At 53.9% G+C, this 115,343-nt stretch carries 97 protein-coding genes and 4 pseudogenes (1 of these 101 running past the window's edge); 96 read left to right on the top strand and 5 right to left on the bottom strand.

Translation table 11 applies throughout. The features are described 5' to 3' along the window. The 69 genes from rpiB to ABD76_RS17690 form a co-directional block, all read left to right on the top strand. Positions 1-341, top strand: partial view of a ribose 5-phosphate isomerase B gene (gene rpiB / locus ABD76_RS18030; protein ID WP_197258586.1) — the 3' portion only. The gene continues 118 nt to the left of window position 1, outside the view; only the last 341 of its 459 coding nucleotides appear in the window; the start codon falls outside the window, past its left edge; its stop codon occupies positions 339-341. A 23-nt stretch (positions 342-364) separates the two neighbouring features. Then, positions 365-934, top strand: coding sequence for a TIGR01440 family protein (locus ABD76_RS18025; protein WP_197258585.1), 570 nt, complete (start codon positions 365-367; stop codon positions 932-934). A 72-nt stretch (positions 935-1,006) separates the two neighbouring features. Further along, the gene (locus ABD76_RS18020; protein WP_197258584.1) at positions 1,007-2,257 is read left to right on the top strand and encodes a serine hydroxymethyltransferase; all 1,251 of its coding nucleotides are present in this window, start codon (positions 1,007-1,009) and stop codon (positions 2,255-2,257) included. A gap of 734 nt (positions 2,258-2,991) precedes the next feature. After that, positions 2,992-3,621, top strand: coding sequence for a uracil phosphoribosyltransferase (upp, locus tag ABD76_RS18015; protein WP_143797310.1), 630 nt, complete (start codon positions 2,992-2,994; stop codon positions 3,619-3,621). Positions 3,622-3,707: 86 nt separating this feature from the next. Next, positions 3,708-4,862 carry a non-hydrolyzing UDP-N-acetylglucosamine 2-epimerase gene (gene wecB, locus ABD76_RS18010; protein ID WP_197258583.1) on the top strand — a complete coding sequence of 385 codons (1,155 nt, stop codon included), beginning with the start codon at positions 3,708-3,710 and terminating at the stop codon, positions 4,860-4,862. A 176-nt stretch (positions 4,863-5,038) separates the two neighbouring features. After that, positions 5,039-5,272, top strand: a complete 234-nt coding sequence (locus tag ABD76_RS18005; RefSeq protein WP_197258582.1) for an AtpZ/AtpI family protein — start codon at positions 5,039-5,041, stop codon at positions 5,270-5,272. Further along, positions 5,265-5,642 carry an ATP synthase subunit I gene (locus tag ABD76_RS18000; protein WP_168182364.1) on the top strand — a complete coding sequence of 126 codons (378 nt, stop codon included), beginning with the start codon at positions 5,265-5,267 and terminating at the stop codon, positions 5,640-5,642. The genes ABD76_RS18005 and ABD76_RS18000 overlap by 8 nt, the downstream gene beginning before the upstream one ends. Positions 5,643-5,672: 30 nt before the next feature. Continuing rightward, positions 5,673-6,458, top strand: a complete 786-nt coding sequence (gene atpB, locus ABD76_RS17995; protein WP_197258581.1) for a F0F1 ATP synthase subunit A — start codon at positions 5,673-5,675, stop codon at positions 6,456-6,458. 98 nt (positions 6,459-6,556) lie between these two features. Beyond that, positions 6,557-6,769, top strand: coding sequence for a F0F1 ATP synthase subunit C (atpE, locus tag ABD76_RS17990; RefSeq protein ID WP_005544835.1), 213 nt, complete (start codon positions 6,557-6,559; stop codon positions 6,767-6,769). 92 nt (positions 6,770-6,861) lie between these two features. Continuing rightward, positions 6,862-7,347 (top strand): F0F1 ATP synthase subunit B, encoded by a 486-nt coding sequence (gene atpF, locus ABD76_RS17985; protein ID WP_197258580.1) that lies wholly within the window; start codon positions 6,862-6,864, stop codon positions 7,345-7,347. Then, positions 7,344-7,886, top strand: a complete 543-nt coding sequence (locus tag ABD76_RS17980) for a F0F1 ATP synthase subunit delta (RefSeq protein ID WP_197258579.1) — start codon at positions 7,344-7,346, stop codon at positions 7,884-7,886. Before atpF ends, ABD76_RS17980 begins: the two co-directional genes overlap by 4 nt. Before the next feature lie 34 nt (positions 7,887-7,920). Continuing rightward, on the top strand, positions 7,921-9,435 hold the full coding sequence (gene atpA / locus ABD76_RS17975; RefSeq protein WP_197258578.1) for a F0F1 ATP synthase subunit alpha: 1,515 nt from the start codon (positions 7,921-7,923) through the stop codon (positions 9,433-9,435). A 103-nt stretch (positions 9,436-9,538) separates the two neighbouring features. Next, the gene (atpG, locus tag ABD76_RS17970) at positions 9,539-10,399 is read left to right on the top strand and encodes an ATP synthase F1 subunit gamma (RefSeq protein WP_197258577.1); all 861 of its coding nucleotides are present in this window, start codon (positions 9,539-9,541) and stop codon (positions 10,397-10,399) included. A gap of 43 nt (positions 10,400-10,442) precedes the next feature. Beyond that, complete coding sequence (atpD, locus tag ABD76_RS17965) at positions 10,443-11,849, top strand: F0F1 ATP synthase subunit beta (RefSeq protein WP_197258576.1); 1,407 nt, start codon at positions 10,443-10,445, stop codon at positions 11,847-11,849. A gap of 67 nt (positions 11,850-11,916) precedes the next feature. Continuing rightward, entirely contained in the window at positions 11,917-12,339 is a 423-nt protein-coding gene (locus ABD76_RS17960) for a F0F1 ATP synthase subunit epsilon (protein ID WP_197258575.1), read from the top strand. A gap of 439 nt (positions 12,340-12,778) precedes the next feature. Continuing rightward, entirely contained in the window at positions 12,779-13,153 is a 375-nt protein-coding gene (locus ABD76_RS17955; protein ID WP_197258574.1) for an NADH-quinone oxidoreductase subunit A, read from the top strand. Further along, on the top strand, positions 13,138-13,656 hold the full coding sequence (locus tag ABD76_RS17950; protein WP_197258573.1) for a NuoB/complex I 20 kDa subunit family protein: 519 nt from the start codon (positions 13,138-13,140) through the stop codon (positions 13,654-13,656). The genes ABD76_RS17955 and ABD76_RS17950 overlap by 16 nt, the downstream gene beginning before the upstream one ends. An 893-nt stretch (positions 13,657-14,549) precedes the next feature. Further along, positions 14,550-14,978 carry an NADH-quinone oxidoreductase subunit C gene (locus ABD76_RS29015; protein WP_338125140.1) on the top strand — a complete coding sequence of 143 codons (429 nt, stop codon included), beginning with the start codon at positions 14,550-14,552 and terminating at the stop codon, positions 14,976-14,978. Between the two features lie 6 nt (positions 14,979-14,984). Next, positions 14,985-16,085: an NADH-quinone oxidoreductase subunit D gene (locus ABD76_RS17940; protein ID WP_197258571.1), complete on the top strand. Its 1,101-nt coding sequence runs from the start codon at positions 14,985-14,987 to the stop codon at positions 16,083-16,085. Beyond that, positions 16,085-17,095 carry an NADH-quinone oxidoreductase subunit NuoH gene (gene nuoH / locus ABD76_RS17935; protein ID WP_197258570.1) on the top strand — a complete coding sequence of 337 codons (1,011 nt, stop codon included), beginning with the start codon at positions 16,085-16,087 and terminating at the stop codon, positions 17,093-17,095. Before ABD76_RS17940 ends, nuoH begins: the two co-directional genes overlap by 1 nt. Positions 17,096-17,111: 16 nt before the next feature. Next, on the top strand, positions 17,112-17,564 hold the full coding sequence (gene nuoI, locus ABD76_RS17930) for an NADH-quinone oxidoreductase subunit NuoI (protein ID WP_197258569.1): 453 nt from the start codon (positions 17,112-17,114) through the stop codon (positions 17,562-17,564). Further along, positions 17,557-18,078 (top strand): NADH-quinone oxidoreductase subunit J, encoded by a 522-nt coding sequence (locus tag ABD76_RS17925; RefSeq protein ID WP_197258568.1) that lies wholly within the window; start codon positions 17,557-17,559, stop codon positions 18,076-18,078. The genes nuoI and ABD76_RS17925 overlap by 8 nt, the downstream gene beginning before the upstream one ends. Further along, positions 18,079-18,390, top strand: a complete 312-nt coding sequence (gene nuoK, locus ABD76_RS17920) for an NADH-quinone oxidoreductase subunit NuoK (RefSeq protein WP_168183044.1) — start codon at positions 18,079-18,081, stop codon at positions 18,388-18,390. Between the two features lie 19 nt (positions 18,391-18,409). Continuing rightward, a complete protein-coding gene (gene nuoL, locus ABD76_RS17915) occupies positions 18,410-20,305 on the top strand; it encodes an NADH-quinone oxidoreductase subunit L (protein ID WP_197258567.1) in 1,896 nt (631 codons plus the stop codon). After that, entirely contained in the window at positions 20,306-21,919 is a 1,614-nt protein-coding gene (locus tag ABD76_RS17910; protein WP_197258566.1) for a complex I subunit 4 family protein, read from the top strand. A gap of 4 nt (positions 21,920-21,923) precedes the next feature. Beyond that, positions 21,924-23,468 (top strand): NADH-quinone oxidoreductase subunit N, encoded by a 1,545-nt coding sequence (locus ABD76_RS17905; protein ID WP_197258565.1) that lies wholly within the window; start codon positions 21,924-21,926, stop codon positions 23,466-23,468. 1,041 nt (positions 23,469-24,509) lie between these two features. Further along, positions 24,510-27,371, top strand: coding sequence for a S8 family serine peptidase (locus ABD76_RS17900; protein WP_197258564.1), 2,862 nt, complete (start codon positions 24,510-24,512; stop codon positions 27,369-27,371). A gap of 42 nt (positions 27,372-27,413) precedes the next feature. Continuing rightward, positions 27,414-27,674 carry a DUF1146 family protein gene (locus tag ABD76_RS17895; RefSeq protein ID WP_197258563.1) on the top strand — a complete coding sequence of 87 codons (261 nt, stop codon included), beginning with the start codon at positions 27,414-27,416 and terminating at the stop codon, positions 27,672-27,674. Between the two features lie 294 nt (positions 27,675-27,968). Beyond that, on the top strand, positions 27,969-29,297 hold the full coding sequence (gene murA, locus ABD76_RS17890; RefSeq protein ID WP_197258562.1) for a UDP-N-acetylglucosamine 1-carboxyvinyltransferase: 1,329 nt from the start codon (positions 27,969-27,971) through the stop codon (positions 29,295-29,297). A 123-nt stretch (positions 29,298-29,420) separates the two neighbouring features. Further along, positions 29,421-29,750, top strand: coding sequence for a hypothetical protein (locus ABD76_RS17885; protein WP_197258561.1), 330 nt, complete (start codon positions 29,421-29,423; stop codon positions 29,748-29,750). A 148-nt stretch (positions 29,751-29,898) separates the two neighbouring features. Then, positions 29,899-31,065 carry a stage II sporulation protein D gene (gene spoIID / locus ABD76_RS17880; RefSeq protein ID WP_197258560.1) on the top strand — a complete coding sequence of 389 codons (1,167 nt, stop codon included), beginning with the start codon at positions 29,899-29,901 and terminating at the stop codon, positions 31,063-31,065. A gap of 84 nt (positions 31,066-31,149) precedes the next feature. Further along, on the top strand, positions 31,150-31,932 hold the full coding sequence (locus ABD76_RS17875; protein WP_242069622.1) for a M23 family metallopeptidase: 783 nt from the start codon (positions 31,150-31,152) through the stop codon (positions 31,930-31,932). Between the two features lie 349 nt (positions 31,933-32,281). Then, positions 32,282-32,569: a sporulation transcriptional regulator SpoIIID gene (gene spoIIID, locus ABD76_RS17870; protein ID WP_006674820.1), complete on the top strand. Its 288-nt coding sequence runs from the start codon at positions 32,282-32,284 to the stop codon at positions 32,567-32,569. Positions 32,570-32,769: 200 nt separating this feature from the next. Further along, a complete protein-coding gene (gene mreB, locus ABD76_RS17865; RefSeq protein WP_168179149.1) occupies positions 32,770-33,777 on the top strand; it encodes a rod shape-determining protein in 1,008 nt (335 codons plus the stop codon). Between the two features lie 45 nt (positions 33,778-33,822). After that, positions 33,823-34,689, top strand: a complete 867-nt coding sequence (locus tag ABD76_RS17860) for a flagellar hook-basal body protein (protein WP_197258559.1) — start codon at positions 33,823-33,825, stop codon at positions 34,687-34,689. 21 nt (positions 34,690-34,710) lie between these two features. Further along, complete coding sequence (locus tag ABD76_RS17855; RefSeq protein ID WP_197258558.1) at positions 34,711-35,538, top strand: flagellar hook-basal body protein; 828 nt, start codon at positions 34,711-34,713, stop codon at positions 35,536-35,538. Between the two features lie 18 nt (positions 35,539-35,556). Further along, positions 35,557-35,961: a DNA-directed RNA polymerase subunit beta gene (locus ABD76_RS17850; protein WP_197258557.1), complete on the top strand. Its 405-nt coding sequence runs from the start codon at positions 35,557-35,559 to the stop codon at positions 35,959-35,961. Between the two features lie 159 nt (positions 35,962-36,120). After that, the gene (locus ABD76_RS17845) at positions 36,121-36,636 is read left to right on the top strand and encodes a CDP-alcohol phosphatidyltransferase family protein (RefSeq protein ID WP_006674815.1); all 516 of its coding nucleotides are present in this window, start codon (positions 36,121-36,123) and stop codon (positions 36,634-36,636) included. Positions 36,637-36,919: 283 nt separating this feature from the next. After that, on the top strand, positions 36,920-37,351 hold the full coding sequence (gene fabZ, locus ABD76_RS17840; protein WP_197258556.1) for a 3-hydroxyacyl-ACP dehydratase FabZ: 432 nt from the start codon (positions 36,920-36,922) through the stop codon (positions 37,349-37,351). A gap of 187 nt (positions 37,352-37,538) precedes the next feature. Continuing rightward, positions 37,539-39,539 (top strand): DUF5693 family protein, encoded by a 2,001-nt coding sequence (locus ABD76_RS17835; protein ID WP_197258555.1) that lies wholly within the window; start codon positions 37,539-37,541, stop codon positions 39,537-39,539. After that, the gene (gene csaB / locus ABD76_RS17830; RefSeq protein WP_197258554.1) at positions 39,515-40,723 is read left to right on the top strand and encodes a polysaccharide pyruvyl transferase CsaB; all 1,209 of its coding nucleotides are present in this window, start codon (positions 39,515-39,517) and stop codon (positions 40,721-40,723) included. Before ABD76_RS17835 ends, csaB begins: the two co-directional genes overlap by 25 nt. Positions 40,724-40,738: 15 nt before the next feature. Further along, positions 40,739-41,506 (top strand): WecB/TagA/CpsF family glycosyltransferase, encoded by a 768-nt coding sequence (locus ABD76_RS17825; RefSeq protein ID WP_197258612.1) that lies wholly within the window; start codon positions 40,739-40,741, stop codon positions 41,504-41,506. Positions 41,507-41,620: 114 nt separating this feature from the next. Beyond that, entirely contained in the window at positions 41,621-42,748 is a 1,128-nt protein-coding gene (locus ABD76_RS17820) for a glycosyltransferase family 4 protein (RefSeq protein ID WP_197258553.1), read from the top strand. Between the two features lie 197 nt (positions 42,749-42,945). Next, positions 42,946-46,578 carry an S-layer homology domain-containing protein gene (locus ABD76_RS17815; RefSeq protein WP_197258552.1) on the top strand — a complete coding sequence of 1,211 codons (3,633 nt, stop codon included), beginning with the start codon at positions 42,946-42,948 and terminating at the stop codon, positions 46,576-46,578. 595 nt (positions 46,579-47,173) lie between these two features. After that, entirely contained in the window at positions 47,174-50,188 is a 3,015-nt protein-coding gene (locus ABD76_RS17810) for an S-layer homology domain-containing protein (protein ID WP_197258551.1), read from the top strand. A gap of 183 nt (positions 50,189-50,371) precedes the next feature. After that, positions 50,372-52,912 (top strand): hypothetical protein, encoded by a 2,541-nt coding sequence (locus ABD76_RS17805; protein ID WP_197258550.1) that lies wholly within the window; start codon positions 50,372-50,374, stop codon positions 52,910-52,912. Positions 52,913-53,067: 155 nt separating this feature from the next. Further along, positions 53,068-53,331: an alpha/beta-type small acid-soluble spore protein gene (locus tag ABD76_RS17800; protein WP_197258549.1), complete on the top strand. Its 264-nt coding sequence runs from the start codon at positions 53,068-53,070 to the stop codon at positions 53,329-53,331. 160 nt (positions 53,332-53,491) lie between these two features. Beyond that, entirely contained in the window at positions 53,492-54,694 is a 1,203-nt protein-coding gene (gene metK, locus ABD76_RS17795; protein WP_197258548.1) for a methionine adenosyltransferase, read from the top strand. A gap of 146 nt (positions 54,695-54,840) precedes the next feature. Further along, positions 54,841-58,791: a SwmB domain-containing protein gene (locus ABD76_RS17790; protein WP_197258547.1), complete on the top strand. Its 3,951-nt coding sequence runs from the start codon at positions 54,841-54,843 to the stop codon at positions 58,789-58,791. Positions 58,792-58,995: 204 nt separating this feature from the next. Next, positions 58,996-61,701 (top strand): stalk domain-containing protein, encoded by a 2,706-nt coding sequence (locus tag ABD76_RS17785; protein ID WP_197258546.1) that lies wholly within the window; start codon positions 58,996-58,998, stop codon positions 61,699-61,701. A gap of 61 nt (positions 61,702-61,762) precedes the next feature. Beyond that, positions 61,763-62,923 (top strand): sensor histidine kinase, encoded by a 1,161-nt coding sequence (locus ABD76_RS17780; protein ID WP_168179133.1) that lies wholly within the window; start codon positions 61,763-61,765, stop codon positions 62,921-62,923. Positions 62,924-62,927: 4 nt separating this feature from the next. Further along, a complete protein-coding gene (locus tag ABD76_RS17775; protein ID WP_197258545.1) occupies positions 62,928-63,653 on the top strand; it encodes a response regulator in 726 nt (241 codons plus the stop codon). Between the two features lie 181 nt (positions 63,654-63,834). Beyond that, complete coding sequence (locus tag ABD76_RS17770; protein ID WP_197258544.1) at positions 63,835-64,272, top strand: glycosyltransferase; 438 nt, start codon at positions 63,835-63,837, stop codon at positions 64,270-64,272. Positions 64,273-64,787: 515 nt separating this feature from the next. Then, positions 64,788-67,826 carry a YhgE/Pip domain-containing protein gene (locus tag ABD76_RS17765; protein WP_197258543.1) on the top strand — a complete coding sequence of 1,013 codons (3,039 nt, stop codon included), beginning with the start codon at positions 64,788-64,790 and terminating at the stop codon, positions 67,824-67,826. A 207-nt stretch (positions 67,827-68,033) separates the two neighbouring features. Further along, a complete protein-coding gene (locus ABD76_RS17760; protein WP_197258542.1) occupies positions 68,034-70,115 on the top strand; it encodes a helicase-related protein in 2,082 nt (693 codons plus the stop codon). Continuing rightward, positions 70,108-71,019, top strand: a complete 912-nt coding sequence (locus tag ABD76_RS17755; RefSeq protein WP_197258541.1) for a ComF family protein — start codon at positions 70,108-70,110, stop codon at positions 71,017-71,019. The genes ABD76_RS17760 and ABD76_RS17755 overlap by 8 nt, the downstream gene beginning before the upstream one ends. Before the next feature lie 124 nt (positions 71,020-71,143). Beyond that, positions 71,144-71,554, top strand: a complete 411-nt coding sequence (locus tag ABD76_RS17750; RefSeq protein WP_197258540.1) for a TIGR03826 family flagellar region protein — start codon at positions 71,144-71,146, stop codon at positions 71,552-71,554. A gap of 186 nt (positions 71,555-71,740) precedes the next feature. After that, entirely contained in the window at positions 71,741-72,016 is a 276-nt protein-coding gene (gene flgM / locus ABD76_RS17745; protein WP_197258539.1) for a flagellar biosynthesis anti-sigma factor FlgM, read from the top strand. 14 nt (positions 72,017-72,030) lie between these two features. Further along, a complete protein-coding gene (locus ABD76_RS17740) occupies positions 72,031-72,531 on the top strand; it encodes a flagellar protein FlgN (RefSeq protein ID WP_338125138.1) in 501 nt (166 codons plus the stop codon). A 27-nt stretch (positions 72,532-72,558) separates the two neighbouring features. Continuing rightward, on the top strand, positions 72,559-74,127 hold the full coding sequence (flgK, locus tag ABD76_RS17735) for a flagellar hook-associated protein FlgK (protein WP_197258537.1): 1,569 nt from the start codon (positions 72,559-72,561) through the stop codon (positions 74,125-74,127). 41 nt (positions 74,128-74,168) lie between these two features. Further along, on the top strand, positions 74,169-75,083 hold the full coding sequence (gene flgL / locus ABD76_RS17730) for a flagellar hook-associated protein FlgL (protein WP_197258536.1): 915 nt from the start codon (positions 74,169-74,171) through the stop codon (positions 75,081-75,083). A 20-nt stretch (positions 75,084-75,103) separates the two neighbouring features. After that, positions 75,104-75,505 carry a DUF6470 family protein gene (locus ABD76_RS17725; RefSeq protein ID WP_197258535.1) on the top strand — a complete coding sequence of 134 codons (402 nt, stop codon included), beginning with the start codon at positions 75,104-75,106 and terminating at the stop codon, positions 75,503-75,505. Further along, on the top strand, positions 75,502-75,951 hold the full coding sequence (fliW, locus tag ABD76_RS17720) for a flagellar assembly protein FliW (RefSeq protein ID WP_197258534.1): 450 nt from the start codon (positions 75,502-75,504) through the stop codon (positions 75,949-75,951). Before ABD76_RS17725 ends, fliW begins: the two co-directional genes overlap by 4 nt. Before the next feature lies 1 nt (position 75,952). Continuing rightward, on the top strand, positions 75,953-76,201 hold the full coding sequence (csrA, locus tag ABD76_RS17715) for a carbon storage regulator CsrA (protein WP_197258533.1): 249 nt from the start codon (positions 75,953-75,955) through the stop codon (positions 76,199-76,201). Positions 76,202-76,268: 67 nt separating this feature from the next. Continuing rightward, positions 76,269-76,652, top strand: a complete 384-nt coding sequence (locus ABD76_RS17710) for a flagellar protein FlaG (RefSeq protein WP_197258532.1) — start codon at positions 76,269-76,271, stop codon at positions 76,650-76,652. Positions 76,653-76,670: 18 nt separating this feature from the next. Next, positions 76,671-78,122, top strand: coding sequence for a flagellar filament capping protein FliD (gene fliD, locus ABD76_RS17705; RefSeq protein WP_197258531.1), 1,452 nt, complete (start codon positions 76,671-76,673; stop codon positions 78,120-78,122). A 20-nt stretch (positions 78,123-78,142) separates the two neighbouring features. Further along, positions 78,143-78,544 (top strand): flagellar export chaperone FliS, encoded by a 402-nt coding sequence (gene fliS, locus ABD76_RS17700; RefSeq protein ID WP_197258530.1) that lies wholly within the window; start codon positions 78,143-78,145, stop codon positions 78,542-78,544. Continuing rightward, positions 78,537-78,911 carry a flagellar protein FliT gene (locus ABD76_RS17695; protein ID WP_197258529.1) on the top strand — a complete coding sequence of 125 codons (375 nt, stop codon included), beginning with the start codon at positions 78,537-78,539 and terminating at the stop codon, positions 78,909-78,911. The genes fliS and ABD76_RS17695 overlap by 8 nt, the downstream gene beginning before the upstream one ends. A 99-nt stretch (positions 78,912-79,010) precedes the next feature. Then, positions 79,011-79,826 (top strand): flagellin N-terminal helical domain-containing protein, encoded by an 816-nt coding sequence (locus tag ABD76_RS17690; RefSeq protein WP_275100825.1) that lies wholly within the window; start codon positions 79,011-79,013, stop codon positions 79,824-79,826. A gap of 62 nt (positions 79,827-79,888) precedes the next feature. Here ABD76_RS17690 and ABD76_RS17685 read toward each other — a convergent pair. After that, positions 79,889-80,200: pseudogene (locus tag ABD76_RS17685) on the bottom strand (transposase); the annotation flags it as partial. Between ABD76_RS17685 and ABD76_RS31425 the strand changes: the two are divergent. The 21 genes and pseudogenes from ABD76_RS31425 to ABD76_RS17580 all read left to right on the top strand — a co-directional run. Then, positions 80,186-80,669, top strand: a pseudogene (locus ABD76_RS31425) (DegT/DnrJ/EryC1/StrS family aminotransferase); the annotation flags it as partial. The pseudogenes ABD76_RS17685 and ABD76_RS31425 overlap by 15 nt on opposite strands. 134 nt (positions 80,670-80,803) lie before the next feature. After that, entirely contained in the window at positions 80,804-81,001 is a 198-nt protein-coding gene (locus ABD76_RS17675) for a cold shock domain-containing protein (RefSeq protein WP_168179101.1), read from the top strand. Positions 81,002-81,250: 249 nt separating this feature from the next. Beyond that, positions 81,251-82,057, top strand: a pseudogene (locus tag ABD76_RS17670) (spore germination protein); the annotation flags it as partial. Between the two features lie 2 nt (positions 82,058-82,059). Then, a complete protein-coding gene (locus tag ABD76_RS17665; RefSeq protein WP_338125135.1) occupies positions 82,060-83,265 on the top strand; it encodes a Ger(x)C family spore germination protein in 1,206 nt (401 codons plus the stop codon). A 27-nt stretch (positions 83,266-83,292) separates the two neighbouring features. Further along, a complete protein-coding gene (locus ABD76_RS17660; protein ID WP_197258527.1) occupies positions 83,293-84,405 on the top strand; it encodes a GerAB/ArcD/ProY family transporter in 1,113 nt (370 codons plus the stop codon). Positions 84,406-84,410: 5 nt separating this feature from the next. Beyond that, positions 84,411-84,641: pseudogene (locus ABD76_RS17655) on the top strand (PAS domain-containing protein); the annotation flags it as partial. 227 nt (positions 84,642-84,868) lie between these two features. Beyond that, on the top strand, positions 84,869-85,411 hold the full coding sequence (gene hpf, locus ABD76_RS17650; protein WP_197258526.1) for a ribosome hibernation-promoting factor, HPF/YfiA family: 543 nt from the start codon (positions 84,869-84,871) through the stop codon (positions 85,409-85,411). A 381-nt stretch (positions 85,412-85,792) separates the two neighbouring features. After that, positions 85,793-88,303: a preprotein translocase subunit SecA gene (gene secA / locus ABD76_RS17645; protein WP_197258525.1), complete on the top strand. Its 2,511-nt coding sequence runs from the start codon at positions 85,793-85,795 to the stop codon at positions 88,301-88,303. Between the two features lie 181 nt (positions 88,304-88,484). After that, positions 88,485-89,601 (top strand): peptide chain release factor 2 gene (gene prfB / locus ABD76_RS17640; protein WP_197258524.1). Its coding sequence is split into 2 segments (ribosomal slippage): positions 88,485-88,556 and positions 88,558-89,601, totalling 1,116 coding nucleotides; the frame shifts between segments, so codons are not numbered across the junction. Between the two features lie 210 nt (positions 89,602-89,811). Continuing rightward, on the top strand, positions 89,812-90,750 hold the full coding sequence (locus ABD76_RS17635; RefSeq protein ID WP_197258523.1) for a YitT family protein: 939 nt from the start codon (positions 89,812-89,814) through the stop codon (positions 90,748-90,750). 304 nt (positions 90,751-91,054) lie between these two features. Next, complete coding sequence (locus tag ABD76_RS17630; RefSeq protein ID WP_197258615.1) at positions 91,055-91,564, top strand: hypothetical protein; 510 nt, start codon at positions 91,055-91,057, stop codon at positions 91,562-91,564. Then, positions 91,521-91,973, top strand: coding sequence for a cation:proton antiporter regulatory subunit (locus ABD76_RS17625; protein ID WP_275100824.1), 453 nt, complete (start codon positions 91,521-91,523; stop codon positions 91,971-91,973). Before ABD76_RS17630 ends, ABD76_RS17625 begins: the two co-directional genes overlap by 44 nt. A gap of 63 nt (positions 91,974-92,036) precedes the next feature. Then, on the top strand, positions 92,037-93,257 hold the full coding sequence (locus ABD76_RS17620; RefSeq protein WP_168179090.1) for a cation:proton antiporter: 1,221 nt from the start codon (positions 92,037-92,039) through the stop codon (positions 93,255-93,257). Between the two features lie 239 nt (positions 93,258-93,496). Then, positions 93,497-94,558 carry an N-acetyl-gamma-glutamyl-phosphate reductase gene (gene argC / locus ABD76_RS17615; RefSeq protein ID WP_242069621.1) on the top strand — a complete coding sequence of 354 codons (1,062 nt, stop codon included), beginning with the start codon at positions 93,497-93,499 and terminating at the stop codon, positions 94,556-94,558. A 39-nt stretch (positions 94,559-94,597) separates the two neighbouring features. Next, positions 94,598-95,851: a bifunctional glutamate N-acetyltransferase/amino-acid acetyltransferase ArgJ gene (argJ, locus tag ABD76_RS17610; protein WP_197258521.1), complete on the top strand. Its 1,254-nt coding sequence runs from the start codon at positions 94,598-94,600 to the stop codon at positions 95,849-95,851. 208 nt (positions 95,852-96,059) lie between these two features. Beyond that, positions 96,060-96,917: an acetylglutamate kinase gene (gene argB / locus ABD76_RS17605; RefSeq protein ID WP_197258520.1), complete on the top strand. Its 858-nt coding sequence runs from the start codon at positions 96,060-96,062 to the stop codon at positions 96,915-96,917. Then, positions 96,914-98,116, top strand: coding sequence for an acetylornithine transaminase (locus tag ABD76_RS17600; protein WP_338125134.1), 1,203 nt, complete (start codon positions 96,914-96,916; stop codon positions 98,114-98,116). The genes argB and ABD76_RS17600 overlap by 4 nt, the downstream gene beginning before the upstream one ends. A 119-nt stretch (positions 98,117-98,235) precedes the next feature. Then, a complete protein-coding gene (gene argF, locus ABD76_RS17595; RefSeq protein ID WP_197258519.1) occupies positions 98,236-99,186 on the top strand; it encodes an ornithine carbamoyltransferase in 951 nt (316 codons plus the stop codon). 65 nt (positions 99,187-99,251) lie between these two features. Further along, on the top strand, positions 99,252-100,508 hold the full coding sequence (locus tag ABD76_RS17590) for an argininosuccinate synthase (RefSeq protein WP_197258518.1): 1,257 nt from the start codon (positions 99,252-99,254) through the stop codon (positions 100,506-100,508). A 112-nt stretch (positions 100,509-100,620) separates the two neighbouring features. Continuing rightward, on the top strand, positions 100,621-102,033 hold the full coding sequence (argH, locus tag ABD76_RS17585; RefSeq protein WP_197258517.1) for an argininosuccinate lyase: 1,413 nt from the start codon (positions 100,621-100,623) through the stop codon (positions 102,031-102,033). Positions 102,034-102,972: 939 nt separating this feature from the next. After that, a complete protein-coding gene (locus tag ABD76_RS17580) occupies positions 102,973-104,148 on the top strand; it encodes a KamA family radical SAM protein (protein ID WP_197258516.1) in 1,176 nt (391 codons plus the stop codon). A 337-nt stretch (positions 104,149-104,485) separates the two neighbouring features. On the opposite strand, the gene ABD76_RS17575 is transcribed toward ABD76_RS17580, so the two are convergent. Beyond that, positions 104,486-105,922 carry a VanW family protein gene (locus ABD76_RS17575; protein ID WP_197258515.1) on the bottom strand — a complete coding sequence of 479 codons (1,437 nt, stop codon included), beginning with the start codon at positions 105,920-105,922 and terminating at the stop codon, positions 104,486-104,488. Between the two features lie 71 nt (positions 105,923-105,993). After that, positions 105,994-106,671 (bottom strand): alpha/beta hydrolase, encoded by a 678-nt coding sequence (locus ABD76_RS17570; protein ID WP_338125139.1) that lies wholly within the window; start codon positions 106,669-106,671, stop codon positions 105,994-105,996. Here ABD76_RS17570 and ABD76_RS30420 point away from each other — a divergent pair. The 6 genes from ABD76_RS30420 to ABD76_RS17545 all read left to right on the top strand — a co-directional run bounded on the left by ABD76_RS30420 (position 106,654) and on the right by ABD76_RS17545 (position 113,254). Beyond that, the gene (locus tag ABD76_RS30420) at positions 106,654-106,854 is read left to right on the top strand and encodes a hypothetical protein (RefSeq protein WP_338125141.1); all 201 of its coding nucleotides are present in this window, start codon (positions 106,654-106,656) and stop codon (positions 106,852-106,854) included. The genes ABD76_RS17570 and ABD76_RS30420 overlap by 18 nt on opposite strands. A gap of 350 nt (positions 106,855-107,204) precedes the next feature. Continuing rightward, on the top strand, positions 107,205-107,891 hold the full coding sequence (gene ftsE / locus ABD76_RS17565) for a cell division ATP-binding protein FtsE (protein ID WP_197258514.1): 687 nt from the start codon (positions 107,205-107,207) through the stop codon (positions 107,889-107,891). Next, complete coding sequence (gene ftsX, locus ABD76_RS17560) at positions 107,881-108,792, top strand: permease-like cell division protein FtsX (RefSeq protein ID WP_197258513.1); 912 nt, start codon at positions 107,881-107,883, stop codon at positions 108,790-108,792. Before ftsE ends, ftsX begins: the two co-directional genes overlap by 11 nt. A gap of 64 nt (positions 108,793-108,856) precedes the next feature. Beyond that, on the top strand, positions 108,857-110,092 hold the full coding sequence (locus ABD76_RS17555) for a murein hydrolase activator EnvC family protein (protein WP_197258512.1): 1,236 nt from the start codon (positions 108,857-108,859) through the stop codon (positions 110,090-110,092). A gap of 72 nt (positions 110,093-110,164) precedes the next feature. Next, positions 110,165-111,604 carry a S41 family peptidase gene (locus ABD76_RS17550; RefSeq protein ID WP_197258511.1) on the top strand — a complete coding sequence of 480 codons (1,440 nt, stop codon included), beginning with the start codon at positions 110,165-110,167 and terminating at the stop codon, positions 111,602-111,604. Positions 111,605-111,799: 195 nt separating this feature from the next. Further along, on the top strand, positions 111,800-113,254 hold the full coding sequence (locus tag ABD76_RS17545; protein WP_338125133.1) for a PDZ domain-containing protein: 1,455 nt from the start codon (positions 111,800-111,802) through the stop codon (positions 113,252-113,254). 147 nt (positions 113,255-113,401) lie between these two features. Here ABD76_RS17545 and ABD76_RS17540 read toward each other — a convergent pair whose 3' ends face one another. Both ABD76_RS17540 and ABD76_RS17535 read right to left on the bottom strand, forming a co-directional pair. Next, positions 113,402-113,728 carry a hypothetical protein gene (locus ABD76_RS17540; RefSeq protein ID WP_197258510.1) on the bottom strand — a complete coding sequence of 109 codons (327 nt, stop codon included), beginning with the start codon at positions 113,726-113,728 and terminating at the stop codon, positions 113,402-113,404. A 208-nt stretch (positions 113,729-113,936) separates the two neighbouring features. Continuing rightward, positions 113,937-115,235, bottom strand: a complete 1,299-nt coding sequence (locus ABD76_RS17535; protein WP_197253375.1) for an IS1380 family transposase — start codon at positions 115,233-115,235, stop codon at positions 113,937-113,939. Positions 115,236-115,343 lie beyond the last annotated feature (108 nt).

Here is a 115,343-nt window from a genome sequence, read left to right as displayed (position 1 = left end):
TCGATTATCCGGATTATGCCGTGCCTGTCGCCGAGAAGGTGGCCGCCGGCGAAGCCGATCGCGGAATTCTGATCTGCGGGACCGGGATTGGTATGTCCATCGCCGCCAATAAGGTGCCTGGCGTGCGCTGCGCGCTCGTGCATGATCTGTTCAGCGCGAAGGCGACCCGGGAGCATAATGATTCGAACGTGCTCGCCATGGGCGAACGGGTCATCGGCCCTGGCCTGGCGGAAGAGATCGTCCGCGTCTGGCTCGGCACGGAATTCAGCCAAGGGGAGCGCCATGCCGGCCGCATCCGCAAGGTGGAGGAAGCCGAGCGCAAGTACAACCCGGCGCCGTAACGCATCATCGAGGAGGAAGCGTCATGAATTCTTCTTATGAGCGGCAGGCCGAGCAGGCCGCCCGGGAACTGGCGGCTGCAGCGAAGCTTGCCCCGGGCCAACTGGTCGTAATCGGCTGCAGCACAAGCGAAGTGGCCGGCGCGAGGATCGGCACGGCCGGCACGCTAGAGGTTGCCCGCATGCTGTTCGACGGGCTGAATGTGCTGCGGACCGAGTTCGGCTTGCAGCTTGCTTTTCAATGCTGCGAGCACTTGAACCGCGCGCTGGTGGTGGAGCGCCGTACGCTGGAGCAATTCCGGCTGGAGGAGGTCGCCGCGGTGCCTGTCCCCCATGCTGGCGGTTCGATGGCGGCGCAGGCTTACCGCATGCTGCCGGACGCATGTCTGGCCGAGTCGATCGAGGTGCATGCCGGCATTGATATCGGCGAGACGCTGATCGGCATGCATTTGCGCCGCGTGGCCGTTCCGCTGCGAACGGAGCTCCGCGCCATCGGCAGCGCCAGGGTGACGATGGCGTCGACGCGGCCGAAGCTGATTGGCGGCGAGCGGGCGGTCTACCGTGTGCCGGACGATCGCGGAACTTCATGCGATTGACGCCGATTGCGGCCTGTTTTCGCAAGATTGATTTCTGATTATGATTAAGGATGAAATGGGAGGGCTTGGCCAATGGTAGAACATTTACGACAATCGGATCCGGAAGTGCTGAAAGCGATGGAGTTGGAGCTGCAGCGTCAGCGGAACAATATCGAGCTTATCGCCTCGGAAAATATCGTAAGCGAAGCGGTCATGGAAGCGATGGGGACCGTCCTGACGAATAAATATGCGGAAGGCTATCCGGGCAAGCGCTACTACGGAGGCTGCGAGCATGTCGACATCGTCGAGGACATTGCGCGCAATCGCGCGAAGGAGCTGTTCGGGGCCGAGCACGCGAATGTGCAGCCGCACTCCGGCGCGCAGGCGAACATGGCGGTCTATCTGGCGGCCCTGAAGCCGGGAGATACGGTCCTGGGCATGAATCTGGCGCATGGCGGCCACTTGACGCACGGGAGCCCGGTCAATGCTTCGGGCTTGCTCTATAATTTCGTGGCCTATGGCGTGGAGGAAGACACGTTCCTCATCGATTACGACAAGGTGCGCAAGGCAGCTTTCAAGCATCGTCCGAAAATGATCGTTGCCGGCGCGAGCGCCTACCCTCGCATTATCGACTTCGAAGCGCTCGGTTCGATTGCCAATGACGTAGGCGCGCTGTTCATGGTCGATATGGCGCATATCGCCGGTCTGGTAGCCGCAGGTCTTCATCCAAGCCCGGTTCCGCATGCGCATTTTGTGACGACGACGACGCACAAGACGCTTCGCGGTCCGCGCGGCGGCATGATACTATGCCGTTCGGCCTGGGCGCAGGCAATCGACAAGGCCGTGTTCCCGGGCACGCAGGGCGGTCCGCTCATGCATGTGATTGCGTCCAAGGCTGTCGCCCTGGGCGAAGCGCTGCAGCCATCCTTCAAGCAGTATGCTTCACAGGTCATCGAGAACGCGCAGGCGCTGGCGGCCACCCTGATCGAAGAGGGAATGAACATCGTATCCGGCGGCACCGACAACCATCTGATGCTGATTGACACGCGCAATGTCAACATTACCGGCAAGGATGCGGAGAAGGTACTGGATTCGGTCGGCATTACCGTGAATAAAAACGCGATTCCGTTCGATCCGACAAGTCCGTTCATCACGAGCGGCATCCGCATTGGCACGCCGGCTGCGACTTCGCGCGGCATGGATGCCGAAGCGATGCGCACGATCGGCAAGGTGATTGCCATGACGCTCAAAAATCCGGCCGACGAAGCGACGCTGGCGACGGCGCGCCGGATGGTGCAGGAGCTGACGGCGCGGTACCCGCTGTATCAGACGATCAAATATTAATCGGCATAGATGATGTAGTCCGGCTTTCTCCGGAGCGGCAGCTCTGGAGAGGCCGGTTTTTTTATGGGAGGAGATACGCCGGGCAGCCTTATATCTACTATCCCCGCAGCTCATAAATTTCATCTTTTTCCGCGTGGGCATATCGCCCTATCTGACTATATGGGGGGAGCAGCCTGACTGGATGGGATAGTGACGTAAAGGACGGCAGAGGCGGTAGAGCTGACTGGATGGGATAGTGACGTAAAGGGCGGCAGAGGCGGTAGAGCTGACTGGATGGGATAGTGACGTAAAGGACGGCAGAGGCGGTAAATCTGATTCGATGGGAGAGCAGCATAAAGCCCGGCAAAGGAGATAAATCCGATTCAAGGGGAGAGCGACATCAGGGGTAACAAAGAGATGAGCCTCGGTGTAAACAGCAGATGCCTTGATGGAGATAGAACAGCTCCAAGGTGGGGCTGGCCGGGATCATTCGTTTCCGCACGCTGAGTGGGAAAATGTAAACAGGGCATAAACTTTATTTTCGATCCAGGTATAACCAGGGAGAGGGATGTCACTAATAGGGATAGAACCGATTTGATGCGAGAGGCCCAGGCGATAAATGGGAGTCATAAAGTGATCTTGAAAACGTGCAGATACAAGGCGGGAATGTTATAATAGGCCTGTTTGACGATGAAAAAGAATCGCTGGACATTTTCTAGAAAGCAACATGAGTAAAAAGCGGAGGGACATGTTATATGGGCAAATTGATCATTTGCGATCATCCTTTGATTCAACACAAATTGACACTGATTCGTGACAAACGCACGAATACGAAAGATTTCCGCGAGTTGGTCGACGAGGTCGCGACACTGATGGCGTATGAGATTACGCGCGAACTTCCGCTGCAGACATCCACGGTGGAGACGCCGGTGGCGGAGACGGAATGCAAGGTCATTTCCGGCCGCATGCTTGGCCTGATTCCGATTCTGCGTGCCGGTCTGGGCATGGTGGAAGGGGTCGTGAAGCTGATTCCGGGGGCCAAAATCGGACATGTCGGTCTGTTCCGCGATCCGGAGACGTTGAAGCCTGTTGAATACTACACGAAGCTGCCGACCGATGTGCATGAGCGGGCGCTTATTGTCATCGATCCGATGCTGGCGACCGGCGGTTCGGCGATTGCTGCCATTGATGTGCTGAAGAAGCGCGAATGCACCCAGATTAAGCTGATGTGTCTCATTGCGGCGCCGGAAGGGGTCAAGGCGGTTCAGGATGCGCATCCTGACGTCGATATTTATTTGGCTGCGCTGGACGAGCGTCTGGACGACCACGGCTACATTGTGCCGGGATTGGGCGATGCGGGCGACCGGCTTTTCGGTACGAAATAAGGCATATCGCTAAATGAATGTGGCATAAACTGCCGATAATATGGTTATAGCATGCCGATAATATGGAAATAGCGGAGGAGAACGAAATGTCGAAACTGAAAGTGATGACGGTGTTCGGTGTCCGCCCGGAGGCGATCAAGATGGCGCCTCTTATTCTGGAATTGCAAAAGCATCCGGACCAGATCGAATCGATCGTCTGCGTGACGGCCCAGCACCGTCAAATGCTCGATCAAGTGCTGGACGTATTCAATATTCGGCCGGACTACGATCTGGACATTATGCAGGCCCAGCAGTCGCTGAACGATATTACGATCAGGGTGCTGCAAGGGCTGGAGCCGGTGCTGAAGGAGGCGAAGCCGGACATCGTGCTTGTGCACGGGGATACGCTGACGACCTTCCTGGCCAGCTATGCGGCGTTCATGCAGCAGATTCCGGTCGGTCACGTCGAGGCGGGATTGCGCACGTGGAACAAGCTGTCGCCGTATCCGGAAGAGATGAACCGGCAGCTGACCGGGGTGTTGGCGGACCTGCATTTTGCCCCGACAGAATGGTCTGCGAACAACCTGAAGCAGGAGAATAAGAAAGATTCATCGATATATGTCACAGGCAACACAATAACAGATGTGTTTCAATATACAGTACGTTCCGATTACACCCATGAGGTGCTGGAATGGGCACAGGGCAAGCGCCTCGTGCTGATGACGGCTCACCGCCGGGAATCGCAGGGGGAGCCGCATCGCAATATTTTCCGTGCCGTGCGGCGCATCGCCGATGAATTCGAGGATATCGCCATCGTCTATCCGGTGCATCCAAGCCCGGCCGTTCGCGTTCCGGCGTATGAGATGCTGGGCGATCACCCGCGGATCAAGCTGATCGAGCCGCTCGATGTCGCTGATTTTCACAACATCTATCCGCACACGCATCTTATCCTTACGGATTCCGGCGGCATGCAAGAAGAGGCGCCGTCCTTTGGCGTACCCGTACTTGTGCTTCGGGGCACAACCGAGCGTCCGGAAGGCATTGAAGCGGGCACGCTGGAGCTTGTCGGCACGGACGAAGAGAAGGTGTATAACCGAACCAAACAATTGTTGACCGATCAGGAGCTATATTCCCGGATGAGCCAAGCGGCGAATCCATACGGGGACGGGAAGGCATCCCAGCGCATTGTCAGTGCGATTCTTCACAGTTTCGGACGGCAAGCGGAGCGTCCGGAGTCTTTTCACACAAAGTTCACAATTTGAATTCGGAGCGTCTTCTATACCCTAACGTACCAGCATACAGTGATACTGTACGGTTTACGCGGATTTTTACGACATCGAGAGCCAAAATACAACGTTTTCATCCTTATAAATACAAGGTTTTTACGAATTGACAAAATCTCGTATTGTTCAGTAAAATGAATGGGAATTATTAGCCTATGAAGACTTCGAAACGCAATGACAGCGCTTGGTTCATCGCTCTCAGCATCGGTGGGGCTGGTGTCACGCTCGCCGTGTACATCGTCATCGGATACTTTGCGGGGAAATGGCTGGCGCAAATGTTGGACGGGCCCAAGCTGTGGCTGGCCGTCGGCATGATCGTCGGGATGTGTCTCGGCATCATGAACATTATTTATTTTGTAAGGAAGTTCATGGGGGAACAAGATGAATGATATGACTTCGATTGTCCATGCCGTGACCAGGGTGGCATTCATCCTGATGTCGATGTTCCTTCTCGTATGGGCTTTTTCACCGGAGCACCGCCCTTATGCAGCCGGCTTGACGCTAGGAACCGTCGCCGGTCTCATTAATGCGCGCTATTTGTCGATGAAGGTGAGACAGTTGGCCGAACTTGCCGCCAGTCAGACAAGGCAGAGGTTCAACCTTGGACTCGTTACGAGAATGTGTATCGTTCTCTTGGCCGTGATGATCGGCATGAAGTTCGAACAGGTGTCGCTTGTGTCGACCATTGTGGGACTGATTTTCATGCAAGTCATGACCATTATCGTTAGCGTCATTATGGAATGGAGAAAAGGTGAATAAGCAGCTTATTGGAAAGGGGTGAACACATTTATGCACTCAGCACCGATTATCGAGGTTGGCGGACTGCACTTGGATTTATCCATTATACTCACGCTGCTCATCAGTGTAGTCATCGTATTCATCATTGCACGATTGGCCGTCCGCAATCTGTCGGTCGAGAACCCTTCCAAAATGCAGAACTTCATGGAATGGGTTGTCGAATTCGTACAGGGGATTATCGGCAGCGCGATGGATTTCAAAAAAGGCAAGGCATACATCTCCCTCGGGATGACGCTTATCTTGTTTATTTTTGTATCCAACCTGCTGGGATTGCCGTTCGCGGTCATTACGGAGGCGCACCACCCGGTAACCATCTTCGGCCAGGAGATCGTTACGACGAGCCAACAGGTCTTCGACGATCTTGCTGCCAAAGGCAAGCCGGAGCACGTCCATCTGCTATGGTATAAGTCGCCGACGGCAGACATTTCCGTTACCTTCGGTCTGGCGTTCATGGTCTTCGTCATCGTGAACTTCCTGGGCTTGAAGAACAACCGCAAGCATTACTTGAAGCATTATATCGAGCCGTTCCCGATTTTCCTTCCGTTGAACATTGTGGAAAACCTGGCGAAGCCGGTCGCGCTCGGCATCCGTCTTTACGCGAACATTTTCGCGGGCGAGGTCTTGATATCGACGCTCATCGGAGCGGGCGTATTCGGTCTTCCGTTCCTCGCGGCTTGGCAAGGATTCAGTATCTTTATCGGCGCGTTGCAAGCTTTCATCTTCACGATGTTGACGATGGTCTACATCGCGCAAGCGTCCGTGCATGAAGAACATTAACAAACTCTGCCGAAACCATCATTTTGATGAGCTACTTCGGGTGAGACATATAAACAAAAGCAATTCACAAATACATGAATTTGAGGAGGACTTTTCTAATGGGTATGTTAGCAGCAGCAATTGCAGTAGGTTTGGGCGCATTGGGCGCAGGTCTTGGTAACGGTATGATCGTAAGCCGTACGGTGGAGTCGATCGCCCGCCAACCGGAAGCCCGCAACATGTTGCAGACGACCATGTTTATCGGTGTCGGTATCGTCGAGGTTATTCCGCTCGCAGCTACAGTTATCGCATTCCTGGCAATGTTCTCTTAATGAATAGACAAACGGTCTGGCGGGGAAGGCCGATGCCATCCGCGCCTTCGTTTTGTAAATGCGCGTCATGTTAACGGAAAGGAGTGACTGTAGTGAATTTCGTGTGGGAAAATTTCGTATGGGCGATTCTCGCGTTCCTTATCCTATATTTTTTGCTTCAAAAATATGCGTTCGGGCCTCTGTTCAGCGTCATGGAAAAACGCCGCGAGCTGGTCAAGCAGCAGCTCGACGAAGCGGCCAACAGCCGGACTCAAGCTCAGGCTTACATCGAAGAGCAGAAGCAAGCTCTCGATTCTGCCCGCAAAGAAGCTTATGACATTATCGAGCAGGCGAAGCAGACCAGCGTTAGACAGGCCGACGAAATCATCGGTCAAGCGAAGGCCGAGACAGCTCGCTTGAAGGAAGAAGCAGCCCGCGATATCGAGAGCGAGAAGAACAAGGCTGTGGCTGCCCTGCGCAATGAAGTCAGCGGCATGTCTGTCGCCATCGCCTCGAAGCTTCTTCAGAAGCAGGTGGACGAGAAGGACCAAGAGCGATTGGTTGACCAGTACCTGAAAGAGGTAGGGGGCAAACAATGAGCAAAGATATAGCGAAGCGTTATGCCAAAGCGCTGTTCGACCTGGCATCCGAGCGCAAAGCCGTTGCCGAGACCGAGCAGCAACTGAAGGCTGTCGTTGAAGTCATGAACTCGACTTCGGAACTGTACGTTCTGTTCTCCGCGCCGAATATTGATGTCAGCGTGAAGCAGGCTATCGTTCGGCAGGCGTTCGAAAGCGAAGTATCCGAGATTGTCATGAATACGCTGCTGCTCCTGACGGAACGGGGGCGCATCCGCATCCTTCCCGAGCTGGCGAATCACTTCGTCCGCATCGTCAGCGAAGCGACCGGCGTGACAGATGCCTATGTGACGACTGCCTTTCCGCTGGACGAAGCCGGGAAGCAAGAGGTGGCCGCCCAGTTCGGACAGATGCTCAACAAGACGATCCGCGTTCAAAATGTGGTCGATGCTTCGATCATCGGCGGCATGAAGGTGCGCATCGGCGACGTCTTGTATGACGGAAGCTTGTCCGGCCAACTGGAACGTATTCAAAAAACGTTGAAAACACAAGTACGTTAAACGATATAAGCACGGAAGAATGGGGTGAAGCGAATTGAGCATCAGACCTGAAGAAATCAGCACATTGATTAAAAGTCAAATCGAGAACTACAAGGCTGAGATCGAAGTGGCCGAAGTCGGCACGGTTATCAATGTCGGTGACGGCATCGCCCGCGTTCACGGTTTGGAGAACTGCATGGCCGGGGAGCTTCTGGAGTTCTCCAACGGCGTCGTAGGCATGGCTCTCAACCTGGAGGCAGGCAACGTTGGTATCGTTATTCTTGGTCCTTACACCGATATTCGCGAAGGGGATCAAGTCAAACGTACGGGACGCATTATGGAAGTGCCGGTCGGCGAAGCGCTGCTCGGCCGGGTCGTGAACTCGCTCGGACAGCCGGTTGACGGCAAGGGAGAAATCGCGACGACCGAATTCCGTCCGGTGGAATCGAATGCGCCGGGCGTCATCGACCGTAAATCGGTTCATGAGCCAATGCAAACCGGGATTAAAGCGATTGACTCGATGGTGCCAATCGGCCGCGGACAGCGGGAGCTGATCATCGGCGACCGTCAGACCGGGAAGACGACCATCGCTATCGATACAATTATTAACCAAAAAGGCAACGGCGTAAAATGTATTTACGTCGCTATCGGCCAAAAGCAATCGACCGTAGCTCAAGTCGTGGAAACACTGCGCCGTCACGGCGCTTTGGAATATACGATTGTCGTTACGGCATCGGCATCCGAACCGGCGCCGCTTCTCTTCTTGGCACCGTACGCAGGCTGCGCGATGGGCGAGTACTTCATGTACAAAGGCGAGCATGTGCTGGTCGTATACGACGACCTGTCCAAGCAAGCGGCGGCATACCGCGAGCTCTCCTTGCTCCTTCGCCGTCCTCCGGGCCGCGAGGCATATCCGGGCGACGTCTTCTATCTCCATTCCCGCTTGCTGGAGCGCGCGGCGAAGCTCAGCGACGAGAATGGCGGCGGCTCCTTGACGGCCTTGCCGTTCATCGAGACGCAGGCGAATGACGTATCGGCGTACATTCCGACGAACGTCATCTCGATCACGGACGGACAGATCTTCTTGGAGTCCGACCTGTTCTATTCCGGCCAACGTCCGGCGGTTAACGTCGGTATTTCCGTATCCCGCGTAGGGGGCTCGGCTCAGATCAAGGCGATGAAGAAGGTCGCCGGCACACTGAAGCTGGATCTGGCCCAATACCGCGAGCTGCAGGCATTCTCCCAGTTCGGTTCCGATCTGGATAAATCGACGCTGGCCCGCCTGGAGCGCGGCGCCCGTCTGATGGAGATCCTGAAGCAGGGCGTCAACGAGCCGCTTCCGGTCGAGAAGCAGGTCGTTAGCATCTATGCGGCGACGAGAGGCCATGTCGACGATATTCCGGTCAAGGATGTTCTTCGATTCGAGCAGGAGCTTCATATGTATCTGCAGTCGAACAACGATGAAATCTATCAATCGATCCGGGATACGAAAGATTTGACCAAAGAAAACGAAGAGGCACTGGTGCAGGCGATCACCAAGTTCAAGAAGAGCTTCGCCGTGTCGAGCTGATTATAGAGTGAGCAGGCAAGCCGGGAAGCCAATGGCGGCCCGGCCTGCACAGGGATGAATTCCGCTTTGCCTCCCGCAAAGTGTGAAAGGCAGGTGAAGGTAAGTGGCTAAAGGGATTCTCGAAATACGACGCCAGATCAAGAGCGTACAGAGTACAAGGCAGATCACGAAGGCAATGGAAATGGTAGCGGCAGCGAAGCTTCGCCGCGCGCAGGAGAAGGCGGAAGCGGCTCGTCCTTATGCGGATAAGCTCAAGGAAGTCGTCTCCAGCATCGCTGCAGGCACGCAAGGCATCCAGCATCCAATGCTCGCGAAGCGTCCGGTGAAGAAGACGGGATATCTCGTCATCACTTCCGACGGCGGATTGAAGGGCGGCTATAATGCCAACGTGCTCCGCAAAGTGATGCAGGTCATTAACGAGCGTCACCGTTCGGCGGATGAATATGCATTGTTCGTCATCGGGCGCAAAGGCCGCGATTACTTCCGCAGACGGGAAATGCCGATGGTGGAGGTCGTGACGGAGCTGCCGGATTCTCCAACCTTCGCGAATATTAAAACGATAGCTTATAAAGCCGTGAAATATTTCGAAGAAGAGCAGTACGACGAGCTCAACCTGTTCTACAACGAATTCGTCAACGCGATCACGCAGGTGCCGGTCGAGAAGCGTCTTCTTCCATTGGATGATGACGCTTTGAACGGAGAGACGACCAGTTATGAGTATGAACCTTCGCCGGAGGCGGTGCTGCATGATCTGTTGCCGAAATATGCGGAGACGCTCATTTACAGCGCGCTGCTGGATGCGAAAGCAAGCGAATTCGGCGCGCAGATGACCGCCATGGGCAGCGCGACGAAGAACGCGACGAAGATGATCAACTCGCTGACATTGTCTTATAACCGTGCGCGCCAAGCGGCGATCACGCAGGAAATTTCGGAAATCGTAGCTGGAGCGAACGCTCAAGCTTAAACGGGTAACAGGATAGCGCAAGTTTTCAGTAGGAGGGAACGAGATGAACAAAGGACGCGTGATTAGCGTAACCGGTCCGGTTGTCGACATTGAGTTCGAACGCGGTCAACTTCCGGAGATATTGAACGCGATCAAGATTGAACAGAAATCGACGACTCCTGGCGCGCCTGACATCGACTTGACATTGGAAGCATCCGTCCATCTGGGCGATGACGTAGTGCGCTGCGTCGCGATGTCTTCGACAGATGGTCTGGTGCGCGGCATGGAAGCAACCGATATGGGGCATCCGATTACCGTGCCGGTAGGCGCGGCGACATTGGGCCGTGTCTTCAACGTGCTGGGCAATACGATTGACAATGCGGGGGAAGTCAGCCGCGAGCTGTCCAGCCCGATTCATAAGCCGGCTCCTAGCTTCGACGAGCTGACGACGCAAGCGGAGATTCTGGAGACCGGGATTAAAGTTATCGACTTGCTTGCTCCGTACGTCAAAGGGGGCAAGATCGGCCTCTTCGGCGGTGCGGGCGTAGGTAAAACCGTTACCATTCAGGAGCTTATCAACAACATCGCGCAGGAGCACGGCGGGATTTCCGTCTTCGCCGGCGTAGGCGAGCGTACCCGTGAAGGGAACGACCTCTACCATGAAATGAGAGACTCCGGCGTTATCAACAAAACGGCGATGGTGTTCGGTCAGATGAACGAACCGCCTGGAGCGCGTCTGCGCGTTGCTTTGACCGGTCTGACGATGGCGGAATATTTCCGTGACGAAGAAGGCCGCGACGTGCTGCTCTTCATCGATAACATTTTCCGATTCACGCAAGCGGGCTCCGAGGTATCCGCCCTGCTGGGCCGCATGCCTTCCGCGGTAGGTTACCAGCCGACGCTGGCTACCGAGATGGGACAATTGCAGGAACGGATCACGTCGACCAAAAAAGGTTCCGTTACATCCATTCAGGCCATCTACGTTCCTGCGGATGACTATACGGACCCGGCGCCGGCGACGACGTTCGCCCACTTGGACGCAACGACGAACCTCGACCGGAAAATTTCCGAAATGGGTATTTTCCCGGCGGTCGACCCGCTGTCTTCGACATCCCGCGCCCTGTCGCCGGATATCGTCGGCAAGGAGCACTATGATGTGGCGCAAGGCGTGAAGAAGATTCTTCAGCGCTACAAAGAGCTGCAAGATATTATCGCCATTCTCGGTATGGATGAGCTGTCGGAGGATGACAAGCTGACGGTAGCCCGGGCGCGGAAGATTCAACGCTTCCTGTCCCAGCCGTTCCACGTGGCCGAGCAGTTCACGAACATTGCCGGGAAATACGTGCCGGTCAAGGAAACGGTTCGCAGCTTCAAGGAAATTCTCGACGGCAAGCACGACGACCTTCCGGAAGCGGCATTCCTGTTCGTGGGCACCATCGAAGAAGCGGTGGAGAAGGCAAAGACGCTGTAAGCGGCTTGACGTGAAACGGGCTGTCCGGAACGGGTAGTTCCGGATGGAACGGAAGGAGGAACCGCAGTTGAGCACCTTTTTATTGGAAATCGTCACACCCGAGCATAAAGTGTTCGAGGATCAAGTGAACATGATTACGGTCAAGGGCGTGGAAGGTGAACTCGGCATTTTGGCAGGACATATCCCGATGGTAACGCCGCTGCAGGTTGGGCCGATGAAGATTAAGACGGGCAGCAAGGAGCACTGGCTTGCTGTTCATGGCGGATTCGTGGAAGTACGCAGAGACAAGGTCGTTGTCCTTGCGGAAAGCGCGGAGCTGCCGGAAGAGATCGACATCGAGCGTGCAAAGGCAGCAAAAGCGCGTGCGGAACAACGCCTGGCAATGGCTCAACGGAGCAAGCAGGATCACGTCGATTTCCGCCGTGCGGAATTGTCGCTCCAACGTGCCGTAACACGGATCCAAGTGTCCCAAAGACATGTGTCGCGATAATCGGTTCAAGCCGAGGCGCTGTTTGCGTCTCGGCTTGATTTATATCCGGAGGGCTTACGCAGCGCCTTGCCGCCGAATTGACCCCAGGTTTGTTGAACGCAGCGCGGATATTCGACGCATGCATCCCGCCACAACGATCTTCAACGTTGAATCTTACACCAATCTCTCTAATCCGATATTAATAATAAGGTTTACTTTAATGCATTTACATCCGTTCGAATATGTCTATACTGCCACAAAAGCTTCTTTGAAATGCTTCTATTGTCCCGTCGCGATGAATAAAATATAGCGATTTGCCCATTTGCCGCATCGAAAAAAGGAATACAAATTATGCCAGGAATTGCATAGACGTGGTTGGTAGGTTTTGTTATAATTGTGGCGGGTTTTATAACAATTGAATACAGGATTGTCTATAATACGATAAGCTGCGACGGAGGGGATGTCTTTGGAGTACATCAACAATTACGTCATCGTGGCCATTTTTGTCGGATTCGGTATTTTTCTGCCGGTGGCCGCTCTGACTGCGGGCCGGCTGCTCAGGCCGAAGAAGCCGACCGACATGAAACAAACAACGTATGAAAGCGGTAACGATCCGGTTGGTGTGGGACAAGTTCGATTTAACATCCGGTATTATTTGTTTGCGCTTATGTTTGTCATTTTCGATGTGGAAACCGTTTTCTTGTACCCGTGGGCGGTTGCGTACAAGCAGCTTGGCCTGTTCGCGCTGATTGAGATGCTGATTTTTGTCGGATTGCTGTTGGTTGGATTAATTTACGCCTGGAAAAAGAAGGTGTTTCGATGGGATTCTCTTTAGAGGCAATCACGTTGGAAGAACGGCAGGAGCTGGAACGCAATGTCTTTTTCGGCACGCTGGAGCAACTGAAGGCGTGGGCGCGCAGCAACTCGCTATGGCCGCTGACGTTCGGTCTCGCCTGCTGCGCAATCGAGATGATGGGCACCGGCGCTTCGCACTATGATTTGGACCGCTTCGGCGTCATATTCCGGACCTCTCCCCGCCAGTCGGACGTCATGATCGTGTCCGGAACGGTAACGAAGAAGATGGGGCCGCTGTTGAGACGGCTGTACGATCAGATGCCTGAGCCGAAATGGGTGATCGCCATGGGCTCCTGCGCGACGGCTGGCGGACCTTATGTCAAATCGTACTCGGTTATCAAAGGCGTCGATCAGATTGTACCGGTCGATATTTACATACCGGGTTGCCCGCCGAATCCGGCGGCATTGATTTATGGCATTAACAAACTGCAAGCGAAAATCCGCTACGAAGCGAAGACCGGAAAGCGGGTGACGGATGCGTGAGCAAGAAGAAGAAGAAGGATCGGGAGGCGGTTAAGCGACCGCTAGAAGCCGGGAAGGAAGAAAAAACGGAACAGGCTGGGAAAGAAGATCAGATTGACAAAAACGAAACGGCGGTGAAGGAAGAGCGGACGGAGAAAGCGGAAAAAACGGCAGAGGAAGAGAAGGCTGAAAAATCCGGCAGGACCGGGATGGCCGTGAAAGTTGAGGAAGCCGGTCAAGCCGAGCCAGATGCACAGGTGAGAGAAGCCGGGCAGTCCGAGAATGCCGGAACGGGGAGTAAAGTCGAGGCAACTTCTTCCGCACAAGAAGGGAAGGAGGCAGAACAAGCGGAACCGTCCGCGGCTGCAACGGGGGAAGGAGAGACAGCGGAGGAGCCGGTGAAGCCAGCGGCCAAGGGAACGACGCCGCAAGAAGAGCCGGTATCCGCTTCGGAAGGCGCCGCGGAAGCGCCGAAGACGGAGCCCGCGAAGGAAGCGGCGTCCCCGTCCGCTGAGAGCGCGCCGCCTGCCGTGGAGGCAAGCGAACGCGTCGAAGCCGCTGCGAAGCCGGCGTCCGAACNGAGGCGGGCGCCCGACCCCGCCGCGTCCGAGCCGGCCGCGCCGGCGGACAAGGCGAAGCGCGCGCCGCTCAGCGAGGAGGAGAAGGCCGCCCGCCTGAAAGCGGCGGAGGAACGGCGCGCCGCGAAGGCGAAGGCCGGGGACGAAGGAGGCGCGGACGCCGCGGGAGCCGCGGGCGAACGGCCTGCCCGGGCGGCGGCTGCCGCTGCCGGCGCCAAGCCGGAGAGGCCGGCACGCGCGCCGCGGGCAAAGGCGAGCGAGGAGCCGCCGAAGCCGAAGGAGCCATCTCCGAAGCAGCCTGTACTTGATGCGCTGGTTGCCCTGCTGAAGACGGAAGTGGCCGCGGATGCGGTGGAGGAAGCCGTCATTAACGAAGAGAACGGGCATTTGCCGACGATTACCGTGAAAAATGAGCATTGGTTGGCCTGCGCGCGGCTGCTTCGGCATCACCCGGAGTGGTCCTGCGATTACTTGCGGAATCTGGCCGGCGTAGACCACGAGACGCATCTCGAGGTTGTATACTATTTGATCAATTTATCCACGAAGGCCGAAGCGGCCGTTCACGTCAAAACGGATCGGGATCAGCCGTCCATTGCTTCGGTCACGCCGATCTGGCCTACCGCGAATTGGTGTGAACGGGAAGTGTATGACCTGCTGGGCATCGATTTTCCCGGGCATCCCGATTTGCGCCGCATCATGATGCCGGACGATTGGGTCGGCCACCCGCTGCGCAAAGACTATGAGCCGTTGGATTCGGAGGTGTAATCACTCTTGATTCGCACAGAAGAACTGCTCTTGAACGTCGGTCCTCAGCATCCGAGCACGCATGGCGTTTTTCGCATTGTCGTGAAGCTTGACGGCGAAGTGATCAAGGAAGCCACCCCCGTGATGGGCTACCTGCACCGGGGGACGGAGAAGCTGGCCGAGAACCTCAACTACACGCAAATTATCCCTTACACTGATAGAATGGACTATGTGTCCGCGATGACGAATAACTATGTGCTTGTCCACGCCGTCGAGAAAATGATGCAGCTCGAAATACCCGAACGAGCCGAATTTCTCCGCCTGATCGTAATGGAGCTGCAGCGCGTGGCCAGTCATCTCGTCTGGTGGGGCACCTACCTGCTGGACATCGGGGCGATGAGCCCGTTCCTGTATGCGTTCCGCGATCGCGAAATTATCATCGATCTGTTCAACGAGCTGTGCGGGGCGCGGTTGACGTACAACTATATGCGCGTCGGCGGCGTCAAGTGGGACGCTCCGCCGGGATGGATTGACAAGGTGCGCGACTTCATTCCATACATGCGCAAGCGGTTGAAGGAATACGACAAGCTGGTAAGCGGCAACGAGATCTTTTTGGCCCGGATTAAAGGGATCGGAACCTATGATGCCGAGACGGCGATCGCCTATGGACTGAGCGGAGCGAATCTTCGCTGCACCGGCGTGAAGTGGGATCTGCGGAAGGATGAGCCGTACAGCCTGTACGACCGCTTCGAATTCGATGTCCCGGTGGGAACGGGCGGCGATTGCTACACGCGTTACGTCCTCCGGCTGGAGGAGATTCACCAAAGTTTGCGCATTCTGGAGCAGGCGGTGGAGCAATTCCCGAACGAGGGCGAGACGATGGGCAAGGTGCCGCGCGTCATCCGTCCGCCGGAGGGAGAGATCTATGCGCGAATTGAATCGCCGCGCGGCGAGATCGGCTGCTATATCGTTTCCCGGGGCAAGCAGGAGCCCTATCGCTTGAAGTTCCGGCGTCCTTCCTTCGTCAACCTGCAAATCCTGCCGAAGCTGCTCGTCGGAGAGACGATGACGAACCTGATCACGATACTGGGCGGGGTCGATATCGTCGTCGGGGAGGTGGATAGCTAGTGCAAGAACTCATCGCGCAATCGCTCACCTGGACGAATGCGTTCATCTTTCTGGGCTGGGCCATAGTCATGATGCTTGTCGTTCTCGGCTTCGTCACGTATGCGATCTATTTCGAACGGAAAGTGATCGGCTGGATGCAGTACCGCCATGGCCCGTCCCGGGTCGGTCCACTCGGGCTGCTGCAGACGGTCGCGGACATATTCAAGCTGCTTATTAAGGAAGACACCATTCCGCGGAAAGCCGACCGGGCCTTGTTCATTCTCGCGCCAGTCATCGCCTATGTGCCCGCGTTCGCCGTTCTGGCCACGGTACCGTACAGCGAACGGTTTGGCTTCGCCGATCTGAATGTGGGCTTGCTCTATTACGCCGCCCTCTCCAGTATTACGACCATCGGCATCATTATCGGAGGCTGGGCCTCGAACAATAAATATTCACTTTTGGGCGGAATGCGCTCTGCGGCGCAGATGATCAGCTATGAGATTCCGCTTGTCATCTCCGTCGTCGGCATTATTCTATTGAATGGATCGCTCAGTTTGCGTACCATTGTAGAAGGGCAGGGCAATTATTTTTGGGAATGGAATCTGTTCCCGCAAATTATCGGCTTCGTCGTCTTCATCATTGCGGGGATATCCGAGCTGAACCGGACCCCATTCGATTTGCCGGAGGCGGAGTCCGAGCTGGTCGCCGGATATCATGTGGAGTACAGCGGCTTCCGGTTTGCCTTTTTCATGCTGGCGGAATATGTGTACGTCTTCGCGCTCTCCGCGCTGACGACGGTGCTGTTCCTTGGCGGCTGGCATCCGCCGTTTCCGTTCCTTGATTTTATTCCGGGAATCTTATGGTTCGCGCTCAAATTTTCGTTCTGCGTCTTCTTCGTTTTCTGGCTGCGGGCGTCGATGCCGCGCATTCGCGTGGATCAACTGATGAGCTTCGGCTGGAAGGTGCTGCTGCCGCTGGCGCTTCTGAATGTATTTGTGACGGCGCTATACATCGAATTTTTCAACAAATAGGCTAGGGGGGAAATACGTGAAAGGAATATTCAAAGGGCTGGGCGTCACGATGAAGGCGCTGACTTCCAAAAAAGTCACCTATCCGTATCCCGATAAGCCTCTGGTCATGCCTGACCGGTTCCGCGGCATTCAATATTTCGAGCCGGACAAATGCATCGTCTGCAACATGTGCGCGCGCATTTGCCCGACGGATTGCATCACGCTCACCGGCAAGCCGAACCCGGATCCGGAGAAGAAGGGCAAGGTTATCGATACGTTCGACATCAATTTCGAAATCTGCATTTTATGCGATTTGTGCACCGAGGTATGTCCGACGGAAGCGATTGTCATGACGAACAATTTCGAGCTGGCGACGTACAGCCGCGACGAACTGTTCAAAAACATGGAATGGTTGAACGAGAACAACCAGAATATTCGGCAAGAAAACAATTCAGCCATGCCAAAAGGGGGCGCCAGAAAAAATGTTTAACTTCTCCATCGAGTGGACGGGAGAAACGGTAGCCTTCTTCGTGCTTGCCATCTGCATCATCACCGGATCGGTATTGATGCTCAATTTTACGAAGGTCGTTCATATGGTCGTGTCGCTGGCCTTTGCTTTTCTCGGGCTCGCGGGCATTTTCGTTATGCTGGAAGCCGAATTCGTCGCCTTCGTCCAGGTGCTGGTCTACACGGGAGCCATCTCGATTCTGATGATCTTCGGCATCATGATGACCCGGCATGATCGGCAGGACGAAGAGGTATCGCGCCCGCTAAGGGAGACATTGGCCGCCCTAGGCTGTCTGGCCTTGTTCGGGGTGCTGTTCTTTACGATACGCGGCACCGATTTTCCCGCGCCTGAGCCGGCCGGGCTGGCCCGGGACAATACGCTCCAGCTCGGGAAGCAGATATTCACGGAGCATGTCATCCCGTTCGAGCTGCTGTCGGTGCTGTTGACCGTCGCATTCATCGGGGCCATCGTGCTCGCGAAGAAGGAGGCGGATTAAATGGGTAGCATGCTGGCTTCATACCTTACGTTGGCAGCGATCCTGTTCTGCATCGGACTGTTCGGGGTGCTGACGAAGCGCAATGCCGTCATCGTGCTGCTGTCCATCGAGCTGATGCTGAATGCGGCCAATTTGAACTTGATTGCCTTTTCCAAATATGGGGTCGTGCCAAATCTGAAGGGCCAAATCTTCTCGCTCTTCACGATTGCAGTGGCCGCAGCGGAAGCGGCGGTCGGCGTCGCCATTCTAATCGCGTTGTATCGGAACCGCGGCACGGCTAACGTGGACGAATATAACGAATTGAAGAGATAACCGTAAGGAGGATACGACAATGGAATCCGTCTTGTCGCAATATGCATGGATTATCCCGGTCATTCCGCTGCTCGCGTTCCTCGTGCTGACGGCATTCGGCCGCCAGATGAAAGGTGCTGCCGTCATGCTCGGCGTCTTCAGCTCGTTCGCCGCATGCGTACTGTCCATCCTCATCCTGTGGGAGCGGATGACAGGGGCGCCTGACGATTACACCCGCAGCTTCGAATGGTTCCGCATTGGCGACATCCGTCTCGAGTTCGGTTTTGACGTTACGAATCTGAATGCGCTGATGCTCGTGATTGTCACGCTGGTTAGCACGCTGGTCAATATGTACTCGAAAGCTTATATGGAGGGCGACGAGCGGCAGACGGTGTTCTATGCATACATCGCTCTGTTCACGGGCGCCATGCTGGGACTTGTCCTGTCGCCGAATCTCATTCAGCTCTATATTTTCTGGGAGCTGGTCGGGGTCTGTTCCTTCCTGCTGATCGGCTTCTGGTATGAGCGGCCTGCGGCGCGCGCCGCCGCCAAAAAAGCCTTCATCGTGACCCGCATCGGGGATGTCGGGCTGCTGCTCGCGATCCTCATTCTGTTCTGGCATATGCCGAACCATGCGCTTGATTTTACGATGATTGGCAACGTGTTCGCCAATGCCGACTCCATGGCGCAGCACGGCATTTCCGCCGGCTTGGGCACCTGGATTGCCGCGCTGATCTTCCTGGGAGCCGTCGGCAAGTCCGGCCAGTTCCCGCTGCATACCTGGCTTCCGGACGCGATGGAGGGGCCGACGCCCATCTCCGCGCTGATTCATGCGGCGACCATGGTTGCGGCCGGCGTCTATTTGGTCGCCCGGACCTTTGATATTTTCTCCGTCTCGCCGACGGCGATGATGATCGTCGCGGGGACAGGCGGCTTTACCGCGATTTTCGCGGCTTCGATTGCCGCGGCGCAGCGGGATATGAAGCGAATCTTGGCCTATTCCACCGTCAGCCAGCTTGGCTATATGATGATGGCCCTCGGACTCGGGGCGGTTACGGCCGGGATATTTCATCTGTTCACCCATGCCTTCTTCAAGGCGCTGTTGTTCCTCGGGGCAGGCAGTGTCATTCACGCCATACATACACAGGACATCTTCCGCATGGGCGGATTGGGGAACAGGATGAAGGTGACGGCCTGGACCTTCGCCATCGGCGCTCTCGCGCTGGCCGGCATTCCGCCGCTGTCCGGCTTCTGGTCCAAGGACGCCATTCTGGCGGCCGCCTGGGAACAAAATATGCTGCTCTTTATCGTTGGATCGGTCACCGTATTCATTACCGCCTTCTATATGGCGAGATTATTCTTCCTGGTCTTTACCGGTTCGCCTGGCGCCGATTCGGATGCGGAGAGCGTCCGCGAAGCTCCGGCTTCCATGACATTCCCGCTCGTCGTGCTGGCCGTGCTGGCCGCTGTCGCCGGGTTCGTTCATACTCCGTTCAGCGACGCGTTCGGCACGTGGCTGAACGGGGATGACCCCGGCTCCTCTGTTCATGCGGCCGCCATGATCATATCGGTGCTGGCGGGATTGCTCGGCATCGGGCTGGGCTACATATGGTACGGACCGCGCGGAAGCCGCCGCGGCGGTCCGCGGGAAGCGTCCAATCCGTTCTATCGGCTTGTGGCCAACAAGTACTACATCGACGAGCTGTACCGGATTGTCTTCGTCCGCTCGCTTGCCGGCCTCGGCCGCGTGCTGCAGGCATTCGATAAATGGATTGTCGCCGGGATCGTCCGGCTTGTGTCGGGAGCGGCGATTGGCATCGGCAAGACGGGGACCCGGCTGCAGAACGGGCAGCTCCAGACGTACGGGCTGATGTCGCTGTTCGGATTCGCTGCGCTGATCGTGTTCATCCTGGCGCTCGGAAGGAGGTTCTGGTAAATGGTAAACGGGCTTACATCGCTGCCCTTATTGACACTGCTGACCTTCTCTCCGCTGTTGGGCGTGGTGATTTTGCTGTTCGTGCCGAAGGGCTGCACGCGGGCGATTCGATTCCTCGGCATCGCGGCGACTTTCCTGCCGCTTATCTTGGCGCTCACGGTGTACGGCATCTATGATCTGGTCGATAAGGGAGCGTCTTTAACCGAGCAATACGCCTGGATCTCTCTTCCGCTGAACCTGGAGATCGCCAGCGGCATTCACTCCTGGTCGTTCAACATCGACTATCATTTGGCCATTGACGGCCTCTCCCTGCCTCTCGTCGTCATGACGACGATTGTGGCCTCGATGGCGGCGATCGCTTCATTGGGCATCAAAAAAAGATGGAAAACGTATTACATCCTTTTCCTTCTGCTCGAGGTCGGGATGATTGGCGTTTTCCTGGCGCGGGATCTGCTCCTGTTCTTCATGTTCTTCGAATGGACGCTGGTGCCGACGTTTTTCCTAATCGGCATATGGGGATTGATGCACCGGGAGAAGGCGGCGAACCGCTTCCTCGTCTATAACGGGCTCGGCTCGGCCTTGCTGCTCGTGGCCTTCGTCATGCTGACGGTAACCGCGGGCTTCACGAACCATCCCGACTTCCCGGATGGCGGCCACTATATCTACAGCAGCAACCTGAATGTCATTATGGACAATCTGGGAAGCGCGTCAGCTTACGTCAATCAGGCGGACTACAGCGTCTTCTACCTGACCGAGGGGATGAGGACGACGGTGTTCGTGCTGCTGCTGATCGCCTTCGGCATCAAGCTGCCGTTCTTCCCGTTCCACACGTGGATGCTGAAGGTGCATGCCGAAGCTCCGGCTCCGGTCGTCATGCTTCACTCGGGTATTTTGTTGAAAATGGGGGCCTACGGGCTCGTTCAATTCGGAGCGGCTCTGCTGCCTCGTGAGACCGCATCCTGGGCAGCCATGCTGGCCGTGCTCGGCGTAATCAATGTGCTGTACGGCGCGGTATTGGCTTTCCGGCAGCGGGAGCTGCGTCTGCTGCTGGCTTATTCCAGCATCAGCCATATGGGCTTCGTGCTGCTCGGCGTCGCGGCCATGAACGAGCTCGGCATACAGGGCGCAGTCGTTCAGATGGTGTCGCACGGCTTCATCTCGGCCTTGTTCTTCCTGCTCGTCGGCAGTCTTAGCGAGCGAACGGGCACGACGCGCATCGGCGAACTGGGCGGCCTGGCGAAGAGCATGCCGTTCTTATGCGGGATTCTGCTCCTGGCCGGTCTGGCATCGCTTGGCTTGCCGGGGCTGTCCGGCTTCGTCGCGGAGCTGCTGACGCTGCTCGGGCTGTACGGCACCGCATCCTGGGCTGCGATACTCGGAGCGCTCGGGCTCATCTTCAGCGCCGTCTACGTGCTCCGCGGGGTGCTGGCCATCTCGTACGGGCCGATGGATGCCCGCTTCGAAGGGCTGAAGGATGCGCGGCTGGCGGAGGCGATTCCGATCATGGTATTGACCGCATGCATTGTTCTTATCGGTCTGTTCCCGTCCTTCGTAACCGCCCCGATAGACAGCAGCGTCGGGCAAATGATCGAACTATTCAAGGTGAGGGGGTAGGCTCATGGATACGCCACATGTCCAATTGCTGCATTTGGCCGATCTCGCACTGCTGGCGCCTGAGCTTACGCTAGTCATTGCGGCCATTGTCATCTCGCTCATTGACCTGGCTCTTCCCCGCCGCATCCATCGCGACGTCATGGGCGTCCTTTCGCTGCTCGCCGTGGCCGTGTCGCTTGGGTTCGTCCTGCTCAAGCTGTATCAGCGGGCGAAGCTCACGGCCGAGACCGCGCAGGCGGTGCAGTTGCTCGAACACAGCTATCGCATCGACGGCTTCGCCCTGATCGTGAAGGCTATCATTCTGATTGGCGTCGGCTTCGTCATTATGATGAGTCTCGGCAATCTGCGCAAGGAAGAGCTGCCGAATCGGGGAGAGTATTACTATTTGCTCCTTCCGGCCGCCATCGGAGGCATGATGATGGCTTCCTCCGGCGACCTGCTTACGCTCTATGTCGGCTTGGAGCTCCTTAGCATTACATCGTATATTTTAGTGGCGATGAAAAAGAACGACAGCAAGTCAACGGAGAGCGCCTTCAAGTATACGGTGCTTGGAAGCGTCGCTTCGGCCTTTATTTTATATGGAATGTCATTTCTGTACGGAATCAGCGGAAGCACGGCCTTTAATGGAATCGCCCATGCTTTGGCTGATCGCACCGCCGGGTTCGAGCCGCTCATTTATGTCAGCTTCATCCTGATGATTGTCGGCTTCGGCTTCAAAATCGCGGCGGCTCCGTTCCACGCCTGGGCCCCGGATGTGTATCAGGGGGCGCCGACGCCGATATCCGCCTTTCTGGGCGTCGTGTCCAAGGGGGCAACGCTGGCTGTCGTGTTCCGCATGTTCTACAGCATGTATCTCGGTCTGGGCCGGGATATGGCCATCTATTCCGACCTGTCGACGATCTTGCTGTCCATCGCAGCCTTGTCCATGATCGTCGGGACGACGATGGCGCTGCGCCAGGCCAACGTGAAGCGGCTGCTTGCCTTGTCCGGAATCGCGAACGCGGGCTATCTTCTTGTTCCCGTCAGTCTGAATTTGTTCGGCCAGCATCTGCACGCGTCGAACTTCGCGGAATTTATTTATTATCTTATCGCTTATCTGTTAATGACCTTCGGGGCTTTTGCCGTTCATATGGTTGTCGAACGGTCCTCCGGCCACGATCAATTAAGCGGGTATGCGGGGCTTTACTATCGTTCGCCGTGGCTGGCCGCCGCGATGACGGTGATTGTCTTGTCGCTGGCCGGCATTCCGGTTACCGCGGGCTTCTTCGGGAAGCTGTTCATTATTCTCGGAGCGATTGCATCGCATACGCTCTGGATCGCCATCGTCATGATGGTCACGAGCGTTGTCTCCTTCTACTTCTACTTCGGCTTTATTCGCCAGATGTATATGCGCGGGGATAATGAGGAGGCGGTTCGCGTACCATGGACGCAGGGTCTCGTCATCGTCGTCTGTGTGCTTGCGATTGTCGGGCTGGGGGCATTCCCGAATCCGGTCATCCATGCGCTGAGCCGGGTATTCTCCATCGGGGCCGATTTGCTGGTGAGATAAAAAATGAGTCATTAGGGCTCCTGAACCTGGGCACCAGGTTCAGGGGCTTTTTTGGGTATTTTGGGTATTATAGAATTTAAATTTTTTGGAGCATCACCGCCTTCTGAGGGTATCGTCGCTTTCTGAGGGCATCGGTTCCTCCTCGGGCTTGAACGTGTGGAGGGAATTGCTGCATTTTTACAGGAATTTCGGTTCAATGAGTCCGCATCCCGAGGAAATGCTGCAAATCTACATCATTTTAGGCCCTTGTGCTCCAAGCCGGAGCGAAACGGGTGAAATTGCTGCAGTTTTGCAGGATCCCCTTTTTGCTGAAGTCGTGCCTATCGAATTGCTGTATTTACGCAGGATTTTGCTTACCGAATCGACGTGTCTGAAGAAATCGTGCAGTCTTCAGGCCGCTGGCCCCCCCTTTTTTTTATAAAGGGGTGGGGATTGTCCAATTTCCTAAGCAAAACTTGACACTCCGAGCGTTTTAAATCCATTTCTTTCTACTGAGAGACAAGTCCTAATGAAGTTCCGGAAAATCCCTTGGACTTTCTTATTTTAGGTAGGGGGGGCCGGGGAAGGCAGAACAGGTTAAGTTAGGGCTAGTGGGTCCGTGCAACGAAGCAGGCTGATCCGGCATGAAGCAAGTTAGTCCACGCATGAAATTGCTGTACAGGCGAAGTTTTTTTATTTTTATCCGGGAGGCGGGGAACGGGGGGTTAGTTTTCCATCCAAAAACAATGGTGAAGAGGCGGGGTTTGCGAGCCCGTTGATGCGGAATTTGTTGATAATAGGTCCAAGGAACTATATTGGCTCTAAATAAAGGATTGTCCTTTCCGGGTGGCGAATCTTATATATCTTACGACGCCTTGTGCAGTCATTCGGCATCCCTTACAATAGCAATGGGCTCCATGGCGAATGGCATGACGGACAGGGATGTCCTGTCAATAAGCAAGGTTTACCGATTGACAGCAGGGTGACGGTCTGGTTTAATCATCCTCTGAATGATGCACGATGCCCGTGCATAACCTGAATGATTGGAATGGGATGAAAGTTATGAAGACACGATGGCGAACAGCCGTCGGATCGATGTTGGTTGCAGCTTTGACCTTGCTTGTCCTGGTGAACTCCTTGACTCCGCTGCAGACAGAGATTCGTAATCTGCGGCCGGTCGACCGGGCGGGGAAGGACGGCAATCTTCTCTCCTTAAGCGAGATGCGGCGGGAAAGCGCCGCGAAGGAAGAGGCAGCCGACTCCTGGATTGTAAAATGGAAAAATGAACATCACGATGATCGGCTGCTGGCGAACAGCCAAATCGTAAGCGAGCAGCAGGCGGTAAATATTTCGATCGTCAAGCCGCAGAAGGCGAACGCCGGGGAATGGCTGGAGACGCTGAAACAGTCGGAGCATGTAGAATATGTTCAACCGAATCAGTCTGTCCGGACGCTGAATGCGGGCGTCAAGCCCAATGATCCGCTTTATTCCCAGCAGAGCTATTTGCGGCAGATCGGAGCCGATAAGGCCTGGGCGCAGGTTAAGGGCAACTCGAGCATTACGATTGCGCTGGTGGATACCGGAGTGGACCTGAACCACCCTGATCTGAAGCCCAATCTCGTCAAAGGCACGAACCTGCTGGAAGCGGGGCTGCCTCAGGACGACAACGGCCACGGCACCAGCGTGGCAGGCGTGCTGGCCTCCGTGGGCAATAACGGCAAGGGCACCGCGGGAATGCTGTGGAACGCGAAGATTATGCCGATCAAGGCATTGGATGCGCAAGGCTACGGGGACGAAGACAAGTTAGGCGCAGGCATACTGTACGCGGTCGATCACGGAGCCAAAATTGTTGTCATGTCAGTGGGACTGTATCGTTATTCGAAATATATGGAAGATATCGTGAATTACGCCGAGAAAAAGGGCGTGCTGCTCGTCGCGGCCACGGGCAATGACGGCTTGCGCTACCAGGAAAAGGTGGAGGTCAAATATCCGGCAGCTTATCCGAGTGTGCTGGCTGTCGGAGGAAGCTCGCCCGATCTGCTGGTAGAGCCGCGGTCCAACACGGGGCCGGAGGTCGATCTGGTCGCGCCGTGGCATGTCTATACGACAGCGCTCGGCGGCGGCTACAAGGCGGAGGAAGGAACCTCGATGTCTGCGCCGCAAGCGGCCGGGGCGGCCGCCCTCCTGTGGAGCAAATATCCCGGGCTGAAGCCATACCAGATTCGGGAGCATCTCCGCCGCACCGCGCAGAATATCGAAGCGCCGGGCTGGGACAGGGAGAGCGGATACGGGCTGCTGCGCGTCGACGAGGCGCTTCGCGTTCCTTACGATGAGCAAGCATTCGGTACGAATACGACTCGCGCGGCCGCGCGCGTATTCCCTATCGACACGTCGCTTAGCGGCGTTTTCGCCCCGAATAAGCGGACCCAATGGTTCGCGGTCGATGCTCCTTACGAAGGCACCCTGCAGCTCTCGCTGGAACGGATCCAAGGGAAGGGAACCGTTCAGGCCACGCATTATGCAGGGAAGGAGAGCACAGGCAAGACGTACAGCGACGCGGGCGGCAAGAAGACCCTTATTCCGGTGAAGCAGGGACTGAATATGATCCGTCTTCAGCATCAAGGCTATGAGGGGAAGGGAACGCTGTCCTACAAGCTGTCGTCCCGGTTTTTCATCTACGAGGATCCGTTCGAATCCAATGACCTGCAGTACCAGGCCTACACGATTCCGGCGCGGACGCAGGACATTGTCGGCACGTTCGGACATACGGGCGATGTCGACTGGTATATGATTCAACTGCCGCGCAAAGGCACGCTGCGCCTGAAGGTCAGCGTGGATACGGTGCGGATCGATCCGGCGCTGGAGGTGCGCGGCTCGCATATTCGAACGCAATGGATCGACGAAGAGAAGGAGGGGCGGTCGGAATCGGCCGTGCTGACCGATCTTCCCGCGGGGAAATATTACATTCAAGTGCAGAATGTCGTCACGGCGCATCCGGAACCGGTCGCGGGCGAGTATAAGCTGCATGTCGAATATATTACGCAATACACCGATCCGAATGAACCGAACGACAAGATGTATGAAGCGGTCACGATGAGCGAAGGCACCGAATATGTCGGCGTGTTCGACAAAGACAGCGATGTGGACTGGTTCCAATTCACGGTCAAGAATCCGCTCTACGGCACGGTGACATTGAAGAATATCCCGTCGGACCGGAACGTCGGCATGACGGTGATGACGAAGGAGCAGAAGAAGCTCGCCGGCGCGCAGAGCGGCGCCAAGCTCGAGCAGATAGCGGCGGGCGCTGTGCTGGAGCCGGGAACGTATTATGTCCGCCTGACGACGGACAAGAAGTTCGATACGAAATATTACCGGTTGTCCTTCAACACCGAGCCGTTGGTGGAAGGCTTCCGCGATATCGGCGGACACTGGGCTCAGGAGGCGATTGTGAAGGCCGTCCGTTCCAAATGGCTCAAGGGCTATGACGAGGCGCTGTTCCGGCCGAACCGGCAGATTACCCGGGCCGAAGCGGCAGCCGTATTGACTAAAGCCTTCGAGCTGGGCGGAAGCATTCAGGGAGCTCCAACCTTCGTGGACGTTCCGGCGAAGCATTGGGCTTATGCCGATGTATCCCGGGTCGCGAAGGCGGGTATCACCGGCGGCATCGGCAACCGTCGCTTCGGCCCGTCTCTGCCGGTGAAGCGGGCGGAGATGGCCGTCATGATGGGCAAGGCGCTCGGTATTCAGCCGAAACGCCAGGCGGAGGCTCCGTTCCGCGACGTGCCCGTGAACCATTGGGCCGCTCCGATGCTGTCCGCCATGAAGGAGGAGGGCCTCATCCAGGGGATGGACGAGGACCTGTTCGCCCCGGATCGGCAGGCCACCCGGGCGGAGTTCGTGTCGATGCTTGCCGGGCTGCGGTAAGCAGGACGTTTTAAACAACCTCTATAGAAGGAGGGTGGGGTTATGGACAGTTCATGGTCGAACCTATCGGCGGCTGTCGGTTGGGGCGGAGTGGTGAACATGCTCGTCACGCTGCTGTGCATCGGCGTTGCCTGGTGGTCGCTGCAGCATGTCAAGCTCGATTTGTTCATCCGCCATCCGCAGAGCCCGCAGGGCAAAATGCTCCACTTGCTCCTGGCGATTATTGTCGGGCGCGCAGTGGCCGGGTTCTTCATCGATTACTGGGGCTGGACGCAGTCCGTGCGTTATCTGTTTGGAGCGTAGCGATTGTGGTTAAGAGGAAATGAAAAACATTCACCGCATGCCGGCAGCCGTCCCTGCCGTCCTGCCGATGGCAGAGTGTGGGGACGTCCGGCGGTTTCGGTGGTTGTCGAATAACATCGAATAAAGATGTCAACAATGGGAGTAGCCCCAAGTAAATTGTGGAAGGGTATGTCGAAAAATATCGCTTGTCGGCCCCGTTAGGCGGTGGTATGATGAGGGTTGGGCAAGAGAGACACCTACCATCTTGTACAGTGATATGAGGATGGGGCGAAAAAAGGCGCGGAGGGAAACATGATGAGCAAATTTATCGTCCGCGGAGGCAAACGATTGACGGGAACCGTCCGCGTAAGCGGTGCAAAGAATTCGGTGCTGCCGATCATCGCTGCTTCGTTATTGGGAGAGGATGGCGTAAGTGTAATATGTGACGCTCCTCCACTCGACGATGTCAAGACGATACACCATGTGTTGGAGAAGCTGGGAGCCAACCTTACATATTCCAATGAAACCATTCGCGTAAACGCAGAGCATCTTCACTCGTATGAAGCTCCGTATGAGCTGGTGCGCAAGATGCGGGCGTCGTTCCTCGTGATGGGCCCATTGCTGGCCCGCGCGGGTCAGGCACGGATCTCCTTGCCTGGTGGCTGCGCGATTGGAACGCGGCCTATCGATCAGCATCTGAAGGGCTTCGAAGCGATGGGTGCGCAGATTGGATTGGGTCAGGGCTACATTGAAGCGAAAGTGAACGGCCGGCTGAAGGGCGCCAAGATCTATTTGGACGTGGCGAGTGTCGGCGCGACTGAAAATATAATGATGGCTGCAACGCTAGCCGAAGGCACGACGACGATAGAAAACGCGGCCCGCGAGCCGGAAATCGTCGATCTGGCCAACTATTTGAACAAGATGGGCGCCAAGGTGCGGGGCGCGGGCACCGGAGTCATTCGCATCGAAGGTGTAGAGCAGTTGCACGGGGCCGAGCATACGGTCATCCCGGATCGAATCGAAGCCGGCACCTATATGGTGGCCGCGGCGATGACCGGCGGGGATGTGTACGTTGAGGGAGCCATTGCAGACCATCTTGGTCCAGTTATTGCGAAGATGGAAGAGATGGGCGTACAGATCGAACCGGACGAGAATGGAATCCGGGTTCGAGCCGATCGGCCGCTCAAGGCCGTAGACGTGAAGACGCTGCCTTATCCGGGCTTCCCTACGGATATGCAGTCGCAGATAATGGCGCTTCTGCTTGTGGCGGAAGGGACCTCCGTCGTCACGGAGACGGTATTTGAGAACCGCTTTATGCATGTCGATGAGTTCAATCTGATGTCGGCCAATATTAAGGTTGATGGACGCACCGCCGTCGTCACGGGAGGCGCCAAGCTTGTCGGGGCGAAGGTGTGCGCGACGGACCTGCGCGCAGGCGCGGCCTTAATCTGTGCCGGACTGGTGGCGGAAGGAACGACCGAGGTGAGCGGGGTGCACCATATCGACCGCGGCTATGTCAATATCGCGGAGAAGCTGTCCTCGCTGGGAGCCGATATCTATCGCGTCTCGATCGAGGAGCAAGCGCAGGAAGCGAAGGAAGAACAGGACATTTCGCTGTTCAGCGCGCAGCCGACCTGGGCGTAGATTTTCGCTTATGGATTGAGTATAAGGAGACGGTCTGGGTTCGTCCCGGCGCACATTCGGATGCGGCGGCTCCGGATGTCGTTTCAAGCAATAAGCGGTTCCTCCGCAGAAGAGGAACCGCTTTTGGCGTTTATACGCTGCTTCCTCCTGCTCCCCTCACAATCTTCTTGCCGCCATCATGGCGAGCACCGCCATCCGGCCGTACAGGCGATCGTTACAAGCAGCGTCGCCAATTATTTGGCCATGGCAGGAAGAGGTGTCCGAAAGAGGGCGAAGTTCGCAAGCGCCGCGATTGCGCCGAGGCCGACGCCGACTGCTCCGCCCACGAAGATGAGCGCGATCGGCTGTTCAAAAAGTCGGGCTGCTAGAAACGAGGGAGCGGAACAGAAAGATGCGGAGCGATGGATGCGTTCCCCTCCAATCTGCTATATCCAGTTAGCCCGCGCCACCTAGCGTTCACGGTCCGGCGGAGGAGAGAGCTTGTCAGATTCCGGTTCTTTCGTCTCTCAAAAAAGCATAGGATGGAAGTAGATTACCCCCTTCCCTCTATATCCGGTTCATAGAAAGAGGGAGCCATCGGGAGGATAAGGAGAGAGAAGCGATGACGATGCTGCCGACACGGATATCTGCCAAGCGATGGAAGGGCGGTCCCGGGGCAAGACGATCGTCCCGGCGGAACGACATGCTGGGACGAGCCATCCTATGGGCGGCCGGCCTGATGGCGCTGGCGGTGCTGCTGCCGCTCGGGCTGGTAGACCGGCTGGCGGATCCCCCGCCGCCCGCCGCGGAGAGCGGTCCCGGCCCGGCTCCGGCGCCGCCCATGACGGGCACGCCCGAGGGCGGGACGGAAGTGCGCGTCTATCTGGCGAAGGCGCGCAAGATAGAGAACGTCCCGCTGGAGCAGTACGTGCGCGGCGTCCTGGCGGCCGAGATGCCGGCCGACTTCGAGCTGGAGGCGCTGAAGGCGCAGGCGATCGCCGCCCGCACGTATATCGTGCGCCGCCTCCGTTCGGGCGACACCGCCGGCGTCCCTGAAGGGGCTGACGTGACGGATACCGTGACCCATCAGGCGTATATCCCGCTGGACGAGCTGGCGAAGCGGCCGAAGCGCGTGATCGCGAGGCTTAACCAGGCCGTCAATGAGACGCGGGATCAAGTGATTACCTATCAAGGGGAGCCGATTATGGCCGCTTTCTTCTCGACGAGCAACGGGTATACCGAGAATGCCGAGGACTATTGGAAAAATCCGGTTCCCTATTTGAAGAGTGTGCCGAGCCCTTGGGATCAGAACGAGTCTCCCCGCTACGCCGAGACGGTGGAACTGCCGCTGAACGAAGTCCTCGACAAGCTCGGCCTGACTCCGGCCGCGGTGCCGGGGCTCGCGCAAGCCACGCGGCAGGGAGGAACGGGAAATTCCTCCTCGGGCACACGGCCTGGCGGCGGGCTGGCAGCGGATGTGCGCATCCTGTCCCGAACGGCCGGGAAGCGGGTGGAGGAGGTTCAATTCGGATCGAAGCGCTTCAGCGGCAGGGATATCCGGGAGAAGCTGAATCTGCGATCGAGCGCGTTCGATTGGGAGCGGGACGGCGACAAGCTGCGCATCACGACTTACGGTTACGGCCATGGCGTCGGCATGAGCCAGTATGGGGCGCAGGGCATGGCGAAGCAAGGAGCGGGGGCCGAGCGGATCTTGACCTACTATTATACAGGGGTTCGGTTGGACAAAGCTTCGAAGTTACTAACGGCGGCCGGCCGGCCTTCCTCGTAAGAGAACTATCAATCTAAAAAATTAGCAAACTTCCACGTATAAAAGCGATAGCCCCGGTAACAATGGTTACTGAGGTGATCACAAATGAGTGAACAAAACCAAAACAACTCGAAAAGCAAATCCACAACCAGTTCATCGGCTAACAATGCAGCGAACACGCCGGAAGCTTCCAAAACGATGCCGGGAGCGCAGGCTGTTCACACTTCCACATGGAGAAAGCTGTTGTCCAAGCGATGGGTCTTTCCTGCTTTGTACATGGCCGCAGCAGCAATCATCCTAACGTTAGTGTGGGTCTACCAGGATATGAACCGGCCGCTCGACCCGAACGCGGAGACGGCGCAGGTCGATCAGACGGTGGTAGATTCCGGAACACAGGCGGAGGGAACGGTCAACGAAGACGCGGTCGAAGTGGTCGCATCCAACGAGACGTTGGGTTGGCCCGTGAAAGACGCGCAGGAAGTAGATGTCGTCATGTCCTTCTATGACGAGACGGCCAGCAAAGAAGAGCAAGCGGCGGCGCTGATAGAGTTCGAACAGACCTTCACGCCGAATGTAGGCATCGACCTGGCCCGCAAGGATCAGAAAGCGTTCGACGTCCTGTCTGCCATGAGCGGTAAAGTCACCCGTGCGGAGCAGCACCCGAAAAACGGCTTCGTCGTGGAAGTGGATCACGGCGGCGGCATGAAGACGGTCTATCAGAGCCTGGCGGATGTCAAAGTCGCGAAAGGCGATACGGTCAAGAAGGGCGACACGCTCGGCACGGCCGGACGCAGCGAGCTGGAGAAGGCATTGGGCGTGCACGTGCACTTTGAAGTGTACGACAATAACAAGCCGGTCAATCCGACGAGTCTGCTGGCGAAAAACTAATCGTCTCCATTCTTCGGAGAAAGGCGGAAGCGAACATGCTTCCGCCTTTTGCCGTTCCAGGAGATGAAGCGGGACAGCCTGGATTAAATTTTTTTCAGATAGTTCTATTCCGGCGGACAGCCTTCCCGCGATCGCTCTTGCACGGTTACCGGTACTGAAGTTTTCCGCATCGCACCGCCATTTTTGCACAGGACAAGCGTTCAGGTTCGGCTCCCGTATCCCGGGGGCCTCCTCCCCGCCTGGTCAAATTTATCGGTTAAGCCAGGCTTGTCAGGCTGTCCAACAACGCATAAGTGTGCGGCCCACTCATATAATGTACCAATTAAACCGAGTAGAGGGAGGCGGGAACGTGCACGATTACATCAAAGAACGGACCATAAAAATCGGCCGCTGCATCGTCGAGACCAAGCATACGGTTCGCACTATCGCCAAAGAGTTCGGCGTATCCAAGAGCACGGTACACAAAGATCTGACCGAACGGCTGCCCGAAATTAATCCCGATTTGGCGGACCAGGTGAAGCACATTCTCGAGTACCATAAATCTGTGCGCCATCTGCGGGGAGGGGAAGCGACAAAAATCAAATACAAGAAATCGAGCTCAAAAAAACGTGAAGTGATGACGGCAGGCAAGTCGTAGCGGCCGTTCCGAACAAGTGAGTCGCCGCCGGATCGTATCGCCTCCTGGCTTTGTTCCGAATAAGACGGATCCTCCTTCATTCTTTCATTGAATCCAGCGCTGTTAGTATGATATGGTAAACGATGAGTAAATATTTTGCAGGAATCGGTCGGATTTCATCGAAAATCAGTTGAAAAATGAATGTGGAGGCTCTTGAACTTATGCTAAGCAAGGATATCGGAATCGACTTAGGAACGGCGAACGTTCTCATCCATATCAAGGGGAAGGGGGTTGTGCTCGACGAGCCGGCCGTCGTGGCGATTGAGAGCGATGCCAAGCGAGTGCTTGCCGTTGGAGAAGAAGCGCGAAGAATGGTTGGACGGACTCCGGGCAATATTGTGCCGATCCGTCCCTTAAAGGACGGCGTCATTGCCGATTTTGAAATTACGGAGACGATGCTGAAGCACTTCATCTCACGCGTCGGCGGCCGCAAATGGTACTCGCATCCACGGATTCTGATTTGCGCCCCGACGAACATTACCTCGGTCGAGCAGAAAGCGATCCGCGAAGCGGCCGAGCGGAGCGGGGCGAAGGAAGTATTTTTGGAAGAGGAGCCGAAGGCGGCGGCGATTGGCGCAGGCATGGATATATTCCAGCCAAGCGGGAATATGGTCGTCGACATCGGTGGCGGAACGACGGACGTGGCCGTGTTGTCCATGGGGGATGTCGTCACCGCCTCTTCTATTAAAGTCGCGGGGGACAAGTTCGACGATGCGATTATGCGCTATATCAAGCAGAAGTACAAGCTGCTGATCGGGGAGCGCACCTCCGAAGATATTAAGGTGAACATCGGTACGGTTCGCCCGTCGGGATCCGGCCATGAGCGCGAGATGGATATCCGGGGCCGCGATATGGTATCCGGCCTTCCATATACGGTAACGATTACATCGAACGAAGTGCGTGAAGCCCTATGGGATCCGATCTCCTCCATTGTGGCCGCCGCCAAATCGGTATTGGAACGGACACCGCCGGAATTGTCGGCGGATATTATCGATCGCGGAGTCATTCTGACCGGGGGAGGCGCGCTGATGGACGGATTGGACGAGCTGTTGGCCGAGGAGCTGAAGGTTCCGGTGCTGATCGCGGAAGATCCGATGCATTGCGTCGTCAAGGGAACGGGCATGATGCTCGATAATTTGGACAAAGTCATTAAGAAACGGTTCGTATAATCCGATATACAAGGTATATTGTCTACAGTTACGGGAGGAGCTTCCATGATTAGAGGATTATACACTGCTGCTTCGGGTATGGTTACCCAGCAGCGCCGGCATGACACAGTGACGAATAACGTGGCTAACCTGCAGACGCCAGGTTATAAGGCGGTTACCGAAGTAAGCCGATCCTTTCCTGAGATGATGCTGACCTTGATAGGGAACGATAAGGCCCAAGGCCAGACGATCGGCCGGCTGAACACGGGCGTATTCGCTGAAGAGAGCCGCTTGGTGTTCACGCAGGGCGATCTGCTGGAGACGAGGCAGCCGGGCGATTTCGCGCTGCTCTCGGATATCCAGGTGCCAGGCGTTACCTTCGATGCGACGGGCAAGGGCCAGGATGCGAACGGCAATCCTGTATTCCAGCCGGAAGCTTTTTTCACGGTGCAGGCCGGGGATGAGATCATGTACACCCGTGACGGCCGTTTTCATGTGAATGCGCAAAATGAGTTGGCGACGTCCGATGGCTCATTGGTGCTGAACCGCAATAATGCGCCGATCGTGCTGGAGAATGAACAAGCGCTGGAGTTTATCCAGGTGGACGGGGAAGGCCGACTGTTCGATACCCGGACCCGCACGCCGATCGCAGGCGGGGAACTGCTCATTAGCCGTATCGACAATCCGAATGATCTGATTCGGGCCGGCAATGGGCGCTTCCGGCTGCAGCCGGGCGCCGCTCAAGCCGCCCCGGTGGCGGCAGGCGATGCCGTGGAGATTCGCCAAGGCGTGCTGGAGCGTTCCAACGTGGATCCGGCACAATCGATGGTGGATATGATGACGGCATATCGCGCCTATGAAGCGAATCAGAAGGTTGTGCAGTTCTATGACAGAACGCTGGACAAGACGGTGAATGAAGTAGGCCGAGTCTAACGCCAGGGCGGGAGGAACGACATGAATCAGACGATGATAGCGGCTGCGGTCTCGATGAATGGTCTGCAGCGGAAGCTGGACATTATCGCGGACAATGTAGCGAACTTGAATACGAAGGGATACAAACGGAAGACGGCATCCTTCGCCGACGTGCTGACGAATGTGCAGCGCCATAATGAAGAATTTCGGCAGCCTGGGCGGGTCACTCCGATGGGGTATACGCTCGGGTACGGCTCCAAGCTGACCGGCTTGAGCCGCGACATGAGCCAAGGCTCGCTGCAGCATACCGGGGTCAGCACCGATGTGGCCTTGCAGGGGAACGCGCTGTTCGAAGTGGGCACTCCAACCGGCACGGCATGGATGCGCGAAGGTTCTTTCCATTATATAATGGATGGGGATGAACGGATTCTTGCTTCCGCCGAAGGTCATCCCGTAATGAGCACGAACGATACGGAGATTCGCATTCCGGCCGGCTATGAGATGAAGATTGATGAGGCTGGCCGGGTGTTCGCCGTGAAGACAGGCGAGCCGGACGAAGAGCTCGGACAGCTTAAGGTTGTCCGGCCGCTGAAGCCGGAGCTGCTCGTGCAGACGGAGAACAATCTGTATGTGCTGCCTCAGGGAGCGGACCGGAACACGATCGTGGAGACCTTGAATCTGACCGGGGATCGTTCCGATCCGAATGCGCCTCATGTCTATGTGATGCAGGGCATGCTGGAAGAATCGAACGTGTCGATGGCGGACGAGATGGCGGAATTGATTCAGGCGCAGCGGGCCTATCAGTTGGCTTCGCGGGCATTGATGTCGGGCGATGCGATGTGGGGGCTGGCCAATAGTCTGCGTGCGTAATGAAGCAGGTGAATAGCAATGAGTGACGAGAAGAAGCTGCCGGATTTCGAGCCGGAGCAGCAGGATATCTCGCTGCAGCGCCTTGCGCGCAGACGGGGAGAGGAGACGGTTCCGCGGGCTCCGGGACATGCGGATGCGCCGAGACCGGCTCGGCAGCATGCAGCGGCGGAGCGGACGACCGCACGCAAGCCGCAGCGCCGTAATGACACAGAGAAAACAGAGGGACAATCGAAGGGGACCGCGAAAAAGAAAGCGGGCAGCTCGGTCAAATGGTTGGTCCGTCTGGTTATCGTTCCGCTGATATGCCTTTTGACGCTGATTGCAGGGTTGATTACCGGATACGTCGTTGTAGGTAAGGGCACGGTGGCGGAAGCGCTCAATTTTGATACATGGAGACACCTGTTTCAACTGGTGTTTGCCTGATGTTGGCCCCGCCTTGGCGGGGTTTTTTCTATGTTTTTCTTTTTCCGGCCGGACTCCGGCGCCGATGTGGCCCGGTCCGAGCCTGTGCGTGTGCGGTTTTCATTTTAATAGCAGGCATGTATAATGAGTTGGAGGAACTGTAATATGGGGGTCTTACGTTTGAATTTGCCTAATGCGCTGACCATGGTTCGATTCGTTCTTATCCCCGTCTTTTTGACTTTGTTCTTCTTCGGTGAGCGGTTCGCCGCGTTTGGAATCTGGCTGTTGGCGGGAGTGACGGATATCCTGGACGGGTATTTGGCCCGCAAGCATAATATGGTGACTTCGGTAGGGATGATGCTTGATCCGTTGGCAGACAAGCTGATGATGTTGACGGTCATGCTGTCATTGCTGTGGGCCGGCGATTTGTCTATCGCCGCGGCGCTGGCGATGCTGGTGCGCGATGCGGGGATGATCGCGGGAGCGGCGTTGATGCATTTTAAGGGCAAGCGAACGGTTCCCGCCAACTGGATGGGCAAGCTGACGACGGTATTGTATTACATCGCCATTTTGTTCATCTATTTTCAATGGCCGCAAGCGCATGCCATCTTATGGGGCGTTATCCTGTTCTCCTTCGTCACGACCTTCATGTATCTCGTGCTCGTCGTCCGCGTGAACCGAAAGAGCGAAGCATAACGGCGGTGAGCCCATGCCTCGCGACACAGAAAAGGCAGCGAATAAACTGTAACCATTAGAGAGAAGCCGGATACCGGCAATATGCGGTCTTGTCCTGCAGAAGATAAGAGCGTGTTCACAGCCATGAGAATACAAAGAGCCTCCCGTAACAGCGCCTCGCCGCTGGGGAAGCTCTCTATCTTAACCTTCACGCCTGCAGTCATTGAAGGATGATGTTAGTGTAGACGGGAAGGAACGCTTTTATTCATGCGAGTCCCGAATTTATCGAAAGGAGCATGCGCACATGCTGAATATTGAACAAATTCAAGAAATCATCCCTCACCGCTATCCATTTCTTCTGGTGGATCGGATTGTGGAGCTGGAAGAAGGAAAACGCGCGGTCGGCCTCAAAAATGTCACGATGAACGAGCCGCATTTCGCCGGTCATTTTCCGGGCTATCCGGTCATGCCTGGCGTATTGATTGTGGAAGCGTTGGCTCAGGTCGGAGCCGTTGCGATTTTGAAGCTGGAGCAGAACCGGGGGAAGCTGGCCTTCTTCGCCGGGATCGATCATTTCCGGTTCCGCGGACAGGTTGTGCCTGGGGATACGTTGACGCTATCGGTCGAGATTACCCGTCTCAAAGGAAGCGTCGGCAAAGGGCAAGCCGCAGCCAAGGTCGGCGACCAGGTTGTGGCAGAGGGCGAGTTGATGTTCGCGCTGGCGGACCGCACGTAAAAGAAAGGTACGGAATGGGAATATTCATGCAAAGATTCGGCATGGTTCGGTTATTCTATACGATAAGCGATCCGTGATCGAATCGTTATGTCTTGTTCCTGTCGAACGAGGTCATATGCTCTCGAGTGATGACGGGCTTTTTCGACATGGGGCATCCGTGCCGGTATTGGATTAAGGAGGGAACTTCGTGCTTCAACAGTTGGAAAGAGGGAACCGCCGCATGAAAAAGTGGCTCTGGCTGCTTGTCATCGTCGGATTGGTGGCGGCCATACCGGTTGCTGTCCAGCGGGTTCAGACGGAGCAATCGTCGAATCAAGTGGAATTGGTCGTGAATTACCGCAATCTGGTGGAGGCGGCCGCTTATGCGCCTCAACCGGCGAAGTATATGAATGAACAGCTCGATCGGCTGAAGCAAGCCGGCATCGGCTCGATGGCCATGTTCGAGAGCTCGTTGGCCGAGCTTCGCAATGCCAACCGAATCCTGCTGTATAACTCTCAAGATGCGGCTCTGCTTGATCAGAAGACGCCGCCGCTCAATGAAAATTATACATATGTGCTCTTCACGAGTCCGGAGAATGCGGAGCGGTTGTCTCCGATGATCGAGAAAACGTTCCTCGGTCTCGATATTAATGTCCGCTTGTGGAGCGGACGGGATGGCCTGATTATCGAGGCGCCCGTAGAGAGCGCGTCCATGAAGCCGCTGCCGCAGGATCCGATAGCGATCGAGCAGCTGCTCGCCAAAGGCTTCCACATCGTGCCGCGGCTGTCCGACGCGCTGCCCTACAATCAGGAGCAGGTGGAAGCGCAGTTGAAGGGCTTCCACGATATCGGCGTGAAGACGATTATTTTCGACGGGGAGTCGGTCAGGGGCTTCAATGATGATCTGGAAATGAATAGCCTGACTGCCTTTGCCGATTTGTTGAAAAAATATGATATCGCGATTGCCGCCATCGAAGGCTTGAAGGTGGAGCAAAAGGGAATGAAGAAGCTGGCGTATTTGACGGATTATAATGTCATCCGCCTGCACTCCATTACCGATCAGGAAGCGTTCAATGAGCCGGATGTGCTGGGTGATCGCTTGTCGCTCGCCACGAAGGACCGGAATATTCGGATGATTTATTTCAATATCGGAGTGAAAAAGGACTTCACCAAAGCGGAAATCGTCAATTCGATTGACAATATGCTGCACAGCTTGAAGGAGCCGGGGCATGCCCTCGCTTCGATTGAAGCGAATGGATATACATTTGGCCAAGCGGAAGCGTTCCAGGTCGTCGACGCGCCATGGCAGCGCTATGCGAAGCTGCTGGTCGTCATTGGCGGGGTCGCGATGATCGCGCTTATGATTTCGTTCTTCGTTCCGTATGTGATGCTGCCGGCCTTCCTTATCGGCCTGATCGGCAGTGCCGGCTTGTTCGTCCTGAAGCCGAATCTGTTGGAGCAGGCGCTCGCCCTGGGCGTTGCGATAAGCGCGCCGACCATCGCGATGGTGCTTGCCGTCCGCCGGGTCGATATGAGCCCGACCGTGACGGCGGGGGGAACCCGGTTGGCCAAGGCGCTCGGCTTGTTCCTCCGCACGACGGTATTGTCGCTGATGGCGGTACCGTTCGTGATCGCGCTCTTGAATAACATTACGTACAGCCTTGTGCTGGAGCAGTTCCGGGGCGTCAGCCTGCTTCATTTCGTGCCGATCGTGTTGACCGCGCTCTATGTGTTCCTGTATCGCGGGGAATCGGTATATAAGGAAGGCAAGCGATGGCTGTTCATGCCGATTACGGTCGTGTGGGTCATTGCTCTGGGCCTCGTGGGCGCAGTGGGGCTGTTCTATTTGTCCCGCACGGGCAATGCCGGGACCTTGCTTCCGGGAGAAGCGACCTTCCGGGCCTTGCTGGAAAATACGATTGGCGTCCGTCCGCGCAATAAGGAGTTCCTGATGGCCCATCCGCTTCTGATTGCGGGCGCCTTTATCGCTTATCGCTACCGCTTCGGCGTCTATCTGTTTATCATCGGATCCATTGGCCAGTTGTCCATGGTGGATACGTTCGCTCATATCCATACGCCGGTCGTTATCTCGCTGATTCGGACCGCATTGGGCATCGGGCTCGGCATCGTGGTCGCTCTTATCTTCGTGTTGATATGGACTATTATTGAAAGGTGTTGGGAGGCATGGCGGCCGAAGTTCGAAGCATAGCGCTGTCCGGCTATTACGGATTCGGCAACAGCGGAGACGAGGCCGTGCTGCTGTCGATTCTGACCGCGCTGGAGCGGGCCGGCCAGGAGGAAGGCCTCCGGATTCAGCCGATCGTGCTGTCGGGCGATCCGGTGACAACCTCCCGGCTGTACGGGGTGCAAGCCGCTCATCGAATGAAGCCGGCCGAACTGCTTGGCGCGATTCGTGAATGCGACGGCCTCATCAGCGGCGGCGGCAGCCTGCTTCAGGATGCGACCAGCTGGAAGACGATCCCGTATTATTTGGCGGTATTGAAGCTGGCCCAGTGGTTCGGCAAGCCGACCTTTATTTACGCGCAAGGGGTGGGGCCCGTTGGAAGACAGGCCTTCTACCCTTATATCCGCCGCGTGTTCAATAAATCAGCCTATCTGTCCGTCCGCGATGCGGAGTCGGCGGATCTGCTGGCCCGCATGGGCGTGAGCCGGGAACGCATCGATGTCGTTCCCGATCCGGTCATGGGGTTGGAGCTTCCCGAAGGCCGGGGACCGATGAAGGAGAAAGGCCCGCATGCGGAGGGGGACGGGAACGGCTTCGATACGGCCGGCCGTCCGATTGTCGGCGTGTCGCTTCGCTTCTGGAAGGACGATCGCTCGGATATGCGGGCGATTGCGGACCTGCTGAAGCAGGCCGCCCGCCAGCGGCCTGTTCATCTGCGCCTGCTCCCGTTCCACGGGGAGGCCGATACGGAAGCGTCGCAGTATGTCATGGACCTGCTGCGGGAAGAGGTTCCGGCCTGGAATGGAAGCGAGGATTCAGCCCAGGAGGAGCAGGCGGCGGGCGGCGGCTCGGTGATGAGCCTGTGCCCGGCGCAGGAGCACCCGCAAGCGATGCTGTACGAGGTCAGCCGCTGCCGCGCGCTCGTCGGCATGCGCCTGCATTCGCTTATCTATGCCGCTTCCCAGGACGTTCCGATGGTCGGCATATCCTATGATCCGAAGATAGACCAGTTCCTGCACCGGCTTGGAATGAAGGCGGCCGGTTCGACGGACAGCCTCGACAGCGCGGCTGCGGCTGGCGAACTGGTGAAGCTGCTGGATGAAGCCGACAGCTGGCGGGAGTCCCATCGGAACGCGATTGAAGCGTTGAAGCGCGCAGCGATGACTCCAGCGCAGAATATCGTCCGCAGGCTGCTCGAGAAGAAATAAAGTGGGTGATGCATGATGGGGCAACAGGACAGTCTGGCGAAAATACCTACCGTGTCCATATATGGAATTCATTTTTCCAAGCTGAATATGCAGGATACCGTTGCCTGTCTGGAGAAGGTAATAGAAAGCGGGCATTCGATCCAACTGATTACAGCCAATCCGATCATGGTAATGGAGGCGTTGGAGAATCCTAAGTTCATGAGTGTCATGAAGCAGGCTGATCTCATCATTCCGGATGGGACAGGCATCGTATGGGCCGCGAACTATGTAGGCGATCCGGTTGCGGAGCGGGTAACCGGCTTCGACTTGCTGCATGAGCTAATGAAGGCGGGCGAGGTTCGCCGCTGGAAGGTATTTCTTCTCGGGGCGGCGCCCGACGTGGTTGGGGCCGCGGCGGAACGTTTGCGCCAGCAATATCCGCTGGTCGAGATCGTCGGCGTGCGTGACGGCTTTTTCGGCGAAGCGGAGGATGAGGCGGTCGTTCAGTCCATTCGCGAGGCCGCTCCGGATATTCTGTTCGTCGCCCGGGGACTCGATACGCAGGAGCCGTGGATTGCGAAGCATCGTCATGAGCTGCAGGTTCCGTTGATGATGGGAGTCGGGGGAAGCTTCGATGTCATCTCCGGCAGAAGCAAGCGCGCCCCGGCATGGATGCAGCGGCTGCGTCTGGAATGGCTGTACCGCCTGCTTCGGGAGCCGAAGCGCTTCGGCCGCATGCTGGCCTTGCCGAAGTTCGCCTGGAAAGTAATGCGCGATAAAGATAAGGTGACAAAAGTGCAATGAAATGGAGCCTATGCTTATGATTTCGTAAGAATGCTCCATAATCTGCTGTTGGTGTTTCCCTTATGAACGGAGTATAATTCGATCCGGTACCATAAATGGGGGTTGGAACAACCGATGATAACCGTATATGTTGTTGGTGGACTGGTCGCTCTGCTGCTGGCCACCGGTTTGACGCCGCTAGTCAAGAAGTTCGCGATAAAAGTCGGTGCAGTCGACGTGCCCAATGCACGTAAAGTGCACACCCGCATTATGCCGCGCATGGGCGGCTTGGGGATTTTTGCCGCTTTTGTTATCACGTTATGTTTATTGGCATTATTTGTTCCTGATATATTGTTCGGTCGCCGTGATTCCAGCCTGATATGGGCATTGCTCTCCGGCGGGGCCATTATCGTGCTGACGGGGGCGCTGGATGACCGCTTTGAATTGTCGGCCAAGGTGAAGCTGGTCGGCCAAATTATCGCGGCCTGCGTCGTCGTGTTCGGCTTCGATCTGACCGTCGATTTCGTTAATGTGCCGTTCGGCGATCAATATTTGAATATCGAATCCTGGATTGCGATTCCGCTCACGATCTTCTGGATTGTGGGCGTGACGAATGCCATTAACCTGATTGACGGGCTGGACGGATTGGCGGCTGGCGTATCCGCTATTTCCATTGCCACCATTCTCGCCATGGCGGTCTTCATGGGCAATCCGATGGTGATTCTGTTGTGCGCCGTGCTGCTGGGCAGCATTATCGGATTTTTGTTCTTTAACTTTCACCCGGCCAACATCTTTATGGGGGATACCGGATCGCTGTTCCTTGGGTTCAGCCTGGCGGTATTGTCCTTGCTGGGCTTTAAGCAGATTGCCATCGTCTCGTTCATTACGCCGCTCTTGATTATCGGCGTTCCTTTGTCGGATACGTTCTTCGCGATTGTGCGCAGGGCGGTGCAGAAGAAGCCGATTTTTGCGCCAGACAAGGGGCATTTGCACCATTGCTTGCGCGAGCTGGGCTTCAGTCATCGCAAGACGGTGCTTATCATCTATGCGATTGCCTCCTTCTTCGGCGTATTGGCCATTATTCAGTCCGTGGCGGCCTCGCATGATGCGAACTGGGTGACGTTTGTCGTCATCTGCATTCTGATTGTCTCGCTTCAGCTCGGCGCCGAGGTTATCGGCATCGTCAGCAAGACGAAGCGGCCGCTGCTGAATATGATTCATCGCATGCGCGTAAAGGCCAATGCGGATTCGCGGTCGAAATAATTGTATGTGATCAAACCAAGCTTGCTCCTGTTGCGGAGCAGGCTTTTTTTGTTTCTATTTTGAAGATGGCTTCGGGACTGTTTTGTCGTCAAGAATTTAACTTGATTTTGGACATTGTCTAAAAAATATGCGATGCCGAGCCGATAAAAAGGGGTATGTAGCGTTTGGAATCAATACAGTCATATGGAGGCGATACAATGCGTGCTTGGCTTAAACCATTGTACATGCTGCTTGTCATTGCGCTGATATCCATGTCGATTCCGCTGGATATCGCTAAGGCGGCGGATCAAGATGGTGCCAGATATTTTCACTTTGACAATTTGAGTACAGTGAAAGAACATCCGACCCAGGTCAATACCGAAACGATTGAAGTGAAAGGAACCTTCAACGGGGTGTCCTCGAGTTCGATCGGCTACCGGGTTGATTTGGAAGTAAACGGGAAGATTGAGCATACGACATACGGGACCGATGTGAAGCCGATTATTACCGGGAACTCGTTTATTTTTCGCGCGGTTCCGCTGAAGACCGGCTTGAACATTGTAACGGTCACCGGTCTGGGGCCGAACGGTAACACCGTAGAGGCGAGCGCCTATGTTGAGTTCAGCAATGCGCCGGCTATCTCGGATATCAAGCTGTCCGACGGCAGAATTCTTGAGTCCGGCGTGCCGCTGATTGTGAAAGGCGATACCGCGTCCCTGTCTCTCAAGGCGCCGAACGCGTCGACGGTCACCGTGAACGGGCGTCAAATGTTCAACGGCGGCGCGGGCATGTTCGTATCCTCCGGGATTGCGCTTCAGCCCGGCTTGAACGAACTCGTCATCGTAGCCACCAACGGCAACCTGACGTATACGATTACGCGCCATGTAATCTCGTTCAATGGCGTTCTTACCGGCTATGACACCTTCATCGGGGCCAGCGCGATTGACGCGACGGCGAACCACTATGTGTCCGCTCCGGTGAGCGGCACGGTCAAAGGGAAGTTCATCGTGCCGAAGTCGCAGCAGAACAACACGCCTGCGCCGCCTACCGTTGATGTGGTCATCACGAAGGACAGCGACGGCACCGAGATTTTCAATGAGACCGGCATCACGAACGTGACGAAGAAGGAAGAGGGCTCGACTTATATCATTTATGAGTATGAGACGGCCGGCACCGCTTCTCCGGCGGATACCGGCAAATATAAATTGAACTTAAAGGTCGCCTTCGACGGCAAAACCAATGTTTTCTACAATCACTTCACGGTTAGAGACGCGAATGCGGCCGAGATCCTGGGCGTGAAGCAGCTGTTCAACCCGCAGGAGAGCGGAAGCACGGTGTCATTCGGCGCGGAAGCGACGTTTGCGCAGAACAGCACGGTGTTCGAACTGCCGCTTTATCTGAAGCTGGACGTGAATAATTTTACGGGTCAACCTGTTAAGATTACCGACTGGCAAAACGGCAAGCAGGTGGGATCCACCGAGTTCCAAAGCGCTACCGGCTTGGCAACCGTCAACGGCGAACCGGTGATCCGGATCGATGCGATGCCGGCCGGGGATCAAACGCTAAAAATCGAGATCGGCGGGGAGGCATACGAGATTAAGGTAAGCTATTCGCCAGGTCCTTATATCAAGTTGACGAACGTGCATGACGGCAAGACCTTCGATATGGCGAATGGCCTCCCTGAAATTCAAGGGCAGTTGATCAACTTTAATTTAAATAACAGCGAAGAGTTGAACAAGCTAACTATTACATTTAACGGAAAAAAAGAGCCTCTTACCAACGTAGATACCCTTACGGGAAAATTCACCCACTCTCTGGGCGAATTGGTTGCAGGCCCGAACAAGATCACGTTCGACGGGATAGCGAACGGGGTTCCGATCAGCTATACCATTACCGTATTCTTCTTCTCGAAGGATGTTCCGGCGATTGTGAAGATGTATCCGGTGCCGGCGGCGCAGGATCCGACCAATCCGAACAAGGAAGATACGGAGCAGAAATTTAAGCTGATTAAAGATTATGAGTATGTCACGAAGGAGCGTTCGGCTGACGTATGGATAGAAATCCAGAACGCGGACTCGATGAACGTGTATATCGATGGCAAGCTGATTACGACGTTGGACGAGAAAGAACTCATTAACGGCAGCCCGAATACGAATCCGGCGATTCTGTTCAAGGAACAGAATACGACGACAGGGTCCCACTTGTTCTTGCTGCACAGCCTGGAATTCCCGACATCCGGCAAGAAGAACGTGACCGTCGAAGTGCGTAAAGGGGTTACGACAGCCCGTCAGACGCTGGAGATTACGCGCGAACAGAATACGTTCGAGATTCTCTCTCCGAAGCTGCCGGACGAGAGTGTCGTCAACCAGAACTTCTTAATGGTAAGTATTCGTGCGGAAGGCGCGGATAAAGTGCTTATCGGCAAGCAGGAGCTGGTCAAGGGCGAGCAGGATATTTTCCGGGGCGAGATTACGCTCAAAAAGGGCAAAAATAATATTAAATTTACCGTTATGCAGGGCAAGCAAAAGATTAACGGCACCTTCGAGGTCAATTATGCGGATGCCGCGCTGCCGGGTGCGCAGTACAAGACGACGATCGGCAAGAACGGCAAGCTGTCCGCCTTCGGAGGGAATCTCGTTGTGCAGCTGCCGAAAGGCACGATGCTGCGCGACATGAACCCGCGTCCGGGCCAGACGCCGAAGGAAATCCAGCTGTTCGACAAACAAAACCTGTTGTTCGGAATCGCCGATCCGGATGACGGGCGGACAATTACGCGCGAGAACCAGGTTGGCGTGCGCAAGCCGGTAACCGGCGGAAGCGATGAATTCCTCGACGGTCAGCTCCGGCGGATCGATCCGGATGAATTTGCGCGCAGCGTGCTGATGCCGAAGGCGCATTTCGGACTCGGTTCGAGTCTTTATTGGATCGATGCGGGATATTTTAGCTCGGAAGACAGCGTCCTGAATCAGGATTATAAGCTCGTCAGCCCGTCGCATCCTTATGATGAAGCGAAGAAGTTCTACGAACGCGGCGACCGGATGTGGCTGGAGCCGACCCAACGGGGCACGATCACGATTAAATATGATCCGAATATCGTGAACGAGCATGCCCGCAATGTCGGCGTATGGCGTTGGAACAATACGAACAAGTCATGGGAGAATCTCGGCGGCAAGCTGGATACGAAGAAAAAGACCATTACGGCGCCGTTCGACGGCTTCGGTTATTATGGAGTCTTCGCGGTCCGCTACAGCTATGACGATATTATTTCGCATAAGTATGCCCGCAAGAGCCTGGAGCTGATGATGTCCCGCGGCTTCATGAAGGCGAAGAACCTCAATGAGTTCGGGGTATATGACAATATTACGCGGGGCGAAATGGCGACGATGCTCGTGAAGATGCTGAATATTCCGCTGGATTACGATCCGGACAACTTGACCTTCGATGATGTGGTCAACTATGAGGTTCCGGATCTGCTGTGGGATTACCGCTACATTGAGACGGCTGCCCGCAAAGGGATTGTCCGCGGTCTCGCTCCGCGACTGTTCATGCCGAACGGCGAGCTGACGCGTCAAGAAGCCGCTGTGATGATTTCACGGGCCTTGAACTTGAAGATTGGCGATCCGGATAAGGATCTTGCCAAACTGCAGAAGACATTTACCGATGCGAATCTCATCGATCATTACAGCATAAGCCCTATCCTCGCTGTTACGAAGGCCGGCATCATCAACGGCATTCCGAACGAGACGCAGGAAGGCCAGAAGAAGCCGACGTACCGCTTCGATCCGAAGTCGAACCTGACGAGAGCCGACGCGGCGGTCATGGGCGAACGCATTTTGGGCAAGGTGAAATAAGCAGGCAATGTTTTGCCCGTTCCCGCAACGGGTAATAAAGAGAAGAGCCGAACTGCGCTTCGGCTCTTCTTCATCTGCAATTGTACCCAGTTCTGTGAGAGGCTGTTCGAAATTGTTCTTCATGGGCGAACTTACACTCGTTGGTAAACATTAGCCCGTGACGAAAGAAATGATTCGCGCTATACTGTCACTTGTGACAACGAGTGGTTCTTGCTTACATAACTTCGTACATACAGGTACTCGGCGGATTGTGGGGCAGAGCCATGCACTATGCATGGCGGACAAGCAGTATTTTTGCAGACTTCATGAAGCGTTCGAAAAAGCTTGAGAATTTTTTTTAGAAGCCGCAACTTTTTCGAGCAACGCGCGTTTATATACATGAAGTTGAAAAACAAAGGGATAAATTCATTAGTATTCCCTGTATTTCTCAAAAATATGCTTTACGCTAGTCGTTTGTCATTGTATAATGTCTAGAGTAGTATGAGCATTTCTATTTATTCTCATTTGTTTACTAGTTTCTGTGGCATGTCCCATGTTGCAGACTTATTTTTTGAATACAATTCGCTCTTACTCTGGGAAGGGGGTGAATCGGCGAATGAGGGAAATGAGCTATCAATCTTCTAAGCAAGATTCTCAACAAACGAAGCAATTTAGAGGAGGAGACAAAAAGGTTATGAAGAAAAGATTGGCGCTGCTGCTTTCCGTAGCTATGGCGTTCTCCATGTTCGCTAACGTAGCTTTCGGTGCCGAAGCAGCTAAGACGACACAAGAAAAATTCGACGCTTTGAAAGAAGCTGGTATTTTTAGCGGATACCCAGGAACTAACGATGCAAAATTGGAGCAAAACCTGACTCGCGCTGAGTTCGCGAAAGTGGTTGTTAAAGCTCTCGGCTTGAAAGAAGTAGAAGGCGTGTACTCCTACAAGGACAAAAACTACGGTCCTAAGCACTGGGCTGCTAAATACATCGAAGCAGTTACTGCAGAAGGCTTGATGCAAGGTATCAACGCTTCCAAGCAACTGTTCGGTACGAACGACAACATCACGATTCAAGAAGCTGCTAAAGTTCTCGTTCTTGGATATAAATTCGATATCCCAGAAAACGCAGAAAACAACGCTTCCGACTGGGCTAAGAAATACTTCCAAGCTGCAGTTGACGCAGGCCTGTTCTCCAAGGATGCAAATCCTAAAGCGAACGCAACTCGCGGTCAACTCGTAGAAGCGGTTTACGCTGCTGACGAACTGTCTAAAGGACCTAAAGTTGAGTCCGCAAAAGTTATCGACGCGAAAAACGTTGAAGTAACTATGTCCGACAAGGAAGTAGTTAAAGTCGAACTGAAAGAAGAACTCAAAGCCAATGTAGAAACTGAAATCAAGTTCGAATACAAAGGCAAAGAGTACACTACGAAGGTTACTTATGTTGTAACTTCGGCTCAAAAAATCGAGTCCGTTACGGCTGAAAACCTGAAAGAAGTAGTTGTTACTTTCGACGGCACTGTAGATCCTAAGTCCGCTGAGAAAGCAGATAACTACGAAGTGAAGGATGCGAAAATCGACAGCGTAAAATTGGCTGCCGACAAAAAATCCGCAACGATTCTTCTGAAAGAAGAAGATTCTTCTACAATGAAGAACCAAAAAGAAATCGAATTGAAAGTTAAGGGCGTTCAAAACGAAGATAAGTCCAAAACTTTCGATCAGAAGATTAAATTCACGCCGGTTGACGTGAAAACACCTGAAGCTAAAGAAGTTGTAGGCTTGGGTACAAAGGCATTTAAAGTTGTATTCTCTGAGCCAGTTAAGAAATCCGGCGTTTACACTACTAGCAACTATAAAGTTGATGGTAAAACTGTAAGTGCATCTGTTAAATACGTTTATCCAAACATTGCTATCGTGAGCACTGATCTGTCTGTTGGCGAACATAAACTGACTATCAGCAATGTTGAAGACTTCTCTGGTCTGAAAATTGCTCCAGTTGAAACAACATTCACAGTTGCTGAAGATACAACTGCTCCAGAAGTAGTATCTGCTAAAGCAAAGGATCCGCAAGAATTGGAAATCGAATTTAACGAGACAGTTAAATCGATTGACAAAATCTATCACGGAAACTCCAGCAACACTGGTGTTGTTGAAATTAAAGACAACATTGTGACTGTGAAGTTCTCCAGAGATAAAGCTTTGTACCTTGGAGAAAATACGATTCACATTGAAGGCGTAACGGACTATAGCAACAATAAAGCTAGCCGTGAAGCTAAAGTGAATCCTTCTTTGGACTCTGAGCGTCCAGAAGTGGAAAAAGTTGAAGTGAAAAACAACGATCACAAAATTGTTCTCACATTCAACAAGGAGCTGCAAGAATCTTCCGCTAGAGATGTTAACAACTATGTCCTGAAGGATAAAGACGGAAAATTCTTCAAGCATGCTGGTCTTAACTCCGAAGGTAAACCTTACACGAAGCCGGTTTACGACAAAGACAAGAAAACCGTTACTATCGATTTGATTGAACGTCTGGATGCTGGTGATTACATCTTGGAAGTAAACGGTGTGCGTGACAATGCATATGTCAACAACACAATGCTTCCTTTCTCTAAGACAATCACTGCAGATGAGAAATCTGGGGATGCACGTGCATGGGTGAACTTCGACAACAACTATGACTATCTCTATATTCAATTCCCTAAAGCAGTGAAATCGGACGGGGATGGAGATGCTACAGTAAAAGCGAAATACCAAGTCTTTGGTAAGGCGCTGGGAGATGATTATGAAACTCCTGTACTGGTGCAACCAGACACAATTCGCATTGATGCGAATCGCGAAACTTTCTTGGATAAGAATGGTAATCTCAAGACCACTTACACACCAGCTGTTGTAGCAAGCTTGATTAAAGACATCGATGGCGAATGGTTCAAAGATGGCGACAACTACAGAGTAGTGGTACAAAACCTCGGCGAATCCAAAGTTACATTTGCTGAAAATGCAACTGCTTCTAACCGTGATGAGCTGAAAGTGAAATTGACAGGTAAATTGAATAATGTTGATGTTAGCGACTTCCAAGTTACGACAGAATCTGGAACTAAAGTTCCTTACACTTACTCCTTGGACGGTACTACATTGACATTGAAATTCGATAGTGATAACAAATTGCCTACTGATTTGTTTGGTGCTCATTTGGAAGTTGTTAACGATCGTACACAAGATACTTTCGGCAACCCTATCAAGAAAACTAGCATTCCAGTAGACGGTAAAATTAGACCAGAAGCTACGGCAGTATCAATTGAAAAAAACTCCGTTACAGATGCAACTTACAAAGCTCAAGTTACTGTGAATTCGAAGGTCTATGGCACAAATGTCAATAGCTACCCTGATATGTTTGTAGTTAAAGTGAATAACAAAGAAGCTAAGATTGTTGAAATCGATGCTGGGACTAAAGGAAGCGAGGCAAGCCCAGTATTTACTATTCACTTTGCTCTTCCAACGGATGTTTCTGAGTTGAATAAGGATTCCAAAATCTTTGTTGAATTCAAGAATGCTGGAGATGTGAAAGTTCTTCAAGACAGATCAAACAATACTGTTAAAGAATTCACTCTTCCAGCAACTTACAACCCAGCTAACTAATAAAAAAAGAAAGCCCCAAAATGGGGCTTTCTTTTTTTATTACCTTAGCAGTTTACAATTAGAGCAATTTGTGGTTTCTTACAACACTGTAACCCTTCATCCCCTTAAAAAATCGCAACTTTCTCCTCCATAATTGCGTTATACTAGGTATAAGATTATTTTGGATACATAGGAGGAAGCAGATTGAATAAGAACAGAACGATAGCGGCCTTATTATCGTTATCCCTTGCTCTAGGCACGTTTTCCGTTATTGCTCCCGACACTCATGCTGCTGCTGCCAAGACGGCGACGAATAAATCACAACAATCGAAGGCGACGGCAAATAAAAAAACGGCAGCTCTCTATACGCTCGATAAGTTAAGCCCGGTAAAAGTCACAGCCAAAAGCTCGGTGAAGTTAACTGACGTCAATTTGTACAAGCAAGAGGATGCCAATATTTTGACGTACACGATTACGTATACGAATAACGAGGCCAGAAGCATTCCCTTAATCGACTATTGGACCAAAGTTCGCACAAAAAGCAACACGGTGTACCCAACGAATCTGACTACGAAAGATCAAGGGAAAAAGACGATTCCTGCCCAATCTTCACTTACCCTGACTTATTATGCCAAGGTTGCAAAGCATCTTACCGCGAATGACTTGATATTTGATGTGATTAAATGGGATTTTAGCCAACCAAACTTTGAAAAGAAATTAGGTTCGTTTCAAATCCCGGCAAACTATGTAACGGCAACGCAAACAGGGAAATATAAATCGATTCGGATGAATGACATTCCGATCAAAACAAGTGTAAGCCGAGTCAATATCTTCCCATCCGATGACTATCATTACGTTAATGTAGCTGTGAATGTGGAGAATGCCGGCTTCAAGATGCTTGAAAATCCAGCATATAAATATGTAGTTAAAACAGCGAACGGAAACAGCTATCCGCTCGTTCCGGATAATTCGAGCAAAGAATATAAGCTTCAACCTGGCGAGAAAAAAACGTTGAATTTTATGACCATGATTCCAAATAAAGTTAAAGTGGATAAGCTCGAGATGCAAGTTCTGGAGGAAGATGAGACAGCCAAGATAACGCTTCCTGTCGGCACCTTCGTTCTCCCGAAATCGACAACAAACAGTTCCAATGTAAAAGCGTATGATGAGAAAGTGATTACAATCGGTGAGTCTAAGGTTAGGACGAAGATAGCGTCAGCTTGGACGAACCAAAGCTATGACAAAAATGATGTCTCGGTTACCTTTATGTTCGAAAATTTATCGAATCGCGAAGTTACGGTACCAAAATATGAGTTTGAGATGAGAGGTCCAAAAGGATTTTCCGTACCGATTGTAACCAAATCAATGGAAAATATGGTACTGAAGCCAATGGAAAAACGTCCTATCACGTTGACGGCTGTCGTTTCTACAGAAATTGGTACAGAAGAGCTGAAGCTCCACATGAACCGACCATCCGATCCGGAGCAAAAAAACGTCGAGTTTAAATATCCGGAAGGAATCTACGCGCTTCCAGAATTGCAAACGATGCAAAATAAAATCGGAACAGAGTACAATGTTCAGCATTCCAAAGGAACGTTGGGGGTATCCATTGATTCCTTGCAAAGACTTCCTTGGACAGACGGGGATATTGTATCCGCTAAAATGAAGATTCGCAATAAAGAATTCAAGACGATCCAATTGCCGGCGCTAGAAGGTGTCTTTAAATTGGACTCCGCAGACATAAGCGGCAAAACACAGGTGGTCAGCTCCAACGGCACCCTAATCATCGGGCCAAAAGAAGAAGTTGATGTATATGTCGTCACAAAAATTCCGAGCTATTTGGATTTCACGCAAATTCAAATCGCCCTATTGGAAAAAATCGGGGAAACCGATGCCGCTCAATTGATCCAGTTCACAAATATCGGAAGCCTGGCTGAGCTGCCTGTTGTAGAATATGGCACCTATCATAATTTGATGACGCAAGGCCGAAAAGCCGATATTATGGCTCGCAACAGCAAAGTTTATAAAGGCAATGTGGAGCAAGTTGTATACACGGATTTGGTCATGAAGAGTCTCGAGGAGCGTCAAACGACACTGTCACAATTGGTCGGTTATTACCGTACAAAAGACGGGCGTTATTATAAAGCGAACATTACGCAAGTTGAGGGACCAACAAGTCCAGATGGACGAAATATTGTCACGGTGTGGGCGAAAATGCCGAATTCCATTGATGCAAAAGAGATGCAGCTAGTTATCGGGGAAGGGATTACCGAAAACAAGTTGACACCTCCAAAAGGAGAGTCCGACGGTTACGTAAATGCCGTAGCGATGAATTTGGATATGCAGCAGCCTTCCTTCAAGAAAGACTTTAATAAACTTGATATGTTCCCGTACACCTTAACGATTTCCAATTTCTATGCCACGGCGAATAAATCGCCAAACTTGTCGGTTGAGTTCACGTATGACTTGACTCGTGAAGAGCAATATAATATGGGTGAATATGGGCATAAACTTGTGCTTGAGATTACCGATACGAGTGGACGGAAAGTTGAAACGACTCTCGAATTCAATAAAGATCTGCATGAAGGAAAAAACAAATCGTTCTCCACATCATTAACGGATGCATTCTTCGAACAGGTTGAAAACGGAGCATTTCAAGTTTCTCTATATGATTTCTTCCAAGGCGAAAGAATTAAATTGGCCAGCTACAGCAGCAGATATAATATCAAAAATTTCCGCGAGTAATTTATTCCTGCAATCCCCTCTTACTGAGGGGATTTTTTTAGGTTGCCATAAATAATTTTTAGCATGAGCTGGCAAGGCGGGCAACATTTCCTGCGGGTGGCTCGGCTCCTGATGGGCATAATAGGTATAACGATACCTGAAGGAGGAATCATTCCGTGGCGAGAAAAAAGCTGGTTCCTGACAGTAAAAATGCACTTTATCAAATGAAATATGAAATTGCTGCCGAATTCGGACTGCCTGTGGCTCATCAAGGGGCGTACTTGGGGATGGATACGGAATTTGCATCTGAACTGGGGAGCATGCCAGCCCAACCGGCGGCCCATCGCGATGACTGGGGGCATCTAACCTCACGTGATGCAGGCTCCGTTGGCGGCGAGATTACGAAGCGTCTCGTGACCCATGCGTTGCGGCAAAAATAGGCAGAAGAACTTTTTGTTCATTCATTGACAGGACCCGACAAATCAAGTATTATGATTTTTCGAAGGCTGGTATAACAACCTTTTCCATGAAGGAAAAGGTTCGTTTTTTGTTTAGGCTGCTCACAAGGGAGCCATATTAAGGGTTAGGAGGTCGAGTCCTATGTCATTGAAAGGACGCCATCTGTTCACATCCGAGTCCGTAACCGAAGGACACCCGGATAAAATATGCGACCAGATTTCCGATGCGGTGTTGGACGCCTTTTTGGCAAACGATCCGAATGCTCGTGTTGCATGTGAAGTATCCGTTGCTACGGGATTAGTACTTGTAATCGGTGAAATCAGCACCAAGGCGGATTATGTGGATATTCCATCCATTGTGCGGAATACCATTAAGGAAATCGGTTATACACGTGCCAAGTATGGCTTCGATTATAGTACGTGTGCCGTTTTGACCTCGCTCAATGAGCAGTCCCCTGATATCGCCCAAGGGGTGAATGCAGCGATTGAAACTCGTAACGAAAGTGAAATGCAGCAAGAGACAGCCAATATCGGAGCGGGAGACCAAGGCTTGATGTTCGGCTTCGCATCGAATGAGACGCCCGAATTGATGCCGCTGCCGATTGCGCTGTCCCACCGGATTGCACGCCGTCTGTCCGAGGTGCGCAAAGATGGTACGCTGCCTTACCTTCGCCCGGACGGTAAAACGCAAGTTACGATTGAATATATGGATGGCAAACCAGTGCGTGTAGACACAATCGTCGTATCGACGCAGCATGCGGAAGAAGCGACGCTGGAACAAATCCAGAATGATATTCGTGAACACGTTATCGCGCCAGTCGTGCCGGCTGAATGGCTGGACGAGAAAACGAAATACTTTATCAATCCAACAGGACGCTTTGTTATTGGCGGCCCTCAAGGCGATGCCGGATTGACCGGACGCAAAATCATCGTCGATACGTACGGCGGCTATGCGCGCCATGGCGGCGGCGCTTTTTCTGGCAAAGATCCGACCAAGGTAGACCGTTCTGCGGCGTATGCGGCCCGCTATGTGGCTAAAAACATCGTAGCAGCCGGTCTGGCCGATAAATGCGAGATCCAGCTCGCGTATGCCATCGGCGTAGCGAACCCGGTATCGATTAGTGTAGATACGTACGGAACGGGCAAAGTAAGTGAAGAAAAGCTCGTTGAACTGATTAAAAATAACTTCGATTTGCGTCCGGCCGGAATTATCAGCATGCTGGATCTGCGCCGGCCGATTTATAAGCAAACGGCTGCATACGGCCACTTCGGACGTACGGATGTCGATCTTCCGTGGGAACGGACCGACAAAGCCGATGCGCTCCGCGAGCAAGCTGGAGCATAATATATTTAAAGACCTTCTTCTGTTATATAGGGCGGAAGAAGGTTTTTTGTTTTCATAGATAACTTACCCTCGGTTCTAAAAAAATTGCCCTTTCTGACCGACAAATAAAGTACAACTGTCTTTCGGAAGGAAAGGAGCAAACAGCAATGAAGAGATGGCTCTCGGCCTTACTTGCCATCGTGATACTGATAAGTGGAGCGATAGGATGGGGACTTGGGATCGTGCGCGCGGAAGCTGTCACAGATCCAAGCATTACAGCGACAGGGCAGGCTGTAGTCCCGCTTAACTCCCCCATCCAATTCTCGTTCACACAACGGATGGTGATGGTCAACGGATTCGTTACCGTCACGAAACGGGGCGGAGGAACACCGTTGAAGTTTTCGCAGGACGGCAAGGATGGCAGCGGCCTTGTGACCACGGCTGATAACCAGACCTTTACGCTGTCCGGTATGCCGCCTCTGGAGCGGGGGGCGACTTATGATGTTACCATTGATCGCCTTATGTTCTATACACAGTCGACTAACAAATTCATTGAGGCACAGTCCTGGTCATTTACGGTCAAGTCTGAACCGCAAGTGGAATCCTATTCTCCGCAAGGGAAGGAGGTTAGTGTTACCCCGAGTCTTGAAATTACCTTTAAGCAGCCGGTCAAAGCGGGCTCTGGATTGATCGAGATCATTTCATTAAGTACTGGTAAAATTGTTGCCGAAATTCGAGCTTCCGACTTTGAATTGAGAGCAAATGGGACAGTAGCGGCCTATACAATCAAGTATAAGCTGGATGCAGGAACCGCCTATTATATTAGAATGCCTGAAGGAGCTTTCATTGAATTGGATGGCACTCCGGTAGAGGGAATTTCAGATGCGGTGAAGTGGTATTTTGAGACGGCGCGCGGAACAGATACAATTCCGCCTTCAATCGTGAAAAAAGTCCCGGCCCCGGGCCCGGGAGCAGTCCAAACGATGCGGCTGGAGCTTACATTTGATAAGCCAGCCTATCAAGGAAGCGGCGAAATATTGATCAAGTCTTCCGATGGAAAGATTAAGCATAAAATTTTGGTTACTTCTTTAACAGGCGGCGGCACAACTATGCTTCAATCCAACGCGCTGTCATTCGAACAGAATCAGACATATACGATTGAAATACCGGCGGGAGCCTTCCGCAATGCCGACGGTTATTTTACAACAAAAGCCGATTCTTGGAGCTTTCAGACGGTTCCCATTGACACGTCGGCTCCGACAATCACCACTTTTCATCCATCGCGGAATACAGCTGGGGTGTCGGTATCAAATGTAATTATCGCTACATTCAATAAACCGATTATATATACCGGTTCTGGGGTAGAACTGATTCGGCAGGGCAGTTCGATAAAGGAATCGATTGATGTCCGAGTCAATAATGAAAAAGAGCTATGGATTCTTCTGAAAGGCAATAACGGCAGATTGCAGGATAATACAGTCTATACCGTAAATATTGCACGCGGGGCCGTAAAGGATCGATCGGGTAATGAATTCCAGGGTCTCTCTAATGCATGGACATTTTCGACTGGAGTAACGGATCGCAATCCGCCGACGGTTGAAGACATCAAAATGTATAATAGCTCGATCATACAAATTCGGTACAATAAAGCACTGGACTCGACCGCGAATCCGCCAGCGAATGAATTTAAGGTCACGGTAAACAATCAGGAACGCCGGGTAGACAATGCGTATACGTCAGGGAATTATGTATATGTTTCTCTGGAGAGCGGCGTCTCCGTGGGGCAGGATGTCCGTATTAGTTATGCCGGGAAGTTCAAGCTTGTTCGAGATGTATTGGGCAACGCGGCTGCCGCCTTCAGCGCCCGAAATGTAGAAAATAAAGTCACTTCCTCTCTCACGAATGTAAGAGAGAGCTTTGTTACGAATGATAAATTAGTCATCATCTTGAATGAGTCGTTAAAGAGCGTATCTACAAACGCGTACAGCCAGTTCACCGTTACGTTCAATGGATCTGCTGTCGGTATCGATAAAATTACGAATAGCGGGTCGTACATCTACCTTACGCTGAATCGGTATGCCTCGGATGGTGAAGTGGTGAAGGTTAGCTACACGCCAGGCAGTTACCCGCTGGAGGATACGCGTGGAGGAAGAATTTCAGCCTTTGAGGGCGTCTTCGTGCGCAATACGCATGATAAGCAGCCTCCTCAACTAACGGAGACCGGCGTTACCGGGAATCGGTTGACGCTGACCTATAATAAGGCGCTTGATATAAACTCTATCCCGTTGGTGAGCCATTTCTCGGTCCTAGTGAATGAGAAGGCCCGGTATGTAACTAAGGTCGAAATTAAAGAGAACAAAGTGTTCCTGACGCTGCAATCGGCCGTACTCAAGACTGACATCGTTACGGTGTCGTATGTCCGGGGCTATCCGCAGTTAAAAGATCTGAACGGAAATTTCGCGGTGAACCTGAATCTTGTCTCTGTCGGCAATACGACAGACAGCGACACGCCGGTCGTGCAATCGGCGAATTGGACCTCGCCTTCGATCGTATTGACGTTCAACAAAACGCTGGAGAGCATGCAGTTCTCCTCTAACGGACCATTCTATGTTCGTGCCGGCAGCCAACTGGTGTCGGTCAGACAGGTGAATGTCAGCGGCACGAAGGTAACCATCGAGCTGTTGAATCCGCCGGCGAAGGCGGACGAGTTGACCGTAAGTTATAACGGAGGCGGAACGAGAGCCATCCGATCGACATCGGGCGTGGAGATTAAGACGTTCAGCAATATGAACGTGACGGTAAGCCTGGAGGACTTGGCAGGGGCCAATTTCGTCAAGCTGGCGAAGGATACCTCCTTTATCGACTCCATGTTCGTGCTCGTGGATGATGCGGCGCAGAAGTCCTCCGACCGCGCCACCAGCGGGCAAGTGGTCAACCGCTATACGTTGGACGCGAACAAGCTGAAGACCGCCTTTCAGTTCGTGGCCACCTCGGGCGGCGCGGATAAGCAACTGATGTATGAAGTGCCGTCGGGAGAGACAGCGGCACGGGTGTCCATTCCGTTGAGCGCGTTCGATTCCGCCTATATCGCGAAGGAGCCGGTATTGTTCGCCATCAAGTATGGGAACATGCTGTACGGCATCACGATTAGCCGCGATACGATTATTCAGATCGTGCAGAGCTTGAAAGGCTCGATCTCGAACTCTTACTTGCTCATCGAGATTGAGCCGGCCCAATCGCAGCAGACCAACATCGTGAATGCGTTGAGCCGGATACAGGCGACCGCGTTGGTGCGGGCGCATCAGTTTACGTTATACGGCTATTCCGGCAGCCAGGTCAGCGGTTTGACCGAGTTGAAGATGGAAGCCGTCATTAAAATAAGAACGACCGATACGGTTACGGCGAATCGGACCGCGATTGTCGAGTATCAGACGAGCAACAGCCAACTGGCCTATCTTCCGACGAAGCTGTACCGCTCCGGTACGGTCACGGTTGGCGTAACCAAGGTGAAGAAGAGCGTGATTGCCGCGTTGACAATCGGCAATAAAGTCTATATCGATGTGACGAGCCATTGGGCTAACAATGATATGACGGCCATGTCTGCCAAAATGATTATGGAAGGACGCAGCAGCACGAAGTTCGAGCCGAACAAGCCGATTACGCGGGAGGAATTCGCTGTTGCCATCTCGCGGGCTCTCGGACTGGAACCGAATGCGGAAGCGGCCAAGCGCTTCCCGGATGTGAGCAATTCCACGATCAACGGCGCCTATATCGGCGCAGCGATTAAGGCTGGCATTATCAGCGGGTTCCCGGACGGCACCTTCAAGCCGAACGACAGCATCACCCGGGAGCAATTGACGCAGATGATGGTGCGGGCGTCGGAGGCGGCCGGACATAGTCTGCCGCGGACGACAACGACGGTGCTGAGCGTATTCAAAGACAGCAAGCACATTACGAGACTCGGAGCTCCAACCGTGGCTCAAGCCGTGCAATCAGGCCTGATTCAAGGCGTGAAGCGGGACAAATTCGATCCGAAAGGCTCGGCAACGAGAGCCCAAGCGGCGATCCTGCTGCGCCGGTTGTTGCTGTCGATCGATCATATTACGATCAACTTCTAAATCTATATTACAAAGCCCCATCCTTTGTCGGGGAACAGAGGATGGGGCTTTTTGTCGTTATATGTCCCGGGAAATATAGGATATTTGGTTACAGAAACGCAACTTTTAGTAGAATAGAGTCGTCTATATGTAATAGAGTTTATAGGTTTATTGTCTTCACAGTTGTCAAATTACATACTAGCAAGGAAATGGGAGAGTAGAAACATGAAGAGAATCGAAGCATCCGATGGGCGGATGCCGAAGCGGCACGCGGGTGTCCGGGTAGCCGTTGTATTGGTGTTGTCGGGCGCGCTGTTGATGCAGCCGGCAGCAGGCTGGAGTTGGGGAACTCCGGCGGTCGTTGAAGCGAGCGGATCCGTTCAGTCGCTCAAGAAGTTGAGCGAGGAAATTATCACCTCGGGAGCCAAGCTCGTCACCTATCAATATAAGACGGTTCGCAATAGCAAGACGTACACGACCATTCTCAACATTATTGAGGCGGATCTGAAAAATCCGTACATCAAGCTCGATGTCATGACCGGCCAGAACGGCAAGACGGCCGTAGGCCAGACGGTAACGCGAATGACTAAGGAAACCGGCGCTGTGGCGGGGGTAAACGGAGACTACTGGATGATGAGCTCGGATCGCGTGCCGATGGGCGCCTCGATTGATGACGGGGTCCTGATCACGAGCCCTGCGGAGCTGCAGGGCATGTATGCCTTCGCGGTCAAGCAGGACGGCACGCCGACCATCGATCAATACCGGTTCGAAGGCAGCGTCCACCTGCCGGATGGCCAGACGTTCCCGCTCGCGGGCATTAACAAGATGAAATACAATAAGGAGCCGGGCGGCCAGCACAGCCATATCAACGCGTTGTATATTTATACGAGCGCTTGGAAGGGCACGGTCCGTCCGAATGACAGCTCGACGACTCCGACCGAGGCGCTGGTCCGGAACGGCGTGGTTGAACAAATATCGGAATCGGGCCCGCTGCCGATCGAGGTTCCGGAGGATGGCTACATTTTGCGCGGACACGGAACGGCGGCGCAGTTCATGCGGAACAATCTGCAGGTCGGGGCAAGCGTGGAGGCGAACTATCATCTCATCGCGCAGAGCAATGGACAGTCGGTTGATCCTTCCTCCTTCCAGATGATGATAAGCGGCCATACGTTGCTCGTTGACAATGGCAAGACCGTCAGCTTCACCCGCGATACGAGCGGAATCAGCGGCGGATCGGCAACGGCGAGAACGGCAGTCGGCTATTCGAAGGACGGGCGCTATGCGTACCTCGTTACGGCGCAATCGAACAGCATCAGCTCAGGCTTGACGTTGAAGGAATTCCAGCAAGCTTTGGCAGAGGCCGGCATATGGCGGGCGGTCAACCTCGACGGAGGCGGATCGACGACGATGGCCAACCGTCCGCTGGGCGAGACGGAGACGAAGCTGACCTTCGAGACGAAGGAAGGCGGCAATAATATCCGTTCGGTCGTCAACGGAATCGGCGTGTATACGACCGCTCCGAAGGGAGAAGTCAAGGGCATGACCCTGGCCGGAGAAAAGACCCTGTTCATCGGCCAGCAAGCAACCTTTAGCTTGAAGGCTTATGACCAGTATTACAATCCGGTTGATGCCTCAACCGCTGACATCAAATGGAGCTCCAGCAATGACAAGCTGAAATGGAACGGCTCCGCCTTCACGGCGATGAAGGCCGGAACCGCGGAGGTCACGGCGACGTCCGGCGGGGCGAAGACGACGGAAAAGGTCCAGGTCATCGGGGCGGATCAGATCGACGAAATTCGCATTGGCGCTTCTTCGGCGCCGTTGGTTGCCGGTACGAAGGCTGCGCTGCCGGTCAAGGTGACGCTGCAGGATGGCAGTACCGCCACGCTGCCAACCAGCTCCGTGCAATGGGAGCTGCGCGGATTCAAGGGTACGGTCGCCGACGGCGTGCTGCAGGTCGATTCCGTGCCAGAGGGCGGAAAGATCGGGTACGCGATTGCGAGCTATGACGGCATGCGGACGATGATCCCGCTTACTCCGGGAGCGGAGAAGAAGCTGGAAGACTTCAATGCGGTCAACTATCCGGTAGCTTTCTCCGGCCTGCCGAAGAACGCGACAACGGGCAAGGTGACGGTGGAAGGCGGATTTGGCGGCCGCTCCGCCAATGACAAGGTGCTCAAGCTGTCCTATGACATGACGTCCGGAACCGGCGACAAATTCGCTTATGCCGAATTGAACGGCGGCAGCGGCATCGCCTTGCCGGGCGGAACGAGCGGAATGAAGCTGGACGTCTATGGAGATAACAGCTTCAACAATTTGCGTATGGAGATTCACGACGGCTCCAAGGCGCACTATATCAGCATTGTGGAATCGGTGAACTGGGAAGGCTGGAAGACGGTAGAGGCCGATCTGTCCGCTCTGAATCTATCATCCGGAGCGAAGCTGAAGCGCATTTATTTATATAATCCAAAAGAGGATCAAGATGAAAGAGTGCCGCAAGGCACGGTTGCGATCGATAATCTTATCGTCAAGCTTCCGGCCGGAACGGATGCCGTCTTGAACCGCCCTGCAATGGAATTGACGGTAGGCAGCAAGACAGCCCGACTGAACGGGGAGAAGCAGCAGCTCGATGTCGCTCCGTTGGTCTTGAATAACGTCACTTACGTGCCGGTGCGCACGATTATTGACGCATTCGGCGGAGATACCGACTGGGATGGGAAGACGAGTCGGGTGACCGCGCTGCGCGGCAATTCGATGATCGATATGATCGTGGGTGAGAAGACGTTTACCCAGAACGGGAAAAAAAGTAAGTCCGACGTCGCTCCGATCGTCCGGCAAGGTCGTACTTTAGTCCCTCTGAGATTGGTGTCGGAACAATTAGGCCTATCTGTAAAATGGGATAAAAAAACGAAGTCCATTACTATCCGTTAATATGGTATGATAAAGGATGAATATCCAATTCATCCTCTAAAGTCAAGGAGACGGAGCGTTAGTGGACAATCAGGTCGGAAACATTGATCGCGTGATAAAAAACGCCATCAAAGTCATGGAAGAAAGCAAATATCAAATATTTGAAATATTGGATTCCTCCCGGAATGAAGCCGTCACGATGAGCCACGAGCTTCAGGAAGTGTTGAATCAGACGGCGGAAATTTGCGATAAAGTGGACGAGCTGGAACGGAAATATCGTCTGGCTCGTTTGCGTTTGACCGAGGTAAGCCGAGATTTTGTCCGCTACACGGAAGAGGATATTAAGCTAGCTTATGAGAAAGCAACGCAGTTGCAGCTGGAACTGATGATATACCGTGAGAAGGAAGGCTACCTGAAGACCCGCAGGGACGATCTGCAGAAGCGGCTGCGCGCCGTGGAAGGATCGATTGAACGTGCGGAGACGATTGGTTCCCAGATGAGCGTGGCGTTGGAGTATCTGTCCGGAGATCTGGGTCAAGTGACCCGCATTCTGGAATCGGCGAAGAATCGGCAGCTTCTCGGCCTGAAGATTATTCTGGCCCAGGAAGAGGAGCGCAAGCGGATCGCCCGGGAGATTCATGACGGTCCTGCTCAGTCGCTGGCCAATCTAGTGCTGAGGACGGAAATTGTAGAAAGAATGATTTCGAAGCAGGATTTTCAGTCGGTGAAGCACGAAATAGTAGATTTACGATCGCAAGTGCGATTCGGTCTGGAGGAAATTCGGAAGATTATATACAATTTGCGGCCGATGGCCCTCGATGATTTGGGGTTGGTGCCGACATTGCGCAAGTTCATTCATGATTATGAGGAGAAGAACCGGATTCGAACCTCCTTCGAGATTCGGGGGCATGAGCGCCGGTTGAAGTCGGCGATGGAGGCGGCTATATACAGGCTGGTACAGGAGGCGTTCACCAATGCGGCCAAGCATGGGCATCCGACGAACGTGACCTGTGAACTGACCTATGAGCCGGAGGAGGTGCGGGTTGTCGTTCGGGATAACGGATTCGGCTTCAAGCTGGATTCCCTGGAGGTCAAGTCGAAGGAACATATGCATTTCGGTCTGCTTGGGATGAAGGAGCGTGTCGAACTGCTCGAAGGCCACATGGAGATCTACTCCGCCGAGAACCGCGGCACGCGAATCGTGATACAAATTCCGACAAATGTGGAGAAGAGAGAGGAGTAAATCTATGGAGCATCGAACACAGGAAAAGCCTAGCATCAAAGTACTCCTTGCTGACGATCATCAGCTTTTTCGCGAAGGTTTGAAGCGGATTTTGAACATGGAGGACGATCTGGAAGTCATCGGGGAATGCGGCGACGGGATTCAGGTTGTGGAATTCTGCAACAAGGAAGTCCCGGACGTCGTCCTGATGGACATCAATATGCCGGTAGAGAACGGCGTCGTCGCCACCGAGCGTCTTCGCGATATTTTCCCGGATGTCAAAGTTATCATTCTATCTATTCATGACGACGAGAGCTATGTATTCGAGACGCTGCGCAAGGGCGCATCCGGCTATCTGCTCAAGGATATGGAGGCCGAGTCGCTGATCAACGCGATCCGGTCGGTCGTAAGCGGCTATGCATTCATTCATCCGAAGGTGACGGGCAAGCTGATTCAACAGCTGCGCCGAATGACGATTCTGGACGGGCATGGCGTCGTGAGTAATCAATCCTCCTCCCATGATTCGGGCGTGCGCTTCGTGGCGGCGGAAGATAACCCGCTTACTCGCCGTGAGGCCGAAGTGCTCCGTCTGATGGCGGAAGGCAAGAGCAACAAGATGATTGGCGAATACTTGTTCATCAGCGAGAAGACCGTCAAGAACCATGTCAGCAGCATTCTGCAAAAAATGGAGGTTGACGATCGGACGCAGGCGGTCATTAACTCCATTAAAAACGGATGGGTCACGTTGTAATCGTTGGTGGTCATTCATAGAGAGGACGCATTTCCAAGTCGAAGCTTCTCGGCACTGCAGCCGGGAAGGCTTGCCGGGCGCTGGAAGTGCGTCCTTTTTTCATGTTGGCGCAAATTTGCGATTCTCGTCCGTCACCCTGCCATCTCCTTCGGCATACAGTGTTACAAAGGGAGGTGGCCGCATGATCGCGATGCTATGTTGGATTATCGGATGCTATGGGATAGCGGTGGCGGCCGTTCATCTCGCGCATGGGTGGCAGAAGCTGGTACGGGGCTCTCGTCCTGCGCCATGGATGCATGTTGTCATCGTCAGCGAGAATGATGAACGCCACATTGAATGGATGGTACGGGCCTTTGGTTTCTATACCTGGTTAAGAGGGCGTCAACTGCATATGACACTGCTGGACTGCGGATCGACGGATGCAACGCTGGCAATCGCCGAGCGTGCGGTCCGGGGAGCGCAAATAAGCTGGAATGCGGTTGTCGTAGCGCCGGAGGAAGTGGATCGGGTCCTGGATGAGCTGGAGTCGAGACAGCCGGCCGAAGCATTTGTCGTTGTCCGCTTGAATCGGGCGGAGGATCTGCGCAAGGTCCCTTTTATGTCTGGAAGCGCTATCTGAGCCAGTTGTGTGCCGTAATGGTCCGGTACAATGAGAAGGAATAAAGCCCGGACAGGGGCAAGGTTTTAAATTGATTTCATTTTTTTCGTGCGAACCCGCTCCGGGCAATTTGGATTACTATAAAATGAATATGTTTTGTAGTATAGTAGGTGCATTTTTAAGGTACGCCTTATCGCCTCTCCAAGATATACTGACAAGCAGGGACTCATTCCGTGTTGCGTTGCTTTTGCAATCGATATAATCGAGCCATATTGTTGGGGGATGCTTCTGTGAGCCTGTTGCCGCAGGCTTGCGTACATGGGAGGCATCTTTTTTTGTTCTATGAGAGGGATACGAGTGATATTTGGATAGAAAAATACATATTTTAGAAGGGGTTCCTTGCAGTTTGCTACTAGAACAAGTATAATAGCTAGAACATCTGACTAAATATCCAAATTAGTTCTGGGGTTCTGGGGAAAGATTTATGCGGCAAATGATTTATTACATTAACAGCTTAAGACAGGGTATGGTGAACGATGAATATATTGAAAATTTACATAACAGACCTTCGCAACATTATTAAAAATCCGGCTGCGATTATTGTTATTTTGGCGGTAGTTATTCTCCCTTCCTTATATGCCTGGTTCAATATTCTTCCGTCCTGGGATCCGTACGCCAATACGAAGGATGTCTCCGTGGCCGTTGTCAATCTGGATAAGGGTTCCGAAGTCCAGGATAAAAGCATCAACGTGGGCGAGAAGGTCATCGAGTCGTTAAGGGAGAACGATAAATTAGGATGGCGGTTCGTGGATAAAGAGGATGCGATGGAAGGCGTCAACCACGGAGACTATTATGCAGCCATCGTCATTCCGGAAGATTTCTCCGAGAGGTTAACCTCTGTCATTTCAAGTCACCCTGAGAAGGCGGAATTAGATTATTTTATTAATCAGAAGGTGAACGCAATTGCGCCGAAGGTGACATCGGCCGGGGCGACGGGGGTAACGTCAACGATCCGCAGCAATTTCGTGAAAGAGGCCAACGGCGCCATCTTTGAAATTTTCAATGAGATTGGCCTGGAACTGGAAGGGAACAAGCCTTCGATTTTGAAAATGAAGGACAATCTTTTCAAATTGGAAGAGAATATTCCGGAAATTGAAAGCATGATTCGGAAAGGCCAAGTCGATTTAATAAAAGCGAATGATATTATCAAAAAAGCGGAAACGGCGATTTCTTTAATCAAGGATTTCGAAAAAGAGAAAAAAGAGGCTGTTGATTCCGATGTGGAACGGTTCCTGGATAAGGGAGACGAAACCTTTGAGAAGGCCATTCCGGTCGTCAAAAAGGATTTGCAGGCCTTGCAAAACACGATGACGGAAATGTCGGCGATGACCGATGCGATTAATTCCAACCTTGATCTCCGTGTCGTGGAACAGGAACTGAGCAAAAAAAGCGATGAACTGAATTCAGGGATATGGTCATTGCAGAAGCTGATTACGAGAATCGAGGGCGTCAATCATTCTCTAACCGCTGGCGGGGTCATGAATGACATTGTTTCCTCGCTGTATGACATGAAAAACAAATTGGAAGATTTGAACAGCCAATTGGAAAGAGCCCGCCGCATCGTTGCCGACAAGAAAGAGCTTGCTGTGGACAAGCTGAAGGAAATTCAGCGAACGGCACTCAAAATTAATGATCTGATTGGCCAGTTCCGAACGGATCTGGATAATCGCATCGTCCCCGCGCTGACGAAGGCACTGGATGACATGGAGCAGGCCGGCAAGCGATACCGGGAGCAATTAACCCGCGTGCAAGACCTGATCAAAAAGGCGAAGGACCAGCTTGCGCAAGCAGATGGCAGCGCCCTTGCCGAGAAATGGAAGGAGATAGCGGGATCGTTATCCGCAGCGGCAAGCCAACTTGAAAATAGCCTGGGATCGCTCGATAAGCTGATTGAAAAGGCAGAAGAGATTTCGAAATTAACGGGTACGGATTATCAATGGCTCATTGACATGTTGAAAAACATGAAATCGAACGCGGGGAGCCTGCAGGAGCTGCTCGATAAAATCAATAAGGAACTTGAAAACAGCAATGTGTCAGAGCTTGTGAGCAGTCTGATTGGAAAATTCCTGGACAAGGCCGAGGTTATGGCGGGCCAACTGGCTGACAGCTATGACAATGTCATCGCTCCCGGCTTTAAGTCGAACCGCGGCACTATCGAGAAGCTCATTAACGAGGCACGCGACAAATCGGGCAAATTGCAGGATGCCGCTACTTCCGTCGTGAAGTTGACGGACAAATTATTGGCTAAAGATTTTAATAAAGTAGAAGATCAGCTTCGAAATGCGGCGGCGCGCACGAAGGATGGCCAAAATGCGATCAGCAAACTCATCGATGTCGCGGAAAACATGAAAAGGTCCGTGGATGACGGCGCGATTGAGGATGTGATTGCGAAGCTTCGGAACATAGAGAGCCGAATGGAAGATATTTCGAAGGCGTTAGTTCGGGCCAGCGAATTTGCCGGCGAGGCGAACAAGCCGACGAAGGATACGCTGAATCAGATTAGCTCGGTCACGAAGGATGCGGCTGCCTCCATCGATAATGCGGTTGAGACGATTGATAAGGATGTGGTCCCTGGTTTCCGCCGTTCGATGGAAAAATCGCGGCAAGGCCTGGAGTTCGTCCGGAAAATCGAAAATGAACTGTTTGCCGCGATTCCGAAAATCGAATCGGCCTTGGCCGAGGTGAAGGATAAAGTTCGCTTGGGCGAGACGGAATTAGACAAAGTGAACGGAGAGTTCCCGGAGCTTAGCAGAAAGGTCAGGGATATTGCCGCCAAAATTCGTTCTTTTGAAGAAACGGGCGATTTGGATGAAGTCATCAAGCTGCTGACCGGGGATGCGGAGCAAGAAAGTGATTTCTTCGCGGAGCCCGTGCTGCTGAAGGAGCATGACCTGTTCCCGATTCCGAATTATGGTTCGGCGATGTCGCCGTTCTTCACGACGTTGGCGTTGTGGGTCGGCGGACTGCTCCTGATTTCGATGCTGATTGTCGATATTGAGAATAAGCATGAGTACAAAAGCTACGAAGCTTATTTCGGCCGGCTGCTCACGTTTGTCACGTTAGGCATCGGGCAGGCGACGATTGTAACGCTGGGCGATATGTTTCTTTTGAAAACCTATGTACTTCATAAATTCTGGTTCGTCCTGTTTGGAATATACATCAGTATCATATTCGTCACGATCGTATACACGCTTGTGTCCGTCTTCGGGAATGTCGGGAAAGCATTATCCATCATACTGCTCGTATTCCAACTGGCAAGCTCCGGCGGAACCTTTCCGATTCAGATGACACCGGCCTTCTTCCAGAAGCTGCACCCGTTTTTGCCGTTCACTCACGCCATCACGATTATGAGGGAAGCGGTCGGGGGCATTCTGTGGCCTGTCGTCACGAAGCATATGTTAATCCTGCTTATTTATATCGGGATTGCGTTCGTGCTGGGAGTCGGCTTGAAAAAAACGATTAATAAATCAAGCGATAAATTTTTGCAAAAGGCAAAGAAGAGCAAGCTGTTGTAAGTATTTCCAAATTAGGGTTGTCATTTGCCGCTGTATCGTATACAATCTAGGTAAATCATTGAATTTAGGCGTTGAGCATGAAGCACATGCCATCCCGTTACTACGGGTGGGGTGTGCTTTTTTGTTGTCTGTTGGTTTTGGCCGGGATGAGGCTGCGCTTCAACAGTACATACAGGCGCCGAGGAATTAAGGAAGGAGAGGGAACGGGTGCAAGTAAGAGTTTACGCCGTAAGAACGGAGACCGGATGGCATACGGGGATGACGTTGGACTGGCGCGTAGATGCAGGCTACTGGCTGTCGGAGGGCGGAGGGAAGCGAAGAGGAATGAAGCTGGTCGTGCTCCAGCCTGCTCTGCCGATATTTATCGGGTTGGCGATGCTGGAGGACTTCGCCGAGTGCGAGGAGATGGATCAGTGGGGGAAGCGGAGGTGGACGAAATATTACCGCGATGCGCTGAATAGCTATCGTGAATTATTGTACCTGTTCACCGATTCCGATCGCCATGGGGAGGAGGAATGGTTCACGGTGATGATCTTGGAAGCGCCGGATACAGAACCGAATGCGCAGGCGGTCAAGGAATGTCGGCAGGAGGCGTATCGGGTGGCGGAAAGCGCGGCAGTATATCGGATCGAAGAGAGAGTCACCCGGCGGGCGCCCGCTCTTGATCGGCTGCCTGAAGCGGGGGGCGCGCTGCGCGCTTCGCTGCAAGCGGATGCATGGCAGTTGGCTGAAGCGCTGCAGGGCAGGCTCGTCTCGGACGAAGAGCTTGTATCCCTGATGGAAGAAAAGGGCTGGCACGGATGGATTCCGCTCAGGCATACATTCGTTCAACTGGGCTGCCTCCATGGCTGGCTGGAGGTACGTGCAGGCATTATGCCGGTGGAGGAAGAGGGCAAGCGATGGGCAAGCAAGGCGATGTCCCGCTGGCGAACGGCTTCTGCCGCGGTGTACCGGTGCAACCGCTGCGGCAGCACGGAGGATATGACGGTATCCGCCTGCTCTTCCTGCGGCAGCATGGAATGCCGGACGTGCACGCACTGTCTGAACCTGGGACGCATTCGCTCCTGTTCGCTGCTCGTAGCAGGATCTTCCCTCCGCCCGCCGGCGGCAGCGTCCGGGACAGCGGCCCGAGAAGAAGATCTCGGACCGCGTCTCCCGAAATGGGGGCTGGCCCCGGCACAGGAGGCTGCCAGTACGGATGCCCTGCGGTATATCGCTTCGGTGCGGCGGGAGATAGATGTCCGACGTTCTCATGGTTCGGGACAACCCGTGACGGGTTCCTTTCTGCTCTGGGCCGTGACCGGGGCGGGGAAAACCGAGATGATCTTTCCGCTGATCGAGGATGCGCTCCTGCATGGCGGGTTGGCGCTCGTGGCGACGCCGCGGCGGGATGTGGTGCTGGAGCTGAAGCCGCGGATCGAGAAGGCTTTCCCGAACGAGCGGGTCGTGACGCTGTATGGCGGCAGTCCCGACCGTTGGGGCGAGGGCAGAATTACCCTGGCGACGACCCATCAATTGCTGCGGTTCGACCGGGCATTCGATCTCGTTATTATTGATGAACTGGATGCGTTTCCTTATCACAATGATCCCATGCTCCATCGCGCGGCAGAGCGAGTTTGTCGCCGAGGGGGCGTTTTTGTGTTTCTGTCGGCCACCCCGCCGGAAGCGATGCAGCGTCAAGTGCGGCGCGGGACGCTGCGGCATGCCCGGGTGCCGGTGCGGTATCATCGGCATCCGCTGCCGGTTCCGGTACGGGTCGCGATGCCGGGCGTAGCGACGTGTCTGGCGCGCGGGTCGCTCCCCGGGGGCCTGATCCGCCGTATGGCGGAATCGGTTGAGCGGGGAGCGCAGGTATTCATCTTCATCACCCGCATCCGTCAGGTGGAAGGTGTCGTGCGGCTGCTGCAGCGGCAATTTCCGGAGATTCGGGTGGAGGGGACCTCCGCGGCGGATGAGCAGCGCGGAGATCGGGTGCTCCGCTTCCGGGAGCGGGACATTCGGATGTTGGTTACGACGACGATTTTGGAGCGGGGCGTTACGGTTCCGAAGAGTGATGTGTACATTCTCGATGCGGATGACAAGCTGTTCGATGAAGCATCGCTCGTCCAGATGGCGGGCCGGGCCGGACGTTCGAAGGATGATCCGGCAGGCACGGTCGTCTTCGGTTCCCGTCAATGGAATCGGGCGCAGCGCAGGGCGGTGCGGCAGATTCGCGAGATGAACCGGCTGGCGAGGAGGCATGGTTATTTGCTGCCCGCTTATACTGGAAGGAGATGGCGAAGTGGCTGAACCGGCAGCGAAGGGACATTGGTTTGAACGGAAGCTGCAGCAGGTGTTGCGGCCGCAATCGGTTCCGTGCAAGGTATGCGGCCAGGCGATGGGGGCGTTAGCATCTGATTTTCAGAAGGAGAGAAGAGAAGCAGCGTTAACGGAGGAACTATGCGGCAGATGCTTAAAGGATATCCCTTGGATTCAATGGATCGGATGCATCTCATGCGGACGGGGCATTCGCTGTCCTGACTGTGTTCGCGATCCGTTAGCTTCTCACGGCTTGTCTGCCAATCGAAGCGTAGTCCAATATAATGAAGCGATGAAGCAATGGCTGGCGGAATATAAGTTCCGGGGAAATCTCCGATACGAGCCGATTATGGCGGCGATGATGACGGCATCCTATTCGATGCTGTTTCGCTCCGTGTATCCTGTCGAGGCTGGGAAAGATAATTCGACCGTGCAAAGATTGAGGAACTGGCTGTGGGGAACTCCATTGGAAGAGATGCTGCCCGATCTCGTCACTTATGTGCCGTCGACGGCTTTGCGGCTGCAGGCGCGCGGGTTCAACCAGGCGGAACGGTTGGCCCGTCTGCTGGGCCAGGCTTGGAGCCGTCCGGTCGTGGCTCTGCTTGACCGGAAGCAGGATGGGGAGAAGCAGAGCAAGCAGGAGCGTAAGGCTAGAGAGCGGAGCGCGGCCGAAGCCTTTGCGTTGAACAAGCATGCCCCGGCCGTGGCCGCCCAAGCGTTATCTTCGGCTTTAGCCGGTGTGATTAAGCGGCGGGGACATATCCGCATTCTCATCATTGATGACGTGTATACGACTGGCAGCACGTTACGCGCTTGTGCCCGTCAGCTCTCGCGGCTGAACGACGCCTTTTCTATCCCGGTGAAGACAGTCAGCTATACGTGGGCGAGAGCCTGAATGTTAAAAGGTTGTTCTTCACTGGATTCCCCTGTTTGAACACGTATGAATTAGTAAAAATCCTCTCGTTTTCTGTCGATGAATAAGTTATGATGAATACAACGGCATATAAGGGGGCGAGAAGATGGAATTGAGCAATTGTCCGCGCTGCGGCAGGCTGTTCGCCAAGGCATTCAGGGACATCTGCCCTGCATGTCTGAAGGAGATTGAACAGGAGTATGAACGGTGCGTGGCTTATTTGCGCGAGCAGCGGCATGCGACGCTGCATGAGCTGAGCGAAGAGACGAAGGTCAGCCCGCGCCAGATTACGCAGTTCATCCGGGAAGGACGCATTTCAATATACCAGGCTCCGAATTTGACATATGATTGCGAAGTGTGCGGCAACCCGATACGGGAAGGGCATATGTGCGAATCATGCCGGAACAGGCTGGTTCGACAAATACAGGAAGCGGGCATTGCGAAGGAGCCGGACAAGGGAGAAGCGCCCTCCGGAACAAGGGCGTACCAGGCTTTTGAACCGTCCCGCGACAAATAGCCCGAGGCATGAACTTCTTTTGACAAGAACTAAATTTTCCTTGACACGGAACCGATAATCTTAGTAAAGGTTATCGGTTTTGTCTATGTATACGGATATGCCTTACAATAGAAGGAAACAAGTTGGAATGAGGACGGGATGCGAGCTGGATGAACGGCCGTATGCCGTGTGAAACGAGGTGTAATGATGAAGATTAATGAAACGCAGCGCGTCGGAGCGATCCAATATTATCAGAAGCAGCAGTCGGCCGGGAGAGTCTCTCAGAAATCATCCCGCAAGGATGAACTGACGATATCGACCGAAGCGAAGGAAATGCTGGATGCGCAAAACCGGGTAAACAATCCGGCCCGCCAGGAGCGCATTGCCGAACTGAAGCAGGCCGTACAGACAGGGACGTATCATGTCGCGGCCGACAAGATTGCGGAGAAGCTGCTTCCCCTGTTTCGCAAAGAAACTGAATGAGCGGAGGAACGAATGTGAGCGCAGCGCCAATTGTGGAATTATTGAACCGCATGGAGGATATTTATTCAGAGCTGGTGCGTATCGGGGAAGCCAAGACGCAGGTAATTATTCAGAATGACATCGATAACTTGGTCAAGCTGTCCCAGCAGGAATCGAAATGCTTGAAGCAGCTAGCTTCCCTGGAACAGGAGCGGGAAGGGGCTGTGCAGTCGTTCCTGCAATCGAAGGGGATCAAATCGCAGTTGAAGCTTACGGTGACCGAGATTACGAAGCTGATTTTCGATGCCAATGAGCGGCAAGAGATGCTCGCCGTGCAAGAACGTATCCGGACGGTGCTGGAAAAGTTGAAATTTATCAATGACCATAACCAGACGCTCATTCAGCAGTCCATTCATTTTATCGAATATCAGCTTAATTTGCATATAGATTATTCTGAACAAGACATGCTGTACCGCCGCCCGGAGCAAGCTGCTCCCCAATATAGCAGACCCGGCATGATGGATACGCGTGCATAAACGGATGAAGGAAGGGAACGAACGAAGATGAGATCAACCTTTCACGGATTGGAGACGAGCAAGCGCTCCTTGTTCGTCCAATCGACCATGATGCAGACTTTGGGACATAACATCGCCAATGCTTCCACGGACGGTTATACGCGGCAGCGGGTGAATGCTTCTGCGACCCGGCCGCTGGCGATGCCCGGAATGTACAACAGCGTAGCTCCGGGGCAGTTGGGTACCGGGGTGCAGTATGACAGTATTACCCGTATCCGCGACAGCTTCCTCGACCTTCAATTCCGGAGAGAGAACCAGACGCTTGGCTCGTGGAGCATTGTCGATAATACGATCCGTTCGATTGAAGGCTTTTTCAATGAACCGTCGGATAATGGCTTGCGCAGCGTCATGGATAAGTTCTGGAACTCCTGGGAAGTCCTCAATCGCGACCCCTCTCTGCTCAGTGCGCGCGTCGAAGTGGTCGGTGCGGCCTCTAACTTCACCAATATGCTGAAGCATATCGATGAGTCGCTGACCAAGCTGGAGAACGATATTCAGTCCAGCATCAACATCAAAGTGAATGAAGCAAACGATATTATCGCAAATATAGCAAGCTTGACGGATACGATTAAGCGCGTAGAAGGCATGGGGGATAACGCCAACGATTTCCGGGATCAGCGCGACTTGTTGATTGACAAGCTCTCCACCATCATCGATGTGCAGGTGACCGATGGAGAGGGAGGAGATATCACCATTCTGTCGGGCGGTGTTACGGTCGTCGAGAATGGAGAGTCGACGCCGATTACGGCGGATGTAGCCGCCACGGCAGGACAACTCCATGGCTACGCGCAATCGCTTGCCGAAGTCGAGCGGGTGCGCGACCAAGCGAATGCGATGGTTAGAACAATGGTAACCGGATCGGTAGATGTCGAGCTGGCAGCTGGCTATGTGGCTGCTTCGCCGCTTATTGCCAAGAGCGCCGTAGAGCTGGAGAACGGGACGACAATCCCGGCAGGCGGCACGATTCCGCAAGGCTCCATCTTGAAGGGACCCGCTACGGTGCAAGTGAACGGGTTTAACGGCTTGCACAGCCTGGGTTATACGTTGTCAGACCCTGCCAAGTCGGGCATTCCATTCTTCACGACGACCGACGGCGGCGAATTCTCCATCAGCAATATCCAGGTCAATGTCGATATCGTGAATAACGTTAGTAATATCGCGGCTTCCGGACGTTATGACACCGTGAACGGGCAGAACATTACGGTTAAGGGGAACAGCGTTATCGCGCATGCCTTGGCTTCACTCCGCGACAAATCATTCAATTATCCGGCCGATATGACATCGTTGTCCACCGGCTCGGTAGATGATTATTACCGCGCGATTATGGGCGACCTGGGAACGCGGGCAACGAATGCGGAGCGAAATGTCAAAGTGCAGAGCGATATGGTCGATTCCGTGCAATTCCGCCGGCAATCGGTGAGCGGCGTGTCGCTGGACGAGGAGATGGCGGACATGATTCGATTCCAGCATGCCTACAATGCAGCGGCGCGGAACATGACGACGGTCGACGAGATGCTGGACCGAGTCATTAATCAGATGGGTATCGTTGGACGCTAACGTTTTAATAAAGGAAACGGGGTATTAAAGGAGGAACAAGGATGCGCGTAACGAGTGCAATGCAAAATACGCAGCTGCTTCGGAATATGCGATATATGAACAGCAATGCGATTGAGCTGAATAATAAACTGTCTTCCGGTCAGCGGATTCATCGCCCGGGCGATGATCCGGTCGGGATCGGCTATCAGATGCGGTATGATAGCGAGTTGAACCGCAATGATGAATTTACCGCCAATGCGCACATGGGATCGGGCATGCTGCGAACCATGGATTCCTTGATGCAGCAGGCGAGTGATGTGTTGAAACGGGTTCGTACGCTGGTGCAGCAGGCATCGACCGGGACAACGCCGGATGATGCCCGTCAAGCGAATGCAGCGGAGCTAAAGCAGCTCAAGGAGCAGCTTGTCATGATCGGCAACAGCTCCTATAATGGGCGCTATCTGTTCAACGGCCAGAAGACGGATATTCCGCCTTATACGAGTGCGGGAGCGGCGACGGAAACAACGGATGAAGGGGTTTACCGCTTGAATGTAAGCCCTGCCGTTACGGTGCCGGTTAGTATTACGGGCGAATTGATCTTTGGCAAGGCGGTTGATACGACGAAACCGATCGATAAAGATAATGATAATGTGTTCCAACTGATGGACGATATGATCAAAGCGGCGGAGAATAATGACATTGACGGGCTGTTGAATGGATTGGACCGTATTGATGCCTCCTCCGACAGGATTAATACGCAGTGGTCTGAGATTGGGGCGCGCATGAATCGCTTCGAGCTGATGGAGAACCGTCTTGCGGACGATAAAGTCAGCCTTAAGACAGAGCGCGGCCAGGTCGCCGATGTCGATATGCCGGAGGCGATTATCGCCCTGAAGACGCAGGAAAACGTGATGCAGGCGGCCTTGGCAACCGGAGCGCGGATTATGCAGGTGTCGCTAATTGACTTTATTCGTTAAATAAGAAGGGCTGCAACACGATGAATATATCGGACACTATAAGGCAGATTCAATCGCATTCCTTCCGCTATGAGCCGGCTGAGCTAACGATTCGCCAGCGTCCCGTCGAGATGGAGGCGGATTGGCAGCCGGTATGGGACGAGCTGGGGCTGCAGCGTCCCTCTGTATTGCTCGAAGAGCGTGGCGAAGCCGCGTTGCAGGCATCCCTTCAAGGGACCGCCCAAAAAGCTCAGGAAGGCGATCGGCTTGGCAATATCGCCAAGTCGAAGACCACCTTCGGCCAGATCGCATTCGAACGCTATATGCAAAAAGGCCAAAAAGAAGTGCGGCTCTATGCGCTGCCCTCCCAGAGCGTAGCCATTGATGTTCGGGTTTACCCGCCGGAAATTGAAGTGCAAACGAAAGGTGTTGTTCGGGAATGACATCAACCAATGACTCAGTCTCATCTAATGTTACGATCCATAGTTCCAATTACGGGGCTCTTCATCCTGAACCTCATCAGATCTACGAGTTTGTCAGAGGCATGGTTGGGTTTCAATCGATTACCCGATACGCCTTAATGCCATACGACGACTCCGTCTTCTATATTCTCCATGCGGTGGATGAGGAACGAAGCTTTATCTTAATTCCGGCGGAATATGTTCAGAACTACAGCTTTCCTATCGACCGGGATACCGTGGAAGCTCTGGGAGTTCAAGCGCCGGAAGAAGTCGTGACGATGCTTGTCGTTAATATCATTGACGATGCAATTAGCGTGAATTTACGAGCTCCCGTCCTCTTCTCACCGAAGAGGCAGAAGGCATGTCAGTATATCATCACAGACTCTAATCTCCCTGTCCGGCATTTTCTTCAAGGAAGGGGAGAATAGGATGCTGGTGCTGAAGCGAAAAATCGGCGAGACCGTCATGATCGGCGATGAGATTGAAGTTCGGGTGCTTGGCGTGGAAGGAGAGTATGTGAAGCTTGGCTTTGTTGCCCCGAAAAATGTGCAAATCATGCGGAAGGAATTGTATGAGAGCATTGTGGAAGAGAATACCTCCGCTGTCGAGACCACTAAGGGAGCCAATGAAAAACAAGATATCAATATGATTGAGATTTTGAAAAAGTTTAAGAAATGAAAAGTATGCCGACTGGCAGACTCAACGCAAGGAAAATATCCGTGCTGAAATAGTGAGGTGGATATGGATGAGCAGCATTCATCGTACTGACACCGCGGGGATTGACTTACAGGTTCATCGGTCGACGATCCAATCCTTGAAAAATGTGCTCGGCAAAGAAATGCCGGGGGAATCACCTTCTTCTCAAGCTGGAACCACCTTGGATTACATAAATATGAGCATCGAAGACAAGCAGGATCTTCAAAAAAAGGTAGAGGAGTTGAATGAATCGATTGCCAGCTCCGGCAAAGAGATTCACTTCAAGTACCACGATGACGCCAAGGAATTATATGTCGAAGTAATCGATAAGAAAACGAAGGAAGTTATAGCAAGTTTGCCTCCGGAATTTTTAATAGAACTGTCGGTCAAAATGAAAGAGCTCATTGGCTTGTTTTTGGATAAAAAAATATAAAGAAAGGCGGTAGGAACAATGGGGTTTAGTATTGGCGGGCTTGCTTCCGGATTGGATACCGGGATGATGATTGAAAAATTAATGATGTTGGAGAGAATCCCATATAACAATCTCGAACAAAAGAAAAAGGATTTTTCAGGATTTCAGTCCTATTTCCGCAACTTAAATACCAAATTGTCTACATTACGCGACAAAGCTGCTGATTTAACCTTGAACGCGAACTTCAAGCTAACATCAACCAAAAGTTCGGATGAGCAAGCCGTAAAGGCGGTTGGCTCAGATAATGCTGTAACTGGGAACTATCAGGTAACCGTAGATAAGCTCGCAAAGTCGCACGTTATTAAGGCGAATGAGTTCAATTCAACAGATGATTCCTCTTCTCTTGAAAACCAAACGATTTCTTTTCGTCAGCCAGATGGGACTGAAGTTACGGTTACGTTGAAAGGCAAAACATATGGAGAAATGCTCGAAAATCTCAAAAATGATATCAATAAAAATAGTAAAACCGTATCTGCTTCGTTGGTAGAGACATCTCCAGGAAAGAAGACATTAGTATTAACTTCGGTGAAAACTGGAGTCGAAAATGCGTTCCATCAAGGGAGCGGAGGGTCATCCGGAATCGGGATCACAGGAAGCGGCAACATTTTAAATGATCTAGGACTATTATCCGGCGGCAATTTCCAGGAGGTTCAAGCTGCACAGAATGCAGAACTGAAGGTAAATGGGTTGTCCGTTACTAGTTCATCTAACGAGGTTAAGGGCGTCATTGATGGCGTGACCTTGCAGCTTCAAAAAGAATCTTCTTCCGCTATGATCACGGTTGGGCAAGACTCTGACAAGGTCCTTGAGAAGGTCAAAGGATTCGTGGATGCATTTAACGAAGTTCGCAAGCTGATTCGGGATGGCATGGCCAAGCCAGAAGAAAAACCAAAGGATGATAAAACACCCTACCGAAAAACAACGCTTCAGGGCGATTCGACCTTGCGCCAATTGGACATGGAACTAGGCAGTTGGATGTCAAGCAATATTGCGGGCTTGGGTACATTGGCTGACCTTGGTATCGAAATCGATAAGGATAAAAAAGGGGCCGATATGACGGGGCAGATCGTCTTTGATGAGAAGAAGTTTAAAGAAGCCCTGGAACGTGATCCGGAAAAAGTAATAGCTATGTTTAATGCAGATGAGACTGACGGTGCAGGTAAGAAGAAGCAAGGGATTGCTATCATATTGAGTGAAGAGCTTCGCACTTGGACAAGCAAGGCTAACGGAATTTTACAATCCCGCGTGAATGGCTATGATTCTGAAATTTCTTTTATCACGGAATCAATGACCAAAATGGAAGACCGTCTCACATTGAAAGAACAGCAATTAAAGAGACAGTTTACGGCGATGGAAGTTGCTCTTGGCAAATTAAAAAATGAACAATCTTGGTTGAGCAGTCAAATCAAAGGTTTGTCGCAGCAGAGCTAGCAGGTTAAGGGGATGAACAGATGTACACGAATATGACCGCCGGTTATCAAGCTTACCAAAAAAATAAATATGAAACAGCTTCCCCGCATAAATTGATCCTTATGCTGTACTATGGGGCGCTAAAGTATATGAATCAGGCGGAAACTGCGCTCGCAGAAGGCAATCCCTTGTTGGCTCACCAGCATATTCTGAAGGTACAGGATATCATCTATGAGTTGATTGCTTGCTTGAACGAACGCGAAGGCGGCGAAGTTGCCCAAAATCTTAAAAGCTTGTATTTGTATGTGATCGACCAATTGGTTCAAGCTAATATCCAAAAATCAGAGCAGCCGCTAGCGGAAGCCAAAGAAGTGATTCAATCAATCAAAGACGCGTGGGAAACGATCGGCAAAGATGTTACGGCAGGTCAAAATTATGGATAAGACTCGAACAAGACTTGATATATACGATGAAATGATCGATTTATGCGAACAATATATCCTTGAGCTAAAGGAGCGAGAATGGCAGGATTCGACTTTCCTTCAATTTGTGGAAAAGTGGGATCAACTGAAGGAATCTGTCGCGTCTTCTGATGCAGGAAGGCTTACTAAGGAAGAAAGAAGTCAGGAAGCTATACGTTGTCAAACGCTTCAGGTTCTGTACCAATCCATAATTGATCGCATAGAAAGACAAATAAGTCAACTAGGCTCCAAAGTCCAAGGCGTACGTCAAAGCAAGACGATTATGAATGCATACCAAGGTATGGGGAGAACGGATCAGATCGCCTACTATTTTGATGAAAAAAAATAAAAAAATATTCTGCTGCTATAAAAAATGCATGAGCATTAATCGATATATATAATAGGCCGCAAGGATGTGGCCTAATAATATCATGGAGGATGATTAAGAATGTCGATGTTTATTAACACGAACGTAGGCGCGATCAATGCGCACCGCAACCTGGGCATGAACAACACAGCAATGAGCAAGACAATGGAGAAATTGTCTTCCGGCTTCCGCATCAACCGTGCGGCAGACGATGCAGCAGGTCTCGCTATCTCCGAAAAAATGCGTTTCCAAATTGGCGGTATGAACCAAGCAATGCGCAATGCGCAAGACGGTATCTCCCTCATTCAAACGGCTGAAGGTGCTTTGACTGAAGTACACTCCATGCTCCAACGTCTGAACACGTTGGCTAACCAATCCGCTACAGGTACTTATGACGATAAAGACCGTGTGAACACGCAAAAAGAAGTGGATGCGCTTCTTGCGGAAATTGATAACATTGCAAAATCCACCCAATTTAACGGTATCGATTTACTAAGTAAAGATGAATTAGTGACATTCCAGATCGGTGTTACCAAAGATAATGTTCTCCAAGCTGCCCTTAAGCAGATGGATGCTGCGGCGCTTCAGATCAGTGGTCTCAAGATCGATACGCAGGCAGACGCAAGTGCAGCTTTAGAAAAAATTGAAACTGCTATTAATATAGTATCTGAGCAACGCGCGTCCTTCGGTGCAGTTCAAAACCGTCTGGAACACACAATCAATAATTTGGGTGTAACCGCAGAGAACCTGTCTGCTTCTGAGTCTCGTATCCGCAATGCTGATATGGCGAAAGAAATGACAGATTTCACTCGCAACCAAATCCTGGTTCAAGCTGGTACAGCTATGCTGGCGCAAGCAAACTCTGCGCCGCAAAGCGTTCTGAAGTTGTTGGGCTAATTCATTTCTTGTATAAGAACCTCGCTTATTTTAAGCGAGGTTTTTTCTAATTAAATAGCGCCGTCCAGCACATTACGGATAAAATGCTTCTGGCATTGCTGCCATGTACCCCTGAAAATGCTGACGGATCGCATGCACAAGTCCGCCATGCTGGTCAGAGACAATGTAATCCACGTCCCGTAACCCACGCTGCTTCAGTTCATGGAAGAAGGCTCCCCATGTCTTTTCCCATTCCGAGTCGCCGAGCATGTGCCCAAGCCCTTCTCGTGTTCCGTCGGTATTGACTCGTGTTGCGCTCAAAAGTCCACGAGAGCGCATACGACCGCTTCAAGTACATGGCACAGCACAAACGGAAACGGGCTGTCACCAAGGGGAAAAAAGTGGGTTCATGGGCAGATATGACGATGTTCAGCTTCCATCCCGTAAAGCATATAACGACGGGCGAAGGTGGAGTTCTTACAACTAGCAACGAAGCTCTTTATCGAAAACTTACGCTTTTCCGGAATCATGGCATGACTCGCAATGCAGAGGAATGGACACGTAATGATGGACCTTGGTACTATGAGATGCATGAACTTGGTGGGTGGCTTCCTGAATATTTTAAAGCGGGTCGCTGCGAAATTTTTGAATCACTACGTGAAGAAGGTATCGGAGTAAATGTGCACTATATTCCAGTGTAACAAGCAGCCGTACTATCAAAGGCTTGGCTATGACACGGCACTGTGTCCGAATGCGGAAACATACTATCGAACGGCCATGTCCATACCGATATTTCCTAAAATGAGCGAGGGAGATATTGAACAGTCATTTCAGTTAGTAAAAAGGTATATCACAGGTTTGTGAAATAATGACATTGAGGCTAGTCCGATTGATTTTTATGGTTTATTTTCGTTGACAACGCTTCCAGCCAGTGATATAGTCGGAATTGTGAAGGACAAATCTTCACGGCATTTGAAGATGAAGGGAATGTTATCGACATGCAAGGTAAAGTAAAATGGTTTAACGCTGAGAAAGGCTATGGCTTTATCGAGACTGCAGAAGGCAACGACGTATTCGTTCACTTCTCCGCTATCCAAGCGGAAGGCTTCAAGACTCTGGAAGAAGGTCAAGAAGTTGAGTTCGATATTGTGGAAGGCGCTCGCGGTCCACAAGCAGCTAACGTAATCAAACTGTAATTATACCGACGTGAGTCGAATTATATATGATTCCGCTTAGCTAGACGCAACCCCGGCAGGTGATGCCGGGGTTTTTTGTGTTTGTAAAAAATCCCCATTCGGGAATCTCCAAATACAATACACCGCGGAAGGAGGCTGAACATGAGCGGGAAGGATGAAACCTTGGAGTACTCCGCGCTGGATAACGAACCGTTAGCCGCGGCTATGGAGAAGAATGTGCAAAAGGTAAAGGAGACGCTGGGCGAAAGCGAAGACCGGACATACACCCCTTTTCCGACGATGTACAATACGGAAAGGCCCGACGTGGTAGCATCCGGGCTGATGGAAGGACGCGTAGCGATATTGGTCGACGGAACGCCTTTCGTTTTGTTGGTGCCTGCCTTGTTCATTCAATACTTCCAGGCTTCCGAAGATTATTATCAGCGCTCCGACTTCGGGTTGATTCGAATGCTGAGGATGTTGGCCTTCTTTATTGCTCTGCTGGGCCCGTCCCTATATATCGCCGTTACGACATTCCATCATGAGATGCTTCCTACGCCGCTCATGATCAGTATCGCGGCCGGGCGGGAAGGCATTCCCTTCCCCGCTTTTGTGGAAGCCTTGATTATGGAAACGATCTTCGAGATTTTGAGGGAGGCAGGCGTTCGCATGCCCCGGGCGATCGGGCAGGCCGTATCCATTGTCGGCGCGCTAGTGATTGGCCAGGCGGCGGTAGAGGCGGGGCTGGTATCGCCAGGGATGGTCATTGTCGTCGCGATAACCGCGATCTCGAACTTCTCCATTCCTGCATACAGTATGGGAATTGCCGTCAGAATCTTGAGGTATCCGCTGATGGGAATGGCGGCGATGGCGGGGTTGTATGGCATTTTTATCGGTCTCGGGATGATTATGGTCCACTTGTGCAGCCTGCGATCGTTCGGCGTGCCGTACATGACACCGTTCTCCCCGTTCAATCTGCGGGATCAGCAGGACAGCCTCTTCAGACTTCCGAAGGTCAGCCTCGCCCAACGCATACACCCAATCAATACGAAAAAGAAGCGCGATGGGGGCAGATAACCGTGATACATTCGGCATATATATGGCGCACTGCGGCGCTATGGCTTATCGCTGCGCTGGTCTTGACCGGGTGTTGGGACAGGAGAGAAGTCAACGATATGGTCATCGCGGTAGCAATGGGGGTTGACCAGGCGGAAGAGGGGTATATCGTCAGCGTTCAGGTGGTCGATCCGGCAGAAATCGCTTCGAGGAAGGGGAGCGGACGCGCTCCCGTTACGGTTTACAAGGAGCAGGGAAAAACGCTGTTCGATGCCGTTAGGAGGATGACGACAACGTCGGCGCGGAAAATCTACTTTTCCCATCTGAGAATGTTCCTGATCGGCGAAGAAGCGGCCAGACAGGGGATCGGCCATGCGATCGAATTCATTTCCCGGGATCATGAATTTCGAACCGACTTTTACATCGCCATTGCCAGGGAGATTAAGGCTGAGGAGATTTTGAAGGATTACCCGGCTATCGAAAAAATTCCTGCCGACAAAATGTTCTCCTCGCTGGAGATGTCAAGCAAATCGTGGGCGGCGACCGGGACGGTCAAGCTGGATGAGCTGATATCCGATATGATGACCGCAGGGAAAACGCCTGTCATTACAGGCATTCGATACCTTGGCGATCTAAAGGAAGGGAAGACGAGAAAAAATATACAGACAACGGAATCGCCGGCCCAATTAAAATATGAAGGAATGGCCATCTTTCGTAAAGATAAGCTTGTCGGTTGGCTAAATGAAGATGAGAGCAAAGGCTATAACTACATAAAGGGCCGCGTGAGGAGCACCGTGGGCGCGATCCCTTGTCCGGGCGAAGAAGGTATGCTGGTGTTGGAAAATATCAGAACAAAGAGCCGAATTTATGTAAATCGAGCCAGCCGTACGCCGAAAATCGATATCCATATCACGGCAATCGCTAATATAGGAGAAACGCACTGCAAGGATAATCTTGGAGATCCGGCCGTTATTCGCACTGTGGAAAAGATCGGGGAAAAGAGGCTGGCATTGGTTTTAGAGAAGACGCTAAAAAAGGCGCATGACATGAAAAGCGACTTTATCGGCCTGGGGGCTGCCCTTCATCGTTCCGCTCCCGGAGCATGGGCACGGTTGAAGTCGGATTGGCCAGAACGTATGTCTTCCGTCTCCGTATATTTTCATGTCGATGTGAAGCTAAGGACATCCGGGAAAATGAAAGGGACATTTCTTGAAAAAGTGAAAGAATGAGGTGCTTGTACCAAATGGGGCGAGTTGATGGTGAAGCCGATGAAAATCAATCTGCGTCAATGTAAAATACTGGTCATTCTCTTCACGGTCGGGACGACGATTCTGATTACGCCGGCTGGATTAGCCGCGGAAATCGGACAAGACGCCTGGATGGCTCCCATCGCGGCAATGGCCCCGGGTTTGCTGCTCGTCCTGCTTTATAACCGGATTCACCGTGCCGCTCCCGGAATGACGATCGTTGAAATAAGCGAGTCGCTGTTCGGCACATGGATCGGCAAAGGATTGGCGCTGCTGTTTATCCTGTTTTCCTTCTTTGGAGCCGCATTGGTGTTATTCGATGTCGGCAAGTTTATTATTACGGTTTTGATGCCGGAGACGCCGCTTCTGTTCGTCAATGCGTTGTTTGCTATTCTTCTCCTGTATGCGATCGGGAGCGGCTTTGGTACATTGGCCAGAATGGCGGAATTGCTGTTCCCTTGGTTTGCGCTTTGGTTTCTATTTATGGCGGCGCTGCTGATTCCGCAAATCGATGTTCGGAATGTCCAGCCGTTCCTGGAAGCGGGGCCGAAGGAACTGGCCCATTCGGTACTGGTCGTGTTGAGCCTGTCCTACATGCCCCTCGCGGTCTTCCTGATGATTCAGCCCGTCGAAGTCGACCTCCCGGATGCCAGGAAAGCCTCCCGAGCCTTCTCTGGGGCTGTTCTGATTGGTGGAGTTCTATCTAGTGTCGTCATGGCGTTAACCATCCTTGTGCTTGGCGCTAACGTCACTTCACTGCAAGAGTATCCCGTCTATTCTTTGGCGCAGAGAATAATAATCGGCAAATTTCTGGAACGGGTTGAAGCGATTGCGGCGGGTCTGTGGTTAATAACGACGTTTGTAAAAATGTCCCTCTACTTCTACGCATCGGTATCAGGGCTTGTTCGACTTGCCCGCCTTCCGAGCCATCGAGGCATATTGCTGCCCATGGTCGCGCTGTTAGTCGTTGTCTCGGTGAAGGTCTTTCCCAACTCGGCTTCAGAGCAGCAATTCACCGCCACAATCTGGATCGGCATCGTATTGACGGCGGGAGTGGTTATTCCTCTTCTACTGTTCATCGGACTGATGATCAAGCGCCGGACGCATGAGGAAAGGCAGTAACCCCACATCCGCCACAGAGCGTGCATATCGTCAACCGGCTGCTGGATGATTTCAAATCGGGCGCAAGGGACGCAGAGGATTTCTGGATCCGGATGAAAGACAAGTATGTGCTGATTCGGTATTTTGCGATTCGCGATGCGGATGGGCGCTATATGGGGACGTTGGAGTTTACCCAGAACATTGCGCCTCTTCAGGCTATCGAAGGTGAGAAACGTATTTATTCCGGATTATCATAGGTTCATGGGTGTGGCCGTTTCCCGGTTAAGGAGGGACGGCCTTTTCTATTTAATTAATGATATTAATAATGACGTTGCCATGGTCGGAAATAGCCACAAAAATCCAGATTCAAACGCGCTTCGGCCGGGTACATAGCTCATACATATTGTTAATGAATTGTAACCGTTTCACGTGGTTCCCGCTGGGCAGATATGGTATAATGAAGACATCAAAGGAGGAGTGTCCTATGAATTACAAAGTTCGAGGTCAACACATTGAAGTGACAGACGCGCTGCTCGATTATGTCGAGAAGAAATTAGGGCGGCTGGAACGGTATTTCGAAGCTCCCCCTACGTCAGATGTCAACGTGACGCTGAGCGTAATACGCGACCTGCATATCGTTGAAGTGACGATTCCTTTGCCGGGCTTGCTGCTGCGGGCGGAAGATCGAAGCAAGGATATGTACGCATCCATCGATTCCGTTACGGACAAGCTGGAACGGCAAATCCGCAAGCATAAGACCAAGGTCAATCGAAAGTTCCGTCAGACAGGTACCGATGCGCATCTGTTCAGCGATGCGGCAACGCCGGTACCGGTGGATGAGGAAGACCAGCTCGAAGTCGTACGGACGAAGCGGTTCACGCTGAAGCCGATGGACGTCGAAGAAGCGATTCTGCAGATGAATATGATTGGACATAGCTTTTTCGTCTTCTCGAACGCGGAGACGAAGGAAGTGAACGTAGTTTACCGCCGCAATGACGGGCGCTACGGCTTGATTGAACAAGGCTGATAACGGCTTGGCCGGCTCTGCTGCATTGCGATGTCAGAGTCTGCACCCAATACCCAAATTTGGACTGAGCCTATTTCCACAACGGAATGGGCTCTTTTCGCGTATATATTATAGTAAAGATGTTTAGTACACATTTTGCGGCATTACTTGAAAAGTTTCATATTGTTTGCGAAAGCGAGACATTCACTTATTCTGCAAGGCAGGACGGCCTGAATTGGCGGAAATGCGCGAATTCCTGCCCTGCCAAGGTTGCGGGCGCCTTTTGAAACTGTTACAATTTATTGCAAAACGAGTCAACGCCGCCATTCCCGAATCCACCCGCTCCGCGGGGGTGGGATGGACGAAGAAATCACGAACGGATTTGCGTGAAAGGGGTTTAGCATGCTAGGACTTGTGAAAAAGATATTCGGTGATGCCAACGAGCGCGAAGTGAAACGGTTGATGAAGACCGTGGACGTGATCAATGGCATGGAGCCGGAATTCGCGAAATTAACGGATGAACAACTGCGTGGGAAGACGGAGGAATTCCGCGCCCGTCTCGAGAAGGGCGACACGCTGGATCAATTGCTGCCTGAAGCGTTCGCTACCGTCCGCGAAGCGGGCAAGCGCGTGCTTAACAAGCGTCACTATGACGTGCAGCTGCTTGGCGGTATGGTGCTTCATGAAGGCAAAATCGCCGAAATGAAAACCGGGGAAGGGAAGACGCTGGTCGGGACCTTGCCCGTCTACTTGAACGCCCTCGCCGGCAAAGGCGTGCATGTTGTTACGGTCAACGACTATTTGGCCACGCGCGACAGCGAAGAGATGGGGCAAATTTATCAATTCCTCGGCATGACGGTCGGCTTGAATCTGGCCGGTATGGATCCTCTAATGAAGAAGGAAGCCTATGCCTGCGATATTACGTATGGGACCAATAATGAGTACGGCTTCGATTACTTGCGCGACAACATGGTGCTCTATAAGGAACAAATGGTTCAGCGCCCGCTGAACTTTGCCATTATTGATGAAGTGGATTCCATCCTGATCGACGAAGCGCGGACGCCGCTGATTATTTCCGGACAAGCCGCCAAGTCGACGGAGCTGTATCATATTGCGGATACATTCGTTAAGACGTTGAAGCCGGAAGAGGACTATACGATCGACGTCAAGACTCGTCAAGTGGCGCTTACGGAAGCCGGGGTATCCAAGGCGGAGAAGGTGCTAGGCGTCGACAACCTGTTCGATGTGAAAAACGTGACGCTGAACCACCACGTACTGCAGGCGCTTAAGGCGAACGCGATTATGCGCCGCGACGTCGACTATGTGGTGAATGACGGCGAGATCGTCATTGTCGATGAATTCACGGGCCGCATGATGGCGGGCCGCCGCTACAGCGATGGCCTCCATCAGGCGATTGAAGCGAAGGAAAAGCTGGAAGTGCAGAACGAGAGCATGACGCTCGCGACGATTACGTTCCAGAACTACTTCCGGATGTATCGCAAGCTGGCCGGCATGACCGGTACGGCGAAGACGGAGGAAGAAGAATTCAAGAGCATCTACGGCCTCGAGGTTATTCAGATTCCGACGAACAAGCCGAACCAGCGGAAAGATGCGCCGGATGTCGTCTACAAGACGGAGAACGCGAAGTACAACGCGGTCGTCGAAGAGATTGTGAAACGGCATCAGAAGCAGCAGCCGGTGCTTGTCGGTACGGTATCGATCGAGAACTCGGAGCTGCTGTCGGATAAGCTGCGCAAGAAGGGCATCAAGCATCAGGTCCTGAACGCGAAGTTCCATAGAGAGGAAGCCGAGATTATTTCCCGGGCGGGCGAGCCGGGTCAAGTTACCATTGCGACCAATATGGCTGGGCGCGGTACGGATATTATTCTCGGCGAAGGTGTGCCGGAGCTCGGCGGCCTGCATATTATCGGGACAGAACGCCATGAGAGCCGCCGGATCGACAACCAGCTTCGCGGCCGTGCCGGACGCCAGGGCGACCCGGGCTCGACGCAGTTCTATCTGTCGCTTGGGGACGAGCTGATGCGCCGCTTCGGCGCGGACAACGTGCTCGGCATGATGGAGCGCCTCGGCTTCGAAGAGGATCAACCGATCGAGTCGAAGCTGATTACGCGCGCGGTAGAATCGGCGCAGAAGCGGGTCGAAGGCAATAACTTCGACTTGCGCAAAGTCGTCCTTCAATATGACGACGTAATGAACCAGCAGCGCGAGATTATTTACCGCCAGCGCCGCGAGGTGCTGGAGGCGGAAAATATCCGCCAGATTGTCATGGATATGATCAAGCCTTGCATCGAGCGCACCGTCGACGCGCACTGCAACGAGGATGATATTCCGGAGAACTGGGAATTGCAGGAGATCGTCGATTATATGCACCGGACGATGCTGGATGAAGGTACGATTACGAAGGACGATCTGTGGGGCAAGGAGAAGGACGAGATCGTCGAGTTCCTGTTCGACAAGGTCGTGGCACAGTATACCGAGCGGGAAGAGCGTCTGGGAGAGGAACTTGTGCGCGAGTTCGAGAAGGTCGTCGTGCTTCGCGCGGTCGATTCCAAATGGATGGATCATATCGATGCGATGGATCATCTTCGCCAGGGCATCCACTTGCGAGCATACGGCGGTACCGATCCGCTGCGTGAATACCAGTTCGAGGGCTACGAGATGTTCAACAACATGGTCGCTTCCATTCAGGAAGAAGTGGCCCAATATATTATGAAGGCTCGTGTGGAACAGAACGTGGAACGCCAAGCCGTGGTGGACGAAAGCAAAATGTCGACAAACGCCGAGCCGGCGGTCAAGCGTCCGGTCGCCAAGGGCGAGACAATCGGCCGGAACGACCCTTGCCCTTGCGGCAGCGGCAAAAAATACAAGCAATGTCATGGCAAGCAAGGATAATGTGCCGTTCTATAGGCAGGTGTCGGGCGGATAAATGACCGCAAGGAGGTATTGCCTAAGCGGCGGCATGGCAATAAGCCGATGAGATGGACGGGCGGCATAGAAATGAGCCGCCCGTTATTCGGATCGGAGGGAATGGGATGACTTCCCTTCCCATACAATATGGTCGAGGTGACAGCAGATGATTGATGCAAGTGTACGCCATCAATTGCGGGATATCGCAGCCAAATTGACCAACCTTAGGGGGTCTCTTTGACTTCGATCTGAAGCAAGAGATGATAGCGAACTATGAAGAGAAGATGTCGGCGCCGGACTTCTGGGATGATAACGAGCGGGCGCAAGGCGTTATTAGCGAGATGAACGCCATCAAGGGCATCGTCGAGGAGTACAGCAAGCTGCAGGAGGACTATGAGGACACGCAGATGATGCTGGAGCTCGCCGACGAGGAGAATGACGAAGGCCTCGCCCAGGAGCTGGGAGAGAGCGTGAAGCAGCTGTACGGGCGGGTCGAGCAGTTCGAGCTTCAACTGCTGCTCAGCGAGCCGTACGACAAGATGAACGCCATCCTGGAGCTTCATCCGGGCGCCGGCGGCACCGAGTCGCAGGACTGGGGCCAGATGCTGCTGCGCATGTATACGCGCTGGGCGGAGCAGCGGGGCTTCAAGGTCGAGGTGCTGGACTATCTTCCGGGGGATGAAGCCGGGATCAAGAGCGTGACGCTGCTGATCAAGGGATACAACGCGTACGGCTACTTGAAGGCGGAGAAAGGCGTTCACCGGCTGGTGCGCATCTCTCCATTCGATTCCTCCGGCAGACGCCACACGTCCTTCGTGTCCTGCGACGTCGTTCCCGAGATTACGGATGATGTCGATATCGAGGTCCGGAATGAAGATTTGAAGATTGATACGTACCGGGCCAGCGGCGCCGGCGGCCAGCATATCAATACGACGGATTCGGCCGTGCGGATTACCCATATTCCGACCGGCATCGTCGTGACATGCCAGACGGAGCGCTCCCAGATCAAAAACCGCGAACGGGCGATGACCCTTCTGCGATCCAAATTGTACGAACGCAAGATTGAAGAGCAGCAGAAGCAGCTTGCCGAAATCCGCGGCGATCAGATGGATATCGCGTGGGGCAGCCAGATCCGTTCGTACGTGTTTCACCCGTACAGCATGGTCAAGGACCATCGCACCCAGGTGGAGACGGGCAACGTCGGCGCCGTCATGGACGGCGACATCGACGAATTCATCGAAGCGTATTTGCGCACATTAATCCAACCCGCTTCCGAATCTTAATCGAGGTGTTCCGTTCGAAAAGCCAGGCTTTTGGAACGCATCCTAATATAGACCGACTTGCCGCCTGCGCCGATGTTCACATCGGGGCAGGTTTTTTTCTGCACGGCAACGCTTCACTTTACTAGAGTGGGGGCCTGGAAAGCAAGCAATACTATCATGGACGATGTCCGTGATTTGCAATTATGGTGAACAAGGAGAGACGCAATCGTTATGCCAACTCAATCTCAATCCCAATCTCAAGCGCAAGCCTCATCGGGATCTTCCCGCAAGCCGCGGCGCCGCGAGCCCCGGCTGCCCTATCATCATCCGCTCCGGATCGTGCTTGACTATGGCTGGATCCTGCTTGGAGCATTCATTATGGCGCTGACGTTCAACAGTCTGATGCTGCCGAACCGCATCGCTTCCGGCGGCATTTCCGGTCTGTCCATTTTGCTGGAAAAGCAATTCGGCTGGAACCCGGCCTACACCCAGTATGCTTTCAATATTCCGTTATTCATTATTGGTGTTCTGCTGCTTGGCAAGCAGTTCGGGGTGCGGACATTCGTCGGTTCGCTGGCGCTGCCGACCTTTATATTTCTGACGAGCCACATCGAGCCGGCGACGGATAACCCGCTGCTGGCGTCCATATTCGGCGGCATCGGCATCGGCCTGGGCCTCGGCATCGTCTTCCGCGGGCGCGGGTCGACGGGGGGCAACGCCATCTCGGCACAACTGCTTCACCGGTACGGACGCATCAGTCTCTCGCTGTCCGTGGCGATCTGCGACGGCATCATCATCGCGCTGGCCGGCTTCATGCTCTCGTTCGAGAGCGCCATGTATGCGCTGATCGCATTGTTCATTACAAGCAAGACGATTGACATCGTCCAGGTCGGCCTCGGCTCGACGAAGGTCGCCTTCATCATCAGCGAGGAGGCCGAGCGCATGTCTGAGGTTATCCTCCATGATCTCGATCGCGGCTTGACGAAGCTGCGCGGGGAAGGCGGCTTCACGGGGGAAGGACGAACCGTATTGATGGTCGTCGTCGGCCAGACGGAGATTATCCGGCTGAAGGAACTGGTCCGCTCCGTCGATCGGCAAGCGTTCGTCATTATTAGCGACACGAATGAGGTGCTGGGTGAAGGGTTCAAGCTGTCTCCCGAACGGCCGTAAGCGGAGCAACAGCCACAATATGCTTCCACCACAGGTAGAGTCTGGACATTCGCTGAATTGTTCAGACTCTTTTCCTTAATATATATGTAAACTTTCTTGACTTGGGCAGCGAGCCGATGTTACGATTATTACAGAATTGTTACCTACATAAAAACGGGAAGATGCTCTTTTTCCGTAAGGAGACGACTCCCTTGAACGATTCCATCATATATATACGATGGATAGAGATGGATGTGATTCATCTGCCAGAACCACGGCATGAACTAACCGGCCGATAGATGACTGAGTTATGGGAGGTGCACGAATGGCAGTGACGAACAACCGAATCCGCGGAAATCCGTGCGCGCTTGTCATCGTGGTGCTTATTCTCATCACCTCGATACTCATGCCGATGCATATCGATTTTCATCCGGTTACGGAAGAGTCGCCGAAGCAGGTGGCTGAACCGTATACGCATACCATTGTTAGCACGAGGCCGAACGTCAAGGTGAAGTTCGTCGGCCCGCCCCCGATTATTACAACCCCCTCAATTCTAAAATGGAGCATTCCATCTGAAATTACACCTCATATTTTTCATTTTTTGGCATTTATTGCGATTGCGCTCAAATGTTTATTTCTGATGCCCGTAAAATTCACCTCGGCGTTCGTGGACAAAGCCATGCGCACAGCTGGCAAGGCCGGGAGCAAAAAGCTGAATCATTACGATAGTGGAGGGAATCACATTGAATATCAGGCAATCGGATTTACCGGGAATTGGTCGGAAGTACTCGATGGAGACAGCGAGCGGAGACAAGCTGGTCATTATTATTCATGACGACGGCCGCCGGGAAATGTACCATTTCGACGAGGAAGATCCCGAGCTTATTCTGTCGACGGTAACGTTGGAGGATGAGGAGGCCCGCATGATCGCCGGCATCATCGGCGGATTGAACTATCAACCGAAAGCATTGGAAACGGTAGAGATGGCATTGAATGACCTTGTCATTGAATGGTACAAACTGGATTCGCATGCAAAATGCATCGGCAAACGCATCGGAGAATTGAAGATCCGTGAACGGACGGGCGCGACGATCATCGCCGTAGTCGAGAAAAATCACTCGAAGCACATTAATCCGGGTCCGGATTATCAATTTGCACCGAATACGACGCTGGTAGTCACCGGGGAAAGGCAGCACCTGAAAGCGCTGAAAGCATTTTTGTCTACTGGATGCGATGAGAGTTGATGAGGGGGGCGGCGCTAAGCCGCGTCTATATATGCTGCTATCCCTATGTACAAAGGGGGATATATGGATACGTTAATTTTTGAAATCGGACTGGCGATAGCCTTAATTACGATCGTAGGACTTGTGTCGAACAAGCTCCGGTTTTCGGTCATCCCGTTCTATATTTTGATTGGGATGGCCGTCGGACCGCATGCTCCCCATTTCGGAGTCATTGATCTGCGGTTTATTGAGAGCGGAGTATTTATTGATTTCATGGGACGCATTGGCGTGCTGTTCCTGTTATTCTATCTCGGGCTGGAGTTTTCCGTCAGCCGGCTGCTGAAGTCGGGCAAATCGATTGTCGTCGGCGGACTATGCTACATCGGGATTAATTTCGTCTCGGGTCTGCTGCTCGGATGGCTGATGGGCTTCCCGCTCAAGGAGACGATGGTTATCTGCGGGATCATGACGAGCTCTTCCACCGCCATCGTGGCGAAGGTCCTCGTCGACCTGAAGCGGACGGCCAACCCCGAGACCGAAATTATTATGGGCATGATTATGTTCGATGATTTATTCATCGCCGTGCATATTTCGATTTTGTCCGGGCTGGTGCTGAGCGGAGACAGCTCATTCTGGAGCGTGCTGCTGACTTCACTGTCGGCTTTGATCTTCATTCTGCTCTTCCTGTTCATCGGACGGAGGTTCATTCCTTTTATCGACAAAGGCCTCAATATCAAGTCGGCGGAGCTCTTCCTGCTTGTCATCATCTCGGCGCTGTTCCTGACGGCAGGCTTCTCGGAGACCTTCCATGTCGCGGAGGCCATCGGGGCCTTGATGGTCGGCATGGTGCTGGCGGAATCGAGCCATGTGAAGCGGATTGAGCATTATATTTTGCCGTTCCGCGATCTGTTCGGCGCGATCTTCTTCTTCAGCTTCGGCTTGACGATTGACCCGACCTCGCTGTTCGGCGCGGTATGGGTCGCTTTGCTCGGGGTTCTGCTTACGATTCTCGGAAATATGCTTTCCGGCTATATCGCGGGGCGCGTGGCCGGCATTTCCGGGCGGGCCTCGATGAACATCGGCTTTACGCTCGTATCCAGGGGCGAATTCTCAATCATTATGGCCAATATCGGGAAAATGGGCGGACTGCTTCCCGTCGTTCAGTCGTTCGCCGTACTGTATGTGCTCATATTGGCTGTCTTGGGCCCGTTACTGACCAAGGAGTCAGAGCGAATATACGGATTGTTCGGCAAGCCGCGGCAGCGGCAGAAGCCCAAGCCGAAGCAGCAGCATAAGGAAATGTAACGCATGCTCCGCATGGATCGGATCGGGTTGCGGAAGCGTTTATAGACTCATAAGAAAAAGGCATGAGGAGGAGAAGCTTGAGGCTTCGCTCCCCATGCCTTTTTCCGTTGGAGAAGGGTAAGAAAAAGGAAATTGGAAAAGTGATTGTATTTATATAAATTCGGATGTATAATGATACATAAATTATTGCGCCGGAACGTATTTTCTACTGAAAGGCAAAGAAATGGAGAGAGCGAGATATGGGGAAGGAACAGGCATTGAAGGTGGCGATTGTCGGCTCGACGGGTTATGGCGGCGTGGAACTGATTCGTCTGCTGCTGAATCACCCGTATGTGGACATTGCATCCGTCATTTCGGCATCGAGCGCAGGGACGCCGATAGCCGCCGGATTTCCGCATCTGCATGAGATCGTGACCGATACGCTCGACGGGGTTGACCCGGAGCTGATCAAAAGCAAGGCCGATGTCGTTTTTACGGCGACGCCATCGGGCGTCAGCGCCAAGCTCGTGCCGCAGCTGCTGGAGGCGGGCCTTAAGGTCATCGATCTGTCCGGGGATTTCCGGTTGAAGGACGGGGCGGAATATACGAAATGGTATAAGCATGAGGCGCCGCCCGCCGAGCTGCTGGAGGAAGCGGTATACGGCCTGTGCGAATGGAGCGGCCGCGCGGAGCGGGTGAAGGGACGAAGGCTGATCTCCAATCCGGGCTGTTATACGACGGCCGCGCTGCTTGGTCTTGGGCCTGCGGTCCAGGCGGGCTGGATCGATCCGGCGACGATCATTATCGACGCCAAGTCCGGCGTGTCCGGAGCGGGCCGGGGCGTAAGCCTGAATGTTCATTACGCGGAGATGAACGAGAACTTCAAGGCTTACAAGGTCAACAAGCACCAGCATATTCCGGAGATCGAGCAGCTTCTGGGCCAGGCGGCGGGAGCGCCGGTAACCGTGACCTTCACGACCCATCTGACGCCGATGACGCGCGGCATTTTGTGCACGATGTACAGCACGCTAACCGGGGATTATACGGAGCAGGACTTCATTCGGCTCTATCAGGAGAGCTACGCGGGGCGGCGCTTCGTCCGCATACGCCCGCAAGGAGAGCTTCCGGCGACGAAGGAAGTGTTCGGCTCGAACTATTGCGATATCGGCTTCGCGGTCGATGCGCGGACGAAGCGGGTGACGGTCATTTCCGTCCTCGACAACGTCGTCAAGGGAGCGGCCGGGCAGGCCATCCAGAATTTGAATCTGATGATGGGCTGGGAGGAGAGCAGCGGATTGCAGCTCGCTCCGGTCTACCCCTAATCGCAAGTTACCATTTCAGAAGAAGAAGGTCGATGCCTTATGAAAAATACAGAAACCTTGCTTACCGCCACAGAGGCGCCTTTTCAGGTAATTCCCGGTTCGGTTACGACGCCGCTTGGCTTTCGTGCCGGGGGGCTGCATTGCGGAATGAAAAAAACCGATCGCAATGATCTCGGCGCCATCGTATGCGACGTGGCGGCGACGGCGGCGGCGGTCTACACGACGAACGCCTTCCAGGCGGCCCCGCTGGGCGTAACGCGCGCCAGCCTGGCGGAAGGCGGCACGCTGCGCGCCGTGCTCGTCAACAGCGGCAACGCCAACGCCTGCACCGGCAAGCAGGGCGAGGCGGACGCATACCGCATGCGCAGCGGCTTTGCCGAGCAGTTGGGCGTCGCGCCGCATGAGGTGGCGGTCGCTTCGACCGGGGTCATCGGCGAGCCGCTGAAGATGGATTGCGTCGAGCGGGGCATAGCGGCTTTGCCTGCCCGGGTGACGGCGGAGGCGGACGGCGCCGAGCAATTCGCGCAGGCGATTCTGACGACGGATCTCGTGAAGAAGGAAGCCTGTGCGGCGGTAACCGTGAACGGCAAGACGGTTACCGTCGCCGGCGCGGCCAAAGGCTCCGGCATGATTCATCCGAACATGGCGACGATGCTCGGCTTCGTAACGACCGACGCGGCGGTTGAGCGCTCCGCGCTGGAACGGCTGCTGCGGCAGACGACCGACGTGACGTTCAATATGATTACGGTGGACGGCGACACGAGCACGAATGATATGCTGCTCGCGATGGCCAGCGGCTTGGCGGGCAATGAACCGCTGCATGAGGGCCATCCGGATTGGGCGGCGTTCGCCGCCGCCTTCCGCTACATCTGCGGCCAGTTGGCGCAGGCGATTGCCCGCGATGGTGAAGGCGCGACGAAGCTGATCGAGGTGAACGTCACCGGCGCGGCGACCGAGAACGCGGCCCGGGCGATTGCGAAGTCGATTATCGGCTCCAGCCTCGTCAAGTCCGCCGCTTTCGGGGCGGATGCGAACTGGGGGCGGATTATCGCGGCGGTCGGCTATTCGGGCCAGCCGGTGAACGTGGACACCGTCGATATTCATATCGGGCCGATCGAGGTGCTGAAGCAATCGACGCCGGTGCCGTTCGATGAAGAGGCGGCGCTCGACTATTTAAAGGGCGATACGGTGCATATCAAGGTGGACCTCCATATGGGCAGCGGCGAAGCGACGGCATGGGGCTGCGATCTGACCTATGATTATGTCCGCATCAATGCGGCCTACCGGACGTAGATGCCGTTGGATATTTGACGGGATGAATCATTCACCCCGCTAAGGAACGAGAAGGGCTGAATGCCATGCGCTCCCGGATGTGGAGCACAGGAGAGAAATAATGCGGCATCGTACTGCCGGAAGATTCGTTCAAGACGTGCGGATCTCCCGCCATACAAATGCCGTACCGATAGAGAGATTAGCTTCCCGATGGAGAGGGGGATGGACCTTGCACACGTTGTCTGAGGAGCAGGGAACCGAGACGAAGCGCTTCGTACGGACGGAACGATTCGTTATGAAATGCGGAGGCAGCACCCTGGCTGCGCTGCCCGATACCTTTTATCAGCAGTTGACGCAACTGCAGGCGGAAGGCACGATGCCGGTCATCGTGCACGGCGGCGGTCCAGCGATCTCGGCGATGCTCGACAAGCTCGGCATCGAGAGCGAGTTCGTAGGCGGACTGCGCAAGACGGACGAGGCCGTGCTGGACGTCGTTGAGATGGTGCTGGCCGGACAGATCAACAAGCAGATTGTCCGGCGCTTGACAGGGACGGGCGCGCGTGCGGTCGGCCTGTCGGGAACGGACGGCGGGCTCATCCAGGCCCGGCCGGTCGCCAACCAGGCGGAAGTCGGTTACGTCGGCGACGTGACTCAGGTGAACGCCCAACTCGTAGAAGCGCTGATCAGCCGGCAGTATATGCCGGTCATCGCGCCGATCGGACTCGATTCCGGCGGACAGCGCTACAACATTAACGCCGACACGGCGGCCGGCGCGGTCGCCGCGCATCTTGGCGTGGAACGGCTCATCGTCATTACCGACGTGCCGGGAATTATGAAGATGAACGACGGCGCCCGCACCGTCCTCCCCGTCGTCTCGACCGAGGAGATCGAGGAGATGATCGGGAGCGGGGAGATTTTCGGCGGGATGATTCCGAAGGTGCTCGCCGCGATGCAGTGTATGGCGGGCGGCGTGAAGGAAGTCGTCATCGCGGACGGAGCGGAGCCCGGAATATTGCGCCGGCTGATGAGCGGCGAGACCATCGGCACGCGAATCGTGCAGGAAGAGGATAAGGAGGGAGTACAGTGACACAGGCGGATCATATAACACCATCATTATTGCCAACCTATGCGCGCTATCCAATCACACTCGTGAAAGGAAGCGGCAGCCGATTGTGGGATGATCGGGGCAACTCCTATTTGGACTTCATGAGCGGCATCGCTGTCGCGAACCTTGGGCATGTGCCGGCGCGGGTCAAGGCGCGCGTGCAGGAGCAATTGGATACGCTCTGGCATGTCTCCAACCTGTTCCGCATTCCTCAGCAGGAGCAGGCGGCCGAATGGCTGACGAACCATACATGCGCGGACGCGGTCTTCTTTTGCAACAGCGGAGCGGAGGCGAACGAGGCCGCCATCAAGCTGGCCCGCTGCTATCACGCCAAGGTGGCGAAGAGCGGACGCTACGAGATCATTACGTTCCAGCAGTCGTTCCATGGCCGGACGCTGGCGACGCTGACGGCGACGGGGCAGGATAAGGTGAAGGATGGCTTTCACCCGCTGCCGGAAGGCTTCCGCTATGTGCCGTTCAACGATATCGACAGCTTGCGGGCGGCCGTGAACGAGAAGACCGCCGCTATCATGCTGGAGATCGTGCAGGCCGAAGGCGGCGTGCATACGATTAAGGCGGCCTTCGCCCAGGAAGTGGCGAAGCTGTGCGCCGAGCATGGGCTGCTGCTGCTCATCGACGAGGTGCAGACCGGCATGGGCCGCACGGGAGCGCTGTTCGCGCACGAGCATTACGGGCTTGAGCCCGACATATTCACCGTGGCGAAGGGGCTGGGGAGCGGCTTCCCGGTTGGCGCGATGCTCGCCAAGGAGCATCTGCGCGAAGCATTTGGTCCCGGCAGCCACGGCTCGACCTTCGGCGGCAACCCGCTCGCGATGTCCGCGGTCATCGGCACGATGGAGACGATGATCGAGGAGAAGGTCGCGCAGCGGGCCGGAGAGCGCGGAGCGTATCTGCTGAACTCGCTGAAGGTGAAGCTGAGCGACGTCCCGGTCGTAAAGGATGTCCGCGGCTTGGGGCTCATTATCGGCATCGAATGCGGCGAGCCGGCTGCGGACATCGTGGAAGCCGCCCGCGCCGCCGGATTGCTTGTCATTACGGCCGGTCCGAACGTCGTTCGGCTGCTGCCGAACCTGCTCGTCACGACGGAGGAGATCGATGAGGCGGTCTCGATTCTGCACCAAGTGCTGGAGGCGCGTTCGCAGGCCAAGGCGCTCGTATAAATCAATAGCACACCCGGAGCCTGCCGGGCGCTTGCGGCCGGCGCTTCGGTTCACTGAAGACGCAACAGGAATAGATTCGCGGCGAACCGCCGCAACAACACGGAACCCGGAGGTGGCTTATGACTTTGACAGAGGCGAAAATTGATTTGCGCGGACGCGATTTCATCGCGCTGGCTGACTATACGAAGGAAGAGCTTGAATACCTAATCGATTTGGCGATCGAACTGAAGCGCAAGCAGAAGGCGGGAGAGGCGTACCGGCCGTTGGCTGGGAAGACGCTTGGCATGATTTTCGAGAAGTCGTCCACCCGGACGCGCGTCTCCTTCGAGGTGGGCATGTACCAGTTGGGCGGCCATGCGCTCTTTTTGAGCAAAGACGATCTGCAGTTAGGACGCGGGGAGACGATCTCGGATACGGCGCAGGTGATGTCCCGCTACTTGGACGGCATCATGATTCGGACGTTCGCCCATCGCACGGTCATTGATCTGGCGCGCAGCGCGACGATTCCGGTCATCAACGGACTGACGGATATGAGCCATCCGTGCCAGGTGCTGGCCGACTACCAGACGATCCTCGAACATAAAGGCCGTCTGGCCGGCTTGAAGGTCGCTTATATCGGCGACGGCAACAATATGGCGCACTCGCTTATGATGGGCGCCGCGAAGCTGGGCGTCAACATGGCGGTCGCTTCGCCCGAAGGCTATGCGCCGGATGCGAATGTCATTGTCCAATGCAAGGAGCAGGCGGGCCTGACCGGAGCGGAACTGCTTATCACCCAGGAGCCTGCCGAAGCGGTGGCGGATGCGGATGTCATTTACACGGATGTGTGGGCAAGCATGGGCTTCGAGGAAGAGCAGAAGGTGCGGGAGCAAGCGTTCAAAAACTTCCAGGTGAACGAGGAACTCGTGCGCTACGCGAAGCCGGATTACATCTTCATGCACTGCCTGCCGGCGCATCGCGGCGAAGAGGTAAGCGCGGGCGTCATTGACGGCGGCAATTCGGTTATTTTCGACGAGGCGGAAAATCGCCTCCATGCACAGAAGGCCATCTTGGCGGCTTTGATGGGATAATTGGATAGCCAGGAAGCCGGGACAGCATTGCAGGAACGGGACGAAGAGGAACGGGGGAGACAGAAGTGGAAAAGATCAAAATCGTATTGGCGTATTCGGGCGGCCTCGATACGTCGGTCATTTTAACCTGGCTAAAAGAAACCTATGACGCCGAAATCATCGCGTTCACCGCGGATGTGGGCCAAAAGGAAGAGCTGGACGGCCTCGAAGCGAAAGCGATCGCGACCGGCGCAACCAAAGTATATATCGATGATCTCCAGGAGGAGTTCGCTCGCGATTTCATCTATCCGATGTTCCAGGCGGGCGCCCTGTATGAAGGCCAATATTTGCTCGGCACGAGCATCGCGCGTCCGCTGATTGCGAAGCGCATGGTCGAGATCGCCCGCAAGGAAGGGGCCAAATTCATCGCGCACGGCGCGACGGGCAAAGGCAATGACCAGGTGCGCTTCGAGCTGGCTGTCGCTTCCCTGGCGCCGGACATCGAAGTGATTGCCCCATGGCGCTCCGAAGAGTTTCGGGCCCAATTCCCGGGCCGCGCCGAGATGATCGCCTATGCGGAGAAGCATGGCATTCCGGTCCAGGCATCGGCGGCGAAGCCGTACTCGACTGATCGCAACCTGCTTCATATCAGCTTCGAGAGCGGCATGCTGGAGGATCCGTGGTTCGACGCGGCTGCCGACAGCAACAAGGACATGTACGTGCTGAGCGTGGCCCCGGAAGATGCGCCGGACGAAGCCGAGTACGTTGAATTGACGTTCGAGCAGGGGAACTGCGTCGCGGTCAACGGAGAACGCCTGACGCCGCTGCAGGTGATGAACAAGCTGAACGAGCTTGGCGGCAAGCACGGCATCGGCCGCGTCGACATGGTCGAGAACCGCTTCGTCGGCATGAAGAGCCGGGGCGTATACGAGACGCCGGGAGGAACGATTCTGTTCACCGCTCACCGGAAAATGGAGTCGCTCACGATGGACCGCGAAGTGATGCATTTGCGTGATTCGCTTATTCCGAAATACAGCTCGATCGTGTACAACGGCTTCTGGTTCGCGCCGGAGCGGCTTGCGATTCAAGCGCTCGTAGACGAGAGCCAAAAGCATGTGACAGGCACGGTCCGCCTGAAACTGTACAAAGGCAATGTCATCGGCGCTGGCGTGCAGAGTCCGTTGAGCCTGTACAATCCGGATATCGCGACGATGGAAGCCGATCCGACCCAGGCTTACGATCAAAATGACGCGACCGGCTTCATTCATCTGAACGCGCTGCGGCTGAAGGTCGCATCAGGCGTCCACGGCGCGAGCGTGCACGGAGCGAAGCTGGAACCATAGACGGCACGGAACAGGCAGGCGGGACTCGGCAGCTGTGCACGGCAGCTGCCGCCGCTTGCCGCAGGCACGGAATGCCGGTCTGCAACGCAAGCAAGGTGGAGGGGGTAACAGGGTGAGCAAATTATGGGGCGGCCGGTTCACGAAGCAGACGAACGAGTTGGTGGAACAATATACGGCCTCGATCTCATTTGACCAATTGATGGCAGAAGAAGACATTCAGGGCAGCCTCGCGCATGTCACGATGCTGGGCCGCTGCGGAATTTTGCCGCAGGACGATGTTGAGACCATCAAGGACGGATTGAATCAAGTTTTGAACCGGATTCGGACCGGCGAGATGGAATATTCCGTATCCGATGAAGATATCCATATGAATATCGAAAAAGCGCTGCTGGAGATCGTCGGCCCGGTCGGCGGGAAGCTGCATACGGGACGGAGCCGCAACGATCAGGTGGCGACCGATATGCATTTGTACTTGCGCAAGCATGTCGTCACCTTCGTCGGCTTGCTGGCAGACCTGCAGAACGCACTGATCAAGCAGGCCAAGGAAAATATCGGCACGATCGTGCCGGGCTACACGCATTTGCAGCGGGCGCAGCCAATCCTGTTCGCCCATCATCTCCTGGCGTACGTATCGATGTTCGAGCGCGATATCGAGCGGCTTATTGACAGCTACAAGCGGATCAATGTGCTGCCGCTCGGCGCCGGCGCCTTGGCGGGAACGACCTTCGCCATCGACCGGCATCTGGTGGCCGAGCAGCTCGGCTTCGACCGCGTATACGAAAACAGCCTCGACGCGGTGAGCGACCGCGACTTTATCGTCGAGTTCCTCTCGAACGCGTCGCTCATCATGATGCACCTGTCCCGCCTCTGCGAGGAGTTGGTGCTCTGGTCGAGCACCGAGTTCCAGTTCATCGAGTTGGACGACGCGTTCTGCACGGGCTCGAGCATTATGCCGCAGAAGAAAAATCCGGATGTGGCCGAACTGGTGCGGGGCAAGACCGGACGCGTGTACGGGCATCTCGTCGGCATGCTGACGGTGCTCAAGGCGCTGCCGCTCGCGTACAACAAAGACATGCAGGAAGACAAGGAAGGCATGTTCGATACGGTCGACACGCTCGATGGAGCGCTGCGCCTGTTCGCGCCGATGATCGGCACGATGAAGGTCAACCGCGGCCGGATGGCCGATGCGGTCCGCCAGGATTTCTCCAACGCGACCGACATCGCCGACTTCCTCGTGAACAAAGGCTTGCCGTTCCGGCAGGCGCATGAAGTCATCGGCAAAACGGTGCTCTACTGCATCGAGCGGAACAAGTTCTTGCTCGATCTGTCGCTGGAAGAATTTCAGCAATTCTCCCCGCTGTTCGACGAGCGCATCTACACGGTGCTGCAGCCGGAGAACGTGGTCAACGCCCGCAACGTCTACGGCGGCACCGCGACCGGCCAGGTGCAGGCCGCGATCGCCCGCGCCGAGCAAGCCGCGGCGAAGACGGCGGCCTGGGTGCAGGAAAAGCAGCCGAATGCGTAACGGCTAAAATCGGGCACATTGGTTCCTGAAAATGGGCCCTGTCCGTTAAAACGCTGGGCATGCGTTAATAGCGTCCCGTGAGGCGCTGACGCATGCCATAGTGATTCGAGAGGTCCCTGCCAGATGCGGCAGGGGCCTCATTTATGTGCCGACGGGCTCGGCTGCCGCGTGTTGTTCTCTGTGAGTTGCTGGGAAAAGCCCGAAGAGATATCTCTCCCTTTTTGCTCAGATGCGGTTTGATTGCTGTGCGCAATCTTTTCCAGGAATGTGAATAGATGAAAACTTCTTCTTACAGCCAGTCTCCCCAAAGCTCAGAAACGAGGAGAAATGAGTAGGGAAGAAATGAGCAGGAATAGATAATCTAGGTCCTTAGCTTCATCCCCTCTAAAGCCCTGTGTACTCACTCCCTTACAAGCATTCTCCCTTAAGCTCAGAAGAAGGTGTATGCGGCATGCCTTACGAACAATATCCCCAACGTTCAGGTGTGGTTTCTCTATGTAGGGCGCACTATGTGCATGATCCCCTTAGGTCAGATATATATAGTAGGAACCGAACCCTTTTAGGCAATATCCCCATAAGTCAGGATTGATCTTCAGCACGCAATTCCTCCCTTTTATCTTGCGATGCACCCCGATGGCAACAGGCCAAGTCGGACTCTAGCGTAATATAAAGGCGGTCGTTCAAACAGTCTTGCACAGCAAGGGCATTCTGCCCCGATGGGATACTGGCCAAAAGAGCCTCTGAAGGGTACTGACGGGATGGGATACTGGCTAAAAGAGCCTTCAAGAGGGTACCGAGCCGAAGAAGAACTGGCATCAATTGGCGGGACTTGAACGTAAATGTTAACAAGACCTTCATTTGTCACCATATGTTACTTGTTGTATAATTACAGGAAGGCGCTTTCATTGGCCTATACAATTGTATACAGGAGGGATGTCCATGCCTATGCCGAAGTACGTTACCGACATCGAGAAGATCACGCAGATACCCGAGACGGAGAGGAAACGGCTGAAGCAAATCACGGAAAAGTTCGTCTTTCGTGTAAATGACTATTATTTGAACCTCATTGATTGGAACGACCCCGATGACCCTATTCGGAAGCTAGTGATTCCGAACACGGGTGAATTGCAGGAGTACGGCCGTTGGGATGCCTCGGATGAGGACACCAACTATGTCGTCCCCGGCTGCCAGCACAAGTATGGCACCACCGCCTTGTTAATTGTGTCGGAGGTATGCGGCGCCTATTGCCGATACTGCTTCCGCAAGCGCCTCTTCCGCAACGATGTCAAAGAAGCAATGTCTGATGTCAATCCCGGCTTGGCCTATATTGCCGAGCACCCCGAAATCAACAATGTCCTGTTAACCGGCGGGGATAGCCTCATCCTCGCGACACCGAAGCTGAGAATGATTCTGGAACGTCTTCGCGCCATCCCGCATGTGCAAATCATCCGCCTGGGATCCAAGATGCCCGTATTCAATCCGATGCGAATCTATGAAGACGAAGCGCTGCTGGAGACGATCCGCGAGTTCTCCTCGGCCGACAAGCGCATCTATGTGATGGCTCATATTAACCATCCGCGCGAGATTACGGCGGAGGCGAAGCGGGGCTTCGAAGCGCTCCATCAGGCCGGCGCCATCGTCGTCAATCAGACGCCCGTTCTCCGCGGCATCAATGATAATGCCGGTGTGCTCGGCGAGCTTCTCGACAAGCTGTCCTGGGCAGGCGTGACGCCATATTATTTCTTCATCAATCGCCCGGTTGCGGGGAATAGCGAATTCGTGCTTCCGTTGAAGGATGTGTACCGTCTGGTGGAGGAAGCGAAGGCGAAGACATCCGGCTTAGGGAAGCGGGTCCGCCTCTCGATGAGCCACACGTCAGGGAAGATCGAGATTCTGGCGATCGAAAACGGCAAGGCGTATCTGAAATATCATCAATCCCGCGACAACCATTACGGTCGCTTCATGGTGCTCGATTGTCCGGACGACGCGGCCTGGTTCGATGATTTGCCGGGGAACGAGCAGTTCTGGACGCCGCCGGTGAAGAAGATTGAGGACGTCGTGTCCGTCAATGCGCTGCCGGACATGCCGCAGCGTCGAACGAAGAGGGATGCGTAATGCAAAGTTCCGCCCTGTCGATTGTCCGCTTTGTTTTTGCGTTGACCGGTTCCGACTCCGGCGCAACTGAACAGTCTGGCCTATCCATCTTCGGAAGGGCCGCATAGGAGGACGACCGACTAGAGGGTATGGCGGCGACTCAAGCTATCGCCTTGTATCCGGATCCAACTTCATTCTTATGAAGAGGCGGCGCTCACCGCATGGCGGTCGGGCGACCCATAAGAAACAGCATCTTGAACAGGGAACAGCCTTGGCCCCGTACGGCCAAGGCTGTATTGCATGCCGTCCGTATGCTCGCAAGACATCCGAGCGGCCTGCTCCGCGGGAACAGCTCCGATTATGTATTCGGCTTGAAATCAGGCCCGTTGATTCCATCCTCCACAATCGGTTCCTTCTCGGTCTTCGGCTTCGCCGGAACGGTACCGCTGCCGTTGTTCACGGCGATCAGCGACGGTTGAGGCTGGTAGGTGTCCATGGCGATGCGCTCGCGCTCTACCTCTTTCCCATTCACCATTTTAATGCGGTACGATTCGACGACATAGCCTTTTTTGCCTTGCTGCAGCACCTGCTGCGTGCCCGCAGTCAGATGCGGGTTTTTGACGTACTTCACTTGCGGATCCAGGACCTTGACGGTTTTCGTCTCCATTTTATAGGCGAGGTTCTTATCCATCGTGCCGAAAAATTTAATTGTCAAGCGCCCGTTTTCGGTCTCCGTCCGGATAAGGAGGTGTTTGCCGGTAGAGTTTTTGAATTTGAAATTGATATAGCCCTGGGAGAAGGTTGCGTCCAGCCCCAGAGGCAAGTACGAGACCGGCAGGGAATGATTGCGCCGTTCGACGATTTCCAGTCCCGTCCGGAGCACCGCATTGTAGAGCGTGCTCGATACTTGGCAGATGCCGCCGCCGATGCCAGGCACCAATTTCCCGTTATAAATGACAGGGGCTTCCTTGAAGCCGTACTTTTTCTCTGTCTCCGCAATGACTTTGTCGTAATCGAAAATATCGCCGGGCTTCAATATCATGTCGTCGATCGTTTTTGCGGCCGATACGACATTATGCGTGCGCCCATCCTCGGATTTGGCGAAGCCGGTCGAGAACTCGATGATTTTCCGCTCGATGCCTTCCGCCTTCAGGGAGGCGACTGTTACCGGCGGATCGGTCAGCACCAATGGGGCTTCGATGCGGATGGGTCCTCCTTCATACCAGACCGGAGGAATGGCGGCCCGTATCAACTGCTCCAATTGCATGCGATCGATGCGGTAGACTTGCCGCTCCGGCGTATAGACGACCTGGTCATCCTTCGTAATCTCGCGCGAGGCATTGACCGGCTTCCCGAAGCTTGCCGTCTCCCAGCCCGGCGTAAACCGTTCCTTCCATACATCCTCTTTCCAATGAAACTGCAGATCCCAATCCTTATTGAAGCTTCTTCTTGCCGTTATCCGTTCCCAGAGAGAACCTTCCTGCAAAGGCTTCAGCGCGGCCAAGAACGGCTTGGCGTCATAGGTTACCCCGAGCTCGGACAAGGTCGTCTTGACCGGAGCCACCCCGCTGGAGCCGAAGGCGACCTCCACCGGCGTCGCTTCCAATTGCCGCAGCCGCCGATTCAGCTCCTCGCGAAAGGCAGCAAAGGACATCCCGCCCACTTCCCAGGAAGAGAGCCGGACCTCCGGCGGAATGCGGTCCTGCGAAGCATAGCTGTTCGCCCAGCCCCACAGGGCGGTAACGGCGAGCAGCAGCGAAGCGGCGGCGATGAATAGCGCATGTATTTTTTTCAAACCGATTGCCTCCTGCGTGAAGAAAGTAAAAGATCAGTCTCTCTCACTATATGCGCGCGAAGCGGCAAACTTTACTTGGAAAGCGGGGGGACGGCTCTCTTGTCGTCAGCTATGCTTTCTCGAAAATTCAAACGTTCGCCCCAATGTTTTTTCGGCATGGGGAGAAGTGAAGTCGAATTGATACTAAAGACTGGCGGGTAATCCGGCGTGACATGGTTCACCGTGGACATCTCATCCAGCCGGGAGAATGTGGCGAACTCTTTGACTCCCGTATAGGACCAAAATACCGAATTTACTCCAAGCCGCAGGATAAAAGAAGATTGGGGCCGGGTCATTCTATCCATATTGTAAAGACCGCAGTATAATAGGGCCCCTTTGAGTTGTTTTTTATCGACAGATGGCTCAATTCCCATCGACTTCGCCAGGTTTCCATTCGTTATGACAGCCGCGGTCTGACTGGCGATGTGAGCTCCCGCCGAATCGCCGCCAATGAATAGCCGGTTCATATCGCCGCCGTACTCCGCTATATGGTCCTGCAAATATTTCAGCGCTTGGTTGGCTTGAATGACAGGCCCCGGATATTTTCGCCCCGGGGCAAGGGCGTAGTTGATATTCGCTACGACATATCCCTCATTGGCCAGCGCCATTCCATACTCTTGCGTTTGTTCTTTATTGCCGGATACGAATCCTCCTCCATGTATCCACATAATGACGGGGAGATCCTTGCCGGTATGCTTCGGATAGTAGATATCGAGGAGGTTGTTCTCCTTTCCGTGCTTATCATATACTACGTCTTTTACGACATGGACTTGCTTCTTGATCGTCTCGATATTGGCGGGCGACGCAAAGGGCTTCCATTCGAAGAAGCGCTTAATGATCAGGACGTTAAGAGAAGGGGTGAACTGACCGATGATATATATGAGCAGGAATAACAAAGATAGGCAGAATCGCCGATAAGAACAATCCATCGTATGATTTGACGACCCGTTTTTCTTGATTTCATTGGAATCAACCCATCCTTCCTCATTGACGCATCTTGCTTTGTTCATTGACCCCGCTATGGCAAGTATGGAGATTGTAACATACCGAGCATGGCGGGGGAAAATGGCCTTCTCCTTCCAGGGTCGATCCAGGGTTCAAATCGACATTTTCCGTATGATGCATATTGTCGAACCTCTTGCGGACCGGAAAAAGATGTTGAAATTCGCTTGTTCTTAGAGGAATTGGCGTGCGGGTGTCGAATATGTAGAGGCTAATCTTTTATAACGTAGGGTGTGATCATTTGATAGAAATGCAGGATGTGTGGAAGACGTACCCGGACGGATCGCATGCGTTGCGCGGAGTCTCTGTCCGGATTGACAAGGATGAGTTCGTCTATGTGGTTGGTCCATCCGGAGCGGGGAAATCAACCTTTATGAAGCTTATATACAGAGAGGAAATTCCGACGAAAGGGCAGATTGTCGTCAGCGGATTCAATATCGGGAAGCTGAAGCAGCGCAAAATTCCGTTCGTGCGGCGCAATATCGGCGTCGTGTTCCAGGATTTCCGCCTGCTGCCCAAGCTGACTGCTTATGAAAATGTGGCCTTTGCAATGGAAGTCATCGAGGCTCCGCCGAAGGTGATTAAACGACGGGTGCCGGAGGTGCTCGAGCTGGTCGGCTTGAAGCATAAGGCATCGAGCCTGCCTGCCCAATTGTCCGGCGGGGAGCAGCAGCGGATCGCGATCGCCCGGGCGATCGTGAACAATCCGTCGGTGATCGTCGCGGACGAGCCGACCGGCAACCTCGACCCCGAGAATTCCTGGGGCATTATGAAGCTGTTGGAGGAAATTAATTACCGCGGAACGACGATTGTCATGGCGACGCACAACAAGGACATCGTCAACGCCATGCGACAGCGGGTTATCGCGATTGAGCACGGACATATCGTGCGGGATGAGGTTCGGGGGGAATACGGATATGACTTTTAATACGTTGGCCCGCCATCTGAGAGAAGGCAGCAAGAGCTTGTTCCGCAACGGATGGATGTCCTTCGCCTCCGTAAGTTCGATCGTGATCTCTCTGTTCATTCTCGGTGTATTCATGGTATTGTCCATCAACGTCAATGCCATTACGAACAAAATCGACAATCAAGTGCAGATTCGGGTCTTCCTTCAATTGGACGTGACGCCGGAGCAGACGAAGCTGCTGGAAACCGATATCGGCAATATGTCCGAGGTAAGCAAGGTCGTCTTCATCTCGAAGCAGGAAGGAATGAAGCTGCTCGAGCAGCAAATGGGCGAGGACGGCAAGGAGCTGCTTGCCGGTTATAACGACGAGACCAATCCGCTGCCGGATTCGTTCACGGTCGATGTGTACGAGCCGGATGATGTGCCGCTGGTGGCCAAAAAAATCTCGATGCTGAACGAGACGAACAGCGCCAAGCCGATCTGGAAGGTGCAGTACGGCAAAGGCACCGTCGAGACGCTGTTCAAAGTCACCTCGACCATCCGCAACTTTGGGCTGATCGTCGTTGCCGGCCTGGCCGTGACGGCCATGTTTCTCATTTCCAACACGATTAAGGTGACGATTATGGCGCGCCAGCGCGAGATCGGCATCATGAAGCTGGTCGGCGCGACGAACTCCTTTATACGCGGGCCGTTCTTCGTGGAAGGGGCTCTGCTCGGCATCATTGGTTCGGTGGTGACCATCGCGCTGTTATTCTACGGGTATCAGCAACTGACCACGCATTTTGAGTTCGGTCTGATGATTATTAAGCTGGTTCCCCTTGCGGATATTTGGCTGCTTGTGGGCGGGACGCTGCTCGGCCTCGGCATCGTCATCGGCGTATGGGGAAGCACGATTTCGATACGGAAGTTCTTGAAGGTATAATCACTTTTTTCAAAATAGGACACTCGACGCAGATGAACCACATGACAGGTAAGGAGGAACCGTGTTGACTAAGCAAGGATGGAAGAAGAAATGGATTGCCCTGATAGCCGGGGGCGCTCTTCTATTGACACTCGTGCCGCCGACGGTCGGGGAAGCGTCGGAGCTGGATAAAGTGAACAAGCAGCTTCAGGATCTGCAGCGGCAGATGCAGGAAGCGGAGAAGAAGCAGCAGGAGGCCGATGCGCAGAAAGCGCAGGCCGAGAAGCTGATCAAGAAGACGACCAAGGATCTGAATTACGTCGTCGGCGAGATCGAGAAGAAGACGAAGGAGATGCTTGACGTCAGGCTCGAAATCGACAAGACGGAGGCGAATCTGGAGGAGGCGGCCCAGGAGCTGGAGGATGTCAAGCACCGGATCGCCGAACGGGAGAAGCTGCTGGATTCGCGCGTGCAGCTGATGTATACGAACGGCGCCGTCTCCTATATCGATGTGTTGTTCAGCGCCACAAGCTTCTCCGACTTCGTCGATCGGCTCGACTCGATGCAGACGATCGCTTCGCGGGACAAGGAAATTTTGAACGAGCATAAGCGCGACAAGGAACTGGCCGTCGTCAAGAAGAAGGAAATCGAGACAGAGCTGAAGCGGGTCAAACTGCTGTACGCGAAGCTGGATGAGGCGAAGAAGAACTTGCAGCTGAAGGAAAAAGAGAAGAAGGTCATGATCGCCAGCTACGAGAAGCAGGCGGAAGATAACCACGGCGTGAGCGAGGAGCAGGAGCGTCTCCTGATGGAATTCGCCAAGCAGCGGGCCGAGCTGATCCGCAAGAAGAATGAGCTGAATGCGCAGCGTCAGCAGCGGAAGACGGGCCAAACGTCGCGGAAGGTCTATACGTATTCGGGCGGCAAGCTCGGTGTGCCGCTGCAAGATGATTACTATATTTCTTCGCCGTTCGGTTACCGCACGGATCCGATTACCGGCGCCCGCAGCGCATTCCACAGCGGCATCGACATGGCGACCCCGGGCGGGACGCCAATCTATGCGGCCGAGGACGGCGCGGTTATCGTAGCCGAATGGTATGGGGGCTACGGCAATTGTGTTATAATTGATCACGGCAACGGCCTCTGGACGCTGTATGGCCATATTCGCCCGGGCGGCATCAAGGTGCAGAAGGGCGATACCGTCAAGCGCGGCGACAAGATCGCGGAAGTCGGTCAGACGGGCCGCGCGACGGGCAACCATCTTCATTTCGAAGTGCGGCTGAACGGCGAACAGGTGGATCCGAAAGAATATCTCAAATAAAATGCACTGCAATGGCATATACTAGTAAAGACCTGAGCATGCGCATATGGACAAGACAAAGGCGGTGATTCAATGTCGTTCAAAGGACGGACGGTCGCCTTGCTTGTAGGGGCGGCAGTGCTGGCAAGCAGCGTGGTGACGCTGGCTGCGGTGGATTTGCCCAGTCTGGCCAGCGGAGGACAAGCAGCGGCCACAGGCAAAGGCCTGTCCCCGCAGGAGATGCAGAAGATCAATTCCGCACTCGGCATTATTGAAAATAAGTATGTAACCCCGGTAGAGCGCGAGAAGATCGTGAACGGGGCTGTGCATGGCATGATCTCGGCACTGCAGGATCCTTACTCTTCTTACATGGAGGCGGAGGAAGCCGAACAATTCAATCACAGCATCGAAGGCGCCTTTACGGGCATTGGCGCGGAAGTGACGATGGAGAACGGCGAGGTCACGGTCGTATCCCCGATCAAGGGCTCGCCTGCCGAGAAGGCTGGCGTGAAGCCGAAGGACGTGCTTCTCTCTGTCAACGGGGAGAGCCTGGCAGGCAAGACGTTGAATGAAGCCGTGGACAAGATTCGCGGCCCGAAAGGCACCAAGGCGAAAATCATGATCAAGCGCGCAGGGCAATCCCAGCCGATCGAGCTCACGGTCGTTCGCGATGAGGTGGACTTCGAGACCGTCTATCCGAAGATGCTGGATGACAAGATCGGATATATCGAGGTGCGCCAGTTCTCGATGAACACGTTCGACCGCTTCAAGGAAGAACTGGAGAAGCTGGAGAAGCAGGGCATGAAGGGACTTGTCATCGACGTGCGCAACAACCCGGGCGGGGTACTCGATATCGTGCAGAAGATGACGGAGCAGTTCGTTCCGAAGGGCAAGACGATTGTGCAGGTGGAGAACCGCAACAAAGAGCGCGACAAGTACAACTCCCAGGGCACGTCCACAGCCGTGAAGCCGTATCCGATCGCGGTGCTGACCAACAAGGGCAGCGCGAGCGCATCCGAGATTATGGCGAGCGCGTTGAAGGAATCCGCCGGAGCGAAGCTGGTCGGCGAGCATACCTTCGGCAAAGGAACGGTCCAGACGAGTTATGAGTCCGGCGACGGCGGTCTAATCAAGATTACGATCGCGAAATGGCTCACCCCGGACGGCAATTGGATTCATGAAAAAGGCATCGAACCGGACGTTGTCGTTCATCAGCCGGAATATTACAGCGTCGCGCCGCTTCCGCGGGACAAAACGCTCAAGTTCGATATGAACGATGCGGACGTGAAAAATATGCAGCTTATTCTGGATGGTCTCGGTTATAAGCCGGGCCGTACGGACGGCTATTTCTCCAAGGAGACCGAAGCCGCGCTGAAGTCGTTCCAGCGCGCCGCCGGATTGAACGCGACCGGCCAGGTCGACGCGAAGACGGCGGAGAAACTGGAAGCCGACATTTTGAAGGCGATGCGCGATCCGAAGAATGATGCCCAATTGAAAAAAGCGGTAGAAACGGTGAAGCAGGAAATTCGCTAAGCGCCGTCGAATAAAGAAGGAAGGTCGCAAGCTTGAACTTGCCGGCCTTCCTTTTTTCAGCTACACGAAGAGTATGGGCTTGCATGTAAACGTGGCTTAGATTCCCCGCGGCAGCGCCGTCCTCGCTACCCAAGAGGAGCAGCGGCATATCTGCCGGTGATATGGCAAGCCGCATATTCGAAAGGGGCGAATGAAGTGGACCTCCTGACGGAAATTGGCGTTCATTTGGCGGAAGCGCTGCTTCAGTGGCTGCTGTCGCCATTTTATTGGATATCCATTATATTGATTGCACTCCTCTACCGGAGGCAGATGCTCCTTGAGCGAAGGCTGTTCGCGGTCAAGATGCACAGTTGGATCGAGCATACGTGGCATGCCTGGCTGGGCGGGCTGCTGGCGGGGCTCGCCGTCTCGGCCGCGGCGATCGGCCTGGGCGTCTCCTTGACGGCGGAAGCGATCATCGCGCTCTGGGCGGTCGCGCTGCTGCTCTTGTTATTTCGCGTCCGGTTCTTATGTCTCGCATACTCCGGAGGCGTGCTCGCCTTGGCGCAGTTCGCGCTGAACGCGTTCGCGCCGGCCTGGGCGCCGGAAGGCTTCCTCGCGCCGTTCGTGGCCGCCATCCGGGAGATGGATGCGGCGGGGCTGCTCATCCTGGTGGCGCTGCTGCACGCGGCGGAAGCCTGGCTTATCCGCAAGCAGGCCGCACGCATGGCCGGCCCGTTGTTCATGGAGAGCAAGCGGGGCCGGATTGTCGGCGCCTATCAGATGCAGAGCCTGTGGCCGCTTCCGCTGCTGCTGCTCTTTCCGGCCGTGACGACGGGAACGCCGCTCCCGTGGACGCCGCTCCTCGGCACGGGATGGGAGCAAGGCTGGACCTTGATCGCGTTCCCGGTCGTCATCGGCTTTTCCGAGCTGACCTTCACCCGTCTGCCGCAGGAGAAGGCCGCGGTAAGCGCCTCGCGCCTGTTCGCCTATGCGGCGATTCTGCTTGCGCTCGGGCTGGCGGCTTCCTGGTGGCCGCCGCTGGTCCCGCTGGCGGCGATTGCGGCGCTTGGGCTGCATGAAGCGCTCATCTGGTTCAGCCGCCGCGAGGAGAACGAGCGCAGCCCGGTCTTCACGCATGATCCGCTCGGGCTGCGTGTGCTGGCGGTGCTGCCGGGCAGTCCGGCGGAAGCGCTGGGCATTCGGATTGGCGAGGTCATCGCCAAGGCGAACGGCGTCCCGGTGCGCACGAAGGAGCAGCTGCATCAGGCGCTGCGCGCCAATGCGGCGTTCTGCAAGCTGGAGGTGTATAACCGGGACGGCGAGGTGCGCTTCCTGCAGCGCGCGCTCTATGCCGGCGAGCATCACCAGCTTGGCGTGCTGCTTGCGCCGGACGATCGCGTCGCCTTCGTCGCCGTGACGCGGCAGCCGTCGCTGTTCGCGCTGCTGAGGGTCCCTTGGACGAAGCTGAAGACGATGCTGGGCCGTCCGGAGCCTACGGCGTCGGAAGCGAGGCAGCCGGGCGCCGGGCCGGACACGCCGACAGAGAGGGGCGCTGGCAGAGGTGTTGCTGACAGCTTGGTGAAGGGAGCGGAGAGTCCCGCATCTGTGGATGCGGCTGGTGCTTGCGCGCGGAGGAAGGGGACATCGGAGAATTCGTCTGTGCGTTGAAGTTGGAATAAAAGCAGCAAAAAAACCCATTGCGGGTTTTTTTGCTGCCTATTGTGCTCTTTATAGTGGAAATATTTTATCCGAAGGCTGATCAGAGCGTATCAGGAGCTGAATGAGGGTAGGCTTTTATGTTTCCACAATGATGCTCTAATCCACTCGAATGTATTTCCGATCATTAATAATGACCATTTTGGTATGCTTATCAATATCGCTCGTGTTATAGACAATGCCATCCGCCGGTAATTTTTCCTCTGATTCAACAAGCCGAAAATTTCCGTGTTTGGTCCCAATGGTTTTGATATAGTGGAAAGATTTGTCATCTTCAAGTTCTTCAGGGGTTGCCTTTCTCACATAAGAGTTTGTATTTTTATTTAGGTTCGATTTTGTATTAAAACCCCAAATTGCGACACCTCCCACTCCTAACAGAACAACGATTAATGAAACTGCCAGTACTTTTCGATACGCTTTTCTCATAACTAACGAGCCACCTCCTTCTGTTATTATAATCCCAGATTTCGAAAGCCCGTAATGGAGGCGAGTTAGTAACCTACTAGGGCGGGTAGCAACTGTAATAAACAAGAAAATATCCAGTCCCATGAGCGCTAATTCGAAAAGAAGGGCATATTTTCCCCCTCCCCATCCCACAGAGGCATTGCATTTCCATGTTTATTTTTGGAAGCGGTCATTCCAGCGCAGCAACTTTTGTCGCGATCCGTAGCCAAGTGTAGCGGTTCGGGAAATCTCTCGCCAACTTGAGAATCACCTGCCGACTATGCTGGATGATGGTCGCGGCACAGAGGAAAAACTCCTGACGAAACCGGGCAATCGTATACCCGTGATGAACCGGTTCACAGCAGTCGCGTTTAAACCGTTCGTAGAGGTTGTATGCTAACAGCTTGATTAGCAAGTCGATTTCATTCGCGGTGAAGCGGCTTGTCGAAATGCGGTTGATGGAAAAGCCACGCTTGGCTTCCTTGATGTGGTTTTCCATGCAGCAACGCTGGTTGTAGAAATGCCACAGGTCAATCGGCTCCCACTCAAGGCTTGTGACGATCGCTTCATACTGCCAATCTGTATCAAGAAGAAGCCGAGATTGATCCCCATCGTACACCTGTGCTTTGCGGATGACGGCAACACGGCGTGCTTTCTTCCAGGAGGTGGCTTTGTAGACCAGTACAATGCCCTCGATGATCCACTCCTCATCGACAAATCGCTTCCAAACGGAGCAGCGTTGCACTTCCGCTTGAAGTCGCTGGGTCCATTTCAATTTTCCTACATACCCGATTCCTTTGGATTCCCATAAGCCGTAAAAGTCCTCACCGCCAAATCCTTTGTCAAATCGGGCATACTTCACCGGACGATCACCAAGCAATTCGAACGTCTGGCGGAGGAAGTCAGCGGCATTCGTGGATGAATGCGTATTTCCAGCACGAAGAACAGCGTTTAAACACAAACGAGATTGGCCTTCATAAGCCAACAGCGGATGGTAGCTTTTACGTCCCGGTTTGTGGGGATTCGTGCCAACGGCCGCGCCTTTTTGGTGACCAAAAACGGTTTCCACGGTGGAATCCAGATCCATGATGAGTTCATCGGGCAAACCAGGCGCGATGACCTGCTGATTCAACTTTCTCAAGTCGAGTGTGAAAGTTGGTTGCTTACCAAACCGATTCAATTCTTTATACAGCAAGGTGTGGTGTGGACAGCGTCCACCGAGGAAACGTTGCACAAGTGCATCCTGTTGCAACGCTCGAAAATGAAAAAGGCGTTCACAACCGAGTGTCCAGCCGATTATGAGGTAGAGCAGGATGCGAAAAACAGGGAACAGGGAGTGCCTGTGTTTGATGTTGCTCAAGTTCTGCAATGCTTTGTCCAGTTCGATTTTTTCGAGATACTCCAGGAATACTTTGCTTCCACCAACGCTGGAAGCGTGACGCAAGGAAAATTCAGTCTTGATTTTGCTGACGGGTGTGGTAGACTTCACCTAAAAGGTGCTCCTCTCTTTGGGTGATGTTGTTTTCGCAAACACTATTCTACCAAAGATTTGGGCCCTTTTTTCATTTTTCAGGCACAGTTACTTTCGAAATTCAGG

This window comes from Paenibacillus dendritiformis, from assembly GCF_015845845.1.
Classification (GTDB): domain Bacteria; phylum Bacillota; class Bacilli; order Paenibacillales; family Paenibacillaceae; genus Paenibacillus_B; species Paenibacillus_B dendritiformis_C.
This window is presented reverse-complemented; position numbering and strand designations above follow the sequence as displayed.

Excerpts from the sequence above, each read along its gene's own strand:
- hpf (WP_197258526.1), top strand. The coding sequence starts at position 84,869 with ATGAATTACAAAGTTCGAGGTCAACACATTGAAGTGACAGACGCGCTG.
- ABD76_RS18025 (WP_197258585.1), top strand. The coding sequence starts at position 365 with ATGAATTCTTCTTATGAGCGGCAGGCCGAGCAGGCCGCCCGGGAACTG.
- ABD76_RS18000 (WP_168182364.1), top strand. The coding sequence starts at position 5,265 with ATGAATGATATGACTTCGATTGTCCATGCCGTGACCAGGGTGGCATTC.
- ABD76_RS17540 (WP_197258510.1), bottom strand. The coding sequence starts at position 113,728 with ATGAGAAAAGCGTATCGAAAAGTACTGGCAGTTTCATTAATCGTTGTT.
- argJ (WP_197258521.1), top strand. The coding sequence starts at position 94,598 with ATGAAAAATACAGAAACCTTGCTTACCGCCACAGAGGCGCCTTTTCAG.
- ABD76_RS17910 (WP_197258566.1), top strand. The coding sequence starts at position 20,306 with ATGGTAAACGGGCTTACATCGCTGCCCTTATTGACACTGCTGACCTTC.
- ABD76_RS17900 (WP_197258564.1), top strand. The coding sequence starts at position 24,510 with ATGAAGACACGATGGCGAACAGCCGTCGGATCGATGTTGGTTGCAGCT.
- ABD76_RS17790 (WP_197258547.1), top strand. The coding sequence starts at position 54,841 with ATGAAGAGATGGCTCTCGGCCTTACTTGCCATCGTGATACTGATAAGT.
- csaB (WP_197258554.1), top strand. The coding sequence starts at position 39,515 with ATGGCGGCCGAAGTTCGAAGCATAGCGCTGTCCGGCTATTACGGATTC.
- fliD (WP_197258531.1), top strand. The coding sequence starts at position 76,671 with ATGGGGTTTAGTATTGGCGGGCTTGCTTCCGGATTGGATACCGGGATG.
- ABD76_RS17630 (WP_197258615.1), top strand. The coding sequence starts at position 91,055 with ATGGCAGTGACGAACAACCGAATCCGCGGAAATCCGTGCGCGCTTGTC.
- ABD76_RS17855 (WP_197258558.1), top strand. The coding sequence starts at position 34,711 with ATGAATCAGACGATGATAGCGGCTGCGGTCTCGATGAATGGTCTGCAG.
- ABD76_RS17895 (WP_197258563.1), top strand. The coding sequence starts at position 27,414 with ATGGACAGTTCATGGTCGAACCTATCGGCGGCTGTCGGTTGGGGCGGA.
- spoIID (WP_197258560.1), top strand. The coding sequence starts at position 29,899 with ATGACGATGCTGCCGACACGGATATCTGCCAAGCGATGGAAGGGCGGT.
- secA (WP_197258525.1), top strand. The coding sequence starts at position 85,793 with ATGCTAGGACTTGTGAAAAAGATATTCGGTGATGCCAACGAGCGCGAA.
- mreB (WP_168179149.1), top strand. The coding sequence starts at position 32,770 with ATGCTAAGCAAGGATATCGGAATCGACTTAGGAACGGCGAACGTTCTC.
- ABD76_RS17810 (WP_197258551.1), top strand. The coding sequence starts at position 47,174 with ATGAGGGAAATGAGCTATCAATCTTCTAAGCAAGATTCTCAACAAACG.
- fliW (WP_197258534.1), top strand. The coding sequence starts at position 75,502 with ATGACATCAACCAATGACTCAGTCTCATCTAATGTTACGATCCATAGT.
- argF (WP_197258519.1), top strand. The coding sequence starts at position 98,236 with ATGACTTTGACAGAGGCGAAAATTGATTTGCGCGGACGCGATTTCATC.
- atpB (WP_197258581.1), top strand. The coding sequence starts at position 5,673 with ATGCACTCAGCACCGATTATCGAGGTTGGCGGACTGCACTTGGATTTA.
- ABD76_RS17725 (WP_197258535.1), top strand. The coding sequence starts at position 75,104 with ATGAATATATCGGACACTATAAGGCAGATTCAATCGCATTCCTTCCGC.
- ABD76_RS17635 (WP_197258523.1), top strand. The coding sequence starts at position 89,812 with ATGCCAACTCAATCTCAATCCCAATCTCAAGCGCAAGCCTCATCGGGA.
- murA (WP_197258562.1), top strand. The coding sequence starts at position 27,969 with ATGAGCAAATTTATCGTCCGCGGAGGCAAACGATTGACGGGAACCGTC.
- ABD76_RS17770 (WP_197258544.1), top strand. The coding sequence starts at position 63,835 with ATGATCGCGATGCTATGTTGGATTATCGGATGCTATGGGATAGCGGTG.
- ABD76_RS17875 (WP_242069622.1), top strand. The coding sequence starts at position 31,150 with ATGAGTGAACAAAACCAAAACAACTCGAAAAGCAAATCCACAACCAGT.
- ABD76_RS17825 (WP_197258612.1), top strand. The coding sequence starts at position 40,739 with ATGGGGCAACAGGACAGTCTGGCGAAAATACCTACCGTGTCCATATAT.
- nuoK (WP_168183044.1), top strand. The coding sequence starts at position 18,079 with ATGGGTAGCATGCTGGCTTCATACCTTACGTTGGCAGCGATCCTGTTC.
- ABD76_RS17950 (WP_197258573.1), top strand. The coding sequence starts at position 13,138 with ATGGGATTCTCTTTAGAGGCAATCACGTTGGAAGAACGGCAGGAGCTG.
- flgM (WP_197258539.1), top strand. The coding sequence starts at position 71,741 with ATGAAGATTAATGAAACGCAGCGCGTCGGAGCGATCCAATATTATCAG.
- ABD76_RS17580 (WP_197258516.1), top strand. The coding sequence starts at position 102,973 with ATGCCTATGCCGAAGTACGTTACCGACATCGAGAAGATCACGCAGATA.
- ABD76_RS17660 (WP_197258527.1), top strand. The coding sequence starts at position 83,293 with ATGGTGAAGCCGATGAAAATCAATCTGCGTCAATGTAAAATACTGGTC.
- ABD76_RS17695 (WP_197258529.1), top strand. The coding sequence starts at position 78,537 with ATGGATAAGACTCGAACAAGACTTGATATATACGATGAAATGATCGAT.
- csrA (WP_197258533.1), top strand. The coding sequence starts at position 75,953 with ATGCTGGTGCTGAAGCGAAAAATCGGCGAGACCGTCATGATCGGCGAT.
- ABD76_RS17765 (WP_197258543.1), top strand. The coding sequence starts at position 64,788 with ATGAATATATTGAAAATTTACATAACAGACCTTCGCAACATTATTAAA.
- ABD76_RS30420 (WP_338125141.1), top strand. The coding sequence starts at position 106,654 with ATGCTTCGGATAGTAGATATCGAGGAGGTTGTTCTCCTTTCCGTGCTT.
- flgL (WP_197258536.1), top strand. The coding sequence starts at position 74,169 with ATGCGCGTAACGAGTGCAATGCAAAATACGCAGCTGCTTCGGAATATG.
- atpD (WP_197258576.1), top strand. The coding sequence starts at position 10,443 with ATGAACAAAGGACGCGTGATTAGCGTAACCGGTCCGGTTGTCGACATT.
- ABD76_RS17850 (WP_197258557.1), top strand. The coding sequence starts at position 35,557 with ATGAGTGACGAGAAGAAGCTGCCGGATTTCGAGCCGGAGCAGCAGGAT.
- ABD76_RS17955 (WP_197258574.1), top strand. The coding sequence starts at position 12,779 with ATGTCTTTGGAGTACATCAACAATTACGTCATCGTGGCCATTTTTGTC.
- ABD76_RS17550 (WP_197258511.1), top strand. The coding sequence starts at position 110,165 with ATGTCGTTCAAAGGACGGACGGTCGCCTTGCTTGTAGGGGCGGCAGTG.
- fliS (WP_197258530.1), top strand. The coding sequence starts at position 78,143 with ATGTACACGAATATGACCGCCGGTTATCAAGCTTACCAAAAAAATAAA.
- ABD76_RS18020 (WP_197258584.1), top strand. The coding sequence starts at position 1,007 with ATGGTAGAACATTTACGACAATCGGATCCGGAAGTGCTGAAAGCGATG.
- upp (WP_143797310.1), top strand. The coding sequence starts at position 2,992 with ATGGGCAAATTGATCATTTGCGATCATCCTTTGATTCAACACAAATTG.
- argC (WP_242069621.1), top strand. The coding sequence starts at position 93,497 with ATGGGGAAGGAACAGGCATTGAAGGTGGCGATTGTCGGCTCGACGGGT.
- ABD76_RS17775 (WP_197258545.1), top strand. The coding sequence starts at position 62,928 with ATGGAGCATCGAACACAGGAAAAGCCTAGCATCAAAGTACTCCTTGCT.
- wecB (WP_197258583.1), top strand. The coding sequence starts at position 3,708 with ATGTCGAAACTGAAAGTGATGACGGTGTTCGGTGTCCGCCCGGAGGCG.
- ABD76_RS17690 (WP_275100825.1), top strand. The coding sequence starts at position 79,011 with ATGTCGATGTTTATTAACACGAACGTAGGCGCGATCAATGCGCACCGC.
- ABD76_RS17820 (WP_197258553.1), top strand. The coding sequence starts at position 41,621 with ATGATAACCGTATATGTTGTTGGTGGACTGGTCGCTCTGCTGCTGGCC.
- ABD76_RS17815 (WP_197258552.1), top strand. The coding sequence starts at position 42,946 with ATGCGTGCTTGGCTTAAACCATTGTACATGCTGCTTGTCATTGCGCTG.
- flgK (WP_197258537.1), top strand. The coding sequence starts at position 72,559 with ATGAGATCAACCTTTCACGGATTGGAGACGAGCAAGCGCTCCTTGTTC.
- ABD76_RS18005 (WP_197258582.1), top strand. The coding sequence starts at position 5,039 with ATGAAGACTTCGAAACGCAATGACAGCGCTTGGTTCATCGCTCTCAGC.
- nuoL (WP_197258567.1), top strand. The coding sequence starts at position 18,410 with ATGGAATCCGTCTTGTCGCAATATGCATGGATTATCCCGGTCATTCCG.
- atpE (WP_005544835.1), top strand. The coding sequence starts at position 6,557 with ATGGGTATGTTAGCAGCAGCAATTGCAGTAGGTTTGGGCGCATTGGGC.
- ABD76_RS17625 (WP_275100824.1), top strand. The coding sequence starts at position 91,521 with ATGGAGACAGCGAGCGGAGACAAGCTGGTCATTATTATTCATGACGAC.
- ABD76_RS17750 (WP_197258540.1), top strand. The coding sequence starts at position 71,144 with ATGGAATTGAGCAATTGTCCGCGCTGCGGCAGGCTGTTCGCCAAGGCA.
- fabZ (WP_197258556.1), top strand. The coding sequence starts at position 36,920 with ATGCTGAATATTGAACAAATTCAAGAAATCATCCCTCACCGCTATCCA.
- ABD76_RS17980 (WP_197258579.1), top strand. The coding sequence starts at position 7,344 with ATGAGCAAAGATATAGCGAAGCGTTATGCCAAAGCGCTGTTCGACCTG.
- ftsX (WP_197258513.1), top strand. The coding sequence starts at position 107,881 with ATGACTTTTAATACGTTGGCCCGCCATCTGAGAGAAGGCAGCAAGAGC.
- ABD76_RS17620 (WP_168179090.1), top strand. The coding sequence starts at position 92,037 with ATGGATACGTTAATTTTTGAAATCGGACTGGCGATAGCCTTAATTACG.
- ABD76_RS17710 (WP_197258532.1), top strand. The coding sequence starts at position 76,269 with ATGAGCAGCATTCATCGTACTGACACCGCGGGGATTGACTTACAGGTT.
- ABD76_RS17785 (WP_197258546.1), top strand. The coding sequence starts at position 58,996 with ATGAAGAGAATCGAAGCATCCGATGGGCGGATGCCGAAGCGGCACGCG.
- ABD76_RS17675 (WP_168179101.1), top strand. The coding sequence starts at position 80,804 with ATGCAAGGTAAAGTAAAATGGTTTAACGCTGAGAAAGGCTATGGCTTT.
- metK (WP_197258548.1), top strand. The coding sequence starts at position 53,492 with ATGTCATTGAAAGGACGCCATCTGTTCACATCCGAGTCCGTAACCGAA.
- ABD76_RS17860 (WP_197258559.1), top strand. The coding sequence starts at position 33,823 with ATGATTAGAGGATTATACACTGCTGCTTCGGGTATGGTTACCCAGCAG.
- ABD76_RS17905 (WP_197258565.1), top strand. The coding sequence starts at position 21,924 with ATGGATACGCCACATGTCCAATTGCTGCATTTGGCCGATCTCGCACTG.
- ABD76_RS17925 (WP_197258568.1), top strand. The coding sequence starts at position 17,557 with ATGTTTAACTTCTCCATCGAGTGGACGGGAGAAACGGTAGCCTTCTTC.